The 115,343-nt window shown below is 55.1% G+C and carries 98 protein-coding genes, 1 tRNA gene and 1 pseudogene (1 of these 100 only partly in view); 51 read left to right on the top strand and 49 right to left on the bottom strand.

The window, feature by feature from the left end:
• Positions 1-110: 110 nt before the first annotated feature.
• Positions 111-2,699, top strand: a complete 2,589-nt coding sequence (mutS, locus tag INT20_RS04405) for a DNA mismatch repair protein MutS (RefSeq protein WP_193056488.1) — start codon at positions 111-113, stop codon at positions 2,697-2,699.
• Positions 2,700-2,856: 157 nt separating this feature from the next.
• On the top strand, positions 2,857-3,180 hold the full coding sequence (fdxA, locus tag INT20_RS04400) for a ferredoxin FdxA (RefSeq protein ID WP_087107940.1): 324 nt from the start codon (positions 2,857-2,859) through the stop codon (positions 3,178-3,180).
• 167 nt (positions 3,181-3,347) lie between these two features.
• Here fdxA and INT20_RS04395 read toward each other — a convergent pair whose 3' ends face one another.
• From INT20_RS04395 to INT20_RS04380, 4 genes are all read right to left on the bottom strand, one after another.
• Complete coding sequence (locus tag INT20_RS04395; RefSeq protein WP_087107938.1) at positions 3,348-4,739, bottom strand: L-cystine transporter; 1,392 nt, start codon at positions 4,737-4,739, stop codon at positions 3,348-3,350.
• 645 nt (positions 4,740-5,384) lie between these two features.
• Positions 5,385-6,674 carry a phosphopyruvate hydratase gene (gene eno / locus INT20_RS04390; protein ID WP_087107936.1) on the bottom strand — a complete coding sequence of 430 codons (1,290 nt, stop codon included), beginning with the start codon at positions 6,672-6,674 and terminating at the stop codon, positions 5,385-5,387.
• Positions 6,675-6,731: 57 nt separating this feature from the next.
• Positions 6,732-7,595 (bottom strand): 3-deoxy-8-phosphooctulonate synthase, encoded by an 864-nt coding sequence (gene kdsA / locus INT20_RS04385; protein WP_193056487.1) that lies wholly within the window; start codon positions 7,593-7,595, stop codon positions 6,732-6,734.
• 12 nt (positions 7,596-7,607) lie between these two features.
• Positions 7,608-9,263, bottom strand: coding sequence for a CTP synthase (locus INT20_RS04380; protein ID WP_192537403.1), 1,656 nt, complete (start codon positions 9,261-9,263; stop codon positions 7,608-7,610).
• 319 nt (positions 9,264-9,582) lie between these two features.
• Here INT20_RS04380 and INT20_RS04375 point away from each other — a divergent pair, with 319 nt between their 5' ends.
• Genes INT20_RS04375 through INT20_RS04365 form a run of 3 tightly spaced genes read left to right on the top strand, consistent with a single transcriptional unit; the run spans position 9,583 to position 14,200 of the window.
• Positions 9,583-11,607 (top strand): TonB-dependent receptor, encoded by a 2,025-nt coding sequence (locus INT20_RS04375; RefSeq protein WP_225736081.1) that lies wholly within the window; start codon positions 9,583-9,585, stop codon positions 11,605-11,607.
• 17 nt (positions 11,608-11,624) lie between these two features.
• Entirely contained in the window at positions 11,625-13,157 is a 1,533-nt protein-coding gene (locus INT20_RS04370) for an MFS transporter (RefSeq protein WP_087107930.1), read from the top strand.
• A 5-nt stretch (positions 13,158-13,162) separates the two neighbouring features.
• The gene (locus INT20_RS04365) at positions 13,163-14,200 is read left to right on the top strand and encodes an HlyD family secretion protein (RefSeq protein WP_087107928.1); all 1,038 of its coding nucleotides are present in this window, start codon (positions 13,163-13,165) and stop codon (positions 14,198-14,200) included.
• Positions 14,201-14,272: 72 nt separating this feature from the next.
• On the opposite strand, the gene INT20_RS04360 is transcribed toward INT20_RS04365, so the two are convergent.
• From INT20_RS04360 to INT20_RS04350, 3 genes are all read right to left on the bottom strand, one after another.
• Positions 14,273-15,514 (bottom strand): MFS transporter, encoded by a 1,242-nt coding sequence (locus tag INT20_RS04360; protein ID WP_087107926.1) that lies wholly within the window; start codon positions 15,512-15,514, stop codon positions 14,273-14,275.
• Between the two features lie 68 nt (positions 15,515-15,582).
• Positions 15,583-17,328 carry an ABC transporter ATP-binding protein gene (locus INT20_RS04355; protein WP_192537404.1) on the bottom strand — a complete coding sequence of 582 codons (1,746 nt, stop codon included), beginning with the start codon at positions 17,326-17,328 and terminating at the stop codon, positions 15,583-15,585.
• Positions 17,325-19,073 carry an ABC transporter ATP-binding protein gene (locus tag INT20_RS04350; RefSeq protein ID WP_192537405.1) on the bottom strand — a complete coding sequence of 583 codons (1,749 nt, stop codon included), beginning with the start codon at positions 19,071-19,073 and terminating at the stop codon, positions 17,325-17,327. The genes INT20_RS04355 and INT20_RS04350 overlap by 4 nt, the downstream gene beginning before the upstream one ends.
• 405 nt (positions 19,074-19,478) lie before the next feature.
• Here INT20_RS04350 and INT20_RS04345 point away from each other — a divergent pair, with 405 nt between their 5' ends.
• Positions 19,479-20,414 carry a helix-turn-helix transcriptional regulator gene (locus INT20_RS04345; protein WP_192537406.1) on the top strand — a complete coding sequence of 312 codons (936 nt, stop codon included), beginning with the start codon at positions 19,479-19,481 and terminating at the stop codon, positions 20,412-20,414.
• Between the two features lie 98 nt (positions 20,415-20,512).
• On the opposite strand, the gene INT20_RS04340 is transcribed toward INT20_RS04345, so the two are convergent.
• The 9 genes from INT20_RS04340 to pilM all read right to left on the bottom strand — a co-directional run bounded on the left by INT20_RS04340 (position 20,513) and on the right by pilM (position 33,508).
• Complete coding sequence (locus tag INT20_RS04340) at positions 20,513-21,931, bottom strand: FAD-dependent oxidoreductase (RefSeq protein ID WP_192537407.1); 1,419 nt, start codon at positions 21,929-21,931, stop codon at positions 20,513-20,515.
• A 33-nt stretch (positions 21,932-21,964) separates the two neighbouring features.
• Entirely contained in the window at positions 21,965-26,407 is a 4,443-nt protein-coding gene (gltB, locus tag INT20_RS04335) for a glutamate synthase large subunit (protein WP_193056486.1), read from the bottom strand.
• A 455-nt stretch (positions 26,408-26,862) separates the two neighbouring features.
• Positions 26,863-27,969 carry a 3-dehydroquinate synthase gene (gene aroB / locus INT20_RS04330; protein WP_172118668.1) on the bottom strand — a complete coding sequence of 369 codons (1,107 nt, stop codon included), beginning with the start codon at positions 27,967-27,969 and terminating at the stop codon, positions 26,863-26,865.
• The gene (gene aroK / locus INT20_RS04325; protein WP_192526567.1) at positions 27,966-28,532 is read right to left on the bottom strand and encodes a shikimate kinase AroK; all 567 of its coding nucleotides are present in this window, start codon (positions 28,530-28,532) and stop codon (positions 27,966-27,968) included. Before aroK ends, aroB begins: the two co-directional genes overlap by 4 nt.
• A complete protein-coding gene (gene pilQ, locus INT20_RS04320; RefSeq protein WP_193056485.1) occupies positions 28,532-30,571 on the bottom strand; it encodes a type IV pilus secretin PilQ in 2,040 nt (679 codons plus the stop codon). Before pilQ ends, aroK begins: the two co-directional genes overlap by 1 nt.
• Positions 30,572-30,631: 60 nt before the next feature.
• A complete protein-coding gene (locus INT20_RS04315) occupies positions 30,632-31,162 on the bottom strand; it encodes a pilus assembly protein PilP (protein ID WP_319643842.1) in 531 nt (176 codons plus the stop codon).
• Entirely contained in the window at positions 31,159-31,881 is a 723-nt protein-coding gene (locus tag INT20_RS04310; RefSeq protein WP_193056484.1) for a type IV pilus inner membrane component PilO, read from the bottom strand. Before INT20_RS04310 ends, INT20_RS04315 begins: the two co-directional genes overlap by 4 nt.
• On the bottom strand, positions 31,878-32,450 hold the full coding sequence (locus tag INT20_RS04305; RefSeq protein WP_193056483.1) for a PilN domain-containing protein: 573 nt from the start codon (positions 32,448-32,450) through the stop codon (positions 31,878-31,880). Before INT20_RS04305 ends, INT20_RS04310 begins: the two co-directional genes overlap by 4 nt.
• Positions 32,447-33,508, bottom strand: a complete 1,062-nt coding sequence (gene pilM, locus INT20_RS04300) for a type IV pilus assembly protein PilM (protein WP_193056482.1) — start codon at positions 33,506-33,508, stop codon at positions 32,447-32,449. Before pilM ends, INT20_RS04305 begins: the two co-directional genes overlap by 4 nt.
• A gap of 193 nt (positions 33,509-33,701) precedes the next feature.
• Between pilM and INT20_RS04295 the strand changes: the two genes are divergently transcribed.
• The gene (locus INT20_RS04295) at positions 33,702-36,227 is read left to right on the top strand and encodes a penicillin-binding protein 1A (protein ID WP_193056481.1); all 2,526 of its coding nucleotides are present in this window, start codon (positions 33,702-33,704) and stop codon (positions 36,225-36,227) included.
• Between the two features lie 105 nt (positions 36,228-36,332).
• On the opposite strand, the gene INT20_RS04290 is transcribed toward INT20_RS04295, so the two are convergent.
• The 4 genes from INT20_RS04290 to lhgO all read right to left on the bottom strand — a co-directional run bounded on the left by INT20_RS04290 (position 36,333) and on the right by lhgO (position 41,180).
• The gene (locus INT20_RS04290) at positions 36,333-38,342 is read right to left on the bottom strand and encodes a TRAP transporter permease (protein WP_193056480.1); all 2,010 of its coding nucleotides are present in this window, start codon (positions 38,340-38,342) and stop codon (positions 36,333-36,335) included.
• Between the two features lie 34 nt (positions 38,343-38,376).
• On the bottom strand, positions 38,377-38,874 hold the full coding sequence (locus INT20_RS04285) for a DUF1850 domain-containing protein (RefSeq protein WP_193056479.1): 498 nt from the start codon (positions 38,872-38,874) through the stop codon (positions 38,377-38,379).
• 29 nt (positions 38,875-38,903) lie between these two features.
• A complete protein-coding gene (locus tag INT20_RS04280) occupies positions 38,904-39,863 on the bottom strand; it encodes a TAXI family TRAP transporter solute-binding subunit (protein ID WP_193056478.1) in 960 nt (319 codons plus the stop codon).
• Between the two features lie 120 nt (positions 39,864-39,983).
• On the bottom strand, positions 39,984-41,180 hold the full coding sequence (gene lhgO, locus INT20_RS04275) for an L-2-hydroxyglutarate oxidase (protein ID WP_193055322.1): 1,197 nt from the start codon (positions 41,178-41,180) through the stop codon (positions 39,984-39,986).
• 118 nt (positions 41,181-41,298) lie between these two features.
• Between lhgO and csiR the strand changes: the two genes are divergently transcribed.
• The 4 genes and pseudogenes from csiR to gabT all read left to right on the top strand — a co-directional run bounded on the left by csiR (position 41,299) and on the right by gabT (position 45,923).
• Positions 41,299-41,988 carry a DNA-binding transcriptional regulator CsiR gene (gene csiR, locus INT20_RS04270; RefSeq protein WP_193055321.1) on the top strand — a complete coding sequence of 230 codons (690 nt, stop codon included), beginning with the start codon at positions 41,299-41,301 and terminating at the stop codon, positions 41,986-41,988.
• Positions 41,989-42,133: 145 nt separating this feature from the next.
• Positions 42,134-43,312: an acyl-CoA dehydrogenase gene (locus INT20_RS04265; RefSeq protein WP_193055320.1), complete on the top strand. Its 1,179-nt coding sequence runs from the start codon at positions 42,134-42,136 to the stop codon at positions 43,310-43,312.
• Positions 43,313-43,351: 39 nt separating this feature from the next.
• Positions 43,352-44,566 carry a CaiB/BaiF CoA transferase family protein gene (locus tag INT20_RS04260; protein WP_193055319.1) on the top strand — a complete coding sequence of 405 codons (1,215 nt, stop codon included), beginning with the start codon at positions 43,352-43,354 and terminating at the stop codon, positions 44,564-44,566.
• Positions 44,567-44,647: 81 nt separating this feature from the next.
• Positions 44,648-45,923 (top strand): annotated as a pseudogene (gabT, locus tag INT20_RS04255) (4-aminobutyrate--2-oxoglutarate transaminase).
• A gap of 59 nt (positions 45,924-45,982) precedes the next feature.
• On the opposite strand, the gene INT20_RS04250 reads toward gabT, so the two are convergent.
• The 4 genes from INT20_RS04250 to INT20_RS04235 form a co-directional block, all read right to left on the bottom strand.
• A complete protein-coding gene (locus INT20_RS04250; protein ID WP_193055317.1) occupies positions 45,983-46,234 on the bottom strand; it encodes a thiamine-binding protein in 252 nt (83 codons plus the stop codon).
• A 9-nt stretch (positions 46,235-46,243) separates the two neighbouring features.
• Entirely contained in the window at positions 46,244-47,071 is an 828-nt protein-coding gene (locus tag INT20_RS04245) for an alpha/beta fold hydrolase (RefSeq protein WP_193055316.1), read from the bottom strand.
• A 192-nt stretch (positions 47,072-47,263) separates the two neighbouring features.
• Complete coding sequence (gene dinB / locus INT20_RS04240; RefSeq protein WP_193055315.1) at positions 47,264-48,310, bottom strand: DNA polymerase IV; 1,047 nt, start codon at positions 48,308-48,310, stop codon at positions 47,264-47,266.
• A 53-nt stretch (positions 48,311-48,363) separates the two neighbouring features.
• The gene (locus INT20_RS04235) at positions 48,364-49,845 is read right to left on the bottom strand and encodes a protein adenylyltransferase SelO (protein ID WP_193055314.1); all 1,482 of its coding nucleotides are present in this window, start codon (positions 49,843-49,845) and stop codon (positions 48,364-48,366) included.
• Between the two features lie 52 nt (positions 49,846-49,897).
• Here INT20_RS04235 and INT20_RS04230 point away from each other — a divergent pair, with 52 nt between their 5' ends.
• Positions 49,898-50,509: a DNA-3-methyladenine glycosylase gene (locus INT20_RS04230; RefSeq protein WP_193055313.1), complete on the top strand. Its 612-nt coding sequence runs from the start codon at positions 49,898-49,900 to the stop codon at positions 50,507-50,509.
• On the opposite strand, the gene INT20_RS04225 is transcribed toward INT20_RS04230, so the two are convergent.
• Positions 50,443-51,345 carry an NAD-dependent protein deacetylase gene (locus tag INT20_RS04225; protein WP_193055426.1) on the bottom strand — a complete coding sequence of 301 codons (903 nt, stop codon included), beginning with the start codon at positions 51,343-51,345 and terminating at the stop codon, positions 50,443-50,445. The two genes, INT20_RS04230 and INT20_RS04225, sit on opposite strands and share 67 nt — an antisense overlap.
• A gap of 155 nt (positions 51,346-51,500) precedes the next feature.
• On the opposite strand from INT20_RS04225, the gene INT20_RS04220 reads away from it, so the two are divergent.
• A complete protein-coding gene (locus INT20_RS04220; protein WP_193055312.1) occupies positions 51,501-52,673 on the top strand; it encodes a UbiH/UbiF/VisC/COQ6 family ubiquinone biosynthesis hydroxylase in 1,173 nt (390 codons plus the stop codon).
• A gap of 68 nt (positions 52,674-52,741) precedes the next feature.
• Here INT20_RS04220 and INT20_RS04215 read toward each other — a convergent pair whose 3' ends face one another.
• The 4 genes from INT20_RS04215 to INT20_RS04200 all read right to left on the bottom strand — a co-directional run bounded on the left by INT20_RS04215 (position 52,742) and on the right by INT20_RS04200 (position 56,456).
• Positions 52,742-53,515, bottom strand: coding sequence for an SDR family NAD(P)-dependent oxidoreductase (locus INT20_RS04215; protein WP_193055311.1), 774 nt, complete (start codon positions 53,513-53,515; stop codon positions 52,742-52,744).
• A gap of 21 nt (positions 53,516-53,536) precedes the next feature.
• The gene (locus INT20_RS04210; protein WP_193055310.1) at positions 53,537-54,886 is read right to left on the bottom strand and encodes a TRAP transporter large permease; all 1,350 of its coding nucleotides are present in this window, start codon (positions 54,884-54,886) and stop codon (positions 53,537-53,539) included.
• The gene (locus INT20_RS04205; protein WP_192526547.1) at positions 54,879-55,370 is read right to left on the bottom strand and encodes a TRAP transporter small permease; all 492 of its coding nucleotides are present in this window, start codon (positions 55,368-55,370) and stop codon (positions 54,879-54,881) included. The genes INT20_RS04210 and INT20_RS04205 overlap by 8 nt, the downstream gene beginning before the upstream one ends.
• 75 nt (positions 55,371-55,445) lie before the next feature.
• Entirely contained in the window at positions 55,446-56,456 is a 1,011-nt protein-coding gene (locus tag INT20_RS04200) for a DctP family TRAP transporter solute-binding subunit (RefSeq protein ID WP_192526546.1), read from the bottom strand.
• A 176-nt stretch (positions 56,457-56,632) separates the two neighbouring features.
• On the opposite strand from INT20_RS04200, the gene INT20_RS04195 reads away from it, so the two are divergent.
• The 4 genes from INT20_RS04195 to INT20_RS04180 are packed head-to-tail and all read left to right on the top strand — an operon-like array spanning position 56,633 to position 61,096.
• A complete protein-coding gene (locus INT20_RS04195) occupies positions 56,633-57,472 on the top strand; it encodes an IclR family transcriptional regulator (RefSeq protein WP_192526545.1) in 840 nt (279 codons plus the stop codon).
• Positions 57,472-58,641, top strand: a complete 1,170-nt coding sequence (locus INT20_RS04190) for an acetyl-CoA acetyltransferase (protein ID WP_192526544.1) — start codon at positions 57,472-57,474, stop codon at positions 58,639-58,641. The genes INT20_RS04195 and INT20_RS04190 overlap by 1 nt, the downstream gene beginning before the upstream one ends.
• Positions 58,638-60,239, top strand: coding sequence for an acyl-CoA synthetase (locus tag INT20_RS04185; RefSeq protein WP_193055309.1), 1,602 nt, complete (start codon positions 58,638-58,640; stop codon positions 60,237-60,239). The genes INT20_RS04190 and INT20_RS04185 overlap by 4 nt, the downstream gene beginning before the upstream one ends.
• Positions 60,236-61,096, top strand: coding sequence for a PPC domain-containing DNA-binding protein (locus INT20_RS04180; RefSeq protein WP_193055308.1), 861 nt, complete (start codon positions 60,236-60,238; stop codon positions 61,094-61,096). Before INT20_RS04185 ends, INT20_RS04180 begins: the two co-directional genes overlap by 4 nt.
• On the opposite strand, the gene INT20_RS04175 is transcribed toward INT20_RS04180, so the two are convergent.
• A complete protein-coding gene (locus INT20_RS04175; RefSeq protein WP_193055307.1) occupies positions 61,079-62,056 on the bottom strand; it encodes a ribonuclease Z in 978 nt (325 codons plus the stop codon). The two genes, INT20_RS04180 and INT20_RS04175, sit on opposite strands and share 18 nt — an antisense overlap.
• A gap of 186 nt (positions 62,057-62,242) precedes the next feature.
• Here INT20_RS04175 and INT20_RS04170 point away from each other — a divergent pair, with 186 nt between their 5' ends.
• Both INT20_RS04170 and INT20_RS04165 read left to right on the top strand, forming a co-directional pair.
• Complete coding sequence (locus tag INT20_RS04170; RefSeq protein WP_193055306.1) at positions 62,243-63,370, top strand: hypothetical protein; 1,128 nt, start codon at positions 62,243-62,245, stop codon at positions 63,368-63,370.
• A 127-nt stretch (positions 63,371-63,497) separates the two neighbouring features.
• The gene (locus tag INT20_RS04165; protein ID WP_087110182.1) at positions 63,498-64,625 is read left to right on the top strand and encodes a glycerol dehydrogenase; all 1,128 of its coding nucleotides are present in this window, start codon (positions 63,498-63,500) and stop codon (positions 64,623-64,625) included.
• A gap of 254 nt (positions 64,626-64,879) precedes the next feature.
• Here INT20_RS04165 and INT20_RS04160 read toward each other — a convergent pair whose 3' ends face one another.
• The 10 genes from INT20_RS04160 to INT20_RS04115 form a co-directional block, all read right to left on the bottom strand.
• On the bottom strand, positions 64,880-65,527 hold the full coding sequence (locus INT20_RS04160; RefSeq protein ID WP_193055305.1) for a glutathione S-transferase: 648 nt from the start codon (positions 65,525-65,527) through the stop codon (positions 64,880-64,882).
• Positions 65,528-65,587: 60 nt separating this feature from the next.
• Positions 65,588-66,241, bottom strand: a complete 654-nt coding sequence (locus INT20_RS04155; protein WP_193055304.1) for a DsbA family oxidoreductase — start codon at positions 66,239-66,241, stop codon at positions 65,588-65,590.
• Between the two features lie 152 nt (positions 66,242-66,393).
• Positions 66,394-66,627 carry a hypothetical protein gene (locus INT20_RS04150; RefSeq protein WP_193056477.1) on the bottom strand — a complete coding sequence of 78 codons (234 nt, stop codon included), beginning with the start codon at positions 66,625-66,627 and terminating at the stop codon, positions 66,394-66,396.
• A 248-nt stretch (positions 66,628-66,875) separates the two neighbouring features.
• Positions 66,876-68,558, bottom strand: a complete 1,683-nt coding sequence (locus INT20_RS04145) for a DEAD/DEAH box helicase (RefSeq protein ID WP_193056476.1) — start codon at positions 68,556-68,558, stop codon at positions 66,876-66,878.
• On the bottom strand, positions 68,555-70,006 hold the full coding sequence (locus INT20_RS04140; protein WP_193056475.1) for a Hachiman antiphage defense system protein HamA: 1,452 nt from the start codon (positions 70,004-70,006) through the stop codon (positions 68,555-68,557). Before INT20_RS04140 ends, INT20_RS04145 begins: the two co-directional genes overlap by 4 nt.
• Positions 70,003-71,118, bottom strand: coding sequence for an MBL fold metallo-hydrolase (locus INT20_RS04135; RefSeq protein ID WP_193055301.1), 1,116 nt, complete (start codon positions 71,116-71,118; stop codon positions 70,003-70,005). The genes INT20_RS04140 and INT20_RS04135 overlap by 4 nt, the downstream gene beginning before the upstream one ends.
• A 748-nt stretch (positions 71,119-71,866) precedes the next feature.
• Complete coding sequence (locus INT20_RS04130) at positions 71,867-72,736, bottom strand: DUF7281 domain-containing protein (protein ID WP_193055300.1); 870 nt, start codon at positions 72,734-72,736, stop codon at positions 71,867-71,869.
• On the bottom strand, positions 72,733-73,986 hold the full coding sequence (locus INT20_RS04125; protein ID WP_193055299.1) for a hypothetical protein: 1,254 nt from the start codon (positions 73,984-73,986) through the stop codon (positions 72,733-72,735). The genes INT20_RS04130 and INT20_RS04125 overlap by 4 nt, the downstream gene beginning before the upstream one ends.
• Positions 73,983-74,612 (bottom strand): condensin complex protein MksE, encoded by a 630-nt coding sequence (locus INT20_RS04120; protein WP_193055298.1) that lies wholly within the window; start codon positions 74,610-74,612, stop codon positions 73,983-73,985. Before INT20_RS04120 ends, INT20_RS04125 begins: the two co-directional genes overlap by 4 nt.
• Positions 74,609-78,274, bottom strand: a complete 3,666-nt coding sequence (locus tag INT20_RS04115; RefSeq protein WP_193055297.1) for an ATP-binding protein — start codon at positions 78,272-78,274, stop codon at positions 74,609-74,611. The genes INT20_RS04120 and INT20_RS04115 overlap by 4 nt, the downstream gene beginning before the upstream one ends.
• Positions 78,275-78,409: 135 nt before the next feature.
• On the opposite strand from INT20_RS04115, the gene INT20_RS04110 reads away from it, so the two are divergent.
• The 4 genes from INT20_RS04110 to INT20_RS04095 are packed head-to-tail and all read left to right on the top strand — an operon-like array spanning position 78,410 to position 80,431.
• Complete coding sequence (locus INT20_RS04110; RefSeq protein WP_193055296.1) at positions 78,410-78,784, top strand: type II toxin-antitoxin system RelE/ParE family toxin; 375 nt, start codon at positions 78,410-78,412, stop codon at positions 78,782-78,784.
• Positions 78,777-79,082 carry a helix-turn-helix domain-containing protein gene (locus INT20_RS04105; RefSeq protein WP_192527114.1) on the top strand — a complete coding sequence of 102 codons (306 nt, stop codon included), beginning with the start codon at positions 78,777-78,779 and terminating at the stop codon, positions 79,080-79,082. The genes INT20_RS04110 and INT20_RS04105 overlap by 8 nt, the downstream gene beginning before the upstream one ends.
• 49 nt (positions 79,083-79,131) lie before the next feature.
• On the top strand, positions 79,132-79,290 hold the full coding sequence (locus tag INT20_RS04100) for a hypothetical protein (protein ID WP_192527115.1): 159 nt from the start codon (positions 79,132-79,134) through the stop codon (positions 79,288-79,290).
• Positions 79,291-79,321: 31 nt separating this feature from the next.
• Complete coding sequence (locus INT20_RS04095; RefSeq protein WP_193055295.1) at positions 79,322-80,431, top strand: pyridoxal phosphate-dependent aminotransferase; 1,110 nt, start codon at positions 79,322-79,324, stop codon at positions 80,429-80,431.
• Positions 80,432-80,509: 78 nt separating this feature from the next.
• Here the strand turns inward: INT20_RS04095 and INT20_RS04090 are convergent, their stop codons facing one another.
• The 3 genes from INT20_RS04090 to INT20_RS04080 all read right to left on the bottom strand — a co-directional run bounded on the left by INT20_RS04090 (position 80,510) and on the right by INT20_RS04080 (position 81,908).
• Positions 80,510-80,866 (bottom strand): RidA family protein, encoded by a 357-nt coding sequence (locus INT20_RS04090; protein ID WP_193055294.1) that lies wholly within the window; start codon positions 80,864-80,866, stop codon positions 80,510-80,512.
• Between the two features lie 106 nt (positions 80,867-80,972).
• Complete coding sequence (locus INT20_RS04085; RefSeq protein WP_193055293.1) at positions 80,973-81,563, bottom strand: exopolysaccharide biosynthesis protein; 591 nt, start codon at positions 81,561-81,563, stop codon at positions 80,973-80,975.
• Positions 81,564-81,821: 258 nt separating this feature from the next.
• Positions 81,822-81,908: transfer RNA gene (locus INT20_RS04080), tRNA-Leu, on the bottom strand.
• Positions 81,909-82,020: 112 nt separating this feature from the next.
• Between INT20_RS04080 and queA the strand changes: the two genes are divergently transcribed.
• From queA to secF, 5 genes are all read left to right on the top strand, one after another.
• On the top strand, positions 82,021-83,052 hold the full coding sequence (queA, locus tag INT20_RS04075; RefSeq protein ID WP_193055292.1) for a tRNA preQ1(34) S-adenosylmethionine ribosyltransferase-isomerase QueA: 1,032 nt from the start codon (positions 82,021-82,023) through the stop codon (positions 83,050-83,052).
• Positions 83,053-83,125: 73 nt separating this feature from the next.
• Complete coding sequence (tgt, locus tag INT20_RS04070; RefSeq protein WP_441316935.1) at positions 83,126-84,244, top strand: tRNA guanosine(34) transglycosylase Tgt; 1,119 nt, start codon at positions 83,126-83,128, stop codon at positions 84,242-84,244.
• Positions 84,245-84,356: 112 nt separating this feature from the next.
• Entirely contained in the window at positions 84,357-84,683 is a 327-nt protein-coding gene (gene yajC, locus INT20_RS04065) for a preprotein translocase subunit YajC (RefSeq protein WP_193055290.1), read from the top strand.
• 132 nt (positions 84,684-84,815) lie between these two features.
• Complete coding sequence (secD, locus tag INT20_RS04060; RefSeq protein WP_193055289.1) at positions 84,816-86,669, top strand: protein translocase subunit SecD; 1,854 nt, start codon at positions 84,816-84,818, stop codon at positions 86,667-86,669.
• 64 nt (positions 86,670-86,733) lie between these two features.
• Complete coding sequence (gene secF / locus INT20_RS04055) at positions 86,734-87,660, top strand: protein translocase subunit SecF (RefSeq protein ID WP_193055288.1); 927 nt, start codon at positions 86,734-86,736, stop codon at positions 87,658-87,660.
• 159 nt (positions 87,661-87,819) lie between these two features.
• On the opposite strand, the gene INT20_RS04050 is transcribed toward secF, so the two are convergent.
• A complete protein-coding gene (locus INT20_RS04050; protein ID WP_193055287.1) occupies positions 87,820-88,614 on the bottom strand; it encodes an inositol monophosphatase family protein in 795 nt (264 codons plus the stop codon).
• 197 nt (positions 88,615-88,811) lie between these two features.
• Here INT20_RS04050 and trmJ point away from each other — a divergent pair, with 197 nt between their 5' ends.
• The 16 genes from trmJ to INT20_RS03970 all read left to right on the top strand — a co-directional run bounded on the left by trmJ (position 88,812) and on the right by INT20_RS03970 (position 103,988).
• Positions 88,812-89,549 (top strand): tRNA (cytosine(32)/uridine(32)-2'-O)-methyltransferase TrmJ, encoded by a 738-nt coding sequence (gene trmJ, locus INT20_RS04045; RefSeq protein ID WP_193055286.1) that lies wholly within the window; start codon positions 88,812-88,814, stop codon positions 89,547-89,549.
• A gap of 145 nt (positions 89,550-89,694) precedes the next feature.
• The gene (gene cysE / locus INT20_RS04040) at positions 89,695-90,534 is read left to right on the top strand and encodes a serine O-acetyltransferase (RefSeq protein ID WP_193055285.1); all 840 of its coding nucleotides are present in this window, start codon (positions 89,695-89,697) and stop codon (positions 90,532-90,534) included.
• Positions 90,535-90,612: 78 nt separating this feature from the next.
• Positions 90,613-91,080, top strand: coding sequence for a Fe-S cluster assembly transcription factor (locus INT20_RS04035; protein ID WP_193055284.1), 468 nt, complete (start codon positions 90,613-90,615; stop codon positions 91,078-91,080).
• Between the two features lie 54 nt (positions 91,081-91,134).
• Positions 91,135-92,310, top strand: a complete 1,176-nt coding sequence (locus tag INT20_RS04030; protein WP_193055283.1) for an aminotransferase class V-fold PLP-dependent enzyme — start codon at positions 91,135-91,137, stop codon at positions 92,308-92,310.
• A gap of 31 nt (positions 92,311-92,341) precedes the next feature.
• Positions 92,342-92,668, top strand: a complete 327-nt coding sequence (locus tag INT20_RS04025) for a HesB/IscA family protein (RefSeq protein WP_087106557.1) — start codon at positions 92,342-92,344, stop codon at positions 92,666-92,668.
• 184 nt (positions 92,669-92,852) lie between these two features.
• A complete protein-coding gene (gene ndk / locus INT20_RS04020; protein WP_087106555.1) occupies positions 92,853-93,278 on the top strand; it encodes a nucleoside-diphosphate kinase in 426 nt (141 codons plus the stop codon).
• A gap of 83 nt (positions 93,279-93,361) precedes the next feature.
• Positions 93,362-94,546 carry a 23S rRNA (adenine(2503)-C(2))-methyltransferase RlmN gene (rlmN, locus tag INT20_RS04015; RefSeq protein WP_193055282.1) on the top strand — a complete coding sequence of 395 codons (1,185 nt, stop codon included), beginning with the start codon at positions 93,362-93,364 and terminating at the stop codon, positions 94,544-94,546.
• 100 nt (positions 94,547-94,646) lie between these two features.
• Positions 94,647-95,384 carry a type IV pilus biogenesis/stability protein PilW gene (gene pilW / locus INT20_RS04010; protein ID WP_193055281.1) on the top strand — a complete coding sequence of 246 codons (738 nt, stop codon included), beginning with the start codon at positions 94,647-94,649 and terminating at the stop codon, positions 95,382-95,384.
• Between the two features lie 36 nt (positions 95,385-95,420).
• On the top strand, positions 95,421-96,404 hold the full coding sequence (locus INT20_RS04005) for a RodZ domain-containing protein (protein ID WP_193055280.1): 984 nt from the start codon (positions 95,421-95,423) through the stop codon (positions 96,402-96,404).
• Between the two features lie 8 nt (positions 96,405-96,412).
• Positions 96,413-97,528, top strand: coding sequence for a flavodoxin-dependent (E)-4-hydroxy-3-methylbut-2-enyl-diphosphate synthase (gene ispG, locus INT20_RS04000; protein ID WP_193055279.1), 1,116 nt, complete (start codon positions 96,413-96,415; stop codon positions 97,526-97,528).
• Positions 97,529-97,573: 45 nt separating this feature from the next.
• Positions 97,574-98,869, top strand: coding sequence for a histidine--tRNA ligase (hisS, locus tag INT20_RS03995; protein ID WP_193055278.1), 1,296 nt, complete (start codon positions 97,574-97,576; stop codon positions 98,867-98,869).
• 81 nt (positions 98,870-98,950) lie between these two features.
• Positions 98,951-99,607 carry a YfgM family protein gene (locus INT20_RS03990; RefSeq protein WP_193055277.1) on the top strand — a complete coding sequence of 219 codons (657 nt, stop codon included), beginning with the start codon at positions 98,951-98,953 and terminating at the stop codon, positions 99,605-99,607.
• Positions 99,604-100,773 (top strand): outer membrane protein assembly factor BamB, encoded by a 1,170-nt coding sequence (gene bamB, locus INT20_RS03985; protein WP_193055276.1) that lies wholly within the window; start codon positions 99,604-99,606, stop codon positions 100,771-100,773. The genes INT20_RS03990 and bamB overlap by 4 nt, the downstream gene beginning before the upstream one ends.
• Positions 100,770-102,173: a ribosome biogenesis GTPase Der gene (gene der, locus INT20_RS03980; RefSeq protein WP_193055275.1), complete on the top strand. Its 1,404-nt coding sequence runs from the start codon at positions 100,770-100,772 to the stop codon at positions 102,171-102,173. Before bamB ends, der begins: the two co-directional genes overlap by 4 nt.
• A gap of 177 nt (positions 102,174-102,350) precedes the next feature.
• Complete coding sequence (locus INT20_RS03975) at positions 102,351-102,965, top strand: hypothetical protein (protein ID WP_193055274.1); 615 nt, start codon at positions 102,351-102,353, stop codon at positions 102,963-102,965.
• Positions 102,966-103,184: 219 nt separating this feature from the next.
• The gene (locus tag INT20_RS03970; RefSeq protein WP_172118609.1) at positions 103,185-103,988 is read left to right on the top strand and encodes a M48 family metallopeptidase; all 804 of its coding nucleotides are present in this window, start codon (positions 103,185-103,187) and stop codon (positions 103,986-103,988) included.
• 72 nt (positions 103,989-104,060) lie between these two features.
• On the opposite strand, the gene aroE is transcribed toward INT20_RS03970, so the two are convergent.
• From aroE to INT20_RS03945, 5 genes are all read right to left on the bottom strand, one after another.
• Positions 104,061-104,882: a shikimate dehydrogenase gene (gene aroE / locus INT20_RS03965; RefSeq protein WP_193055273.1), complete on the bottom strand. Its 822-nt coding sequence runs from the start codon at positions 104,880-104,882 to the stop codon at positions 104,061-104,063.
• A 46-nt stretch (positions 104,883-104,928) separates the two neighbouring features.
• A complete protein-coding gene (gene hemF / locus INT20_RS03960; protein ID WP_193055272.1) occupies positions 104,929-105,852 on the bottom strand; it encodes an oxygen-dependent coproporphyrinogen oxidase in 924 nt (307 codons plus the stop codon).
• A gap of 88 nt (positions 105,853-105,940) precedes the next feature.
• A complete protein-coding gene (locus tag INT20_RS03955; protein WP_193055271.1) occupies positions 105,941-106,498 on the bottom strand; it encodes an L-threonylcarbamoyladenylate synthase in 558 nt (185 codons plus the stop codon).
• A 51-nt stretch (positions 106,499-106,549) separates the two neighbouring features.
• Complete coding sequence (gene dprA / locus INT20_RS03950; RefSeq protein ID WP_193055270.1) at positions 106,550-107,665, bottom strand: DNA-processing protein DprA; 1,116 nt, start codon at positions 107,663-107,665, stop codon at positions 106,550-106,552.
• A gap of 39 nt (positions 107,666-107,704) precedes the next feature.
• Entirely contained in the window at positions 107,705-108,685 is a 981-nt protein-coding gene (locus tag INT20_RS03945) for a peptidoglycan-binding protein (protein ID WP_193055269.1), read from the bottom strand.
• 129 nt (positions 108,686-108,814) lie between these two features.
• On the opposite strand from INT20_RS03945, the gene def reads away from it, so the two are divergent.
• From def to INT20_RS03910, 7 genes are all read left to right on the top strand, one after another.
• Positions 108,815-109,330, top strand: a complete 516-nt coding sequence (gene def / locus INT20_RS03940) for a peptide deformylase (RefSeq protein WP_193055268.1) — start codon at positions 108,815-108,817, stop codon at positions 109,328-109,330.
• A gap of 190 nt (positions 109,331-109,520) precedes the next feature.
• The gene (gene fmt, locus INT20_RS03935) at positions 109,521-110,507 is read left to right on the top strand and encodes a methionyl-tRNA formyltransferase (RefSeq protein WP_193055267.1); all 987 of its coding nucleotides are present in this window, start codon (positions 109,521-109,523) and stop codon (positions 110,505-110,507) included.
• Positions 110,504-111,853 carry a 16S rRNA (cytosine(967)-C(5))-methyltransferase RsmB gene (gene rsmB, locus INT20_RS03930; protein WP_193055266.1) on the top strand — a complete coding sequence of 450 codons (1,350 nt, stop codon included), beginning with the start codon at positions 110,504-110,506 and terminating at the stop codon, positions 111,851-111,853. Before fmt ends, rsmB begins: the two co-directional genes overlap by 4 nt.
• Positions 111,854-111,903: 50 nt before the next feature.
• Positions 111,904-112,110, top strand: coding sequence for a dodecin (locus INT20_RS03925; RefSeq protein WP_172118637.1), 207 nt, complete (start codon positions 111,904-111,906; stop codon positions 112,108-112,110).
• A 122-nt stretch (positions 112,111-112,232) separates the two neighbouring features.
• A complete protein-coding gene (gene trkA, locus INT20_RS03920) occupies positions 112,233-113,606 on the top strand; it encodes a Trk system potassium transporter TrkA (RefSeq protein WP_172118600.1) in 1,374 nt (457 codons plus the stop codon).
• Positions 113,607-113,621: 15 nt separating this feature from the next.
• Complete coding sequence (locus tag INT20_RS03915; RefSeq protein WP_172118599.1) at positions 113,622-115,070, top strand: TrkH family potassium uptake protein; 1,449 nt, start codon at positions 113,622-113,624, stop codon at positions 115,068-115,070.
• A 39-nt stretch (positions 115,071-115,109) separates the two neighbouring features.
• Positions 115,110-115,343, top strand: the 5' end (the start) of a protein-coding gene (locus INT20_RS03910; protein ID WP_193055265.1) for a TraB/GumN family protein. It continues 1,020 nt past the right edge of the window; the window shows 234 of its 1,254 coding nt (coding positions 1-234); it begins with the start codon at positions 115,110-115,112; its stop codon lies beyond the right edge, outside the window.

Raw genomic sequence — 115,343 nt, 5'->3', positions numbered from 1 at the left:
ACTGCGTTTAGCTTTCTCAACGAAATCGCTCAAAGAACGTATTTAACGCTTTTATTTAATGAACATGCCGTAAGCGAAATGCGCTTACGCCACGCTCAATCAGGACGCCCATGTCACAGGCCATCCCCCCCAATACGCCCATGATCACGCAGTATTTAAAGATCAAACGCGAACACCCTGACGTCCTTCTGTTCTACCGGATGGGGGACTTCTACGAGCTGTTTTTTGATGATGCCAAGCGCGCGGCTGCGCTGTTGGATATCACGCTTACCCAGCGTGGCCAATCCGGTGGCAAACCCATCCCGATGGCGGGCGTTCCTTATCATAGCGCCGAAGGCTACCTGGCCCGCTTGGTGGCTACCGGTGAATCCGTGGCCATTTGCGAGCAAATTGGTGACCCGGCAACCAGCAAGGGTCCGGTTGAGCGGCAAGTCGTGCGCATCGTAACACCCGGCACACTGCACGATGAGGCGCTCCTGGATGCCCGGCGCGACAACGTGCTGGTCGCGTTGGCACCCGGCAGTGACCGCTGGGGGCTTGCGTGGCTTGAGCTATCCAGCGGGCGTTTTAGCGTGCTGGAAGTCGAAAGTGAAGCCGAAATGCTTGCCGAGCTGACCCGCCTTTCACCCGCCGAACTACTGGTTCCTGAGAGCCTGACGCTGCCCGACATGTGGTCGCAGAAGCGCAGCTTGCGTCGCCAGGGCGAGTGGCTGTTTGATTTGGAAAGCGCCAATCGCAGCCTGTGCGACCAATTTGAAGTTCAGGACCTGCGTGGGTTTGGCTGCGCCCACCTTACCACCGCCCTAGTGGCCGCCGGGGTACTGATTGATTATGCCCGTGATACTCAACGTTCGCGCTTGCCCCACGTAACGGCACTCAGCGTTGAAAACCGTGATGATGCGGTGGTCATTGATGCTGCCAGCCGGCGTAATTTAGAGATCGATATCAACCTTGGCGGTAGCACGGACAACACGCTTGCCAGTGTACTGGATACCTGCACCACCGCCATGGGGTCGCGGCTTTTAAAGCGCTGGCTGAATCGCCCCCTACGCCAGCGTGAAACCGTGCAGGGCCGCCAGGCGGGGGTGGCACTTTTAAGCCTCGACGCGGCGTACATGACGCTACGCGACACACTCAATGATGTGGGTGATGTAGAGCGTATTTTGGCCCGCGTCGCGCTCTATAGTGCCCGCCCACGCGACCTGGCCCGCTTAAGAGACGCCCTTAATACGTTGCCAGCACTTGAGCAGCAGTTAGGTGGCGTAGAAAGCGGCAGCACGCTGGATAATTTGCGTCCGCATATTCGCCCCTATCCGGATATCGCCGACCAGCTGAGCCGGGCGTTGATCGAGAACCCGCCGGTGGTGATCCGCGATGGCGGTGTGATTGCCGATGGCTATGATGCCGAGCTTGACGAACATCGCGGCATGGCCGAAAACGCTGGCAGCTACCTGGTTCAACTGGAGCTACGTGAGCGTGAGCGTACTGGCCTTGCCAACCTCAAGGTGGGTTACAACCGGGTGCACGGCTACTTTATAGAGCTACCCCGCTCCCAGGCCCAACAGGCACCGGCTGACTATATTCGCCGTCAAACGCTGAAAAACGCCGAGCGGTTTATTATCCCCGAGCTCAAGGAGTTTGAGGACAAAGCGCTTTCCGCCAAGTCACGCGCACTGACCCGTGAAAAGTGGCTGTATGAACGCCTGCTAAGCGAACTCAACGAACACCTCATGGCGCTACAAAGCACTTCCCGGGCGCTTGCCGAACTTGATGTACTGTGTGCATTTGCCGAACGTGCCGATGCGCTTAACTGGGTGCGCCCGACCCTGAGCGACGCGACTGGCATTAGCATTACCGCTGGCCGCCACCCCGTAGTGGAACAAGTAAGCGACAAGCCGTTTGTGCCCAATGACGTTGTGCTGTCGCCTGACCGTCACATGCTAATTATTACCGGCCCCAATATGGGCGGTAAATCGACCTATATGCGCCAGACCGCCTTAATCGCGCTGCTAGCCCATAGCGGTAGCTTTGTGCCTGCCGATGCGGCTGAGATTGGTCCTGTCGACCGGATATTCACCCGCATAGGCTCCTCGGATGACCTTGCCGGTGGGCGCTCCACCTTTATGGTCGAGATGACCGAAACGGCTAATATTTTGCACAATGCCACAGAGCATAGCCTGGTGCTGATGGATGAAATCGGCCGGGGCACCAGTACTTTCGACGGACTTTCCCTGGCCTGGGCAAGCGCTGAGCACTTGGCGCAGGCGCAGGCACTGACGCTCTTTGCTACGCACTACTTTGAAATGACCGCCCTTCCCGAGCAGGCCGAAGGCGTGGAAAACATTCATTTAACCGCTACAGAGCATGGCGATAGCATTGTGTTTATGCATCGCATTGAGGCAGGCCCGGCCAGCCAAAGCTACGGCTTACAGGTCGCCCAACTAGCCGGTGTTCCAAGCCACGTTATCAAGCGCGCCCGTGAAAAGTTGATTGACCTGGAACAGCGCGATGTAGACACTCATCAGGCGCGCCCAGGCCCGGCACAACAGACTCCTGCCAATAGCCCGTCACCCCAGCAAAACGATCTCTTTGCCAGTGCGCCACATCCGGTTTTAGAAGCACTGGAGCGTGCCGACATTGATGATTTATCGCCCCGCGAGGCGCTGGCGTTGGTCTATCAATGGCGAGATTTGTTGTAACCGGTACAAGAGAAGATAGCCAAGTGCTTGCCGTGAGGTATGGGCGCCACTAGAATGTCGCCCATACTTTTTAGCTTATAAGAAACAGCCGTTTTATAACCATTCATGATTGACCTATGACCGGGACCTCCCCCGGTCCCGCAAGAGGGATAGCGCGATGACGTTTGTCGTTACCGAAAACTGCATCCAATGCAAATACACCGACTGTGTAGAGGTTTGCCCGGTCGATTGCTTTTATGAAGGCCCCAACTTCCTGGTGATTCACCCGGACGAGTGCATTGACTGTGCGCTATGCGAGCCTGAGTGCCCGGCCGAAGCCATCTTCTCAGAGGATGAGCTGCCGGATGGGCAAGAACCGTTTATCGAGATCAACGCTGAGTTGGCTGAAGTGTGGCCCAACATAGCTGAAAAGAAAGATGCCTTGCCGGATGCCGAAGAGTGGGATGGCAAGAGCGGCAAGATCGACAAGCTGGAGCGATAACACAGCACGCTTTTAGTACCGTGTCGTTAGCCATCGGCTTAAAAACCAGCGTCCGCGCTGGTTTTTTTATGTCTGCTTGTCCCTCCTCTTCAAGGATAACGCACGCGACAAACGCAAAAAGCCACCCGAAGGCGGCTTTTTGTAGCTTGCTTAATTTGTCAGTTGAATCACGCTGCTTTCGGCTCGTCCAACTGGTCATCGTTGGAAGCAAAAATAGCCGCGTCGTGCTGCTTGAGCAAACGACTGGTCACCGTACCCGCCGTCATTGAACCGTTGACGTTGATGGCGGTGCGGCCCATATCAATCAACGGCTCAATCGAGATGAGAAGCCCCGCCAAAGCAATCGGTAGGTCAAGCGTTGAGAGCACGATGATCGCGGCAAAGGTTGCCCCGCCGCCAACACCGGCAATGCCGAAAGAGGCCAGCGTCACGACCAGTACCAGCGTTGCCAGAAACTCCAGTGAAAACGGATCAATCCCCACCGTGGGCGCAATCATCATGGCCAGCATGGCCGGATAAAGCCCCGCGCAGCCGTTTTGGCCGATGGTCGCTCCGAAGGAGGCTGAAAAGTTGGCAATCGCAGGGGGTACGCCAATGCGGTCTACCTGCGCCTCGATATTCAAAGGAATCGTGGCCGCGCTTGAACGTGAGGTAAAGGCAAAGGTGAGTACCGGCCAGACCTTCTGAAAATAGCGTTTGGGGTTAACCCCAACGCCCATCAAAAATAGCGCATGCATGACCAGAATAAGTGCCAAGCCAACGTAGGAGGCAACGACGAATCCGAGCAGATTAAAGATATCGTTGAGATTCGACGTAGAAACCACTTTGGCCATTAACGCCAGTACCCCGTAGGGCGTAAGGCGGATCACCATGCGCACCAAACGCATGATCCACTTCTGCACAATATCGATGCCTTCGATAAGCTTGTCGCCAATCGCGGCATTTTCACGCTTGATGCCCAGAGCGGCCAAGCCGAGAAACGTCGCAAAGATCACCACACTGATAATGGAGGTGGGTCGTGCGCCCGCTAAATCCTGGAACGGATTGCTGGGAATAAACGAGAGCAGAAGCTGTGGGATGGTCAGGTCTGCCACCTGAACACTGCGCTCGACAATCGCCTGGCCGCGCTCCAGCTCGCGAGCACCTTGTACCAGCCCCTCGGCAGACAATCCAAACAGCTGGGTCATGCTAATGCCGATAACGGCAGAAATCGCCGTTGTCAGCATGAGCATGCCAAGTACACCCAGGCTAATCTTGCCCAGCGCACTGGCATCATGTAAGCGCGTAACAGCAGATAAAATGGTCACCAGCACCAACGGCATAATGATCATTTTTAACAGTTGGACATAGCCACCGCCTACCAGGTTTACCCAGTCGATGGTGCCCTCAAGCACCTCTGATCCGGCGTATCCCCATTGCAATAGCGCGCCAAGCACCACCCCAATGACCAGGCCTGCAAGCACCACGCGAGACAGGCTGGCACCGCGCCGCTGCCAGCGCGCCAGCAGTGCAATCGCCAGTATAAAGACCAACACGTTGATCGCAATCAACCCATGCATGTAACGCACCTCCTGAATAACAAAAAACGGCACATCAACGATGTACCGTGTGACAAGCGCAGCAGCAGAAGCATAGCCTGCTAATTCTGCGGGCCATGGTAAGTAATAGCGAAGAAGAATAAAAATGGATTTTACTTATAACCTAGGAATCATTTGGCTGGTTGCGTCGGCCGGTTGTAAGAAACACCGGGAACAACCCTCTTGCCAGGTATTCAACGTACGTAGGTATAAAACGTAAGCACAAAAAAAGGCGACCCTTAGGTCGCCCGCTCCAAACACTTCCTCTGACCGCTCCATGTGTCAACTTCCTCAGGCCGCTTCCCTACCGAAATTCACCTCAGTGTGTCATTCGGTGGGCCTGTTTACACCCCATTGCGTTGCATTCTGTCTAAAGCATCCCTGCCTCCCCTGTCCTGAATGCATTGTGGCAGATAACAATGTCATCTCAAGGCGGCCTATAACAAAAAGGGCAAGCCTAAGTGGCCTGCCCTTCAATAAAAAACAACTTAAAATCAATTAGATAAACTTAAATTAGACGAAAATTTTCTACTTTTCCTACCCACGTCGAGCGATTTTCGTCGGCTTTTGTAGGACATGTCTTACAAAATCTTGAGACATTTCTTACAAGACAGCTAACAAATCCCGTTATTGGCCCTTGATAGCCTTCAAGCCGGGATAAGCGACATCGCCAAGTTCTGACTCAATCACCAACAAGCGGTTATATTTGGCAACCCGGTCAGAGCGGCATAAGGAGCCGGTTTTAATCTGGCCTGCACAGGTGCCCACCGCTAAATCAGCAATGGTGGTGTCTTCTGTTTCACCGGAGCGGTGCGAAATAACCGCAGTAAAGCCTGCATCCTGAGCCATCTTGATGGCGTCCAGCGTTTCAGACAGTGAACCGATTTGGTTAAACTTGATCAAAATCGAGTTACCAATCTGCTCGTCGATACCGCGCTTAAGAATTTTGGTATTGGTAACGAACAGATCGTCGCCCACCAGCTGCACTTTATCGCCCAGCTTGTCGGTGAGGGCTTTCCAGCCATCCCAATCCGACTCATCCATACCGTCTTCAATAGAGACAATCGGATAGTCTTCACACAAGCCTGCCAGGTAGTCAGTAAAGCCTTGTGCATCGTAGCTTTTACCTTCACCGGAAAGATTGTACTGGCCATCCTTGTAGAACTCAGACGACGCGCAGTCGAGTGCCAGCGTGACATCACTGCCTAGCGAATAACCAGCATCCGCCACCGCCTGTTTGATGACAGCCAAGGCATCCGCATTGGACGCCAGGTCAGGGGCAAAGCCACCCTCATCGCCCACAGAGGTAGACAGGCCTTTGGCAGACAGCACCTTCTTCAGCGCGTGGAAAATTTCAGCGCCCATACGCAGGCCTTCACGGAAGTTTTTGGCGCCGACCGGCTGCACCATAAACTCCTGAATATCCACGTTGTTATCCGCATGCTCGCCGCCGTTGATGATGTTCATCATCGGCACGGGCATGCTGTACTGACCTGGCTGACCGTAAAGCTCGGCAATGTGTGCATAAAGCGGCACGCCCTTGGCGTTAGCCGCGGCTTTAGCGGCCGCCAGCGATACCGCGAGAATTGCATTCGCACCCAGAGTGGCTTTGTTGTCAGTGCCATCCAGCGCCAGCATGGCATCGTCCAGACCGCGCTGATCGCGTGCGTCCATACCAAGCAGCGCCTCTCGGATTTTGCCATTGACCGCATCGACAGCTGTCAGTACACCTTTGCCGAGATAGCGTGCTTTGTCGCCATCACGTAGCTCAAGCGCTTCACGCGAACCGGTAGAAGCACCGCTGGGTGCGCAGGCTTCGCCCGTTGCCCCACTTTCAAGGCGCACACGCGCTAGCACCGTCGGGTTACCGCGTGAATCGAGTACTTCCAGTGCACTGATATCTACAATTTTGGTCATGACAGTCTCCTTGGTTGGCGGTCTATTAGAAGGTTATGTATCGCATGATGGCCGCGATCAGCGAATGGTCAACGGCGCAAAATTTTTCACCAATGAATCAAGCTGAGATAGCTGCGTTAAAAATGGCTCAAGCTGGTCAAGCGGCAACGCACAGGGACCATCGCACTTGGCGTTATCCGGATCAGGATGCGCTTCTAAAAACAGCCCCGCAAGCCCGACGCCAACGCCTGCACGGGCAAGTTCGGCGACCTGGGCACGCCGCCCATCCGCACTATCAGCACGCCCGCCGGGGCGTTGCAGCGCATGGGTAACGTCGAAGAACACTGGGTAGCCAGTCTGCTTCATATCGCCAAACCCAAGCATATCGACAATCAGGTTGTTATAGCCAAAGCTTGAACCGCGCTCGCACAGCATCAGGCGATCATTACCGGCTTCCTGAAACTTGCTGAGAATATGGCGCATCTCATGAGGTGCTAAAAACTGGGGCTTTTTGATATTGATCGCGGCACCGGTTTTGGCCATCGCCACCACCAGATCCGTCTGGCGCGCCAGGAAAGCGGGCAACTGGATGATATCCGCGACGTCTGCCGCCTGGGCCGCCTGCCAGGGCTCGTGAACATCGGTGATGATCGGCACGCCATAACGCGACTTGATATCAGCGAGAATCTGCAAGCCTTTTTCAATACCCGGACCACGGTACGAGTAAATCGAGCTGCGGTTGGCCTTGTCAAAGCTCGCCTTGAATACATACGGCATACCGAGCTTTTGCGTCACGCTGACGTAGGCTTGGGCTACCTCGTCGGCAAGCTCTGCCGACTCTAGCACGTTCATGCCGCCAAGCAGCATTAAGGGCAAAGAATTGCCGGCGGTTAGGCCGGCAATGTTGATGTGACGCTCTTGAAAAGGTGCTTGAGAAGACATTGGCTTCCCCCCTTATTCCTGAGGTGTCGCGTGAGATCGGGTACGCGCCGTTTTGTGCTCCAGCGCTGCATTCACAAAGCCCGAGAACAGCGGGTGCCCGTCACGCGGTGTGGAGGTAAATTCCGGGTGGAACTGACACGCCACGTACCAAGGGTGATCGGCCAACTCGATCATTTCAACCAGCGACTGATCAACGCTTTTACCTGAAATTACCAGGCCGGCTTTTTCCAGCTCGTCAATAAACTGGTTATTAACTTCGAAGCGGTGGCGGTGACGTTCAACGATTTCATCAGAGCCGTAAGCTTCACGCGCTTTGCTGCCGGAGGTCAGATGACATATCTGGCCGCCCAGACGCATGGTGCCGCCTAAATCAGACGCCGCATCGCGCAGCTCAATTTTACCTTCCGCATTCAGCCATTCGGTAATCAGGCCGACCACCGGGTGCTGAGTGTCATGGGTAAACTCAGTGGAGTTGGCATCTTTCCAGCCCGCCACGTTACGCGCAAATTCAATAACCGCTACCTGCATCCCTAAGCAGATCCCCAGGTAAGGCACGTTATTTTCGCGGGCAAACTGGGCGGTCATAATTTTGCCTTCCACGCCTCGCTCACCAAAGCCGCCGGGCACCAGAATAGCGTCTTTACCCGCTAGGCGCTCGGTGCCGTGACGTTCGATGTCCTCAGCGTCGATATAGTCGACATTGACTTTGATGCGCCCTTGAATGCCTGCATGAATCAAGGCTTCATTAAGCGACTTGTACGCGTCCAGCAGTTCCATGTACTTACCGACCATGGCGATACTTACGGACTTGAGCGGATTAAGCTTGGAGTCCAGCACTTTCACCCACTCGGAAAGATCGGCGGGCTCGGCATCAAGGCGCAGCTTATCGCAGACGATATCGTCCAGGCCGTGTTCATGAAGCATCAGCGGGATACGGTAGATGGTATCTGCGTCCTGAAGCGGTACGACCGCACGCTCTTCAACGTTGGTAAACAACGCGATTTTGCGGCGTTCGCTCTCTTCAAGCTCGACTTCGCTGCGGCAAATCAGAATATCCGGCTGAATACCAATCGAGCGCAGCTCTTTAACGCTGTGCTGGGTAGGCTTGGTTTTCGTCTCGCCCGCCGTCTTGATATACGGCACCAGCGTCAGGTGCATAAACAGCGCGCGATTAGCACCCTGCTCGCTGCGAATCTGACGGATGGATTCCAAAAACGGCAGCGATTCGATATCGCCGACTGTGCCACCAATTTCCACCAGCGCCACGTCAAAGCCTTCGCCGCCGGCATAAACGCGCTGCTTGATTTCATCAGTGATGTGCGGAATTACCTGCACCGTGCCACCCAGGTAATCACCACGGCGCTCTTTGCGCAGCACGTGCTCGTAAACACGGCCAGTGGTGAAATTATTACGCTGGGTCATCTTGGTACGAATAAAGCGTTCGTAGTGGCCAAGGTCCAGATCGGTTTCGGCGCCATCCTCAGTGACGAACACCTCGCCGTGCTGGAACGGGCTCATGGTGCCCGGGTCCACGTTGATGTACGGGTCGAGCTTGAGCATGGTGACCTTAAGGCCGCGGGCCTCTAAAATCGCCGCCAGCGAGGCCGACGCGATGCCCTTGCCAAGAGAGGACACAACGCCGCCGGTCACGAAGATATATCGTGTCATGGAAAACCTGTCGAAACGTGATCAAAAGGCGTAACAGAAAGCCACACCAGGATGGGACGACAGAATAGCAGACTACGCCCCAAGGCTCAATTTGAACTGAGCAGTCAAAATCAGCTCGGCCGAACCAGAATGGGCAGCTGCCCCAGCCCTGCGCTTGCATACATTCATAGGTAAACCGCCAACCACCATACTTAATAGCAATGATTACTATTTGCCTTAAGAGTATCCTTGTTCTCAGCGTATTCCCCGTACCGATGAGATTGTAGCGGGGAAATTAGCACGTAATGAAATAACATAAGGGAATAAGGGGAAACGAAAGATGCAGCACAAGCGACGTCGAATTTTCCATTTGGCAGCCATGATGAGTTGCCTGCAAGCCGTCCCCGGGTGGGCGAATACGACAAACTCAGCAATAACGACAGAGGGTGAAGCCCCCGCCACCCTCACACCGATAACGGTGACCGCGGAAAAAACCGAGCAGCCACTGGAAAATGTGGCTGCCAGTGTCGCGGTGATTGATGGTTCTGAAATTGAAGCAGCGGGCCTGACCAGCCTCGAACAGTTAGAGGGACGGGTTCCTGGGTTATCGTTTCAGCCATTCGGACAGGCCGGCATGAATTCTCCCGTAATGAGGGGACTAACGGCTAACTTCAACACCTTTTCCACCTCAACGTTGCTTCTGGTGGATGGTGTACCAACACTGTCTGCTCAGGGATTCGAGAGCAGCCTACTTAACGTCGACCGAATCGAGATACTACGCGGCCCTCAGTCCACACTCTATGGCAGTAATGCCGAAGCTGGCGTCATTGCTATCCACACCCAGCCGATGGACAACCAACCTCGCGCCACTGTTAGCGGTGAAGCCGGCAACCATGGCCATCGAGCCGTTCGCTTCGCCGTCAGTCACCCCATCGTTCAGGACAATCTCTATGCCAGTATTGCGGGTAGCACGTCGAGTGAGGATGGTTTTATCGACAACATCCACACCGGCAGTAATGAAGATGACCGCAATCGGCACGATCTCAACCTAGGGCTGCGCTGGACGCCTGGTGATGCGACTGATTTGGCACTGCGCTATACGCGCCAAGAGTATGATGATGGTGCATCCCGCTGGGGGGCACCTAGCGCGCATCGTGCCACTGTTGCCTCAGGCACCCCAAGTTGGAACCGATCCTGGGGGCAAACCCTAGCACTAACCGCGGAACATGAATTCGCCTCGGACTTGAGTCTCCATTCCGTCACTGCCTGGAATGATTTCCGGGATCATATACAGCAGGATACCGATTTCAGGGCCGAGGATATCTTGCACGTAGGTCGTGACAACCGGCTACGCACGCTATCCCAGGAGCTTCGCTTAGAGGGTGCTCTTGGCGAGACAGAGTGGTTGCTCGGCGTCTACGGCGATAGCAGTGATAACCGGCTGCATAGTATCAGCAAAAATATGATGGGCTCTGTGGATCTTCATGCCAATCAGGAAAGCCAAACGACAGCCCTGTTTACCCATTGGAACCTACCCTTGGCACAACACTGGCGCCTTTCTACCGGTGGGCGCATTGAGCACAATCAGGTGGAACTACACCCACGTGGTGCGGCAAGCCGGTCGGAATCATGGTCGCACTTTTCGCCCAAGATCGCGTTGCAATATGAAATCAGCCCACGCAATCAGTGGTACGCCAGTATCTCGCGAGGCGTGCGTAGCGGTGGGTTCAATATATTATCCCCCGCAACGAACTATCAGTCCTTCGGTCCAGAGAAAACTTGGTCCTACGAGACCGGCGCTAAGGGTTGGCTAGCCGAAGGGCGCCTGCGTTACTCTCTCGCCGCCTATCTGATGGACATCGACAACATGCAAGTCATGCAAATGCCCACCGCCGGCATGATGTACATCACCAATGCTGCCACAGCCACCTCTAAAGGGGTAGAACTCGACCTTGACTATCTGCTTGGCGATGGGTGGCAAATTAAAGGGGGGTTAGCCTGGAACCATACCCGATTTGATCAATTCCAAGATGGCTCAGCCGACTACGCTGGTAATCACAATCCTTTCGCTCCCGATTTTACCGGTTATTTGAGCCTACGCTACGACGATCCAGAAGGCTGGTACACCCAGGGCAGCCTGGTCGGTAGCAGCAAAGTCTACCTAGACGCCGCCAACCAATACGAGCGTAACGACTATGCACTGCTCAACTTGGTCGCTGGCTATCAGTTAGGTGATTGGGAGCTCGCCGCCTACGCCGACAACATCGGCGATAAGCGCTATGACGCCGTGGGCTACCAGAACGGCTTCGTCACCATCTACAGCCCGCCCCGGGAGGTAGGAATGCGCTTCACTTGGCGATTGTGATCGCCGGAGCGCTCTCCATGCCTAATACCCGCACCGCCACCCCAGCCCAGCCTGTTTTTGGCCCTCGGCTTATCGCCGGGCTGACCGGCGTATTCATCGCAGCCATCATGGCAGGATTTAACAACCGGGTTCCTGCCTTATCATTGCCAGATATTCGCGGCGCCCATGGTTTGGGTGCCGACGCTGCCTCCTGGCTGGATACCGTCTATCTCGTTGGCGAAATCACGGTACAACCGTTTGCCGCCTGGTTCGCCATCACCCTATCACTGCGCCGTTATCAACTGGTGTTAATCTCCGCTGCCACGCTGCTCGGATTACTACTGCCCTTTGCCCAGTCGCTACCGTCCATGCTCCTACTGCGCGGTCTGCAAGGTGCCGTCGCTGGCGGTCTGATCCCGACACTGATGATGGCAGCGCTGCGTTTTCTGCCGTTTCATATTCGCCTGCACGGTTTGGCGCTATTCGCCATGACTGCCACCCTAGCACCCAATCTGGCGGTGTGGCTGGCTGGCGTGTGGACAGATCAGTTGTTCGACTGGCGGTGGGTCTACTGGCAAATCGTTCCGCTGGGTATGTTCAGCTTAGCGCTATGTGCATGGGGCCTCCCTCAGGATCCACCACGCCATGAGCGCTTCGGTCAGGGCAACTGGATCGGCCATATTTGTCTGGTTACCGGATTAGCGCTGCTTGCGATAGTTCTCAGTCAGGGTGTACGTCTTGGCTGGTTTCATTCAACACTGATCTGCAGTGCACTTGCTGGCGGCCTAATCGCCACCTTCGCCGGTCTGCTCAGCGAGTGGCATCATCCCAGCCCTTTTATCCGCCTTCAACTGCTTTCCCGGCGCAACCTTGGGCTGGGCTTCACCCTGTTTGTTGGGCTGTTGGTTGTGCTGATGTCCGGCGCTCTACTGCCGCTTAATTTTCTCGCCCAAGTGCAAGGTTATAGACCACTGCAATCCAGTGCCGTTGGGCTCACCATCGGGCTACCACAGTTGGTGCTCGGCTCCCTGGTGGCTCTGCTTCTATACCAGCCTTGGATGGATGCACGCAAGGTATTTGCCACTGGCCTGCTGATTGTGGCGATAGCCTGCTGGCTAGGCGCCCAAATCACCAGTGAATGGATGTGGCACCAGTTCGTCGCTGTACAAGCACTGCAAGCGATCGGCCAGCCAATGGCGGTGGTCTCACTGCTATTTCTGGCTACCAGTGTGGTACAGCCAATGGAAGGCCCCTTCGTATCCGGGCTGGTGAATATGCTGCGCGCCTTCGGCACCGCCCTGGGCAGCGCGCTGGTCACTCAGTTGATACTGATTCAAAGCCATTTTCACAGCGACATGTTGCTGGACAGCATGGCTCGAGCTGGCGCCGCCCTAGGAATGCATGAAGACCAACTGATGACGTTGTCCGACGCCGTCACTACCCAAGCCGTCACGCTGGCCACCGCCGACGCTTACCGGGCACTTAGCGTGCTTGCCCTGATGCTGATTCCGCTGACGCTCTGTCTCACGCCCGTAACGCCACCGTCACCTCCCTCTCGTTCACCGGAATAATAGCCATGACCTCATTACGTCGCTTGCGAACTCCTTTCATTCTGATACTCCTGGCCCTGGCAATTACGGGTGTCTATGCGCTGAACCGCCCGGAAAGCGCCGCCAGATATCAATCCACCAACGATGCTTATATACAGGCAGATCTAACACGGGTGGCGTCGCAGGTTGCCGGTCGTGTACAGCGGGTACTGGTGGAAGAAAACCAGACGGTGAGCGTCGGCGACCTGCTAGTAGAGATCGATGACAGCGATACACGAGCTAAGGTGGAAGAAGCAAGTGCTGGACTGGCCCAGGCAGCTGCGGAAATCGTCAGTCTACAAGCGCAAATCGTGCGTCAGGAAAGTCGCATTCATCAAGCACAGGCAAAACTTGACGTCGATCAGGCCGCAGTGACACTGGCTCGACAGGAGCGAGAACGCTACCTCAACCTGCGCGCCCGCGGTGCCGGTACCGTTCAGTCGCTGCAAAGGGCAGAGGCAGAGTTAGCTGCATCAAGGGCCACCCTGATCGGCGACCAGGCCGCCTATACCGCTACCCAACAGGCGTTGGAAGTGTTGCAGGCCGACCTAGAGAAAGCCCAAGCGGCGCAAAACATCGCTCAGGCCAAACTGGACGCAGCGGAATTGGCATTATCCTACACCCACATTACAGCACCGGTGAAAGGTATCGTCGCTCAGAAAGTGGTGCGCCTCGGCGGCTATATGAAAATCGGTGAAACGCTGCTGACCTTAGTTCCTCTGGACAATCTCTATATCACCGCCAATTTCCGTGAAACACAAATCGCCCGTATGCGGCCCAGCCAACCGGTAAGTTTCACCATCGATGCTCTCCCCAACATCACCCTAACCGGCAGAGTGGATAGCCTAGGCCCAGCCAGCTCGGTGAGCTTTTCAGCCATTCAACCCCACAACGCCACAGGTAATTTCACCAAGATCGTCCAACGTCTACCGGTGCGCATCGCCATCGATCCAGGTCAACCTCAAGCCCAACAGTTAAAAGTCGGCATGTCAGTGGTGCCGGAAGTCGACACCGGACACGGCTAACATCACGATGTTCTCAGCACAACCGACCTAGCTCCGCAGTACCCCACTATAGTGACCACAACGGTTCGGGAATCAGGCGACACGCCCCATCTTTGGTGGCATCTCGCCCATGCCCCGCACAAATCGCAGGCTCCAGTAACCTATTCCCAGCATGCCAGCCATCAGAGCGCTTAACATGCCCAGATACCCGAAATGGTCAAGCAGCAGCCCTGCGAGCATGGGCACAACCGTACGCGTGAGCACGAATAGACTCGATTGCAGACCATAGTCCACAGCCGTCAAACCTTCACGGGTGTAGTACATCATCATGCCAAACACTAATCCAGCCGAGGCGCCCATGGCCAGCGCCAGAAGCACGGTGCAGGCAGTTAGCAACGGCAAGCTCGCATGGCTGGCCAACGCCGCCGATAATGCAGCCAAGGCAACGAGGGCGAGCATTGCAAAGCCAGGCAGGGCATAGTGCAAACCACGACGGTAAGTGACATAACCGCCTAGCAGACTGCCCAAAGCACCGACCACGCCACCCAGCAAACCAGCTACCACGGCCACCTGACCGGACGGCAGTCCTTGATCGAGCAGTAACGGTTTAAGGTATACCCAGGCAGTGCCAATAAAGGGGAAATAGAGCATCAACACGACCACCCAACGGCGACGCTGAGCAGAAGCGAAATAGCCAACCCATTGGCGCACCCCCACCTCTGAGCGTTTGGGTGTCGCTATCGTATCAAGATGCACTGGGCGTATGAGATAAAGTCCGACAAGGGCCAACAACAGTCCAACCCCCAGCACAAAGAACGGCCAAGACCAGCCAACACGATCATGCAAAATGAGCATCGCACCACCCCCGAACACTGCCCCCAATGAACTGGCGGCTGAACGGATAGTGCCTGCGCGCATACGTTCAGTCTCGGGTAAACAGCGAATAGCCAAGGCATTGACCGGCGCGTCGGCCCAAGTGCCGAATAAGCTAGCCAGCATCGCCAGGGCGAATAACGTCGTGAAGCCCGTTTTTCCTATGTCGAGCCCCGCCAGCGCTACAAGGCTTGCGGCATAACCGACCAACAGTACTAAGCTCCAGCGCCGATAACCGGCGGTATCTCGCGCCCAGCGATCTACCGGAGCAGCCAATACGAACTTGAGCACGGCCGGCAACCCTGCCAATTGGAAGAGGCCGATGGCGGTGCCGGACCACCCCTGCTGGCGCATCACCAGCGGTAACCCTAGGTAGAGATAGATCATTGGTGCGGTCATAGCGAAGTTGATCCAGCCGAGCAGCAACTGCAACGACCAGTACGAAATGGCGGGGGCTTTCATGTCGGTATTCCCAGGTTTTAAGTTTCTGGAGCTAAACGCTTAAGGTACTCGTTGCTAAGCATGTGTTTTTAAGCGCTGGCTGGCTGCGCGAGCAACTGGACATATTGCTCGCAACGGTGCAGCAACTGCTCATGAGAGCCCTGATCGAGAATGCAGCCATCCTGCAGGAGTACGACCCTGTCAGCCTGAGCAATGGTGCTTGGACGATGTGCTACCACCAGTAGCGTGTACTGCCCACGAAGCGCCAACAAGGCCTGCTGCAGGGCATGTTCACTGTCAGCATCGAGGCTGGATGAAGCTTCATCCATTACCAGCACGGGCGCTTGAGACAGCAGTGCCCGGGCGATGGCGATACGCTGACGCTGACCACCTGAAAGCCGCGCACCATTCGCGCCGCAACGCGTTTGGTAGCCCTCAGGTAGGGCCTGAATGAAATCGTGGGCCTGGGCCTGATGCGCAGCGATTTCGATTTCCTGCTGCGTCGCCTCTGGTTTGCCCAAGCGCAAGTTGCCCTCGATACTGTCGTCAAACAAGTAGGCCTCCTGACCAACCCAGGCGATCCAGTGGCGCAGCTCGGATAGGGGAATATCACGCAGATCTTCGCTGCCCAGCTTCACTGTGCCGCTCTGCACCTCATAGAAGCGCATTAGTAAGTTGGCGCAGGTGGTCTTGCCAGATCCAGAGGGGCCAACCAGTGCGACCATCTCACCCGTTTCTACCCGGAAGTTGACACCCTGCAGCACAGGGCGCTCGGAATGGGCGAACACCACTTGGTTGAATTCGATGCTGGCATCCTTAGGCAATCGCTGGCCATTGTCCTGAATCGGCGAACGCTGATGCAGCAACGCCAACACCCGTGCCGCACTGGCGCGCACTGCACCCAGTTGGCTGGCACTGCGCGCTACCTCTGCCAAAGGTAGCAGTGCCGCGCCTACCAGCACGACCGATAGCGGAACTTGAGCCAACGCTAGGGCTTGATATTCAAGCAACACTGCGCTGGCCACCAGCGCGGTGATCAATGCTAAGGACTGGATCAGCTCTATACCGCCTTGCTCCGCGCCTGTTCGCAAGGCGTAACGACGCTGCTCGCTCTTCAGCCGCGCCAGATACTGCCCCAGCCGAGCGCGCCAAGCCGCCTCCTGATTGAACAAGAGGATCTCTCGACGCGCCTCAATGCCCTCAATCACTTCAGCGTTTAGTCCCGCTAGCGCGGCATTCATCTCGCGCCCCTGGCGAAAAGCACGCTCCCCCAGCCAGAATGGCACGCTGGTCAGAGTCGGCAGAAATGGCAGTAACACTAAAGTAAGCCAAGGCTGTATCCAGGCCAGCGCCAGCAGTGCCAACAGCGGTACCACAACTGCAGCGATGGTATCGGCCAGGGTGTGGGCAAAAAAGTGTTCCAGCGCCTGAGCATCGTTCAGCGCCACGTTGGCCTGCTCGCCGCTGCGGGTGTCGGACAAACCACCTGGGGCGGCACGCTCTAGACCGTCGTAAATGCCCACCTGCAGCGTTTCGATCAGAGCAAAAGCAAAGGCATGGGAGATATGTGCCTGCCACCAGCGACCACCGGCCCCAGCAACGGCGCTGACAAGCATGCCCCAAAGCACGGGTTGCCAGAGGCTCTCCGGTGCACCCGTCAGCGCCAAACCTGCTAGCCAGGCACCCAACGCAAGGCTTGTCACCATGCCAGCCTGGGCAATGAGCGTAGCAGCGATAGTGAGTGCTAGCAGGCGCGGCTGGCCAGCGGAAAGGCGTAACAGGTCACCCCATGTGCTACGCGGCCCCTGGGGAATTTCGTGGGCATTGACTTTCATATTAGTTCTTCCTCGGTTTGGGGCGACGCTTCGTGGGCGTGCTGCCGGTTCCAGAGGCGCGCATAGAGGCCATTTCGGGTCAGTAGGTTGTGGTGATCACCGATCTCAACTAAACGACCACGATCAAGCACCAGAATGCGGTCGGCATTCCGAACGTTGGCTAGACGATGTGCAATCACCAGTAGCGAACGCTGACCGCGAAGCCGCTCGATGGCCTCTCCAATGTGGGTTTCGCTGGCAACGTCCACGTTCGCGGTCGCCTCGTCCAACACCATGACCGGTGTATTTTTTAGCCAAGCACGTGCGATAGCTATGCGCTGTCGCTGACCGCCAGAAAGTCGCGCGCCGCCTTCTCCCACGGCAGTGGCAACGCCTTTTTCAAGACTTGAAATCCACGATTCCAGTGACGCTACCCGGCATGCCTCAGCCAGATCCTCATCACTGGCTTGAGGAGCCCCCATCCTCAAGTTCTCTTCGATGCTGCCATGCAGCAGCACACTATGTTGGAACACGCCACTGACGTTTTCGTATACGTCATTGACGCGCAAATCGCGAAGATCAACGCCGCCCAGGCTGACGCGGCCGCAGTCAGGTGCAACAAAGCGCATCAATAGAGCTGCCAGGGTCGATTTTCCTGCGCCAGAGGGCCCTACCACAGCCACGAACTCACCAGGCTCAAGCGTAAAATTCACATTGTGCAACGCAGGTTCGCAGCCACCCGGCCAGGTATAACTAACGCTATCAAAGGCCACTCCATGATGGGTCGGTAAAGCCCGGGCCTCAATCGGCTCTGGCACCCCAGGTATAGCGTCAAGTAAACGAATGACGGGGGCCGCCGCCGCATTACCCGACCATGCAATGTGGAAGGTCTTATCAAGCTTTTCCAGCGTACCGAAGGCCTCGCGGGCCAGCAGCACAACGGCCAACAACGCAAACGGCGATAGCTCACCGGCAACGGCGCGCTGAGCGCTAAGCGCAGTCACCAACGCTAAACCACCCAAGCTAAGCAGCCCTGTTGCGCCGTTACGCATGAGAATGGCGTAAAGCACACCCATGGCCTGCTCACGCAGATCCCGTGCCTGTTGACTGAGTACCTGACGGCGCCGGGTCTGAGCATTGAAGGCCTTGAGCGTGGTGACGCCGCGCAAGCTGTCGAGCAAATACGCGGAAAAACGCCCCATACTCGCGAACAACCCACCTGCAGAAGCGCGCCGCCAACGCAACCAGAGGCGATCAGTAAAGGGTAGCGCCAGCGCAGCAAGAGCAGCCACAAGGGCAGAACGGCTATCGAAATACGCCATTAGCAGTAGCACACCCCCGCCACCAAACACCGCACCCAGCACTGCAGGCACATAACGGCTGTAATAGGCTTGCAAGGCTTCCACCGACTGCACCAAGGTGGTACTCAGTTCCCCGCTATCTCGGTCGCTGGCCGGATCAGCCGCCACACGTAATACCTGACCAATCAGGCGCTGACGCAAGTAGTGCCGGGCAAGCCCTGCCACACGCATAGCGAGTGCTTCAGACAACCCCATCAGCACGATGCGTAGCCAAGTAAAAACAAAAAAAACCGACAGCGGCCACCATAGTTCGGACAATGGCTGGTCAGCGAATAGCCCGGCCAAAGCACTGGCTAAGCATAGCGCCTGACCAACATGACAGGCGGTGACAACCACTTGGCCGAACGCAGCCAGTAAAATCGAAGGACGCAAAGGCCGCGACAAGCGCCAGAGAACCGGGTTCATGAATTCTCCTTCGCGTTAGTCAGCGCAGAGACTAATGATGGGTATTTGCCTGTCAGCGATGATATTACAAGGATCGAAATCATCAGTTCCTCCTCTTTTGACCACATACACTGAAACGGATATGCCCTAAAAACACACTCCCCGCTCAACACCAACTCAGACGGTGTGTAAGCGGCAACTTCCACTTGGCTGAGCAGTCAACGAATGATACTTTCAAAATAAATACACATCATTCTCATTTAATATTGCATCCAGCGTTATTCATATCCTATTCCGACTAGGCTGTTTTTATGCCTATGGGGCTTGTGCTCTTATGAGCTCAATCACAAGGCGACTGGTTCTGCAATGATTGGATGCTCTGCAATAGAGAGCACTCAGTAGGATGGAAATAAGGAAGGCTTTGCTGTGAATAATTTGTCACGCCCAACGTTGACCACTGCTCAACATCTAACTGAATGGGTTTCCCATAAGTGCGATTTACCCCATCGCCATACCCTGATTGAGCGGCTGGATTGCGAAGCAGGCTTTTCCGTTGTTCGTTCCAAAATCTCGTCTGGACGTGTATTACGTGAAGTCTGTCAACACGAAGGCAATGAGCGCACCCTGGTGATTACTTTCGGCTTATCTGGTCAATCAGAGTTTCTTGACCGTACAGGCAATCGTCTGCACTTCTCGGCTAACCAAACGACAGTGTCTGTATTTCAGGAAGGGGGTGGTGAGCGCCGCTACGCCGCCGACAAGCAGACTCAGCAGTTACGATTAGTGGTATCGGAATCGGCATTAAGGCGTTATATCGGACCACAGCGCTGTGACCAACTGCTCGGTAAGCCCTTGCGTCACAATGAAAGCTTTCGCCAACTATCTCACGTTAACAGCCGCGCCAGTCAACATCTAAGCTTTTACAAGCACCCGTGGGTAGGTGAGCAGGACGGATTACGCCAGCGTATCCATGCCCTCAGCTTACTCGGCGAACAACTCAACCTGCTAACCCCTGCGGAGGGGCAGAAAGAACGAATTATCGGGCGAGACGTGGACTTGCTTGAAAGAATCGAAGCCTATATGCGTGCGCACTTGGATCAGCCTCTAAACAATGCCTACTTGTGCGCCAAACTTGGTATCAGTGAATACAAACTCAAGGGGTGCTTTCGCCAAGCCTATGACACAAGCCCTGCCCAACACCTGCTAGCAATGCGCATGCAGCGAGCGCAAGAATTACTGGCCGCAGGATATCGGGTATCGGAATCGGCCTATCAGGTCGGCTACCAGCACCCAAATAATTTCACTGCCGCCTTCACAAAGTTTTTCGGCTGTACGCCGAAATCGGTGCGAGGAGCACACTAGCAGTATGTCGAATCAAAGGCTGGGGAGTCTCGCGTTTGCCTGATGCCGGGGTAGTCGCGGAGCCAATTAAGGCCCCGGACAGCTGGAGTAAAGGTGAATTACACGCCCAGGTAGTTCATGATGCCTTCTGCGGCCTGGCGGCCTTCATAAATAGCCGTGACCACCAGGTCAGAGCCGCGCACCATATCGCCGCCGGCAAAGATTTTTTCATTGCTGGTCTGAAAGGCGAACTGGCCGTGCTCTGGGGCTTTTACCAGGTCACGCTCGTTCAGATCAATGCGCGAGCCCTCAAACCAGGGCGCAGGGCTTGCCTGGAAACCAAACGCTACGACCACGGCATCGGCGGCAATAATCTCTTCAGAACCTGGTACCACCTCAGGGCGGCGGCGACCGTTTTCGTCAGGCTCGCCGAGTCGAGTGCGCACAACCTTCACGCCTTCAACCTTCTCTTCGCCCACCACCGCCACCGGCTGGCGGTTGAACAGGAACTCGACGCCCTCTTCGCGCGCGTTGGTTACTTCACGGCGAGAGCCGGGCATGTTCTCTTCGTCACGGCGATAAGCACAGGTAACGCTCGCAGCACCCTGGCGGATCGAGGTGCGGTTACAGTCCATGGCGGTATCGCCACCGCCGAGAACAACGACGCGCTTGCCTTCCATCGAGATGTAATCGTTGGGATCTTTTTCGAATCCCAGGCAGCGGTTGACGTTAGCGATCAGGAAATCGAGCGCCTTGTACACGCCGGGCAGGTCTTCACCGGGGAAGCCGCCTTCCATGTATTTATACGTCCCCATGCCCAGGAAAACCGCGTCGTACTCCTGGAGCAGCGTATCGAACTCGATATCCGTACCGATTTCGGTATTCAGGCGAAACTCGATACCCATTTCCTCGAATACCGCCCGACGACGCTCCATCACGTTCTTTTCAAGCTTGAACTCAGGAATGCCGAAGGTTAACAGGCCACCGATTTCCGGGTACTTATCAAATACCACGGGCTTGACGCCGTTGCGCGCCAGAATATCGGCACAGCCAAGCCCGGCAGGCCCGGCGCCGACAATCGCGACTTTTTTATCCGTCCACACGACCTTGGACATGTCCGGGCGCCAGCCCATGGCAAACGCAGTATCGGTAATGTACTTCTCGACAGAACCGATGGTGACCGCGCCAAAGCCGTCATTGAGCGTGCAGTCGCCTTCACACAGCCGATCTTGCGGGCATACGCGGCCACATACTTCGGGCAGCGAGTTGGTTTTATGCGAAAGCTCAGCGGCTTCGATGATGTTGCCTTCCACGACCAGCTGTAGCCAGTTGGGAATGTAATTGTGAACCGGGCATTTCCACTCACAGTAAGGGTTGCCGCAATGCAGGCAGCGATGCGCCTGGCTTGCCGCATCAGTGGGTTTGAACGGTTCGTAAATCTCAGCGAATTCTTTGGCACGCGTATGGGCGGCTTTTTTCTGTGGGTCTTGACGACCCACATCAACAAACTGGAAATCGTTGTTTAAACGGTTAGCCATGATTTCTCTCCTCGAAGCGTAGACACAGGCGGTTTATTGCGGCTGACGCCGAGATTGATCCAGCAGACTGCCCAGGCTTGCCGCTTTTGGCTTCACCAGCCAGAAATGACGCAGGTAGTCGCTAAAGTCTTCTAAAATCGCGGCCCCACGGCTGGAACCCGTCTCTTCGACATAGGTGCTAATCAGCTCGCGAAGATGGCGGCGGTAGGCCTCCATGGCTTCGGTACTGACGCGATGAATTTCGACCAACTCGTGGTTGTACTTGTCCACGAAGGTGCGATCTTCATCCAGCACGTAAGCGAACCCACCGGTCATGCCTGCGCCAAAGTTAACGCCCGTCTCACCCAGCACGCACACCAGGCCGCCGGTCATGTATTCGCAGCAGTGGTCGCCAGCGCCTTCAATCACCGCCGTGGCGCCGGAGTTACGCACCGCAAAACGCTCGCCTGCGGTGCCCGCGGCCATCAACGTGCCGCCGGTTGCGCCATACAGGCAGGTGTTACCGATAATCGCGGTTTTATGGCTTTCGAACTGGCTAACCTTAGGTGGCACGATCACGATCTTGCCGCCGTTCATGCCCTTGCCCACGTAGTCGTTGGCATCGCCTTCCAGGTACAGATTCAGGCCGCGGGCATTCCAGACGCCGAAGCTCTGCCCTGCCACCCCGGTAAAGCGTGCGGTAACGGGCGCGTTTTCCAGGCCTTCTTCCCCATAACGCTTGGCGATAGCGCCTGAGCTAAGCGCACCCACACTGCGATCACAGTTAGTGATGTTGAAGCTGAACTCACCGCCCGACTGGCTCTCGATAGCCTCTTTAAGCGCTGCCAATACTTCCTGGTTTTTAGCACCCGGGTCGTGAGGTACGTTGCGGCCCACCTTGCAGAACTGCGGCGCATCAGCAGGTACAAAATCGTTCGTCAGCAGCGGCATTAAATCGAGCTTGCGCTGGCTTGCCGTATTGCCTTCCAACACTTCCAGCAGGTCGGTACGCCCGATCAGGTCGGTCAACTGGCGCACGCCTAGCATGGCCATCAGCTCACGCACTTCTTCAGCGATAAAGCGGAAGTAGTTTTTGACCATATCCACCGTGCCGCGGAAATGCTCGCCGCGCAGGAAGTCGTCCTGGGTGGCAACCCCAGTAGCGCAGTTGTTCAGGTGGCAGATACGCAGGAACTTGCAGCCCAGCGCTACCATTGGCGCGGTACCAAAACCAAAGCTCTCCGCCCCCAGGATGGCCGCCTTGACCACGTCTAAGCCGGTTTTAAGGCCACCATCGGTCTGCAGACGAATCTTGTCGCGCAGGCCATTGATACGCAGCGCCTGATGCACCTCAGGCAAGCCCAGCTCCCAGGGGGAACCAGCATGCTTGATCGAGGTGAGCGGGCTTGCAGCGGTGCCGCCATCGTATCCAGATACTGTGATGAGGTCGGCGTAAGCCTTGGCAACGCCCGTGGCGATAGTGCCAATACCCGGCTCGGATACCAGCTTCACCGATACCTGCGCCTCTGGATTAACCTGCTTGAGGTCAAAAATCAGCTGTGCCAGGTCTTCGATTGAATAGATATCGTGGTGCGGCGGCGGTGAAATCAGCGTGACGCCGGGCACCGCATGGCGCAGGCGAGCGATAAGCGCGTTGACCTTGCCACCCGGCAACTGACCGCCCTCGCCCGGCTTGGCGCCTTGGGCCACCTTGATCTGCAGCACTTCGGCATTGACCAGATAAGCCGGCGTGACCCCAAAGCGGCCCGAGGCAATCTGCTTGATCTTGGAGCTGCGAATGGTGCCGTAACGTGCGGGGTCTTCGCCGCCTTCGCCGGAGTTGGAGCGTCCGCCGGCTTCGTTCATGGCCTGGGCCAGGGCTTCGTGGGCTTCTGGTGAGAGTGCGCCCAGGGACATGCCCGCGCTATCAAAACGTGGCAGCAGCGCATCAACCGGCTCAACGTCATCCAGCGGAATTGGCGTTTCAGCGGCTTTAAGCGTGAGCAGATCACGAATGGTCGCGACAGGACGCTCGTTCACCAGCTGCGCGAATTTTTTCCACTTGGCGTAACTGCCTTCCTGAACGGCTGCCTGCAGCGACTTTACTACATCAGGGTTGTACGCATGGTACTCATGACCATGCACATACTTGAACATACCGCCCTGGGAGATACCTTTACGGGTAATCCAGGCGTCCTTGGCCAACAGCTCTTGCTGCATCTGTAGTTCAGCGAAGCCTGCGCCCTGTATACGCGAGGCCATACCCACAAAGCAGGTGTTCATCACTTCATCTGAAAGCCCGACGGCTTCAAACAGCATGGAGCCACGATAGGAGGCCAGCGTTGAGATGCCCATTTTAGAGAGAATCTTGAACAGGCCTTTTTGCAAGCCTTTGCGATAGTTCTCACGGTCGTCGGCCGGGTTGCCGGTAAGCTCACCCGTACGGTGCATATCGGCCATAATCTGATAGGCAAGCCACGGATACACGGCGGTCGCACCGATACCAAACAGCACGGCCATCTGGTGGGCATCCCGGGCGTAGCCAGTCTCAACGATAATATTGGCGTTGGGACGCAATGCCAGGCGGCCCAGGTGCGTATGCACCGCGCCAACGGCGAGCGGCGCCTGAATAGGAATAATGCCCTTGGGCAGCTCCGCATCGGTAAGTACCAGGATCACCTTGCCCGCTTTCACCTGGGCTTCGGCCTCTTGGCAGAGCGCATTCAGCGCCTGCTTTAAGCTCTGCTGTTCCGGGTCGTAGCCCATTGACAGCGTGTGGCTTGCAAAGGCCGGGTCGTCCTGGCTAACCAGCGCGGTAAATTTACGTGGTGAAAGTACCGGTGTAGTCAGGATCAACCGATGCGCGTGCTCAGGCGTTGCCTTGAAAACGTTAAGCTCAGCACCGCAGCAGGTTTCCAGCGACATCACGATGGCTTCACGCAGCGGATCAATCGGCGGGTTGGTTACCTGAGCAAACTTCTGGCGGAAGAAGTCGGTTAACAGGCGCGGACGGCTAGAAAGCACCGCCATGGGGGTGTCATCACCCATGGAACCCACGGCTTCCTGGCCACTTTCGGCCAGCGGACGCAGCACCTGGTCACGCTCTTCAAACGTCACCTGGAACATCTTCTGGTGCACGTTCAGCGCATCAGCCTCCATGGTCTGGAAGCGTGCAAGCTCGGTGAGCGCGGATTCCAGATAGTTGGCTTCCTGCTTGAGCCAGCGCTTATAGGGATAAGCAGACTTCAGGCGGTCATCAATATCCCGGGTATGCAGCACTTCGCCGGTTTGGGTATCAACCGCCAGCATTTGACCAGGGCCTACGCGGCCTTTGGCGACCACGTCCTCAGGCTTGTAACCGTAAGTACCAATTTCAGATGCCAGGGTGATATAGCCGTTTTTGGTGATGACCCAGCGAGCGGGACGCAGGCCGTTACGGTCCAGCATACACACCGCTTGGCGGCCATCGGTCATGACCACACCCGCCGGACCATCCCACGGTTCCATGTGCATGGAGTTGTACTCGTAGAAGGCGCGCAGCTCAGCATCCATGGTTTCAACGTTTTGCCAGGCAGGCGGTACCATCATGCGTACCGCACGGTGCAGCTCCATCCCCCCCGTCAGCAGCACTTCCAGCATATTGTCCATGCTGGAAGAGTCGGACCCCGTGGTATTAACGATTTCATCCAACTGGGCGATATCGGGCAGGCGCTCGTTAACGAAGTTGGCTTTGCGTGAGTTCGCCCAACCGCGGTTAGCCTCAATCGTATTGATTTCACCGTTGTGAGCCAGCAGACGAAACGGCTGTGCCAACGGCCAGCGCGGCGCCGTATTGGTTGAAAAGCGCTGGTGGAAAACACAGATAGCAGTTTCCAGACGCGGGTCGTTTAAGTCTTTATAAAACGCCGGAAGATCTTCCGGCATGACCAGGCCTTTATACGACACCACGTCAGAGGAGAGCGATGCGACATAAAAGTCTTCTTCGGCCCGTAAAGCCTGCTCGGTATAACGGCGCGCCATAAACAGATCAACAGTGAACTGCTCGCTCTCACCGGGCTCGATAAAGACCTGCTCGATACGCGGCAGGCAGTCAAGCGCCATGGGGCCACAAACGCTTGAATCAGTGGGCACAACGCGCCAGCCGACGACATTTAGGCCACGAACACTCAGCTCGCGCGCAAACGTCTCGCGCGCAGCCTCGGCACGGGCATCATCGTTGGGTAGAAAAACAACGCCCACGGCGAACTGGTCGCCCAGCGTAATCTCCAGCGCGTCTTGTGCGGCTTCGCGCATAAAACGGGTCGGCATTTTAAGCAGCAACCCACAGCCATCACCGGTTTTACCGTCAGCGGCAATCCCGCCCCGATGCGTCATACAGGTGAGTGATTCGATAGCGGTTTTCAGCAAATCGTGACTGGCCTGCCCTTCCATATGGGCAATAAGGCCAAAGCCGCAGTTATCGCGAAACTCGCCGGGCTGGTGAAGACCTTTATTCATGGGCGTGCCTCTAGTCAAAGGTGTTTTATTAGCAGCGTTATTATGATTTAATAGACGGTTTTTCTTTTCACACACAAACCTCTACCCGCCTATAACTGGGTGTTTCCCCGATTCACTGCCGCAAGAAAATGGTCGCTCAGCATAGCGACTTGCTCCCCGCCAGCGCAATCACCGCCAACATCAAAACCCCGAAAAGTCTTTTCAAATCCTATAGTTGCAAACCACCCTTCAACGAAAAATGCATACACTTCAAACACTTAAAAAGCCATATAACGCTATTTCAACGAAGGGTGTCGAGCGTTAAACTTTAGTCTAAACACCCCTAATATAGCCATGCCGATAGTGCATACGGCATGCTAATAACATTATTCGGCGCATCACCTGGTAACATCGGGCCATAAAAAAACCCACCTTGTCGGTGGGCTTAGTGAGCACAAAATACGTTTACAGGCGGGTTACAGCCGTGGGTAGTTATCCAACAAAGCACGCACTAACGCCTCTGGCGTCGTGTCATCAACACATGCATCGCCGGTAGCGTTTAGCAGCACCAGCCGAAGTCTGGTATCCACGTTTTTCTTATCCAGACGCATCCGGGCTAAAAAGTCGTCACTTAGCATATCCGCTGGGGCATGAAGAGGAAGGCCAGCGCTTTCAATCACCGCCTGGATACGCGTTAAATCAGCACTACTGATACGCCCCAGTTGCTGAGAAAGGGCAGCCGCCATGGCCATGCCTGCACCGACTGCTTCGCCGTGCAGCCAGTTGCCATACCCCTGGTGGGCCTCAATCGCGTGACCAAAGGTATGACCAAGATTGAGCAATGCGCGCACGCCCTGCTCCGTTTCGTCATCGGCCACAATGTCGGCTTTAATCTGGCAACTGCGTGCGATGGCTTCGACAATGGCGTCGGGGCTAATATGACGCAGCGCGGCCATATTGGCCTCAAGCCAGCCAAGAAACGCTTCATCACGAATAAAGCCATACTTGATAACTTCAGCAAGCCCGGCAGAAAGCTCTCGCTCGGGCAGTGTCGCAAGCGTTGCAATGTCGATCAGTACCGCTTTCGGCTGCCAGAAAGCACCAATCATGTTTTTGCCAAGCGGGTGATTAACGCCCGTTTTCCCTCCGACAGAAGAGTCCACCTGGGAAAGCAGCGTGGTGGGCACCTGAATGAAGGCCACGCCGCGCTGGTACGACGCGGCGGCATACCCAGCCATGTCACCAATTACGCCGCCGCCTAACGCAATCAGCGTACAGCGGCGGTTAAACCCTGCCTCCAACAGCGCGTCCCAAATGCGGCTAACCTGCTCAATGCTCTTGTACTGTTCCCCGTCAGGTAGAACGACGGTACGCACCTCCACATCGTCAGGAAGATTGGCGCACAGTGCCTCCAGATAAAGGGGCGCGATGGTTTCATTCGTCACCACCATCACCTGCTTACCGGCCAGATAGGGCGTTATCGCCTCTGGGTCGCTCAGCAGGCCGGCGCCAATATGGATCGGATAACTGCGATCACCCAACGCAACATGAAGTGTACGCTGAGCACTGGCGGGCTGTGTCATTGGGATACCTTTGAGTTAAGCGTGGCGCTATTTTCCAGCGGGTCGGTCAAACGCCGCACTCGGCGCAATATCTCATTGACTACGGCGCGCGGGCTACGCCGATCCGTGCGCACTGAAATATCCGAGGTGGCGCGATAAAGCGGGTCGCGGGCAGCAAACATATCGTTGAGCACCTGCTCCCGGTTTGCGCACTGAAGAAGCGGGCGATTACGGTCTTTCGCCGTGCGTTTAAGCTGCTGTTCAACCGTGGTCATCAGGTAGATCACCGTTCCGCGCTCACGCAGCATCCGGCGATTATCCTGGTGCAGCACGGCGCCGCCGCCTGTTGCCATCACCACGCAGGAGAGCCTTGTCAGCTCATCGATCATCTGCAGCTCACGCTGGCGAAAACCGGGTTCACCCTCTACATCAAAGATCCACGGGATATCCGCACCGCAGCGATCCTGTATGGCGTGGTCACTATCATAAAACGTGCGCGTAAGCTCTGCCGCCAACAAGCGACCTATTGTGCTTTTACCAGCCCCCATGGGGCCGATCAAAAAAAGGTTGGGTAAATCCTGCATCAGCGAACCGCCAAGCCATCGTCAAGTAGTCGTGGAGTAATAAAGACTAACAACTCTACCTTTTCATTGCTCTCTTCGGTATAGCGAAACAGGTGTCCGAGCAAAGGAATATCACCCAAAAGCGGTGTTTTGGTCATTTGGTTTAATTGTTCCGTGGTCAAAATGCCGCCCAATACAACCGTTTGGCCATTATCGACCAGCACCTGCGTTTCAATTTGATTGGTATCGATGGGCGGTTCTCCGCCAAATCCCGACTCCCTGAAACTATCATTTTTCACCACCAGGTCCATGATAATACGATTATCCGGCGTAATCTGCGGTGTCACTTCCAACGAAAGCTCGGCCTCTTTAAATTCAGTATCGGGGTTTCCCTGCGCATCGACACTCTGAAATGCGCGCTCCTCGCCTTGGCGAATAATTGCCGTACGCTGATTGGCCGTGATGACCCTTGGCTGCGAGATGGTTTGGCTTTTGCCTTCACTTTCCAGCGCACGAAGCTCCAGGTCCAGCAAAATGTCGCCGGACAAGTAACCAAAGCTAAATCCTGTACCTGGCCCTGAAGGCGCGCCCAGGTCTACCGCTAAACCGCTGCGGGCACGGTTCAAGCCATCCGGATTGATATTGCGCGCGCCAACATTGCCGTTATCCAACGCCTGAAAACCTCGCGTCGTCGAAGCGCCCCAGTTAACGCCTAGCGCTCGAGAAGCGGTGTCCCGGGCGATAACGATGCGCGCTTCAATTTGCACCTGACGCACCGGCACATCCAGGCGCTCCAGAGTACGCTTGATAATACTTACCTGGTTCGCCGTGTCCTGAACCAATAAGGCATTGGTTCTTGGGTCGACACTGATCCGCCCTTTCTCGGTCAGAAGCCCAAAGCCATCCTCACCCTGCAGCAACTGAGCAAGATCTTCAGCACGCGCGTACTTAACCTCGATAAATTCATCAATGGTTGGTGACAGTGCTTCATGATAGCGGTGAGCCTCAATTTCCTGGCGTTCAAGCTCAGCAAGCTCGGCGACAGGCGCCACCAGGATAACGTTGCCATGCTCACGACTTGCAAGTCCTTGGCTTTTTAACATCAAGGCAAGCGCTTGATCCCAGGGCACCTCATTAAGGTTCAGCGTGATACGTCCGGTCACACTTTCGCTGGCAATCAGGTTTAGCCCCGTAAATTCAGCAAGCGTTACCAGCACCGCACGTACCTCCATATCCTGGACGTTCAGGCTTATCCGCTCACCACTAAAACTATCTTGCGGGAGCTCATGATCGGCCAAGCGTTGCTGGTCAGCAGGCTGCACTTCGATACTCAGCACACGGCCATGTTGTGAAGAGAGCATGGTATAGGGGCCGTCGATGGTAAGTGCCAAACGCGCTCCCTGCGCATCAACGTGAGGGGTGATCCGCATCACCGGTGTCGCAAAATCGGTGACGTCATAAATCTGGCTAAGCGCATCCGGCAGCGTTACGTTAGGCAATGTGGCAATTACCTCGCCGCCCGATACATTCGCATGGCCGCTTTCCTGAACGCTTGCGACGACGCCTTCGCGGTCAAACGTCACCAGCAAGCGACCTGCCTGATCAGCCCCACGCTCAAAATCAATAGCGCTAATCTGCGGGCCCTGGAGGGCGTCAAGGGAGCCCTCTATTGGCGATTCAAGCGTTGTCGATTCACGCAAGGAAATTCGTAGCCGATCCCCCATTACCCGGGAGGTGTAATTCGACGAGTTGGCCAGGCCGATAACTAACCGCGTACGGCCACTGCCTTCCAATACCTTAATGTGCTCTACACCCGCACGCGCTACCTCAATGTGGCGATGACCCAAGCCATTTTGTGTATCGACCAGGTCCAGCGCCAGGCGTGGCGGAGCCTCCAGGCGATAACCCTGAACGTTGGCGACGCCACCGCTGAAGTGCAGATCAATATCCACGGCGCCAGCACTTACAGGATGCACCTCAATATCGGTTAACACCGACGCCACTGCCTGCCAAGGCAGTACCACCCACACAAGCATAATGATTCGACTAACCACGGCCATGGCGTGCTCCGATAAGAAAAAAAGAGGCTTTCGGTAAGCTCACCGAGTTGCCTGGGTTGATCATGGCGGCGATGTCAGCGAAAGGAGAACCTGCTGCTCTTGCCACCCCTGCTGAGTAGTAATGCGCTCGGTAATACGGACTTTGTGCGCCTCAATATGCGTGATACGCCCGCCATTGCTGCCCGCATGGTCTCCCGCACGGGCACTGGTTACATGCCCATCTGGCGTTTCTATCAACGCGACATGGCGCTTTCCCATAACCAGCGTGCCCACCAGGCGAAGCTCCGAAATAGAGAAACGCTCAAGCGGCTCGGGGGTTCGCTGTGCGTCAGGCACCAGCGGGGCATCCTGGTTTACGTCAGCTATCTGCAAAGGCGACTGCACTGCTTGAAAAGGACTGCGCGTGTCTGAGTAGCCATACGCCTCTACGGGATATACAACCAGTGGCTCAATACGCGAAGCGGAGGGAGTGCCTGGGGTTTGGCGAATCCTTGAGAGCGTGTCATCCAGTTGATCAAGCTCAGGCCCATGACAACCAGAAAGCAAAACGACGCTGACCAGGCAGCTCATCACGCGGGCAAGCCACTTCACTGATCTTCCTCCCGCCGATTTAAGCTATTTTCGCCGCCACCCTTTTCGCCTTCAGCCTCTTCGCTTTCATCCTGGCTGACAGCATCAGCGTCGCTATAGGCCTTAGCCACAAACGACAGAGACAATCTGCTCGCAGCTTGATCAATCGGCGCAAGCGTAATGTCATGCTGCGTGACAAGGTGTTCCAACCGACTAATATCAGTAACAAACTGCGCCAACTGGTGATAATCGCCTACTACCTGAATATCAATAGGATGTTCTGACACTTGGCTAACGACAGGACGCAGATAAATATCATCGATGGTGAGCTGGTTCTCATCAGCAGCGTCTCTAATGCTATCCCGTAACGCTGGAAGCGCCGCCTGGAGTGTTAACAGGGCACGCATCCGAGTCATTTGCTCCTCCAGGCCAGCCAGTTGGGTACGCGCACCGTTCAGCAAACCAGCGGCGTGAACACTGCTGCGGTAATCGCTTAACAGCCTTATCTCTTGTTGCTGTGCCTGTGCCAGCGACGCACGATGCTCACTCACCAGCCATGCGCAGGTCACCACTAACGCCATTAGAAACACCATCCCGCCGCTCAGCACTTTTAATAACCTGGGCCATGCGCCTGCATCACGTAGATCAAGCGTCTGCCAGTCAAGCGCACGCAAACGCTGCCACTCTTGCTGCCACACCTTTCCCCATCGCAGCAGGTATAGCGGCGCCCCTGATTTCATGGCGATACTCCAGAATCGACCAAAGAAACGCTCGGCTGAGTGAGGGTTACTTCAAAATGGAAGGTTCTCCCACTGCCCTGCGGATCACTGACCATTTCGGAGAGTACCGGAATATCAAACCCCGGCATTTCAGCAAGACGACGTAACTGCTCGGTTATCTGACGCTCATCTTCTGCGGCCGCGGATACGCTTAGCCGATTATGGCGCTGTTCAAGGTGCTGAAAGACCACGCCCTCGCCAAGACTTGCGGCAAGGTCGTTAAACAGCTGAGCCGTCTGTGTTCGCTGTTGAAGCAGGCGCTGGAAGCGGGTTAACTGCTGGCGCAGCTGTTCTCCCTGCAGAACAGTGCGTTCAGCTTCACTAATTTCATGTGTATAACGCTCTATATGAGCAGCGATATACGCATTGCGCTGCTCCTGAGCGCCCAGCATCCTCTGATAGACATGCGAAACCCCACTACCCAGCGCGATACCGGCGATCAGTAACAACAGCATGACCGTATAAAAGCGTCGCGTGTGCTGTTCTCGGCGCTCTTCCCGCCAGGCCAGCAGGTTGATCGTAATGCTCATAAAGGTGCCCGCATCGCAAGGCCGCTTGCGGTCAGCAAGCCGGGGAGATTCAGAGTAAGCGCCTGCCTATCCACGCGTTTGTTGACCGGCATCGTCTGCAACGGATTTAGCGGCGTCACCGGTAACTGACAAGTATCAGCCATAAAGGTCGCTAACCCCGGCAGCGCATTTATATCACCGGCTAGCACGATATGACCCACAGGCGATTGGCGGCTGGTGGCGATATAAAGCTGCAAGGCTCGCGCAATGCTTTGTGCGAATGCACCCAGAAAAGGTTTCAGGACCACGTCCTGAAAATCATCTGGCAAGCCGCCATGCTGACGAGCCCACAAGGCATCTTCTCGACTGAGCGCGTATCGCTCTTGAGTCGCGGCGGTTAACGGTTCGCTGCCCTGCAGGTTTTCGCGAACGTAAACGGTGCGTGCATTATGAAAAACGCGAAACGTACTTGTCTGCGCCCCGATATCGACCAACGCAACGCTTGCGGCAGGGTCAGACGCCGCTGATAGCGGAGGGCGCAGCGCAGCAAAGGCACGTTCAATCGCAAAGGTTTCGATATCCACCGCAACGGGTTCCAGTCCTGCACGCACCAAGGGTTCTGTCAGTTGCCAAACATCCTGTTGACGACAAGCCACCAACATTACTTGTTGTAAATGCGCAGCCAAGGGAGCAGGCCCCATGCATGCAAAATCAAACGCCACGTCATTGAACGGAAAAGGCAGATGACGGTCTGATTCGATCATCAAACGCTCCTCGATTTCCTGCTCGTTCAACTCAGCAGCAAACGTGAGCATTTTAGTAATCGCCATGCAGGCAGGAAGTGCTACCACGGCATTACGCGTAGAGGGCTTGGCGTGGTCAATGGCACGTTTTAAACTATCTGTGACGTAATTAATGTCCTGAATACGCCGTTCAGCCACTGCACCGTCACGAAGTGAGCAAACCGCATGGCTTTCCACTTGGTAGGTGTCGTGACTCTTTTTAAGCTCCAACAGTTTGATGGCGGTCGATGTAATATCGATGCCGATCAATCCCTTACTGGCTTTAAACAGGCGCATTATGAGTTTATTCCTGCCATCTGATATGCCCAAGAAGTAGTGGCATAACGCGCTAGTCAGGTAACGCGCCGTTATATTTACGGCATATCAACACTGGTGGCCGCTGCCTCGCCTTCCTATAATGGCAGCCAATTGCGCGATACGGCCGCTTGGATGCCGATCCTATTCTCCTTTTCATGGGTGCCCTCTGTTCATGACGTTTTTGCGAACCCTCATTCTGTCGCTGTTCTTTCTTATCGTGTCGTTAGTCGGGGCCGCCGTATTAGCCATGGTGGGAGCGGCTATCTATTTTTCGCCTGGCTTACCTGATGTTCGTCAGTTGCAAGACTTCGAGCTTCACTCACCTCTGCGAATTTTCACCAATGACGGTAAGTTAATCGGTGAGTTTGGTGAGGAACGGCGCATCGTCGTTGATTTCGACGAAATACCTCAGAACATGGTCAACGCTCTGGTGGCCGCCGAGGACACCAATTACTTTGAGCACTCGGGGGTTGACCCTCGAGGGCTTGCCCGTGCCGCAGTAGAGCTGGCCCGAAGTGGCAGTATTCAATCAGGCGGCTCCACCATCAGCATGCAGGTCGCGCGTAACTACATGCTGACGCTTGACCAAACCTTTACTCGTAAGCTGCGTGAAATTCTGCTGGCTCTGCAGATGGAAAAACTGCTCAGCAAGCATGAGATATTCGAACTTTACGTTAACAAAATTTTCTTAGGAAATCGAGCATATGGCATTGCAGCCGCTGCCGATACCTATTACGACAAGCCGCTTTCCGAACTGACGCTTGCAGAAACGGCCATGATTGCCGGGTTGCCTAAAGCGCCTTCCGCGTTTAACCCGCTGGCCAACTCCGAGCGCTCACTGATTCGTCGCAACTGGATTCTGTTCCGTATGCGCGAGCTGGGCTTTATTGATGACACCACTTATCAGGCTGCCGTACAGGAGCCGGTTACTGCACGTCGCCACTTCACCCAAACCGAAGTAGATGCTTCTTACGTGGCAGAAATGGCGCGTCAATATGCGATTGAGCGCTTTGGCGATGCGGCGTACACCGGCGGCTACCGCATTTATACGACGCTGGACAGTGAGCTTCAGCCGTTTGCCCGCGAGGCCCTGGCAACTGGCCTGCTTGAGTATGATTTACGCCACGGCTGGCGGGGTGCTGAACAGCACGATATCGCCCCCAGTCTGGTTGAAGCCCAAGAGCGTACGGCAACCCAAGGATTGGAAGAAGAGCTTGCCGAGTCGCCTGAAATTCGTCAGACAGCCCGCCAGGCCGCCGAGCGTAGCCAAACGGAAATCGCCGGTGTTGAAGGCGATGTTAGTAACTGGCTGCAAGTACTTGAGCGTACCCCCGAGTATGGCCTGTTAAAACCCGCCATCGTCGTGGAAAGCGGTGGTCGTGAAATGCAGGTACTTACCCGTGGCGGCGAGCTGAAAACCATTAACTGGGACGGCCTAAGCTGGGCACGTACCTATAACAGCCCACGCAGTCGTGGTGCTGAGCCAAGCTCTGCCGACCAGATTGCCGTACGCGGTGACCTGGTTCGCATTCTCGAAACCCAGGATGGCACCGTACGCCTTTCTCAGCGGCCAGATGCAGAAGGCTCTCTCGTTGCTCAGGACCCACGTACCGGCGCGATTCTCACCTTGCAGGGCGGGTTTGATTTTAACGCCAGCAAGTTTAATCGCGCGGTTCAGGCACAGCGCCAGTCGGGTTCTATTTTCAAGCCCTTCATTTACCTTGCGGCACTTGAAGATGGCGAAATGAACGCTTCCACCGTGATCAATGACGCGCCTGTTGTATTGGATGACGGCAGTAACTCGCTCTGGCGCCCTGTTAACTCCAGCCGTGACTTCGCAGGGCCAATGCGCTTACGCCCGGCGCTTGCTCGTTCGCGCAACCTGGTCACTATTCGCGTTCTACAGGCGATGGGGCTTGATCATACGATCAACTATCTGGAAGGTTTTGGCTTCGCGCCAGGCCGCCTGCCTCATGGCCTCTCTTTGGCCTTGGGCAGCGCAAGCCTAACGCCTATGGAAATGACCAACGCCTACTCCGTGATTGCCAATGGCGGCTTTCAAGTGGCGCCGTGGTTTATTGAACGTGTAACTCGCAATGATGATCATGAGCTCATTGATGAAGCGACACCCCAGGTGGCTTGCCCCAGCTGTGCAGAGGGTCAGGAAACCGTTGAGATTGATGGCCGTGAATACCCGGTTGCCAAACGCGTTGCCAACGCAGCGGCCACCTACATTCTGCGCGATATGCTGCGTGATGTTATTACCTCGGGTACTGGCCGTGGGGCACTGAGCCTTAACCGTGAAGATATCGTCGGTAAAACCGGCACCACCAACAGCCAGCGTGACGCATGGTTTGCAGGCTTTAACACCGACCTGGTGACAACCGTTTGGGTGGGCAAAGACAGCAACGAAACCATTGCCGAGTATGGCGCCAACGCTGCACTGCCTATTTGGAACGCCTTTATGGGCAAGGCGCTTGAAGGCACACCCTCCGCCGTGCCTGAGCGTCCTGATACGGTGGTGACTGCGCGGGTAGACCCTAACTCAGGCCGACGCTTACATGACAATCAGCCGGGAGGCATCAGCGAGTTCTTCCACCGCGACCACTTGCCCGCCTACCAGCCGCGCGGGATTAGCCGAGAGCTGGAAGAGGCCAGCGGCTCACAAGGCTCGGGCACAGCAGAGTCCATCTTCTAAGCAAGCCTGAAGCCATGTAACCGCTAAGGCAAGAAACGCAAAAGCCCGGAAACCTAATGGTCTCCGGGCTTTTTTTACATCCAGCTTTCGCCATCGTTTTAAGCGCTATGCAATACTCGGCGCTTCATGCTTACTGGCTCGCCAATTTGTACCAATCGCAACGATCATGACGGCAACACCGGCAATCTCGGTGATCAGGCTAGGGTAGAAAACCCCTACGATAGCGGCGCCAATGGCAAGGCGCGACAACCAGCCCATACGGGTAAACAAATATCCTTCAAGGGCGGCGGCAAAGGCGCACAGGGCAAAAATAGCAATAACGGCATTCCAGATCACCACCGGCACCGGGCCGCCGACAATAATCTCCGGATTGAACACCATAAACAACGGAATGAGATAAAGCCCTTTGGCAAACTTCCACGCCTGAAAGCCGGTTTCCATCGGTTTACTGCCCGCGATTGCAGCCCCGGCAAACCCTGCCAAGGCGATGGGCGGCGTCACGTTAGAGTCCTGGGAGTACCAGAATACTACCAGGTGAGCGACCAGTAGCGGCACGCCAAACTCCGCCGTTAGCGCCGGGCCCACCAGAACAATCAGCACGATATAGCTTGCGGTAACCGGCAGGCCCATACCCAGAATCAGGCTTGCCAACAACACCATGACCAGGGCAAGCACCAGATTGCCGCCCGAGAAAGCGAGCATCATGGAGGAGAACTTAAGCCCAAGGCCGGTTAACCCAACTACACCCACGATAATGCCTGCCACCGCACACGCCATGGAAACCGCCACGGCATTGCGTGCGCCCAGTTCAAGGCCCTGCACCAGCTTCACCAGGCCGATCCAAACCACCTCTTGGGTCCGCCTGACTGTCACCGGCTGGCCTTGGCCAGGCGCGACAAAGAAGTACCATAACGCGTAACGTAAAACCGCCACGGCAATCATGGTAATTACCGCGTAGTAGCCGACCCGCATGGGCGAAAGGTTCATTACCAGTAGCCACACCAGCACGGCCAGCGGCAGCAGAAAATGCCAACCATCCTTCATGACCTGGCGCATTTTCGGCAGCTCGCTTCTCGGCATGCCCTGCATTCCCTGTTTAAGGGCAATAATATGTACAAACAGATACACCGTCGCGAAGTACATGATCGCCGGTAAAATACTGACTTTGACAATATCCAGGTACGGCGTATTGGTGTACTCGGCTATCAAAAAGGCGCCTGCGCCCATCAGCGGCGGCATAATTTGCCCACCAGTGGAGGCAGCGGCTTCAATTCCTCCCGCCTGCCTAGGCTGATAGCCCAGTTTTTTCATCAGCGGGATAGTAAACGCGCCCGTGGTGACCACGTTGGCAATCGCGCTACCCGAGATAGACCCCATGCCCGCCGACGCCAGCACAGCCGCCTTCGCCGGGCCGCCGCGCTGGCGCCCTGTGGCTGCGTAGGCCATATCAATAAAGAATTTTCCCGCCCCGGTGCTCTCTAAAAACGCCCCAAACAGCACAAATATAAAAATGTAGGTCGCGGCAACCCCTAACGGCAAACCAAAGATACCTTCCTGACCCAAGTATAGCTGGCCTGCTACTCGGTCCAGAGAATAGCCGCGATGATTTAAAATACCGGGCAGCCACTCGCCAAGCCAAGGCAGCTCACCGCGTGGCCCGGCAAAGGCGTATATGATGGCCAGCACGCCAATAATCGTCATCCCGAAGCCCACGGCACGACGGCTGGCTTCCAGTACCGTGACCGTCGCAATGCAGGCCACCAGAATATCGGTTTCACTCCAGAAACCCGCACGATTGATAATCTCGTCTAAAAACAGCACAAGATAGCCGCCGGTAATCAGCGCGCCCGCTAAAAAGACAAGATCAATTCCCCAGCCAAGTACACCTCGCTTACGGTTCGGCCCAAAAACCGGGAACATTAAAAACGCTAACAGCATAATCAGCGCTAGGTGGATACCGCGCTGGTAAAACAGCCCCAACGGCTGAATACCGGCGGAGTAGAGCTGAAACAGGGAAAGCCCGACAGCCACGATGGTGATACACCGCAGTACCAGGCGGGGTTGAATCGCATTACCGCCCGGCATTAATACCGGCGGTGGAGTGGATTCGTTCATGAAGTCCTCGGAAGTGTTGTCTCGCTTGTTTCTTTTAGAAGCGCTCTGGCTCACCCAGTTGGATGATGACTCGCTGCCCTGCCGCTTGCTCGCTCAGGCTAATGTCAGGGTGCTCGCCATCGGGCCACACCACTTGATGATTGACCGCATTAGCACCGACTCGAAGTACATACCGGTTATTGATGACAGGCTCATTAATCGCATTGATCCAGTAGCCGCCCTGGCCATCAGACACTTGCTCGCCTCGACCCACAATGTGCCCAAGTCCTGCGGCAAAGTCGGGCTGGTGGCTGCGCTCAAGCTGCATGACACCGCTGGCGTTGCGATAGCAATCCAGCACCGTGAAGTGTTCGACCGAATGCTGCCACTGAATGCACCAGCGCACGCCTTCAGGAGCGGCTTCCTCCAACAGCGTTTCGCCATCTTCAGTGGTAACCGTAAGGTACGCAGACGCCGAGGCGGGGGAAGCCCCAGCCTCGGCAAACGGTAAGCAGACCAACAGGAGCGCCATCAGTTTTTGTTGCCACTGCATGACGAATGCTCCGTTAGATGAAGGCGTCGTTACGGACGCAAACGGTCCGGAATTTCGACATCCATTTCCTCAAAATAGCGAATTGCGCCCGGGTGCAGCGGCACGGGCGTTGAATTCATGGTGAACTCAATCGTGGTGTCGTTGGCGGCGGGGTGGACGGCAATCAGCTCATCGGTATGCTCAAACAGCAGTTGGGTCAGCTGGTAGGCAAGCTCTTCATCCATATCGGCGTTAACCACCAGGACATTGGGAATGCCGATAGTCTGAACGGCTTCGCCCATGCCGTCGTACATGCCAGCGGCAAGCTCATAGGGAGCAAACACCGCTTCCTCTTCCTGCGCGTTGGCAATTTCTTCATCGGACAGGTTGATCAAGCGAATGTCGCGAGTGGCGGCCAGGTTAAGAATTGAGCTGGTAGGCGGGCCTACGCTCCAGAAACCGGCATCAATATCGCCATCGCGGATGGCATCGGCCGTTTCGTTGAAATTGAGCCGCTGGGGAGTGAAGTCTTCGTAGCTAATGCCGTTGGATTCCAGTACGGCGCGGGCGTTAAGCTCGGTGCCGCTACCCGGTGCGCCAACCGAAACTCGCTTGCCCGCCAGGTCATTGATGCTTTGAATATCGGATTCGGCAAGCGTCACCAACTGCACCGCATTGGGGTAGAGGGATGCCAGCGCCCGAGTGTTTTCCACCTGACGCCCTTCAAAATCGTCGGTGCCGGTATAGGCTTGGTACACCGTGTCGGCCAGTGCGGTGGCAAGATCGGCGTCGCCGCGCATGATGAGCCCCATATTTTCAACCGAGGCGCCGGTCACTTCCGCCGTCGCTTGAGCACCTTCAATATGGTTATTGATCATTTCAGCCAGGCCGCCGCCAATAGGGTAGTAAACGCCCCCGGTACCGCCAGTGGCGATAGAAAGCTGTTGGGCGCTGGCGGGCAGTGCTATGGCGAGCAGGGATGCTGCGGCTGCATATTTTAGTGTTTGCATGCGAGTTGCCTCCGTCCGGCTTGGACTTATAAGTATGCGTGACGATCAGAATATTTATTGTGCTTGCCGCTGCATTCGCAGCGGCGGCCACGTGACGTTAGCACGGCTGTTGCGTTGATGTTAATGGGACAATAGTGCCACGACCTGCTGAGTAATATGCGCCCCAATAGGAAGCGCTGACGTTGCCGCTGGCGAAGGAGCATTGCCTACGTTCACCGTCCGCCGTGTATTGACGAATAAAAAGTCATCGACCAACTTACCGTCACGGGATACGGCCTGGGCGCGAACGCCTGCGGGGTAAGGTTGAAGGTCATCAATAGTGATATCAGGGCAATATTTGCGGACCAGCTCCAGGTAGCCACGCTTATAGAACGAGTTTTTCATCTCCCCGATTCCTGGCTTAAGGTGCTTGCCCAATACCTTTAAAATACCGGGATGGGACAACATCTGAGCTATATCGCGTAGCGACATATCCTGTTTTCGATAGCCTTCACGCTTTAACGCTAGTACCGCGTTGGGGCCAACCGTTACCCGGCCATCGATCATTCGGGTTAAATGCACGCCCAAAAACGGCATGCCCGGGTCTGGAATAGGGTAAATCAAGTGGTTAACGATATGATTATGCTGCTCGGGCAGTAAATAGTACTCCCCCCGGAACGGGCAGATGGTAAAGCCTGGTTTCTGACCCAGCATGCGGATCACCCGGTCAGCCATTAACCCGGCACAGGTCACCAGGTAGCGGCTGCTCAACGTATCGTTGGAGGTGGAGACCACCACCTCGGCACGGCGCTCTTCCAACCCTTTCACCTCAACGCCATAGCGAATTTTCCCGCCAAGGCGCTCAAATTCAGCGGCCATGGCGCGAGTCACCTGGGCATAGTCGACAATGCCGCTTGAAGGGACGTAAATAGCGGCCTCGCCACGGATATTCGGCTCACGCTCTTTAAGCGCCTCCGCGCTAAGCCACTCACGCTCCAGACCATTGGCCGCAGTACGTTCCCAAAGCGCTTGCATGCGCTGGATTTCAAGGGCATCGGTGGCTACCAGCAGCTTGCCGCAAATGACGTAATCGACCCCATGCTGATCACAAAACGCCCGCGTTGCTCGGTTGCCCTCAAGACAAAACCGCGCCTTCAAACTGCCCGGTGTGTAGTACACCCCGGCATGAATAACACCGCTGTTATGGCCGGATTGGTGCTGAGCGGGGCCGTGCTCTTTTTCAAGCACCAGCAGACGCTTATCAGGGTAGGTCTGCTGCAGTTGCATTGCGGTAGACATCCCAAGGATTCCGCCGCCAATAATGATGAAATCCCACATCAATCACGCCTCTTATGCCAAAGTGTTAATTTTTAGTAATAATAGCCGCTATTCTTATATCTTCGCCGGTTTGCCACCCTTTCACCAGCGAGCCGACGTTATAGCAATGGAGATTGCCATGGAGCCAGATGCGCCACGTCAAAATTTAGCGATTAACGCTTACCGCACGCTCAAGCACGACATTATCCGAGGCCGCTATGCGCCTGAAGAGAAGCTCCTTATGAGCCGCTTAAAGGAGCATTACGGCGTTAGCACCGGGCCGCTACGGGAGGCGCTTTCGCAACTGGTAGCCGACCGCCTGGTCGTGGCTATTAGCCAGCGGGGATACCGCGTAGCGCCCATGTCACTTGCTGAGCTTAATGATATTTATGACGCACGTGCCCAGCTGGAAGGGCTTATTTTGCGCCTGGCCATCGAGCGGGGCGACGATGAGTGGGAAGCCTCGGTGGTAGCCACGGCACACCGGCTTTCCAGGGTAACCGATATCAGCTCGCCCGATGAACTACTTGATGGCTGGGATACACGTCACAAGGAGTTCCATACCGCGATTGCCAGCGGCTGCAACTCCCCTCACCTGCTGCAAATGCGCCACACTCTGTTTGATCAGGTGGAACGTTACCGCCACTTGTGGCTACAGGAAACCGTTATGTCACCCACCGCACTAGCGCAAAAGCGCCAAGAGCACGCTGCCCTTGTTGAGGTTATTTTGGCCCGCAATGCTGAGCAGGCTGACACGTTAATGCGCGACCACTTGATGACGCCAGTCCCCATCATTACGCAAGTGCTTAAGGCTCGCGGCATCCAATAAATTCTTCATTTCAAAAAAATGTAGATATTTTTAAATAACGGCGATAAATTGGAATAGCTTTCAAAGTAGATCGCTGGATCGGCGTGGGCGCCTGGATGTGTCGACGCGAACCTGCTTCCCTCAAGAATCCTCAGGAGACTACGTAATGACACATTTCAATTGGGACGACCCGCTATTGCTGGAGCACCAGCTCACCGAGGAAGAGCGCCAGATTCGTGATGCCGCCCACGACTACTGCCAAAACAACCTACAGCCCCGTGTATTAAGTGCATTTCGTGAAGAGCGCTTTGACCGCGAGATCATGACGGAGATGGGAGAACTGGGCCTGCTGGGCGCGACCGTTTCCCCGGAGTACGGCGGCGCAGGCGTTAACCACGTTGCGTACGGCTTGATAGCCCGAGAAGTGGAGCGTGTCGATTCCGGCTACCGTTCGGCCATGAGCGTACAGTCGTCGCTGGTGATGTATCCCATTGAAGCGTATGGCTCAAAAGAGCAAAAACAAAAGTACCTGCCCAGGCTTGCCAGCGGTGAAATGGTCGGCTGTTTTGGCCTTACCGAACCCGACCACGGCTCTGATCCAGGCGGGATGATTACCCGCGCGGAAAAAGTCGACGGCGGCTATCGGTTAACCGGCGCCAAAATGTGGATTACCAACAGCCCGATTGCCGATATTGCCGTGGTATGGGCCAAGTCGGCGGCCCACGACAACCAGATCAAGGGCTTTATCGTTGAACGTGGCACAGAAGGCTTCTCCACCCCCAAAATTGAAGGCAAGGTGTCACTTCGCGCCTCGATTACCGGTGAAATCGTACTGGATGGCGCCTTTGTCCCTGAAGAGAACCTGCTGCCTAACGTCAGCGGCCTTAAAGGGCCTTTTGGCTGTTTGAACAAAGCGCGTTATGGCATTGCATGGGGTGTAATGGGCACCGCTGAATTCTGCTGGCATGCCGCCCGCCAGTACACCCTGGACCGCAAGCAGTTTAATCGCCCGCTGGCGGCTAACCAGTTGATCCAGAAAAAGCTGGCCGATATGCAAACGGAAATCACTCTGGGCCTTCAGTCCGCGCTTCAGGTGGGTCGCCTGATGGATAGCGGCAACTGGGCGCCGGAAATGATTTCGCTGATCAAACGCAACAACTGCGGCAAGGCGCTGGATATTGCGCGCATGTCGCGAGATATGCACGGCGGTAACGGCGTTTCCGACGAGTATGGGGTAATTCGCCATATGGTGAACCTGGAGTCGGTGAATACCTATGAAGGTACCCACGATGTTCACGCATTGATTCTTGGCCGCTCTCAAACCGGCATTCAGGCATTTTTCTAAGCTGCCGCGCACAAACCACAACAGGCCACAGGAATCATCATGAGCAACGTAACCAAACCGCTGGCGGGCATTAAGGTACTCGATATTTCTCGCGTACTGGCCGGGCCCTGGTGTGGCCAAATGCTCGCGGACTTGGGGGCCGATGTAGTGAAGGTCGAGCGCCCAGGCAGCGGTGACGACACGCGCCACTGGGGGCCTCCCTGGCTTGAAGACACCGCAGAATCAGCCTATTACCTGTGCGCCAACCGGGGAAAACGCTCGGTAACGATTGATATGGCCAGGCCAGAGGGTCAGGCGCTGATCAAGCAGCTCGTCGCTCAGTCAGATGTGCTGCTTGAGAACTTTAAAGTCGGCGGCCTGAAGAAATACGGCCTGGATTACGCCAGCCTAAAAGAACTTAACCCGGCGCTGATCTACTGCTCAATTACCGGTTTTGGCCAGCAAAGCCCCTACGCCCACCGCGCAGGCTACGACTTTATGATTCAAGCCATGGGCGGCATCATGAGTTTGACCGGCAAACCCGACAGTGAACTCGGTGGCGGCCCGGTGAAGAGCGGCGTGGCGTTTACCGATATTTTTACTGGCCTGTACGCCGCCAACGCTGTGCTGGCAGCGCTTTATCAACGCCGTGACAGCGGCGTCGGCTGCCATATTGATATGGCGCTGATGGATGTCCAGGTAGGCGTGCTGGCCAACCAAGCGCTTAACTACTTAACCTCCGGCAACGTGCCTCAACGCTTGGGCAATGCGCACCCTAACATCGTGCCCTATCAAGCGTTTGCGACCGCGGATGGACACATCATTGTGGCCGTAGGCAATGACGCACAGTTTGCGCGCTTTTGTGAGGTGCTCTCGCTAAGCGATCTGCCGCTCGATGAGCGTTTCGCCACCAACGGTGCCCGAGTTAACCACCGTGAAACACTCGTTCCCCTACTCGAAGCGGCCCTTGCTCAGCGAACCATGGATACATGGCTAACCGCCTTTGAAGCAGCAGGCGTGCCCAGCGGCCCCATCAATACGCTGGACCGCGTATTTGATGACCCGCATGTAAAAGCGCGCGGCTTAAAACAGACCCTGCCCCACTCACAGTCGGGCCAGGTGGACCTGGTGGCTAACCCTATTCGCGTCAATGGTCACTCCATGAGCGCCAGCACAGCACCGCCAGGCTTGGGTGAGCATACTGAACGTGTGTTAAAAGACATCGGCATTAGCCCGGCCCAACAACAGGCACTGCGTGAGGCAGGTATTATTTGATTGCTCGGCGTATACGGTGTTTACGCCTATTAATTACGCACTATGCTGAAAGCCTATCCCTTATTAGATAGGAGTTGAGCCATGAGCAATGCTGAGCTAAACGAACTAAAGCGGAAATACGTTGCCAACGGCGCAGCGAGCCCTGCCACAGCGTTTGCCGACCATGCCGAAAACGCTGAAGTGTGGGATGCTGATGGCAACCGATTTATCGATTTTGCTGGCGGAATCGGCGTCCTGAACATCGGCCACCGCCACCCTAAAGTGGTTGCCGCGGTGAAGGCACAGCTCGACAAGGTAGTGCATACCTGCCAAACGGTCATGCCCTATGAAGGCTACGTTCGTGTAGCCGAAAAACTTAGCCACCTGGTACCGGTTCGTGGCCATGCCAAGGTAATGCTGGCCAACTCCGGCGCCGAAGCGCTGGAAAATGCCGTCAAGATTGCCCGCGCAGCGACCGGACGCGCTAACGTCATCTGCTTTGATGGCGGCTACCACGGCCGCACCTTCTTCACCATGGCGATGAACGGCAAAGTAGCGCCCTATCAAACCGACTTTGGCCCCATGCCAGGCACCGTATTTCGGGCGCCCTACCCGGTCGATTATCACGGTGTTAGTGAAGATGAAGCCCTTCGCGGCCTGATGATGGCGCTTAAAACCGACGCGGGCCCGTCCAATACCGCCGCCATCATCCTGGAGCCCGTGCTTGGCGAAGGCGGCTTTTACCCGGCACCGGCCTCGTTCCTCAAAAAGATCCGCGACATCTGTGATGAGCACGGCATTCTGATGATTATTGACGAGGTGCAGTCTGGCTTCGGGCGCACAGGCAAGATGTTCGCCATTGAGCACAGCGGTGTTGAGCCCGACATCATGACCATGGCCAAAAGCATGGCCGACGGCATGCCCGGTTTCAGCCGTGGTAGGTACCGATACAATAATGGACGCCTCAGGCCCCAACTCATTGGGTGGTACCTACACAGGCAGCCCAACCGCCTGCGCTGCCGCACTTGCCGTTATGGAAGTGTTTGAGAAAGAGAACATCCTGGAGAAAAGCCAAGCCCTCGGCGATAAGCTGGCCAAGCATTTTAATCAGTGGCAGGCACGTTACGAAAGCGTCGCTAATGTTCGTCACATGGGCGCTATGGCCGCCTTTGAACTCGTCGCTGATAAAACTACCCGAGCACCCAATGCAGAGCTTGCCAGCGCATTATGCAAGAAGGCCCGCGAAGAGGGTTTGATTCTGCTTTCCTGCGGGATGTACGGCAACACCATCCGCTTTTTAATGCCCATTACCATCGAAGACGACGTTTTGAACGAAGGGCTGGATATTATCGAGTCATGCCTGGAATCGCTGGTTTAGAGCGACCACGTGTCGAAAACAAACGCGCCGCTCAAATTGAGCGGCGTTTCGTCGCCAAATCAATCACGGGGTCGTCGATCGCCCTCCAGGAAATTGGCCGTAAATACCGCTTTGCCGTAGGTCTCAAACGACCATTTCATCACATCGCTCAAGGCTGCCATCACCGCATCGAACTCACCAAATATCTGAGTGCTCATGCGGTTGGGATACACCTCTAGCCCCGTCGCCTCAAGGCGCTTGACCACGTCTTTTACCAGCGGTTTAACATCATTGCCCAGCGGGTAGTAACTAAGCTGCACAGAAAGATACATAACGCCTCCTTACGCTGTGTGTGGTGGCCTACCCGCTGCACTCGAAAAGCGCTGCCAAGCGGCCAGAATGGCTAACCGTGTTTCGTCGGGGTGCTCCATCGGAAACATATGGGTTCCTGGCGTGTCGCTCACGGTTAAGCCTTTCCGCTTCAAACGTTTGATACGAGCTGCGGTAAGCAAATCCGACTCCTGACCGGCAATAATCGCCAGCGGCACGCCTACCCGGCTCGGCAAGCGCGAAAGGTGGTCCGGCAAGTGGCGAAAAATCTCCACCTCGACACGCGGATCAAACGTCAATTCTGCGCTGCCATCCTCTAAAAGCCGGGTACCTGCTTCAATGTAGTCGTTAAGCGCTGCCGGGGTAAAGCGGCTAAAGAGGCCGCGCTGGCTCAAGGATTTAGCCATCACCTCGCGGCTTGGCCATACGCTGCGCCGGCCTTGGGTCTTACCTGCAGGTGTGATGCGATCTATAAAACCAAAACGCTTGGCCACTTTCATGGCCCAGGCATCGGCTCCCAACATCAACGGCGGGTCGAGCAGGATCACCCCGCAAAAACGCTCGGGCTGCTTGTCGGCCGCCATGGCCATCAGCGTGCCGCCCAGCGAATGCCCCACGCCTAGCAGGGGTGCTTCGGTATCCGGCAGATAGCTTAATAGCTCATCCACCAGGTTGGCCCAATTGTGGTTCACCGGGTAGTCCGGATGATGCCCTAGCCGATCCACGGGGTGGATCTCAAAGGTATCGGCCAAGGGTTCGAGCAGACTTTTATAGCTTAGCCCAGGAAACCCATTGGCATGGGCAAACATCAAATGAGGCCGTGCGGGGGTTGTTGTCATAAAAAAACTCTTGGGCCTTTAACGCCGCCGTTATGGTCGCCAGTGCACGTGGCAATACCGTTTTCATTTAATCTTTCTCATACAAGCGTTTTCATATAAGTATTTTCATACAACCGTTTTAACGTGCGGACTAAAGAGCGTCAATCGACATAAGGTTTAACAGGCTAACAAAATATCGGTAGGCGCTGATTTCTAAAACAGAGAGAGCTGCTCGGCCGGGGCGGCTTCTGCCAAGCGATACCCCACCCCCAGCAGGCGCACCGGGCGCTCGCCGCGTGCCCAACCAACGTTCAACAGCGTTTCGAACTGCTCAAGGTTGGGCGCGGGGTCGGCATGCTCCACCGTGGTTTGGGTAAAATCGTTAAACTTCACCTTGACCATTAACCCTCTTACCCCAGGCGGTGGGTCCAGGCGGGCATAGCGGCGCTCTAAATCTTCTAACAGCACGGGGAGTTGTTGGCGGCACGCCGCAAGCGTGGGCAGGTCCTTGGCATAGGTCTGCTCGGTACTTACCGATTTACGCTCACGATGGGTTTTAACCGGCCGCTCGTCATGGCCGAGGCTTAACTCGTGCAGGCGTTTACCAAAGCGGCCAAACTGTTCCACCAGCTCAGTAAGTGGGCGAGCGCGCAGGTCAGCGCAGGTATGGATATCCAGCCGCGCCATCTTTTCAGCGGTGCGTGGGCCCACTCCATGAATCTTTTTCACCGGCAGCGCCTGAACAAAGTGCTCCACTTCATCAGGCGTAATCACACACAGGCCGTCCGGTTTATTCCAGTCGCTGGCGATTTTGGCGAGGAACTTGTTGGGCGCCACTCCCGCCGACACGGTGATGCCTACCTCCCGCCGAACCCGCTCGCGGATCGCCTGCGCCATGCGCGTGGCGCTGCCTTGGTGCAGCGTCACCTCGGAGACATCCAAAAACGCCTCGTCCAACGACAACGGTTCGATTAAATCGGTCACCTCGCGATAAATCGCAAAGACCTGGCGCGCCACTTCCTTGTACTTGGCCATATCGCCACGGATAAGCGTTAAATGTGGGCAGCGTTTCAGTGCCTGAGCCATCGGCATGGCGGAATGAATGCCGTATTCGCGGGCGGGATAATTGCAGGTTGCGACCACCCCGCGCTGCTCGACGCTCCCCCCAATGGCAATGGGAATATCCTTGAGCGCCGGGTTGTCGCGCATTTCTACCGCCGCGTAAAAGCAGTCACAGTCGCAGTGGATAATTTTGCGCACTGGCCACCCTTCTCACCTGTAAAAAAACACAGTTTATCACAGGTTTTTCCTGTTCAGGTTCCGCAGAACGTTCTCAATACTTGTTCGCTGCTGGTGGCGGGAACGGCTAGGCGGCGCGCTTCCGGTGAATCCTCGAAGGGCTTAGTCACCGCTGCAAGCAAGGTATGAAAAGGTGCGTAGTCGCCCTCGTAAGCGGCATTAATGACCTCCTGAACGCGGTGATTACGCGGAATAACGACCGGATTGGCGTGCCGCATCGCTTCCCAACGCGCTGCATCCTGATGGGCAACACATTCGGCCTGCCAGGCTTCTATCCACGCGCCCAAGGCGTCAGGCTGAGTGGTTAACGCAAGCACGGCATCATGGGTTTGGGCACCCGGTGAGGCGGCGTACTGGGTCAGCGCGTCAAAGGTTGCCGTCATATCCATCTTGCCTTGGGCCATTTGGATTTCAAGCGACGCCATCAGCGTATTGGCTTGCTCGCTATCAGACGAAAGCCCTAGCTTATCCGCCTGACGCTTGCGCTGCTCATCGGCATGTATATCGGTAAAACGATGAATGGCTTGCGTTGCCTGCTCCACCGCCTCATCGCCCTGCGCCTGCATTAGCGGCAGTAACGTTTCCGCTAGGCGGGCCAGGTTCCATTGGGCAATCGCGGGCTGATTGCCAAAGGCGTAGCGGCCTGCCTCGTCAATAGAGCTAAACACCTTTTGCGGATCAAACTGCTCCATAAAGGCACAGGGGCCGTAATCAATGGTCTCCCCGGTGATGCTGGTGTTATCAGTATTCATCACACCGTGGATAAAACCTACGCTCATCCAGTGCGCCACCAGCGCGGCCTGGCGGGCAACAACCGCCTCCAGCAGCGCCAGGTAAGGATCATCGGCCTGGGCCGCGTCTGGGTAGTGGCGCTCAATCGCGTAATCTGCCAGGGCTTTTAGGGTCTGTTCATTACGCAGCACCGCAGCAAACTGAAAGGTGCCAACGCGCACGTGGCTGCGAGCCACTCGGGTAAAAACAGCCCCTGGCTCAGGTAGTTGGCGTCTAACCACCTCTCCGCTGGCTACCGCTGCCAGCGCCCGCGTAGTGGGTACGCCAATCGCCGCCATAAATTCACTGACCAGGTACTCACGCAGCACAGGCCCCAAGGGCGAGCGGCCATCACCGCCGCGTGAAAAAGGAGTTCGCCCGCTGCCCTTCAGCTGTATATCCCACCGCTGACCCTGCTCGTCTACCACTTCGCCCAGCAAAAGTGCCCGGCCATCCCCCAACTGAGAGACAAAATTACCAAACTGGTGGCCCGCATAGCCAAGCGCAATAGGGTCCGCGCCCGGGGGCAGCGTATTGCCGCTAAACCACTGCGCCAGCGTGGCGTTATCAGGTACCTCACTCGCCCCTAGGGTTTGAGCAAGGGAGTGATTAAAGGCAATTAAGCTGGGCGCTTTTACCGGCGTGGGCTGGCACGCCATCCACAGCGGCTCAGGTAGTGTTTTGTAAAAATGCTCAAACGTCAGCACAGTCACCTCCTCTATCATTGGGCGTTATCTCCTAATACCCTAGCAGTTCACTTAAGCAGGCGGTGAGATAATGTCATCTCTTCATGGGCTACCTTTGCCTCCGGTGTCACGCGACTTCTATCAACGCGATACCGTCGCCGTCGCCAACGACCTGTTAGGTTGCTGGTTAGTGCGTGTCATAGACGGCGTTCAGATGGCGGCGCGTATTGTCGAAACAGAAGCTTATTGCGGCGCCCACGACTCAGCCTGCCATGCCCACCGTGGATTAACGCCTCGCACGGCGGCGATGTTCGGCCAGCCCGGTCACGCCTACGTGTACTTGGTGTATGGCATGCACTGGCTGCTTAATATCGTCACCGAACCTGAAGGGTCGCCTTGTGCAGTGCTGATCCGCGCTGTTGAACCCGTGCTTAACGAACACGCCATGCGCGAGCGGCGCAGTATACCGGGCAGGCAATTATGTAACGGGCCCGGCAAACTCACCCGGGCACTTGGCGTGGATAAAGCACTTTACGGCCACGATATGACACGCGCCGAGCAGTTGTGGGTATGTGCAGGCAGCCACTCGACGCCCATTGCCAGCGGTCCGCGTGTCGGCATCGACTACGCCGAGCCTCATGACCGTGATGCGCCCTGGCGGTTTTGGCTGGAAGGCAACCCGTGGGTATCCAAAGCGCGCTGACCCAGCGTCAACCGCTTAACGGCATGGGTTAATACCGGCGTTAATGGGGCGCGCCATTGATGGCTGAGTAGCGTATCTGCCCGGGTAACACCCAGCGACAGCGAGGCAATGGGCAAGCCCATGGAATGAGCATCACGACAGAAGCGGTAGCCCGAAAACACCATTAACGAAGTGCCTACGGCCAGCACCGCATCCGCCTTGTTCAAGCCTGCCTGCGCCGCTTGGCGACGCTCTGCAGGCACCACATCGCCATAATAAACCACGTCCGGCTTTAAAATACCGCCGCAACGCGGGCAATCAAGCACGCGAAACGTACTGAAATCGGTTTCCAGGTCAGCGTCGCCATCCGGCGCGTGGGTGGCATTAAGTACCGCAAAGGCAGGGTTCATGCGGGCCATTTCGCTATGCATGGCGTGGCGCATCATCTGGTAATGGCAAGTCATGCACTTCACCAGATCCGCCCGGCCGTGCAGGTCGATGACACGCTTTGAACCTGCCCGCTGATGAAGGCGGTCAACGTTCTGCGTTACCAAAAGCTCTACAAACCCCATCGCCTCCAGCGCTGCCAACGCCTGGTGAGCGCCACTTATTTGGGCTTCGCGGAGTGCTTTGAATCCGACCAGCGCACGCGCCCAATAGCGCTGACGCACGCTGAGCGATGCCATAAAGTCACCATGCTGAACAGGAGGTGGCCGTTTCCACTGTCCGTTAGCATCGCGGTAGTCGGGAATACCGCTATCGGTACTGACACCTGCGCCGGTAATTACCCACAATCTGGGGTGCTGTTCGATAAAGCGAGCAAGTTCAACCCCCGCTTGGGCCACACTTTTTTCCATTTCCACGGCCTGCGTCAATTGATGCCCTAGGCAAGTTTCCCCTATCTCGACGATACTGTAGGACATTATGGGCACATGCAACGTACCTGGTCTTAACGTACCTGGTCTCAGCGTACTGAGCAGCGATGCCTGACCATGCATTGAAGGAGCGCCTCATGCAGAGCGATCACGATATTATTATTGTTGGCGGCGGTATGGTGGGAGCCGCGCTGGCGGCCCGGTTGGGTAACGCGGGCTACGCTATCGGACTGATCGAGCGAGGTGCCACGCCTACCCCCATGAGCGGCGATTATGACCTGCGTATTTCATCGTTAAACGCCCGCTCGCTGGCGTTTGTTAAGCTTAGCGGTACAGAACTGCCCCAGGAACGCTGCTGCCCCTTCCGCCATATCGATGTCTCCAACCTGGACGGCACTGGGCATAGCGTGTTCTCTGCCAGTGATAGCGGCATGGACGATTTTGGCCTGTTTATTGAAAACCGAACGCTTCAGTACGCCCTTTGGCAGCGCCTTAAAGAGCTGCCCAGCGTTACCTGTTATACCCACTGCGCGCCTATCAATACGCTGATTGCTGGCGACAAACGGGTGGTCGAACTGGATAACGGCAAGATGCTGAGCGCGCGCCTGGTGGTCGGTGCCGACGGCGCGCGTTCAACGCTACGCCAGCTAGCGGGCATCGAGGTTACTAGCCATAACTACCATCAGCGGGCGCTGATTGTGAACGTGGAAACAGCGCTTCCTCAGCAGGATGTGAGTTGGCAATACTTTACGCCGACCGGGCCCATCGCCATGCTGCCGCTACCCGGCCATCGGGCATCGTTAGTATGGTACGACCATGATGAGACGACCAAAGCCCGCGAAGCGCTGGATGACGACGCGCTTAAAGCGGCGATTGAAAACGCGTACCCCAAGCGGCTGGGCAAACTGACCCGCATTGTCGCTCGCGCCAGCTTCCCGATTAAACGCCAGCACGCCCGCCGCTATATCGGCAAGCGCTTGGCGTTAATTGGCGATGCTGCCCATGTGGTTCATCCGCTGGCAGGCCAAGGGTTAAATATTGGCCTGCACGATGCCGATACATTGGCCGAGATGGTTATTAAAGGCCGCGACCCGGGCGACCACATTAACCTGCACCGTTTCGAGTGCCAGCGCCGCGTGGCAAACCAGGCCATGATCGCCGCGACCGACAGCTTCCACCACCTGTTCACCGGTGCCAAACCGCTGCGCCAGTTGGGTGATCTAAGCCTGCATTTGGCCGAACGCTTCCCACTCGCCAAGCGCATGATGATGCAACAGGCCAATGGGTTGAATCCGTTTAAGAAGGGATAGATTTATTTCATAACCGGTCGGTAAACGCAGTGGCGCATGCTGCCAAGAGTGGAGCTTGCGCCAGCTACTTACGGGTTATTAGCACTTCGTAAGGCGGTGAGCCCCACTCCCGCTGACTGAAAACCACCGTCAACCGCAATTGTCTGCCCCGTGACATACCCGCCCTCCGGGGAGCATAAAAAGGCAATCACCTCGGCTATTTCTTTCTCTTGGCCAAACCGGTTAAGAGGTATGGTCTCAAGGTAGCTTGCTTTCATTTCCGGCGCGGCTTCCACCAGTTTTGCCAATAGCTCCGTCTCTACGGGCCCAGGCGCCACACAGTTGGCTCTTATACCGTGCTCGCCCAACTCCATTGCCTGCTGCTTGGTTAAATGAATAACCGCCGCCTTGGACGTACCATAAGCCGTTCTTAACGTACTGGCGCGCAAACCCGCGATAGAAGCTACGTTAACAATCGCTCCGGATACCTTTTTCATCAGCGGCGTCAGGGCCTGCGTGACAAGAAAGGTGCCGTCCAGGTTCACCGACATGATTTTTTTCCAACTATCAAAGCCAGTCTCCTCTATCGGATGAAGAGCGGCTATTCCTGCGTTATTGACTAGCGCGTCGACACGCCCATATTGGCGCTCGATGACCGCAGCCATGGCGCTAACATCATCAGGGTTAGAAACATCACATTCGACTGGCAATACGCCGCTGTACGTCTCGGCCAATTCGCTGGCAACCGTGTAGCTCATGTCCACCACGGCTACGTCATAACCCTTTGCAAGAAAAATCTCTACGGCAGCAAGCCCGATTCCCCGCGCACCACCGGTTACAACGGCAACTTTTTTAGTGACCATCAAGCACCTCTTCTCTCGTTATTATTGACTGACCAAAAGCATGGATATCTGCGGGAAAAAAGCCACTAATGCGAGCCCTACCAAACACGCGCCAACACAAATAAAGGTGCCTCGCGCTATTTTTTCAATGGAAAGACCTGTCACATTCGCAGCGACATAAAGATTAATACCCACAGGTGGTGTTATCAGGCCAATGGAGAGGTTAATCATCACCAAAACACCAAACCAGACAGGGTCCCAGCCAAGCTGGTGCACAATAGGAAGAAACACCGGTAACGAAATAAACATCACCGTTACCGCATCCATAAACATGCCAATAATCAGCAGGATCAGCATGATAACCAATAAAACAACCCACTCATTGTTGCTCATGCCTAACAACATGGAAGAGTAAGTGCCTACCAGGTCATCAACCGTCACCACCCAACCAAACAGGCTTGCGTAAGCAACCACCAGCATAACGACGGCAGACGATGCCGCCGCATCACTAACGGATTCATACAATTTTTTGATGCTTAATGTTTTATAGATGACCGCACCCACCAGCAACGCATAGATAGTGGCCACTAATGCGGCTTCCGTAGGGGTAAACACACCGGCGTATATCCCTCCCAAAATAACGACCGGCGTGAGCAAGCCCCAAAAAGAGTCTTTAAAGGAAGCCCATAATCGACCTGCATAGCCCAGTTGCGGGTAAGGGTTATCGCCCATCGACATAACGGAAGGTTCAGATGACAGGCCCGATGATCCCGCAGCTCCCGCGTTTTTCACGCGCCCCCACGGCAGGGTCACTATCATTAAACCGCCCATCATCAGGCCAGGTAAAATGGCAGCCATAAACAGCTTCGATATTGAGGTTTCAGCAATAACGCCGTAAATCACCAACCCGATAGAAGGCGGGATAACGATCGACAAGGCCGCGCCCGTACACACCAAACCTGCAGCATAGGCCTTGCGGTAGCCGTCTTCTTCCATGCCTTTTATGATCATGGGCCCAATGGCGGCAACCGATGCCGGGCCAGAACCGCTAACAGCACCCCAAAACAAACAAACGACCGTACCGACGATGCCCATTCCACCGGGAAGACCACCCACCAGTACTCTGAAAAATCGGATCATCCGGTCAGCGATTCCAAGCCTTCCCATCAACGTTCCAGCAAGAATAAAGAAGGGAATCGCTAATAATGAAAATTTGGTAATACCTGTCGCAATCAAATCACCGGCGAGATCTAATCCAAACCCCATGTGCCACATGGCATAAATAGCGGACAGACCGAGTGAGAATGCGACGGGCACCCTCAACAAAAGCAGCAGGAAAAAGACGCTAATCATCTGTGAACCTGTCGAAAGCGTGCCGAAGATATCAAACATCTGCGCCTCCGATCGTGGGTTCCACGTTGCCGTTCATTTCTTGCCATGCACGCTGCAAAAATCGAATAGCAATGAGAATAAAGCCAAAAGGTATCGCAACGTGGTAGTACCAGGCGGGTAACCCTAGGCCGTAAGAGCGGGTTCCACTATTAAACTGATTGCTTAACACTTCCCAGGAGAAATAGGCTGACATGCATAGTAACGTTACAGACAGCAGCACAGACAACATAAAGACGACTGTTTTAGCGTGCCTTGGCAATACGTTATAGAGAACAGTTACCGCCAAGTGTTCACCCCGCCTTGCCGCAATCGCCGCGCCAAAAATAGTTAATATCAAAAACCCATTGGTAAGAAGTTCTTCTGTCGCGGCAAGCGAGTAGTTAGTACCGTATCGAACAACGACATTAGCGAAGCCAAGTAGCGCCATACTCAAGAAGAGGCCAGTGCATACTATTTTTTCAAATTCGTTAATTATAAATTTCATAAGGCATTGACCCTATACTGACACCAATAACTCTGACTAAGGTTAGTCAGAGTTATTGTCAGTAAATGCTATTCGTTATTGCTGCTTGGAACTTTCTATCGTTTCGACAAAGCTGGAAACGATGTCAGGACCGACTCTTTCAGCCCAGATATCAAAGGCAGGTGCCGTTGCTTGCCTAAATACCTCGATCTCTTCCGGGGTCAATTCGGTAATATCCATGCCTTGTTCACGAAGGAAGTCGACGCCCTCAGCCGTATTTTCGCGTGTAATGGCGAGCTGATGCGCCATGGCCTGGTCAGCCGCTTGCTGAACCATCTCCTGCGTTTCAGCATCGAAGCTTTCCCAACGCTGCTTGGAAATGCCTAAAAAGATAGGGTCATACGAGTAGTGCCAGAGCGTTATATAGTCTTGCACTTCATAAATACGCTGGGGAATGATAACGGCACCAATTCCATTTTCCTGACCGTCAACAACGCCTTGCTGCAATGCCGAGATCGTCTCGACCCACTGCATTTGCTGCGGGTTGGCGCCCAATGCATCCATAACATCAACATACATAGGACCTGCCACGCGCATATTTAACCCGCGCATATCGTCAGGGCTACGAATCGGCCGTTTACTATTGGTCAGTTCACGAAAACCGCTTTCACCCCAGGCCAGCACCTTAACGCCCTTTTCATCCATGATCTCTTCAAGCAACTTAACCGGCTCGCCGTTCATGGTGGCGTCTACCTGATCATAACCGTCGTAGAGATAAGGCAGTGAAAAAACAGCCATTTCAGGTATTAACGGCGTGACATTAATGGCGGAGGTCATCACTAAATCAATAGCGCCCCTACCCACCATTTCAAACTGGCGCATCTGGTCGCCACCCGCTAACTGCGAGTTAGGAAACGTACGAACCGACAGTTCGCCTTCTGAGGCTTCATTTAACAAGTCGTTAAAGAGTTCAGCGGCTTCATGCCACGTGGTGGTGTCACCGGTGTTATGAGAAAGCCTTAATGTTTCAGCGGATGCCGCACTGGCAAAAAGCAAGCTTGCAGCAGAGGTGGCCCAGACAGTTTTTAAAAAAGCATGGCGTTTCATTATGTTCTATTCCTCGTGGCGTATCCGTGCTAACGCACTTGATTGTTATAATCCACAATATGGACCATTCGTTATATATACGACAATAAAAATTTGCCAAAAGCACTCCAGAAAGTCAAAGTATCAGCAAAATAAGCTCAATACACGCGCCATTAAAACAACAATCGGTCCATAATATGGAACACAAAGCCTTAATAACGGAGAGCACAACCGCTGGTGCACAAAGCGTCGACCGTGCACTGGGGTTATTAAGCCTGATTGCTCGACAAGCCGAAGGCAGCTCACTGGCCGATTTAACCAGGCACAGTGGTTTAAACAAGCCCACGGTAAGACGATTGCTGCTGGCACTTATTAATGCAGGAATGGTAGAGCAATCGCCCGCTAATCATCATTATCAATTAGGCCCAGAAGCCTATTTGCTGGGCCACAGAGCTTCCGAGCAACATAACCTGACGCGACTGGCTACGTGCAATGTCGCTCGTTTAGCGCAGCGAACGGAAGATGCCGCCTGTCTTTCTATCCGCCGAGGCCACTTCTCGCTGTGTCTGTATCGTGAAGACGGCGTTTATCCCATTCGGACCCATGCCCTTGTGCAAGGCGCCTATCATCCTCTGGGAGTAGGCGCAGGCTCACTCGCCATGTTGGCAGCGCTGCCTGACGCTGAAATTACCCACGTATTAGATGCACAACGCCCGCTCCTTGAACAGCAGTACCCCCAACTGGCTCCAGAGCATATGGTAAACCTGGTGAACGAAACGCGGTTGCAGGGCTATGCCGTTAACCCTGGGCTGGTGTTTGCGGATTCATGGGGAATCGGCATTGCCCTACGTTGGCCTGATGGCGTACTGGCCGGCTCACTTTCGCTAGCAGCGATAGAGAGCCGTATGCAGGAACCACGTCGTTCCCAAACGCTTGTGCCGAGATTAAAAGAAGAGGCGTTAGCGATTGAGCATCTGTTAGCCGCTGAATTTACAAGACATCAAACATCTCCCACTCCCCTCGCCAGGAGCAAATAATGACAAAAGCACAGATCGTCGGTTGGGCCCACTCCCCTTTTGGAAAATTGCCCGAACCCGACACCCAAGCGCTGATGCAAAGCGTGGTTCAGGATGCGCTCGTTCATGCAGGCGTCGATCATGAGGCTATCGACGGCATTTTTGTCGGTGTCTATAACAACGGTTTCTCGGCTCAGGACTTCCAAGCAGCCCTGGTGGCGATGGGCGACGAGCGCTTTGCGCACACGCCCGCCACGCGTTACGAAAATGCCTGCGCAACAGGCAGCGCAGCGCTGCATGGCGCGCTCGACTTTATAGAGTCTGGGCGTGGGCGCATCGCCCTGGTCATCGGCGCTGAAAAAATGACGGCAACGCCCACTGCTGAAGTGGGCAACATTCTGCTAAGCGCCAGCTATCACCGTGAAGAAGCCCATATTGCGGGGGGCTTTGCGGGGGTGTTCGGCGAAATTGCGGAACGTTACTTCCAAACCTACGGGGACCGCTCCTACGAACTCGCCATGATCGCGGCCAAAAACCACGCCAACGGCGTGTTTAACCCCTATGCCCAAATGCGCAAAGATATCGGCGTCGATTTCTGCGCCACCGTTTCAGACCACAACCCGACGGTCGCAGGCCCTTTGCGTCGCACAGACTGCTCGCTCATATCGGATGGCGCCGCAGCCATGATTATTGCCGATGCTGAGACGGCCGCTCAATTAAAGCGTGCGATTGCCTTTCGGGCACGAACGCAAGCCAATGACTTAATGGCGCTTTCAAGACGAGACATATTGGAGTTTCGTGGGGCATCGATGGCCTGGCAGAAAGCGCTCGCAAGCGCTGACGTCAACATTATGGATTTATCCCTCGTCGAAACACACGACTGCTTCACTATCGCCGAGCTGCTTGAGTACGAAGCGATGGGGCTCGCCAAGAAGGGGGAGGGCTATCGTGTTATTCAGGAAGGTATCACGCAAAAAGATGGCGCCTTGCCCGTCAACCCATCCGGCGGGCTAAAGTCCAAAGGTCATCCTATCGGCGCTACCGGGGTTTCCATGCATGTAATGGCCGCCATGCAGTTAATGGGTGAGGCGGAACAAATGCAAATACCCAATGCAAACCTGGCTGGCGTCTTCAATATGGGCGGCGCGGCGGTCACTAATTACGTGTCTATTCTGGAGCGTGTGAAATGAGCCTGAATGAACACAATAGCCTCGTGCCTGTTTCTACCCGAGTGATGAATCTGTCTCACCTTCTCACCGAAAGCTCGCGCCGCTTCTCGAATGAGATTGGTTTTGTGTGGGGCGAAAAGACCTGGACATGGAAAGAGATGGAGGAGCGTTCACAAGCGTTTGCGTACGCGCTCCGCCATGAAATGGGCCTGCAAAAGGGTGACCGCTTACTGGTTCAGTCCTCCAACTGCCACCAAATGTTTGAAGCGATGTTTGCCTGTTGGAGAATAGGCGCCGTATGGGTGCCGACCAACTATCGTCAGTCGCCCGACGAAGTGGCTTACCTGGCTGAATCCTCTGGGGCAAAAGGCCTGCTTTGTGGCGCCAGCTTTACCCATCACGCCGCCGCTTGTGCCCCTCTTATTGATGTGACGATCTCGATTGGAGAGAGTGATTTCGCCGTCGATTACGAAACGCTGGTTGAACGCTTTTCAGGCCAGCACATGCCAGCCGCCGCGGTTAATCGCGATGACCCTGCGTGGTTTTTCTTCACCTCTGGCACCACCGGACGCCCCAAGGCAGCCGTACTGACCCATGGCCAAATGGCCTTCGTTGTCACTAACCATTTATGTGACTTGATGCCAGGAACCAACGCCTCTGACGCGTCTATCGTCGTCGCGCCTCTGTCGCACGGCGCGGGCGTTCATCAGCTTGCCCAAGTCGCTCACGGCGTTAAAACCATACTCCCGGCGGACGAGAAATTTGACCCCGAGGTGATTTGGCAGCTTGTGGAAAAGTGGAACGTGACCAACCTATTCACCGTGCCCACTATTGTCAAAATGCTCATTGAGCACTCCAGTGTAAAGCGGCATGACCACTCCTCCTTACGCTACGTTGTCTACGCTGGTGCGCCCATGTACCGGTCCGACCAGGTGAAAGCGCTGGAAACATTAGGGTCTGTGCTGGTTCAGTATTTCGGGCTTGGCGAGGTAACCGGCAATATAACGGTGCTACCCCCTGCGCTTCACCACGTTGACGATAACCACATGAAAATCGGGAGCTGCGGCTTTTCGCGTACCGGCATGCAGGTGCAAATTCAGGATAGCAACGGTGCTGAAGTGGCCGCCGGTGAAACGGGAGAAATCGCCGTCATCGGGCCGGCTGTTTTTGCGGGCTACTACAATAACGCCGAAGCCAATCAAAAGAGCTTTCGAGATGGCTGGTTTTTAACGGGTGACCTGGGCCATCGGGATGAAGAAGGATTCATTTACCTGACCGGGCGCGTTTCGGATATGTATATATCGGGCGGCTCCAACATTTATCCTCGCGAGATCGAAGAGAAGCTGCTTAGCCATCCTGCCATTTCCGAAACAGCCGTATTGGGCGTACCTGACCCTGTCTGGGGTGAAGTCGGCATGGCCGTGTGTGTGCTTTACCCCGGCCAGCCACTGGATACTGCCTCCTTGAATGCATGGCTGAGTGAGCGCATTGCTCGCTACAAGATGCCTAAAAGCTACGTATTCTGGGAAGAAATGCCCAAAACGGCTTACGGAAAAATCACTAAAAAGCTCATTCGTGAAACATTAACTGAGCGTGGTGAATTACAGGAGGCAACATGAGTTCTCCTCCCAGCAATGCGGTAGCGCTTGGCTATATCGAACACCCAGGCACGCCTGCACAAACGCGCTACCAGGCGCAGCTCTGCCATACACAAGAGCGATCACTCACGCTTGAAGGCGGCCAAACGCTACATGACGCCATCGTCCAGGCGCTTCAAAAGCAGGCCATCTCGTCAGCGTACTTAACGATCAATAATGCAGCGATGCAAACGCTTCACTATGTCATCCCGGGCGATGACCCAAGTGGGCAACATGCTGCCTGGTATAGTGAAACGCATCGCTTATCACCACCGGCAAACATACACACCGCAGGCATTCATGTAGGCCTGCGTGATGGTGAACCTTTCCTGCATTGCCACGGGATATGGCAGCAAGGCGATGGGCATACCGCGGTTGGCCATCTGCTAGCGCCCGCGTCGATATTAGCCAATGACATTGAGGTGTCGTGTATCGCGATAGAAGGCGCCTATTTGGCCGTCACGGCTGATGAAGAAACCCGGTTTCCTCTTTTTGCGCCTTACCAGGGTGCCAGCAGTGCTGCTAAGCCCAATGCGCTTTTACTGACGCTACGCCCGAATCAAGACCTCAATGCCGCCATCGCAGCAACCGCTAAACGTTACGGGATTGATACGGCACAGATCATGGGCCTTGGAAGCCTGGTGCAAACCTGTTTTACAGACGGCCACCAGCTTAAAAGCCACGCGAATGAAATACTGATACTTGATGGAACATTGAGAGATGGGCAGCCCTCACTTCAAGCGGTCTCTGTCGGTATCGGCGGCGAACAACATCAAGGAGCGCTTGCCCCTGGGCGAAATGCTATCTGCGTTACCTGTGAGCTATTGCTGCGCTTTTAATTCGCTCGCCACTTCAGCAAAGTGGCCCGCCTTATCCAGGCTAAATTCGAGAAAATCTCGCGCTAGGTAAAGCGCGCCCGAATAGACGCTTTGGGCCTCTTTGCGGATATCCTCGATGGAAGGCGATGCCAGGGGGTTGAGCTGATAACGCGGGCTAAAGTGCGTCAGCACCAGGTTGGGCAGCGCTACCGATTCGGCAAAACCAGCCACAAGCCTGGCGTAGCTATGCCCTACCTCAAGCGCCTTCTGGGCCATTTCCTGCGTATACGTGGCTTCATGCACCAGCACGTGCGCCCCAGCGCACGCTTCCCACAACAGCTCAGGCTGGGCATTGTCCCCCGCGATGACCACTTTCCTGGCCTCATGCTTGAGGAGTAAGCACTCATGGCTTGTTAATGTCTCACCCGCGAACTCAATATCGAACCCTCTTTTCAACTGCCCCCACAACGGCCCTCTGGGAACCCCCTTCTGGATGAGCTTTTCGATGTCCAAGGCAGCGTCGACGTTTTTCTCTGTCAACGCATAGGCATAAGATGCCACCCCATGGGAAAGCTTGAACGTGGCAACCGCCATGTTTTCAAACTCAATGCTCGGCAGGTCATCTGAGCAGATAAACTCCAGCGCGAAAGGCAAGCTTAGCTGCGTGGCCTCGCAAGTAGCCTCCCACCACGCTTTGATACCTGCGGGTGCGACAATGGTAAGCGGCGCTTTCCGACCGTTCATTCCCGCGCTCGCCAGTATGCCCGGCAGCCCGTAGCAGTGGTCGCCGTGCACATGGGTAATCAAAATGGCGTTTAATGAATGAAACGACAGCTTCGTACGCAAAACCTGATGCTGGGTGCCCTCTCCACAATCGATCAGGTACCAGCCTTTGCCCTTGCTCTCGCGCAAAGCAATGCCAGTCACATTTCGGCTTTTGGTGGGCACACCAGCGGAGGTGCCCAGGAACAGTAAGTTCATATCCTTCCAGTATCTCTATGGCATGGGCGTGGTATCGCCGCTCAACGATGTGGAAAATACGCCCACAAGGGGTTGAACAGCATATGATAGTCGCTACCACTCTTTTGCATTGCCCTATTGGCTTGGCTCTCAAGATTTAAAAAATCGTCAGCCTCATTAAAAAATGAATAAATCAGGAACAGAAACATGCTCTTCAGGCTTCCCTTTAAGCTTACGATCCTGCTGGTTGCTCTGGTGGCAGCAAGCGTCATCTGGCAGCGAACCACGTTTATGCTGATGGCATTAACGCGCATTGATCCGCGACCCGAAACCTATGCGTTGGTCGAGGAGGAGCAATACGCTGAAGCGGCTAACTATTTGGGCTTCTTTATGCCCTATGACTACGTGGGCGATGACCCTGAAGCACAGGTGCTTTATCAAAGTATTGAAGATCAGCGAAGCGATTGGCGTTACCAGCTCAATAAGTTGGGCGAAGGTTTATTAAAGGGCAGCAGTGACGAAACCATTGGGCAAGTTGCCAGCGTTACCTCGGATTTTTTTGTGATTGGTGACCTGCGCGACTTGGCTTACCAGGGCTTAAACCTTGCACAAGGCGAAGAAGTTGACGAATTTTTAGTCGCCCTGGCAACGCTAGGTTTGGTGGCCACATCCGCACAAGTAATAAGCACGATGGGCGCCAGCGCTACGGCAGGTGCCGCAACGCCTGCGGTAGCAGGAACCACGATCGCCAAAAGTAGCCTGATAGCGCTTAAGACCGCAAAAAGAGTTGGCAAGCTGCCAGGCTGGCTCAAAACTTCGGTAATGACGGCCGCCAGACAGGTGCGACAAACCGGGAACATGGGCCAACTACGCAACATGCTCGGCGACATCAATAGTTTGGCCAAAACGCGTGGCGGTTTAAATATGCTGGCCAATACCCAAAATGCCACCGAACTACGCCGAATGGCACGCTTTGCCGACACCTTCGGTAGCCAAAGCGCCACCTTGTACCGAGTGGGCGGCAAGGCCGCTGTTGATATTAGCCAGCGTAGCGCTACCCTGGGAAAAGAGACCATTTTGCTCGCGGCGACCTTCGGCAAAACAGGCTTAAGAGTGCTAGACAGGGTAGGCGCGCTGACATTCACCAGGCTTGCCAGCCGCAGCACCAAAATGGTGTATAAAGGCGACCTATTGGCCCTTATCGCTAAACTGCTTTTAGCACTCCCCGTGTGGCTGCTTTATGGCGTTATCGCGTTTGCCGCCTGGTTATGGGCGCCGCGCTGGTTGATGTCGGCTCTGAAGCGGCGGCTCTGGTTACGGCCTCAGGCGGAATAAGCATCCAGCCGCCTAAACTGACAGCGGTCAACATAAGTACTAATACGTCACACGACCGCAATACACATGCACCTTTCATGTGTTACCAATGGTCAGGCAACCCACTCTCTTTTAGGGACGATTTGCCATGACAGCCATCAACGAGAAAGTCTTCATCAGCCCCGGCCGCTACGTGCAGGGGGAAGGTGTTACCGCCCGCGCCGGACACTATGTGTCAGCGCTCGGGAAAACGGCGCTGCTGATTGCCGACGATGTGGTTTGGGACATCGCGGGTAAGGAGCTTAGCGCGAGCCTGGAAGGCGAAGGCGTTAGCTTCGAGCGAGCAGTGTTCGAAGGTGAGGCTTCTACCCGCGAAATCGACCGCCTCGTTGAGCTCGGACGCAAGCAGCAGGCAGATGTCGTTATCGGCTTTGGTGGCGGTAAAGCCATCGACACTGCCAAAGGTGTGGCTGAAAAGCTCGAAGCGGCCTGTGCCATACTGCCAACCACTGCTTCTACCGATGCACCCACCAGCGCCCTGTCGGTCATCTACAGTGACGATGGCGAGTTTGAGTCCTACCGCTTCTACAGCAAGAATCCCGACCTGGTGCTGGTCGATACCGGCATCATCTGCAAAGCGCCGCCGCGCTTTCTGGCCTCGGGCATTGCTGATGCACTGGCTACCTGGGTTGAAGCACGCGCCGCCATTCGCGCTAACGCCAACAACATGGCGGGCGGGAAAGCCACGTTGCTGGGCGCAACCATTGGCGAGAAATGCGAAGACATCCTTTTCGAGCACGCCATGCTGGCCTATCAAGCCAACGAAGCGCAGATCGTCACGCCCTCATTTGAAGCCGTGGTCGAGGCCAACACCTTGCTCAGCGGCCTGGGCTTTGAGAGTGGCGGCTTGGCGGCAGCGCACGCCATTCATAACGGCTTTACCGCCCTGCACGGCGAGATTCACAACCTGACCCACGGCGAAAAAGTGGCCTACGGCACGGTCGCGCAGCTGATTCTCGACCAAGCGCCGCAAGCGGAGCTGGAAGAGTATTTAGACCTCTACCTGGCGCTGGGCCTACCGGTGACGCTGAAAGCGCTCAAGCTTGACCAGGCAAGCGAGGAAGATCTTTATCGTGTAGCCGAAGCGGCGCTTAAAGAGGGTGAATCAAGCCATAACCTGGCGTATGAGCTAACGCCCAAGCAGATTGTTCACGCTATTAAAGCAGTGGATGTGCATGCGCGGGCGTTTATGGAGAAAGTGGGTTTGAGCGAGTAAAGCCCACAAGGCACATGGCGCCACGTGTGTGGCGCCATATTGATCGACTAGCCCTGCGCCGGAAATCAGGTAGCAGCCGTCGAGGATGATCCCCGGCACCGTATTCACCCCGGCTTCCATGAATCACTACTCTGCCGCACGAACGTCATGCGCGTACTGATCAGAGCGGGCGATAGCCTCAGCGGCGTCACCATAAAACCCTACCTCAATGGCCTTCGTGAGAAAACCGACAAGGAATTAACAGGTAGCGCTTTTCAAAATGGAAAAACCACCACGTCATCCCCTTCTTGCCATGGATGAAACTTGGTCATGGCCTGCAGAAAAAATGCGTGTTCCAACCAGTGTTGTAGCCACCGCTGCAGGTGCGGATAAGGTAGGCTATAAAAAACATCGCGATCTACATGGGCGAATTGGCGGATAAAAGGCATGATGCCAATATCAGCAATGGTCGCGTTATCTCCCAGAAGATAAGGCTTTTGAGTCAGCTTCTCCTCTAAAACCTGTAAAAAAGCTTCGCCCCGTTGCCGGTACTCTGCCTGGGTCATTTCGAGATGTCGGTCGGCATATTTATAGCGATCCAACCAATGTTTAAATTCATTATCGTTTTGCTCGATCAGGGCATTGGCCTGAGCGCTAACCTTCGCATCTAACAGCCCTTGCGGATCTTGTTGCTCAAGCGCCCACACCATTATTTCTCGGCTCTCTTCGATCACAGTACCATCAAAAAGCTGTAAAACAGGCACAGTGCCTTTCGGGCTAATCGCTAGCATCTGGGCCGGTTTGTTCTTCAATGTGATTTCGCGCAGCTCCACCGGTAACTCAGCAAACAATAAGCCGAGCCGGGCACGCATGGCATAGGGGCAGCGACGAAAAGAGTAAAGGCGATGAAGTGATGACGTCATGGGCATTTTTCACAGTTGAATTGAAGTCAGTAGACTCGGTGACCACTCTAATGCGAGACGTTAGCCGTTCGCGTTTTCTTCCGCCACCTGACGAAGCGCATCGCCCAGCACGTTAACGGGCTGGGCGCCAGAAATCAGGTAGCGCCCGTCGAGGATGAATCCCGGCACAGCACTCACCCCTGCCTCCATGAATTTCTGCTCGGCCGCTCGAACCTCGTCCGCGTACTGATCAGACCGTGCGATGGCCTCGGCAGTGTCACCGTCAAGCCCAACCTCAATGGCCTTTTCGCGTAGAACCTCTGGGTCTGAAGGGTTTTTCGCCTCACCGAAGTAGGCCTCGAACAGTGCCAGTTGCAGGGGCGTTTCCCGGTTCTGTGTGGCCGCCCAAGCAAGCACGCGGTGGGCCGCAAAGGTATTGTTTGCCCGACGCTCGAGTGCGCCACGGAAATTCAATCCCAGCTCTTCGGCAACCTTCATGATCTCACGCTGGGACTGCTCCATGCTGGCCGCGTCCTTACCGTACTTGCGGCATAAATGCTCCAGGATCGGCTCGCCCTCGGGCGGCATGTCCCGGTTGAGCTCAAAGGGCTGCCAGAAGAGCTCGACGTCGATCTCGCCCTTCAAGGTTTCCAGCGCTTGTTCCAGGCGCCGGTAGCCGATCGCGCACCACGGGCAGGCGACATCAGAGACTAGGTCGATTCTCAACTTTTGCATAAGGGCTCTCCTGGCTAGGTTCGGTCATCAGCGCACAAACTGCGCTAAGTCTTGGCTTTAATCAAGCAACACCTAAACGCAACCAGCTCAGTGGGTAAGGAGCAGCATCATGGGTGTCTAGAATACTCGAGGCAATTCACCTATTATTTCTATCACATATAAGACAGCGCTTTTCTTAAAAAGCTCTTTTCAAAATTGGTTAAGTAAGAAAAGGTTTCCTCTCTTTTTTTGGATAGAACATCAATTAACGAATCAATATTTTCCAAGTCTTTGATGTCAGCTCGTTCTATCAGTTTTTTCGCTACTTGATTCGGAATACCGAACTCCTCGAGAGAGTTAATCGCAGCAGGAAAGTAGAAATTTTCTAATGATGCGGCAAATGGCATATAATCTCCGCGCGAGTATTCGAATCTTTTAAAAATTACTTCTTGAATATCGCTAATTGCATATATAATTTTAGGAAGGTTGTAATTCACAAGATTTTTTTTGAAGTTAAATACAGATTGAACCGCATCATCAATTGTATAGTTTTTTTCTATTTTACTCCTAAACCTATAATCTTGAATAATTAAATCTTTGTCATCAGACTTGTTAATTACATCTCTTAACTTTTTGTTTAGTTGCGCCTCGGTTCTTACTGTACCACCCCCATAGAAGAAACATTAAAATAATCCATGAGAATCATAGATAAATGGCGTAATTGTTCAGCATTTGGGTAGATGCTATCCCAAACCATTTTTCTATTCCAAGTACCACAATTCTTGATCAAATCATCTGCAAATCTAATTAGCTTGTTAGGGTCGATTCCTTGGTGCTTTAGAAGCAACTTAACTGGAAGAACTTCCTGATCATAGAATTTACGCACTTTATTTTTGTTTTCGTCCTTTACGTCTTCTCCCATGTGAAGCAACAGAGACTCTGACGCCTTATCACTCTGAGTTACAACTGGAAAATCAATATAAGGTAGTTCAACCTGCGGCTTGTTACCAAAGATATATACATTTCCGACGAAGTGCTTAAACATTCGACCTGAACGACCAGAAATATTATTAAAAGTAAACATATCTAGTTTTCGTCTACCTGTAATACAATCATCGTATATAACTATATTTTTAGCATTTGTATTCACTCCTTCAATCAAAGTTGAAGTGCAGATAAGAATATTTATTTTAGAATCATTAAACAGGTCAACAATTAAAGCACCTATAGCTCTGGGTAACTGAGCGTGATGATAAGCAACTCCATGTTTGACGCCCTCAACAAGAGACCAACTTTCATGAAAATTATTAGATAGCCAGTTAGATAAGGCATTATTACTATCGTCAGTTTTTAGAAGCCCAGATTCCAATAGTCTAGAAATCAGCAAACTAGTTCTCTGAGGAGATTTACAGTAAATTACCGTTTGCTCATCTCTACCAATGTCTTTCAAAATTTCAAATAGCTTCTCCTCTCTTTCAACATCTACTTCAGCATCCTTACCTTTAGTTTCCAATGGATAGAAATACTCATTAGTTGCTACTGTAGCGTAAGAATCGAACTTGAGAAAAGTACACCTTAGTTCCTCTGCAACCCCAGAAACCAATCCACTAATATTAGGACCTAACATATAAAAGCGTTGACACTTCCTATATAAATTTCTAAATGCAAGATTTAATCTGTCGCATCTTTCATCGTTATTTCTAGTCGGTGCGAGTTTGTAGAACTCATCAATAATAAAGAAATCTATAGAAGAAAATTGCTTGTATTCTAGCACCCTCTCTTGAGTAAAAATGAAAATATTTCTATCACTAGGTTGCTGAGTAACTTGGGTAACCACTTTGTATTTTTTACTGTATTTGAATAGTTTTTTCTTAAGTTCATCAATCAATGCTATTGTGGGTACAACAATCACCATATTATTAAATTCGTTACTAGCGACCAGTGCTTCAATGATCAGGCTCTTGCCAAAACTAGTTGGTGCGCTGAGAACAATGTTTTCTCCGTTCATTATCCGATGGAATACTTCTGCTTGTCGGATATGGAACGTCTTTTCATTATCCTGAGGAGTTGTAAACAAACTCTGTCTAATCTTATCCTTTGTAGTCGAACTTTCTTTATCAACATATGGAAACAGACCTAACTCACACAGTAGGTGATCCAAAATAAAAGCATTGGGTATTTCTTGTTTTCGCTCTAATGCCCTAATAACTATATCTTGAACTAGTGATTCATTGGTATGACTATTGAACTCATTGATTAATGATGGCAAAAAACTATTCCAATCACTAAATGAGCAGTCATTCAAGTGTTCTTTTGCTTCTTTATACCATTCACTCATGAGTTCAACTCCTCAACCAGCGAATCGTTCAATTGATTAACACTCGATACAGGGAAATAAAACACCTTTAGATCGATTAAGCTTATTAATTCTTGATTTATGCCCCCAATTTGAAGCAACCCTCGACATTCTTGGATCTTTGCTTCAAAGGCATTCAAGAAATCATGTTTGTCATAATCGTTAATAAGTTCACTATCATGCATAATAAAAATTGGTATGACGATCTTATCGAACCTTTTATCTATAGCAAGCCTGTAATCAGCAAGCCTTTCCAGTTTTTCTTTATGAGGCCAAGATGGATCAATCTCTGATGTAAGAGCGTACAAGCGAGTTTGAAGAGACTGTAAATTTGAAATGTAGTTGACGTTATCAACCGCTTGGTTTACAGCCTCTTCAATACTGGTGCTAACAGAAGATGCTCCAATCCAAAGCTCAATATTGTCGAAGTTCAAAATGGCATGTGTACAAGAAAACGTTTTATTATTCTGATCAAACATACGGTTCATTATCGGTATAGTAGAATACGACTCTCTAATAGAGATATGTAAACAAAGATCTCCTAGAGCATTTAAATCTGAAGCTGGGTAGTTAGCTCTTGCATATTTAAATAGACTCCTTGGATTTCCTTTAAAATTAGCTCTGTCCTTATGTGAAAGGCTGTAATCTATAATCCAGTCATATACAGCTTCGGTGAAATTAGTCATGTTCCATTTCTCGAAAGTAAAGCCAATATCGACCCCTTTAAAATTTGGAACATCACTAATGCAATTTATACAATAGCTAAATGGTGAGGTTGGATGTGAAGGGGCTTTGTACTCAATACCCTCCTGAGCGATAATTTGAATGCCAGCTGATTCAACAATTTCATGAATCGATTGATCATTGAGTAAGTCATTAGTTGATACTGAATATAAAGTATTGTTTCCTTGCTGCACTAGAAGTATACCGATGCATTTTCCATCATACATTATGGGAGAGCCGGACATTCCTTTGTATTGACTAACAGTATTTGACTGTGATATTTCAAAACTCCATTCTTTCGAAGTCATGTGTGCGAATGTATTCGTAACCTTAACGGTGATTGGCGCATGATAATGTTCCTTCTCTATAGGATAACCACATGACTTAACCTCATTGTCTAGGTTAACTGTTGTCCTATACAGATCAATTGAACTACTAGTTATACTATCTTCAACTTTCAGTATTGCCACATCAATTTGAGCATTGCTATATAAGCAAGTCGCGTCAATTGAGTCTCCTTCAGCATAAGCATCACTCGATAAATACACTTTTAGCGAAGTTGCTTCCTCAACTACGTGATTAGCAGTTAGAATCAAATTACCCGAGATTGAAAAACAAGTTCCTCTTTTAGAGACGGCATTAGACAGTAACGCTTCAACGATGTAAATCGACTCAACCTTGAACTCTTCGATTACTCTTTTATTCATAAATCAAACTCGCAAGAATCCATAGTTAGCTTGATATTTGGGTAACTCGTTTGTAGTTCACTCGTGAACCAGACAGGGATATGGTCGACCTTATAGTTCATAATAATCTCAGCCCCAGAGTGCTTTTTTACAATAGCAATTCTTGCCAAGACTTCCAAATCTGGGTGATCATGAGAGTTTCCATTTGTACTTATCAAGTATTTTTGACAAACAATACGATTTAACAGTTCTAGGCTAGTATTATTCTTACTTCCATGATGTGATATTTTCACTGCATCAACTTCTATTTGTTCTAAGCCTAAACTGTCTAGCCATGAAATCACTGTCCCTGCGTCACAGTCAGATAAGTACAACAAACGTTTGCTATTTGATTCAATTAGAAATGACAAGCTGCTTTTGTTAGTCATTGAATGGTCATCTTCAAACTCAATATTTGCTAATGATTCGATACTTCTTTCTTCAGTAGATGCAACATAAATTACATTAGACGCTGTTTCTTGTAGAGCCTTTGCGTAGTGCTCGAAAGCTTCATAAAACGCTTTGCTTATAACCTTTGGCCTAATTCTTCTTTCTGACAACTTATCCTCCCAGCGGTCTTTTAGCTCTTGTAAAACTAACTTAGAAGGACCTATAACTGAAAACTTCATATCACCAACATAAAAGGTATCACAGCTCTCTCGATATAGCGCAGCTCCCCCAACAGAGGGGTTTGAAGTAATTCTCTTATCCAAAAGCAAATATGAAAGTGAAGTACCTTCTGAGTAACCTATCTGATCACGGCTGCCTATTACTGATGACTCTTCTGATATCGCACGTAATTTAGTATCTGTTATACGATCCGATTCTACGTTATAATTCACATTACCAAACAATTGTTCTGCACCATTAAAGTAGAATTGATCAATATTAGGGCAACTGTTACTCTGCAGTAGCTTAATGATTCCATTAACGTGATCATTGTCGATGTGAGTGACTATTACACAATCAATCTTATCCCTACCCACAACATTAGATTTCCAGCAAGAAAAAGACTGAGCTGTGCCACCGTCAATCAAAACGAATTCCGTTCGACTTTCAATAGAAATACAATCACCATTACCAGCTTTATTCATTATTATCTTTAACATCTTACTATCCATTCATCTTATGTGGCTTTAGTTAAATCCCAATATTAAAAAACACTCATTTATCATAAAATATAACTTAAATATTAGCTAAAAAATTTCTGCTTATTTCTTATCGCCTACTAATCATCACGTAGCAAGCCATCGCCCTTTAAAATTTTTCGACGACAAAGTAAATCGAATACATGGCTTACCGCTTGAAAATCTATAAGGTGGTACCTGCTGAGTGAATATATAATGCAGAGCACATGGTTTAATTAAAGATGGATTCAATTCTACACTAAGCCGTTTAGGGTAAAATTATTTAGCTAATATCTACCCATTTTTAATTTGATAGGAGCCAATAGTGACACATTTTATTGTCTCCCAACTCCGATACTTTTCCATCATGGCCCTCTTGGTACGATGTTCAATTCTGCGTTATAACAGAGATTTTACGCTTCCCTGCAAAACCTCAACAAATGCGACGGAGCATTGATTGAAGTTTTGCAGCCACATGACCTGACTCTATCCCATTGATTCGCTTCGAGGCAAAGCAAATATTGGCACTATATCCAAAGGTCGCGTGCAGGTGCCGCTTTGCTCCGCCTAAAAAGACTTCATTTAAAAGTAATATTTAGAGGTAGAAACCAGTTATTTGACACTAGTTCAAAAACTATCAGCCGTCCTGAAGCAACGCTTAGATAGCTGCTTAGAGGGCAAACGCCTCACCGCCGATTTGATGGGCTGTCGGCTTCTAACTGAGCCCCACACATCCCATCTCCCCACCAAACCACTGCTGCTTTAACCCACGCTGCTTTTCCAACAACAGTGTTAGGTATTCACGCAGTGGATGTGTTGTTGGCAGCGCAGCAAAGTGCTTACGCAAACTGCGTTGATAGGAAAACTGTTCAGCGGGCACATGCAGCGGCGTGGCGTTTTGAGAGAGCCATTCGATGTCAGGCAGGAGCAAGCGGGTGGCGTTGCTATCGAGGGCTAGCGTGACGCCTTTTACATCGAAGTCACCGGCGTAGATATGCGGCCGGTGGGTTTTGCGCCATGCCTCGGCCAATAATGTGAAACCGCCGCCATAGTGGCTGTCGCCTCGGTAGACGACCAGTGGATTAACGTAGCCGCTTAGCGCTGCAATATCCGGCGAAAATTCATAGAAGCTGTCCAGGTTTTCAACCTGAATTAAGGCGCTAAACGCACTCAGCTTTAACCCCAGTACATCCACATCGCGAATAGCCCGTGGCTCGTTAGCAAGCCCGGTTGTTAGCTGCGGCGGAAAGCTGACGAGTACCCGCCGCGCTCGGGGACTTTCGCGGGTGGCTTTATCCTCTTCCACGCCTTCTTTTGCTTGGGCGGCGCTGGTCAGGCCGCTGAGAGATCGGCCTAGCGGCGCTATGCGGGCGCTGTCTAATACATCGTTTATCTGCGCCAGCAACGCGGCGTCAAAGCGCAGCGTTTTGCTGGTTATGCGCGAGGTCAGGTCAATATCATGCTGATGGCACCAGGCCACTACGTCGCCTACCCATTGGCTGCGGGGCTTTTCCACCGTGGGCTGGCGGAGCAGTTCGCGGGCCACACCGTTTAGCCCATTGCGGGCGCGACCGGGTAGGTTCATACGGCTAGCTGCAGCTCAACGTCGTGGATCAGGCGCAGGTGATTAAATTGGCTGGCCTGGCTCTCCTGCTGCTTGAGCCGGAACGCCTTCTGATCGCTGCGCGGCAGGCCCTGGTATTCGGAAATCACCTGGAATAGCCAGATCTCATCCGGCCATTCCAGTGGGCTTTCGTGTAGGTATTCAAGGGCGCTGACCGGCGCTGCCTGGGGCTGGTCGATCACGCTTAAATAGAAGTGTTCGACATCCTGCTTTAGCGCCTGTTGGCGGGCGGCGGCCAGGCTGCTTTCCTGCGCTTGGGCGGGTGCGGCGGCTTCCACCGTTTGCGTGGTGTGGCGCGGCTGGGGAAGTTGGTGGAGCAGGTCGGCGAGTACCTGGCACTCCAGGTTACGATCCAGCGCCGGGGCGGCCGCTGCGTTTAGCGGGGTGGCTTGGTTAACCAGCGCGGGTACCTCGCTGCGCCGAGCGTAATTGCTGGGCACAAAGCCTGGGTGCTCGCGCATAAACGCTGCCATGCCGCTAATCAGGCGGCTGCGCGCCTGCTGTTTGCGGAAGCGCGCCATTAGCTCGATCAAGCGCCGCTGCACTTCGCGCAAACCGGTGTAGTGGTGGCTTAACTGCTGCTGAAGCTGGCTGATCAAGAGCTTGCGCAGGCTGCCGTCGCTTCCCACCAGTTCAATCAACTCGTCAAAGTTAATCAGTGCCAGGCCATCCAGAAGCCTTGCGATCTGTTTCTGGGCGCGGTCGTTCTCACGAATTTTATCGTTGAGTTGGCTGACGAAACCAAAATCGCTGTTCAGCCGCTGCCATAAGCTGTCGATGGCATCGGCGAAGCGGCCGTTAAGGTCGTCAACTTCCTGGCGCAGGCGCATTAGCTGCTGCTCTAACCGCCAGTGCTCGCCTCGGCTACGCGCTTCGCGGTAGCTGTGTACCAATGAGCGAATCAGCTCCAGGGTTTCCGCCACGTCGGCATTCACATGGCGGCGGGTTTCATCGGCGAGCATTTCGGCGATCAGTTCGCGCACTTTGGGCGAGAGCTTCACCCCGCTCTGCTCATCCGGGCGCCACAGAATACGCGCCGCCAGCATCTTGCGCAGCGCGCTATCGCTGAGCGATTCCAGCGGCACTTCATCGCGGGTGTAGGCCTGCATCAGCGTTTCAGAATGCTTGCCCAGTAGCGCTAGGCGCTCAGCGCCTGTTTTTAGCAGGCGGCTCTCCAGCTCACTCACACTCTTGCCCACGCTCTTATTCACAACAGGGCCTCCTGCGTGCCTTCTTCTCCTTCGGCATCAATCGGCAGGTTCTCTTCATCGCGAATAAAGCGCACCAGGTCCACCAGGTAATCAATCTTGCCGGTGATCACAAATACCTGGCGCTCGGAATGCGGCTGGAGCAGGTAGCCGTGCTCTTTCAGGCGCTTGAAGACCTGTTTTACCTGGGCATCTAGCTGGTCGCTTTGCGAGCCAAAAAAGCTGTCGGTGGCCAGGCGTTCCAGGCGCTCGCGCAGGCTTTGGTTGTCTTCACACTTGGCGCTGAACTCGGCCGGTTTGAGTACATCACCGGGGGCCGCCAGAGTATCGCGGCCCAGCGCTTCTTGCACCAGCTGTAGCCACTCCAGCAGCGGCAGCAGGCTGTTAAGCGTCTCGCCCAGTTGGCGCGAAAGCTGATCCCGGGCGCTGTCGTTGAGCTGACGCCAGGCCAGAAAGTAGACGCTGCCCTCTTCATTGCTGGCCAGGCGGCGGTTAAGTGGCCGCAGGTAGGTATCGATCTCCTCGCGGGTCTCTGCGTTGCTCAAGTGGCGATAGCCGCTTTCATCGCTCACCGGGCAGATAAACTCCCCGGCGAGTAAACGCTCAAGCAGTGGGCCATGTTCGATCATACCGTCACCTCCTGCTGACGTTCCTGGAGCCGCTCGGCCAAGCGGCTCAGGCGCGGTTCAATGCGTTTTAACACCCGTTTATTGGCGTTAGCGTTATCGCGGTCAATCAAGTAGCGATTGGCGAACAGCAGCAGCACGTCGGATTCAGGATTGGGGAACGCGCCGACAATATGAATGCGGTTGCTGTCACAGGCCTCAAACAGCTTTTCGACGTTGTGGTAGGCCAAGGTGCCGATCTCATCGATGGGCCAGTGGATGGCGATTTCTGCGTCGCCGCGCAGCAGGCGGGTAAACGCGAGCAGGAATTTACACAGAATCAGGTACGCCATGCCGTGGCTGGAGGACTCCAGCAGCTGGCGGTCGTTCTTGATCACCAGGTCCGTGCCGCCTTCGTTCAAGTGCAGCTCCAGACGCAGCAGGCTTTCAAAGCTGTACTGCTGGTCGCTGCGCAGCAGATCGACCACGTCCGCCAGGGTATTCAAGTAGTCGTCGCTGGGCAGCGTCTGGCCGGATTCGCGCCACTCTTTATAGCGCTGAGCGAACAGCTTCAACGGCTCCCAGAAGCCCAGCTCGTCGATGGTGGACTGAATACGCACTTCGGCTTTGGTGATGCCTTCCAGGCGCAGGTCGTCGGCGACTTCTTCTGAAAGCCGACGGCTCTGGGCGCTGATGCGACGGTTCAAGTCGCGGAACACGGTAAAGAATTTATCCAGGTCATCGCTCAGGTTGCGGCCTTCCTGAATCAACTGCTGCTGTTGGTCTTCAAGCAGTTTGAGCATGTCGCGCAGTAGCGGCAGTTGGAGGCGCGGGTTGTCGCTTTGCAGCTTGCTGCGCTCGCTCTCCAGCGCTTCGGCAAAGCCGCTGCTGGCGTCCTTGATCAGTTGGCTTTCAACCTCCAGGCAGCCACGGCGCAGCTGCTCGATGAGCTGGTGGCGATTGCCCAATGCCTGGCGGGCGCGCTCAATGCGCTCGTCCACATCGCCCAGCGGCGCCGCCGGGGTCTGGCCGTCGGGTTCAATGGCGAGGCCTTCCAACTGGGTTAGCAGTGGCTTTAAGGCTTCCAGGCTGGTGTGTTCGCTCTCCCGCTGTGTTTTCAGCGTACTGACCGTGCTCTGGTGGGTTTTACGCGCTGCCTGAAAATCGTTTTTCAGACGCTCTTTATCGCGTTGAAGCTGCTGTTCGGTTTGCTCCAGCTCGGCTTCCTGGGTGACCAGCTGCGGCTTGTGCTGGCCCCACTCCACGCGCATAAAGCGGGTGTATTCGGTGAGTTCATCCTGACGGGCGGCGGTAACGCGGATGCGTTCCTCCTGGCTTGCCAGGCGCGCCTTGGTGTCTTTTAGCTTTGCCGGGTCGACGCCCTGTTCGGCCAGCTCCTGGCTAAAGGCTTCTTCCAGCTCCGCCCGCTGGCGCTGGTGTTCAGTGTTGGCGTCGCTTAGCTGCTGCTTGTACTGGCGCAGCTGAGCATCCAGGCTGTCCAGCTGGCTTTGGCCGTCGGCTTTTAGCTCTAACAGCTGGCTTTGATGGGTTTCACCCAGCGCGTTAAGGGCTTGCTGTTTCTCTTCACGCAGCTCGGTTTGTGTTTGTTCCAAGCGGGCTAACGCGGCTTGACGAGTGGCGCGGCGCTCCTGTTGATGCTTGGCGTGGCGCTCTTGCTGCTGGCGGCGCGCCTCGGTCGCAAACTCAACTTCCTGCTCGGCACGCTTATGGGCCATACGGCCTTGGTCTTGAGTTTCATCGGCTTTTTGGACGCGCTCGTTATGCTGTTTAAGCGCTTTCTCGGCCGTTTGGCACTCTGCCTGCGCGCGCCGCTTGGCGCTATCTGATTCTTCGATGGCGGCAAGCAGCGTGGCTTCGTCCTGGGCGTAGTCGGGCAAGGCAATGGCCGAGAGATCCAGCGCCAGCCCAAACAGATCATCGCTGCCGCCGCCGGCTAATTGAGGCGCTAAATCGCGTCGTTCTAAAAGCTCCGGGGCAATCACTTTGCCCAACTGCTGCTCCCAGCCTGGGCGGTGGTAGCGCAGAAAATGGCGCAGGCTGCCCTGCTCGGGGTCACGCTGCTGGTAAAGCGCATAGCAGCGCTGCTCGGCGCGCTCAAGCTGTTGACGAAGCTGAACCAGTTGCTGCTCGGCATCGTCCCGGGCGCGGCGGTTGCTTTCAAACTCGCGGCGCAGGCCGTCTAGCGTGGCGGCCGATGCGTTACGCTCCTGCTGGGCCTGGTCCAGGCGCGCTTGGGCAAGCTCAGCATCAGCAGCTTCTTCGGCGGTTTGAGTCGAAAGTGAGAGCTGGGCTTTTAGCTCGGCCAGCTGCTCAACGCCCAATTCAAGCTGCGCCTGATACTCACCGTCCAGGCGCTGGCGCTCCTGTTGATAGCGCTCATTAAGCTTCTGCTCGGCTTCCCACTGCTGTTCACGGCGCAGGGCTTTCTCTTCCACCAGGGCGTCAATCAGCTCCTGGGCTTCACCTGTCTGGCGGGCCAGCGCCTCGGAAAGCTCACGCAGGCGCCCATCAAGCCGCGCCTGGCTCTCTTTTACCGCATCCTGCATCACGTTCAGGTGAGCACGCAGCTGGTCGCGCTGTTCGCGCCACTGAGGCAGCGCGTTGATATCACGCTCCAGGGCGGGCATGTCCGCCTCGAAATAGTGCTCGTATTGGGTTTGCAGATCATTAAGGCGGCGCTGGGTCTGCTGTAAATCGCTGACCACTTCGCTGTGGCGGTCGTTAAGCTCATCCCGCGCCTGGGCGTAGTCGCTTTCCCGCTGCTGAAAATCGCGCTGATGGCGGGCAAGCTCGGCGTCCACATCGGCCATACGCCGCTCAGCCTGCTGGCGGTCATCTTCAAGCTGGGGCTTAAGCTGCCAAAGGGTGGCATCAAGATGGGCAAGCTCGCGGTCAATCCCGGCAAGCCGGGCGAGCGACGCCTGTAGCGGCTCCAGGCGCATGGATTGGCGCATCTGGGCAATCCATTCACGCGCCTTGGTGTTACGTATCCGCGTGACCGGCAGCTCAACGCCATCCTCTTCGAAAATCGCCGCCAGCATGGTTTTGAGGGTATCCATCTTGCCCTCTTTGGCATGCACCGCCGACACCAACTTTTCAATATGGCGAATACGCCGCTCGGGCTTGACCAGACTGAACTGCGCGGCGATCTGGCGCAGTTTGAGGCCGTCGCGGCTATTGCCGTGCAGCTGGGTAAAGTCGTTTTGGATCACCGAGCGAAATTCAGAGGTCGCGCCCAGCTTGGACGACACCGGCGTACCGTTGCGGCGCAGGCCGCTGGCCCACTGTGTGTAGTCGAGTGCGGTCACGCCCGCCTCGCTCTCCACCAAATAATCTTCCGGCTGATAAGGCCCGCCCACAAAGCGGTACTCTACTCCGCCTTCGGCTTTGCGGGTCAGCACTGCCTGGCAGATGTTGCCCGCCTCGCGACGGTATTCATACACCAGGTAGCTGTTGCGATGCGGCAGGTAAAACGCATCAAACTTCATGCGCGTTTTGGGCACTACCTTATTAGGCAGCTCGCCGTAAAACACCGGCACCAAGCGCTGAAGCGTGGTTTTACCCGAAGCGTTGGTGCCGCAAATATTGGTGTGGCCGTCCACACTGAGTTCAACCACGCCTTCAAGGTGGCCGTGAATCATCACGATGCGTAGCAGGTGGGCCATGCCGTGTCCTTGATCGATAGGGTTTCGAAAACGACTATCTTGCCAGACACGCGCCATAGCAGCTACGCGTCTAAAAAAAGCTGTTCCACCATAGCACTTAGTGCTATAAATAAAAGGTGGCAGTAAAGGTATCAAATGCGAGTATTTAAGAACAAAGTATTCACTAAATGGGCAGCAAAGGAAGGGCTGGGTGATGCTGCCTTGCTAGCTGCCGTTGAAGAAATGGAACGCGGCATGATTGATGCCAACCTGGGTGCTCATGTGGTGAAAAAGCGCGTGGCGGTCGGTGGTCGAGGTAAAAGCGGCGGGGTCAGAACCCTGTTAGCTTACAAAGTCAGTAATAAGGCGTTTTTTGTTTATGGCTTTGCCAAAAATGCTCGCACCAACATCAGCGCTAATGAACTAAACGCATTGAAATATTTGGCAAAAGAACTACTGGCTTACAGTGACGAAGCTTTAGTAGAAGCCATTAATCATGGCGTGTTAATTGAGGTAGAAAACGATGGATAAATCAATCCTGGACATGGTGCATGAAACAGCTCAAGACCTGCACGCGGCGGGTGTAATGAAAGAAATAACACTGCGCGAGTTCGATGCGCTTTGTCTGCCCCCAGTAAAAGAGTACACAGCGCTACAAATCAAGCGGATTCGTACCAAAAATCACGCCAGCCAAGGCGTTTTTGCAGCGTACCTGAATACCAGTGTTTCAACGGTTCAGAAATGGGAGCAAGGCCAAAAGAAACCCAATGGCTCCTCGCTAAAGCTGCTGAACCTGGTGGCCGAAAAAGGATTAGAAATACTGGCTTAGCCGTTAGTGCCTTCTACTCTGCTTAGCCCCCCTCAAAAAATGCACCTCGTTGGCTGCCAGCCCTTCCAGCGACACCAAGCACAACGCCAACCCGTTCAGCGAAGCGCTAGAAAGCGCGTTAGAGATCAAGCTAATGCCTATACTTAAGCAAGCCCAGGATCCGCTTGATCTATTGAATCGCGGTAAAGTACTTCAAGAAGCGTTTTAAGTTAATCATTGACACAGTTTTAGGACTTTCTATGCCCCGCTACCCCGAGCACCTTACCGGCGAAGGCCCGGTTAACCCCTTTCCGGGAATTAAAGTACTTGAACGCCGCTTGGGCCGAGCGATCCCCCATCAGCTGGGTTCCAACGAAGGGCTGGACATGCCTCACCAGGCACTGCGCGCGCACTTTGGTGATGCACTAGCGGCGCACGCTTACAGCTATGGCGACGCCGAGGCGTTTGGTGTGCGTACCCGGTTAAGCGCCCAGCTGGGCACGCCTTTTGATCACCTGTTGGTTGATGCAGGTGCCGATAGCCTGATTGCGCTGGCGCTACGCACTACCTGCGAGCCCGGCGCTACGGTGGTGTGCACGGCGGGCACCTACCCCACGTTTGGCTACTTTGCGAAAGGCCAAGGCTGCCGCCTGATTGAACCTGGCTACCATGAAGCGCCCGGCGTACTGGCGCCGGACCTGGAAGCACTGGCCGCCGCCGCTCAACAGGAAAACGCCCGCCTCGTTTACCTGGCCAACCCGGATAACCCTAGCGGCCACCTGCACAGCGACAGCGCCATTATCAAGTTTCGCGAGGCGCTACCGGATACCTGCTGGCTGCTGCTGGATGAAGCGTATGGCGATTTTCGTGATGATGCGGGAAGTGAGTTTTCGGCTAACGCGCTGCCCGGCGTGATTCGCCTGCGCACACTTTCCAAAGCCCACGGTTTAGCGGGGCTGCGCATTGGCTACGCCATTGCAGAGCCTGACGTACTGGCCATGATGATGAAGGTGCGTATTCACTACGCGGTTTCCGCACTGACACTGGCCGCCGCCGAAGTAGTACTCGACCATCCTGAAGAAGTGCGCCAGCACGTGGCAGATGTAAAAGCCCGCCGAGAGCAGTTGGCCGAGCACTTTCGTGCTTTAGGGGCCGATGTACTGCCGAGCGCCACCAACTTCATCGGCATTCGCCTGCCCAGTGAGGAACTGGCCGCCCACGTACATCAGCAGCTGCTTTCAGAAGGTGTGCTGGTCGCTCGCCTGGCGCACCCGGCGCTCGCCAATGTGATACGCATTACTGCTGTAGCGGATGCCCTGGTGCCGGGCCGGCTGGCAACGCTTGAGCAGGCTATTAAAGCGCACGCTTGATAAGGCAACTCTTTTTACAGGAAAGCCCCTGCCAAGGCAGGGGCTTTCTCGATACTAGCGCTACCCGAACGTTACAAATCAAGTGTTAGGCAGTGCCGCGATAACCATGATTTCCACTTTCCACTCAGGCTTGGCAAGCTTGGCTTCAAGCGCGGCGCGAACCGGGGCACGCCCTGCGACTACCCACGCTTCCCATGCCGCGTTCATCTGATCAAACTCGGCCATATCGGTTACCCATACCTGGGCAGAAATCAGGTGCTCTTTTGAGGACCCTGCCTGAGCCAGCAACTCATCAATGCGCGCAAGCACTTGTTCGGTCTGGCCACGCATATCTGCCGTGGCGTCGGCGGGCACCTGGCCTGCTAGATAAACCGTGCCGTTATGGATAGCCACTTGGCTCATACGTGCATTGCTTTCGTAATAAGTAACGCTCATGGAATCTCTCCGTCATAAGAAATACAGCCGAGATTACCGCGTTTACATTTAAAATGCTTGCCTGCAGATACGCCAACTTCTTGCTGAATTCAGACAAACGATTTACCTACCCACTGAACCCTACATACCCGATCACGAAAGGCACCGCAGCCAAAAACAGAATAGAGACCATGGCAAGCAACCCGTCTCTGGTTAAGAGCCCGGCCGCGAAGCAGGCGATAGCCGCAGATGCTATTGAACCCGACGTGGGGATGACTTCCATAAACGGCATGAAGGGCGTCACGGCCAGGATAACGGCGAGTGGCAGGTACAACCAGGGCGGCTTGACGAAAAACACCCAGCGCGGTTTGAGAAAACGCTCAACAAAGTGCACCGGTTTGCGCAGCCAGTTAATCCCTTTACAGAGTTTATGGGTAGACAGCGCTTTGCGTGAAATGAAGCCTGGCAGCCAGAGGTAATCCCGCCCCAGCATTATCTGCGCCACGAGAATAAACTCAATGAAGGCCACAATGGCAGTAACCCCCAGAATCGAGCTTGCAGGAGACGTCGAAATGAGGGCAAACATGAGCATCAGTGACGCAAAGGAGTGCGCACCAAGCTCGTCCACAAGCGACCCGATCGTTACTTTTTGCCCTTGAACCGAGTGTTCAAGGTGATTCAGAACCTCGCTGAGTACCCGCGTCGTGTGCTCGGCCATTATTGAGCTCCCTGCTCGTCATAAAGCCTTTCAGGCAACAAATGAAGCACCTGTATCCATGGCATGCAATAGCCGTCTACAACAACGGCGCTGTCACTGTGGAGTGTAGTTTAGGTGGGTGTCATCAAATGTTAGATATCGAGCCAATGGATGGTGTGAGAAAAGGAGGGTATGAGCAATGTTTGCCAATGCTTCATGGTATTTTTGGAATGCCAAAACCAAAAAAGGGCCTAGCGATGAACGCTAAGCCCTAAAATTTGGTGCCGGTGGCCAGACTCGAACTGGCACACCCGTAAAGGCGGCGGATTTTGAATCCGCTGCGTCTACCAATTCCGCCACACCGGCAATGGATGCGCATTATACGGAGATAACCACGCAGGTCAATCACATTGACTGACTTTATCTAGCTAAGGGGGTATCCTATGCCGCCTGTTTGACCACCGTTAAGAGCCAACCCATGCAGCGCGCGGACTTTTATTTCGAGCTACCCGATGAGCTGATTGCTCGCTACCCTTCTGAGCAGCGCAGCGACTGTCGTTTGCTGTGCGTGGATGGCCAGAGCGGCGCGCTTGAGCATCGCCAGTTTACGGACCTTCTTGAGCGTTTAAACCCCGGTGATTTGCTGGTGTTTAATGACACACGAGTGATCCCTGCCCGCCTACACGGCCATAAAGCCAGCGGCGGCAAAGTGGAGATGCTGCTTGAGCGTCCGCTGGACAGCCACCGGGGCCTGGCACATATCCGCTCAAGCAAGTCGCCCAAGCCCGGCACCGAGCTGATCTTTGAAGGTGATATTCACGCCGTGGTAGAAGGCCGCCGCGACGCGTTGTTTGAGCTGCGCTTTTTAGGCGAGACGCCAATGATCGCGCTGCTGGAGCAGCACGGCCATATGCCACTGCCGCCTTATATCACTCGGGAAGATGAACTCAGCGACCGCGAGCGCTATCAAACCGTTTATGCCCGCCGAGATGGCGCCGTGGCCGCTCCCACGGCGGGCCTACATTTTGACCAACCACTGCTGGATGCCCTGGCTGAAAAAGGCATCAACAGCGCGTTTGTCACTCTGCATGTGGGCGCGGGTACTTTTCAGCCGGTGCGGGTGGACAATATTCTTGAACACCATATGCACAGTGAGTGGATCGAGGTGTCAGAAGCCACCTGCCAGCAGGTACGCGAGGCGCAAGCCGCAGGCAACCGGGTGATTGCCGTGGGCACCACCAGCGTGCGCTGTTTGGAAAGCGCCTGCCAGAAAAGCAGCGATGGGCAGATAGCGCCCTACAGCGGGGATACGGATATTTTCATCTACCCCGGCTACGAGTGGCGCTGTGTGGATGCGTTGATTACCAACTTCCACCTGCCGGAATCGACACTTTTGATGCTGGTGTCGGCGTTTGCCGGTTATGACACGATGATGAACGCCTACCGTGAAGCCGTTGCCGAACGCTACGCTTTCTTTAGTTATGGCGATGCGATGCTGCTCACCCGCTAAGCGCCTTTACGTTGCCCTTAGCGTTTTACCGATGATTTTTTGACGAGTTACCACAATGCGAAACGAATGCTTTATGCGCTTTGAGCGCTTGGCCGACGATGGCCGCGCTCGTCGCGGTCGCCTCCACTTCCCCCGTGGCACGGTCGAAACCCCTGCGTTTATGCCGGTGGGCACTTACGGCACGGTAAAAGGCATGACGCCAGACTCCATCAAGGAGATCGGCGCTGAAATCATTCTGGGCAACACCTTCCACCTGTGGTTGCGCCCGGGTACCGAGGTCATTGAAGCCCACGGCGACCTGCACGACTTCGCCCAGTGGGACAAGCCGATCCTCACCGACTCCGGCGGCTTTCAGGTGTTCTCATTAGGCGAGACGCGCAAGATCACCGAGCAGGGCGTGCACTTCCGCTCGCCGGTGGATGGCAGCAAGGTCTTTATGGGGCCGGAAGAGTCCATGGCCGTGCAGCGCTCGCTGGGCTCTGATGTGGTCATGATTTTTGACGAGTGCACGCCCTACCCGGCCACGTATGAGGAAGCCGAGAAATCCATGGAGCTGTCGCTACGTTGGGCCAAACGCTCACGCGATGCCCACGGTGACTCGCCTTCCGCACTTTTCGGCATCATTCAGGGCGGTATGCACCCCGAGCTTCGCGAGCGCTCGCTCAAAGGCCTCTTGGAGATCGGCTTTGACGGCCTGGCGATTGGCGGGCTTTCCGTTGGCGAGCCCAAAGAAGAGATGATCAAGGTACTGGATTACCTGCCCATTTGGATGCCAGACGATAAACCACGCTACCTGATGGGCGTAGGTAAACCGGAGGACCTGGTGGAAGGCGTGCGCCGGGGCGTCGACATGTTCGACTGCGTCATGCCGACCCGCAACGCACGTAATGGCCACCTGTTTACCGCTGACGGTACAGTCAAGATTCGTAATGCCAAGCATCGCCATGACACCAGCCCCCTTGAAGAGGGTTGTGACTGCTATACCTGCAAGAATTTCTCGCGCGGCTATTTGCATCACCTGGACCGCTGCAATGAAATGCTGGGCTCGATGCTCAATACCATCCATAACTTACGCTACTACCAGCGTGTAATGGCTGATTTGCGCGCGGCAATCGAAGCGGGTACATTGACGGCCTTTGTGGAAGGCTTTTATGCTCGGCGCGGCCTGCCTGTGCCTCCCCTGGCCGAATAGTCATCACCCGCTTTGGCGGGTGAATCAAGGGTCGCTTATCAACATAATTGTTAATTAGCGCCCCCTCTAACCCTTTCACCCATTAAGGGTCTTAACCCAGGAGTTCTCTGCAATGCTGGATTTCTTCATCTCATCAGCCCATGCCCAAGAAGGGGCAGCTGGCGGTGGCATCGCACAAATCGTTATGTTGGTCGGCTTTGTGCTGATTTTCTATTTCCTGCTGTGGCGCCCCCAAGCTAAACGTGCCAAGCAGCACAAACAGCTGGTCACCAGCCTGGACAAAGGCGATGAAGTCGTGATCGGCGGTGGCCTGGTTGGCCGCGTCACCAAAGTCAGTGATGAGTTCCTGACCTTGGAAGTATCTGAAGGCACCGAAGTCAACGTACAGAAAAACGCCGTTGCTGCCGTGCTGCCGAAGGGCACCATTAAGTCCATCTAACGCTTAAAACACCCCTGCCGATTCAGTGCCAGCCACCCCGGCAGGGGTGCCATGGTAGATACGATGGTAAATTTTGCTGTGCGTGGGACTCCCCGCACAGCAATTCCGTTTGTAATTGAAGGCAGGGCTTGCATGCTCAACCGTTACCCCCTGTGGAAGTATCTGCTGATACTGGTCGTCCTGGTGGTTGGCCTTATCTATTCGCTTCCCAACTTATTCCCCGAAGATCCCGCTATTCAGCTCAGTAGCGCCCAAGGCGAAACGCTGAATGAGCGCCAAATTGAACGCGTTGAGAACGCACTCGGCGAAAACGGCATTGCTGTTAAAGGCGTCGAAGAAGTTAACGGCCTGTGGCTGATTCGCCTGCGTAACGACAACGACCAGCTCAACGCCCGTGATATTGCCGCCGACCTTTTAGGCAATGACGCGACGGTCGCGCTAAACCTGGCAGAAGCCACGCCGGCTTGGCTGCAAGCATTTTCCGCTTCCCCCATGACACTGGGGCTTGACCTGCGCGGTGGCGTTCACTTCCTGTTGGAAGTAGATATGGACGCAGCGCTTACTCAGCGCCTGGAAGTGAATGCCAGCGCCATGCGCGAGCTGTTGCGTAGCGAGCGTATTCGCTACCGCAATACCGATGTAGAAGGCCGCTCTCTCTCCATCGACTTTGCAAGCACTGAAGACCGCGACAAGGCACGCCGTTTGATCAGCCGTGACTTTCCCAACTTTGACTATACCAATGAAGGCAGCGGCCGCTCCTCCAGGCTGGTGATGGCGCTGAGCGATCAGACCATTAACGAAATTCAGGACTACGCCATTAACCAAAACTTGACCACCCTGCGTAACCGGGTGAACGAGTTGGGTGTTGCCGAGCCGATGGTGCAGCGTCAAGGTCCTAATCAGATCGTGGTTGAACTCCCCGGCGTACAGGACACAGTGGCGGCCAAACGGATCGTGGGCGCGACCGCCAACCTTGAGTTCCGCCTGGAAGCTCGTAACGACACGCCGAACATGGAAACGGAAACTCACGTATTCCGCAATGATGCATCACGCTCTGCTGAGCTAATGCGCGATGTGATCATTACCGGCGACAGCGTTTCCAGCGCCAGTAACAGTTTTGATGAAAACGGCCGCCCGCAGGTGAATATCAACCTGGATGGCACTGGCGGCACGCTGATGAACCGCGCCACGCGCACCAATATTGGGCGCAATATGGCAGTGCTATTTATCGAGCATAAAAGCGAAGATACGGTCGTCATTGACCCTGAGACCGGCGAAGAGACGATTGAGCGTGAGCCTTATGTAGAGCGCGGCCTGATAAGCCTAGCCACTATTCAAAGCGCGCTGGGCAACAGCTTCCGAATCACCGGGCTCGACTCTCCCACTGAAGCTGCCGAATTGTCGCTGCTGCTGCGTTCAGGTGCGCTGGCGGCGCCGATCTATTTTGTACAGGAGCGCACTATCGGCCCAAGCCTGGGTGCGGAAAATATTCAGCGCGGCCTGCTCTCTGTTCAGGTGGGCCTACTGCTGCTCGTGCTGTTTATGCTGGCGCGCTATAAAGTGTTTGGCATTTTTGCCAACATTGCGCTCGCCCTTAACCTGACGATTCTGGTCGCGGTCATGTCGATGCTGGGCGCCACGCTCACCCTGCCTGGCATTGCGGGCATCGTGCTAACGCTGGGCATGGCGGTGGATGCCAACGTCCTGATCTTTGAGCGAATACGTGAAGAGTTGCGTAACGGGCTGTCGATTCAGCAGGCCATTCATGCAGGCTATGAGCGCGCCTTTACCTCGATTGTCGATGCCAATATCACCACGCTGTTAGTGGCGATCATTCTGTTCTCGATTGGTACCGGCCCCGTCAAAGGCTTTGCGGTCACGCTGTCTATCGGCATCTTGACGTCCATGTTCACCGCGCTAATGGTGACGCGTGCCCTGGTCAACCTGACCTATGGCAGCCGACCCGTCAAAAAGCTATGGATCTGAAAAACATGGATCTGAAGAACATGGACCTGAACCCCGTGCTCAGCCCCGAATGTAAGAGGTGGCAATGAAACCCCTATCACAACTGCAAATCGACTTTATGGGGCGGCGCAACATTGCGTTTATCGCCTCGGCAGTGATGCTCATCGTGTCGATTGGCGCCCTGCTCTTCCAACAGCTCAACCTGGGGCTCGACTTCACTGGCGGCACGCTGGTGGAAGTTCGTTACGGTGCCGCACCCTCGCTGGATGCCATTCGCCTTCTGCTGGTGGAAAGCGGCTTCCAGGACGTTTCGGTGCAAACGTTTGGCGCATCAACCGAGGTGCTTATTCGCTTGCAACAGGCCTTTGATCCTGACGTGGGCAGCGACGTTGTCAACCTGCTAAGTGCCAGCGGCGACAGCGTTACTCTGGTGCGTGCTGAGTTTGTTGGCGCCCAGGTGGGCGATCAGCTGCGCGATCAAAGCGGCCTTGGCCTGCTGGTCGCGCTCGGTGTGGTCATGCTGTATGTCGCTTTCCGCTTCCAGTACAAGTTTGCCATCGGTGCGCTGTTGGCGCTGCTTCACGATGTGATTATCGTCGTGGGCGTGTTCGCACTCTTTCATCTTGAGTTCGACCTGACCGTGCTGGCGGCGATTCTGGCGGTTATCGGCTACTCATTGAACGACACAATCGTCGTCTATGACCGTATTCGTGAGAATATCCGTACGTCACGTATCGACGATATGACGCAGATCATCAACGAAGCCATCAACGCCACACTATCGCGCACGCTGGCAACCTCCGGCACGACCATGCTGGTACTGTTTGCCCTGTTAATCCTCGGTGGCGATATGATCGAGAACTTCGCTATCGCCTTGCTGATCGGTATTGGCGTCGGCACGTTCTCCTCCATCTACATCTCTGGCGCGCTGCTTCTGCCGCTCAAGCTTTCGCGTGAGGACTTGATCCCCACCAAAAAAGAGCTTGATGAAGAGGAAGAAGAGCTGCCGTAACAAACCGTTCTTGTATAACGACAAAAGGCTCTGCCGGGATAACCCGGCAGAGCCTTTTTAGTGGTTGGCTGGCAACCTGGAACGTCTACCACTCAACATTCACAGCGTGCTATTAACTACCAGCCATTCATTTCCAACTATTCATTTACTACCAGCCCATCAAAAATGCGGCGCCAGTTGTTTGATCAGCGCCTTGTAAAGACGTGGACCTGCGGCCATCAGTTGGCCTTCCACCTTAACGCTCGGCTGACCATCGGGCGTGCCCATTAGCGCGCCGGCTTCTTTCAAAAACAGTGAGCCCACCTGCATATCCTGCTCTTCCATACCCAGCACAAAGGCGCTGTCCACTCGGCCGCTGGCCAGCTCACACATGTCCAGCAGGCCACAGCCCGTCGCGACAAGAGTTTCTACCTGAGGTGCAAGTTGTTGGGTAACGGTAAGAAATGCCGGCAAGTTGCCAGGACGCAGCCACGCTTCGGGCAGGCTCATGGCTAAACGCGTACCGGTAATCGCGGTGGGTTTGCTAACCCGCATACGCTTGCCATTGTGTTGAGCGCCACGACCACGGCTGGCGATATATTCATCATCGCCAAACGGTGAGATAACCACCGCGTGTTCCGGGCGGCCTTTAACCAGACACACCACTGAGAGAGCAAAGCCTTTACCCGCTACCGCTAAATTAGAGTAGCCATGAATGGGTTCGATCTTCCAAACGGTCTCACTACCTTCGCCTTCACCCGCTTTATGCGAGGTGTAACGACCCACATAGCCGTGCTGGGGGTAGCCACGCTCCAACTGGTGGATAATGGTCGCCTCGGCCTTGCGCGCCGTGTCTTCAAGCAGACGGTCAAGGTTGGATTCTTCATGAGCGTTTTCGATACGCTCACGAACACGTTGAAACTGTTCAACTGCGCTGCGCGCTGCGCGCAACGTAAATTGGACCATCGGATTCATGATCGGGCCTTGTCACAGTGATGTTAAAGAACGTTAGGCGAAGGAATAATTGCCTATGGCGCGCAATTCTAGCAGACCCCTCTCGGGCACGCTATCGACTCGTGCTAAACTGCTCGTTTTCCGCGTTTGTTCGCTATGTTCTGTATCAAGCCCTGTTCTTCATCAAGCCCTGTTCACATTTATCGAGCCCTATCATTATGCTTGAGCGCATTCGTATCGTTTTAATCGGCACCAGCCATCCAGGCAACATCGGCGGCGTTGCTCGCGCCATGCACAACATGGGTCTGGCCGATTTGGCGCTGGTAGCTCCGCGCTGCGAGATCATTACTCAGGACAGCATTTCGCGCGCTTCCGGCGCGGATCATCTGCTCCATCAGGCCAGCGTACATACAACGCTTGAAGAGGCCGTTGCCGACTGCACGCTGGCCGTTGGCGCGAGTGCACGCTCACGCACCCTGCCCTGGCCCATGCTGACACCGCGCGAACTGGCAGACCGCCTACCCGGCGAATGTCAGGCACCAACATCACGCGTCGCACTGGTGTTTGGCCGGGAGGATAGCGGCCTGACCAACGCCGAGCTGCAGCGTTGCCATGCCCATGTCCATATCCCCACCAATGCTGACTTTAGCTCGCTAAATTTGGCCGCCGCCGTACAGGTGCTTGCCTACGAGAGCCGCATGGCCTGGTTAAGCCAGCAGGACGCAGCGCCCACACCAGATGCTGATGATGAGCTAGTGCCCCACGAAGAACTGGAGCGTTATTTCGAGCATCTGGAGCGCACACTGATTACCATTGAATTTCATGACCCGGCCCAACCTCGTCAGCTGATGGCGCGGCTACGCAGGCTCTATTTGCGCGCCCGCCCCGAAAAAATGGAGATGAACATTTTACGCGGCATTTTAACCGCAACGGAAAAATCAGCAGACAAACAATAACCGGCATCCGCAAACCTGGGGTGAGGCATAACTTGAAGTTACGCACCCGCGCCCCAACCTCGCTATCCTGCTAACGATGAACGATGCGTTACGTCATCCGCGATGCCTTAAATGACCGCGTGCCAGCCCTGACCAAGGATCACTCATGTTCCAACGCCTACGTGAAGACATTAACAGCGTATTTGACCGCGACCCGGCGGCCCGCAATTTTTTAGAGGTACTGACCAACTACCCCGGCCTTCACGCGCTGTTAATTCATCGTTGCGGTCACTGGCTATGGAAAAAAAACCTGAAATGGCTGGCCCGTACGCTGTCGACGTTTTCCCGCTGGCTGACCGGCATCGAAATTCACCCTGGGGCCACTATCGGTAGGCGCTTTTTTATTGATCACGGCATGGGGGTCGTGATTGGAGAAACCGCGCAGGTTGGTGACAACGTAACGCTGTATCAGGGCGTCACACTCGGCGGCACCAGCTGGAACAAGGGCAAGCGCCACCCCACGCTAGGGGATGGCGTCATTGTCGGCGCGGGAGCCAAGATTCTCGGCCCCTTTACCGTGGGTGCGGGTGCAAAGGTTGGCTCGAACGCGGTGGTCACCAAGGAAGTACCGCCTGGCGCAACGGTGGTGGGCATTCCCGGCAAGATTGTTAAACGCACCGACCCCGATGTTGAAGAAGCGCTAGAGGTAGACCCGGTTCGTCGCGAGGCCATCTGCCAAAAATTTGGTTTTGACGCCTACGGTGTCAGCCAGGACATGCCCGACCCGGTGGCCCGCTCCATGCAGGCAATGCTGGATCACATGCACGCGGTGGATGAGCGCATTGAACGCATGTGCTCAACGCTGCGTAAGCTTGATGGCAGTTACCATGAAGGAAGCCTGCCCGCGCTGCGTGATGAAGACTTCGCCGATATCCTGGATGAAAACGATACCGGTTGCGCCCCCAAAAGCTCGGATGACAACACGCCGCCTCCGGCTAAAGGTTGACCAAACTACTCAGGCTTTCCCATAATGGCAGCACATTTGCCGGGAGCACGCTGAACGTTCAGTGTCGAGGTGCCTGTCATGCGTTTAACTACCAAAGGCCGTTACGCCGTTACCGCCATGCTCGACCTGGCGTTGAACGGCGAGCTCAGCCCGACCAGTCTGGGGGATATTTCGCAGCGTCAGGGAATTTCCCTCTCCTACCTTGAGCAGCTGTTTGCGCGCCTGCGCCGTTCTGGGCTTGTCCGCAGCGTTCGCGGCCCGGGCGGCGGCTATTTGCTGGCCAAACCGGCGGCCGATATTAGCGTTTCAGCGGTTATTGATGCCGTTGATGAAACGGTAGATGCCACCCGCTGCCAAGGATTATCCGACTGCCAGCAGGGAAACACTTGCCTGACCCACCACTTGTGGTGCGAATTATCCGGCCAGATTCGGCATTTTCTTGATGACATCACCCTTGCCCAATTGATGCAGCGCCCCGATGTTCTACGTATTGCCTCACGGCAAAAAAATCGCGTTGAAGCGGGTATTCTCGCCTCATCACCGTAATGGCCAAGGGCGTTATTACCGCTGCCCTGGCGCTATTGAATTAAGCGGGTCTTCATGACGACGACAACCACACCTTCACTGCCTATTTATCTGGATTACGCCGCCACTACGCCGGTGGATACCCGCGTGGCCGAGGTTATGCAGCGCTACCTGACCGCTGACCAGCTATTTGCCAATCCTGCCTCGCGCAGCCATATGCTGGGCTGGCAGGCTGAACAGGTGGTGGAGCAGGCGCGTCGCCAGGTAGCCGATACCATTGGCGCCGACCCGCGTGAGATTGTCTGGACCAGCGGTGCTACGGAAGCTGACAACCTGGCGCTGATTGGCTACCTGCGTGCCAACCGTGAACGCGGCATGCACCTGGTTACCTCTACCATTGAGCATAAGGCAATCATTGATACAGCGGCTGCGCTTGAGCGCGAAGGCTTTGACGTTACCTGGCTTACGCCCGCGCACGACGGCACCATTTCGCCGGAGATGCTACGCGCTGCCATGCGAGATGACACCGCACTGGTTTCGTTAATGGCGGTCAACAACGAGCTAGGCAGTATTAACGATATTGCCGTGCTTGCCGAGGTCGCTCATGAATTTGGCGCGGTTTTCCATACCGATGCAGCTCAGGCCGTTGGCCGAATCCCGTTGGACGTGGTGGCGCAAAAGATCGATTTAATGTCCCTTTCCGGGCATAAAACCTATGGCCCCAAAGGCGTGGGCGCGCTGTATGTAAAACGCCACCCGGACATTCGCCTTGAGGCATTGATTCACGGTGGCGGGCATGAGCGCGGCATGCGCTCCGGCACCCTCCCAACGCATCAAATTGCCGGGATGGGTGAAGCATTTTTGTTAATGCAAAAAGAGCATGCCAACGATCAGGCACATATCACGCATCTACAGCAGCGCTTTTTAAAGGGGCTTGAAACGCTGGATGGCGTGGTGGCCAATACTCCACTTGACCGCGCAGTACCCAATATTTTGAACCTCGCGTTTGAGGGCATCGACGGTGAGTCGCTGTTGATGGCCCTGCGCGATGTGGCCGTTTCTACCGGCTCCGCTTGCAACTCGGCAAGCGTTGACCCCTCTTACGTCTTACTCGGGGTAGGCGTTCCGCGCACGCTAGCACTTTCATCGCTACGCTTTAGTTTTGGACGCTTCACCACGCAAGACGATATTGATCACGCGCTAACCCTCATTCGCCATGCGGTGAGCGGTTTACGAATACTGCCACGCTAAGCGGCTAGCGCTTTTACAAGGAGCACGCCTTATGGCAACACTCAACATTACCCCAGCTGCCGCACAACAGATCCGCCATGTGCTTGATGAACGTGGCCAAGGCCTGGGGCTGCGTGTATCGGTCAAGCCCAGCGGCTGCTCGGGCTACAGCTATGTGCTGGACTTTGCCGATGAAGTCGGTAGTGACGAAGTTCTCTTTGAAGATCACGGCGCCAGCGTTTATGTGGCACCTGATGCACTTGAGATGCTGGATGGTAGCGAAGTGGACTATGTCAGCGAAGGGCTGAACCGCTTTTTCAAGTTCAACAACCCAAATGTTAAAGATGAATGCGGCTGCGGTGAAAGCTTTACGGTGTAAACCGTAGGCGCCAATGTCATCATCGGTATTCAACCCCCGTTTGAGGCGCTATAATCGCGCCCACTCGGTAATCGGTGGGCACTACCGTCATTTTGCCGAAACGATTTTCCTTCGCCGCCCCGGTTTGCCGAGGCGGCAATTTCTGCTTTATCCCTTTCTCTAAAGGCCTCAAGGAGATATTTACATGGCTACTGAACGCACTCTGTCTATCATCAAGCCCGATGCCGTTGCCAAAAACGCCATTGGCGACATCATCGCTCGCTTTGAAAAAGCCGGCCTGCAGGTTGTTGCTGCTAAAATGACCCACCTTTCTGAAGAGAAAGCGGGCGGTTTCTACGCCGAGCACAAAGAGCGTCCGTTCTTTAAAGACCTGGTGGGCTTCATGACGTCCGGCCCGGTGGTTGTTCAAGTACTTGAAGGTGAAGGCGCGATTGCCAAAAACCGTGATCTGATGGGTGCTACCAACCCTAAAGAAGCGGCCCCGGGCACTATTCGTGCTGACTTCGCGGAAACAATCGACGCTAACGCTGTCCATGGTTCCGATTCTGCAGAAAGCGCTGCGCGCGAAATTAGCTACTTCTTCGGTAATGACGAAATCTGCCCGCGCTAATTTTTAGCGGCGCCGTTTCAACATTCGTTGCCGGCCATTTTCGCGGGGGCCTGGCCCCCGCCCTTTCTAGAACGCTGACCACCATGACCACCACCGTAGCCCAACATACGCCCGCTCCCCAATCTGCGCCTGACAGTGAAACGCCAGCGGCAAAAGCGCCTGAGCGCCAGAACCTGCTTGGCATGTCGCGCGAACAGATGGAAGCGTTCTTTTTGTCGATTGGCGAGAAGAAATTCCGCGCCGCTCAGTTGATGAAGTGGATCCACCAGGAAGGTAGCGATGACTTCACCGCGATGACCAACCTGTCCAAACCGTTGCGCGAAAAGCTGGCAAAAGTGGCCGAAATTCGTGGTCCCAGCGTTATTTACGAAGGCACCTCAGCCGACGGTACCCGTAAGTGGGTATTAGAAGTAGAGGATGGCAGCTACGTTGAAACCGTGCTGATTCCCGCTGAAAACGGCAAGCGGCGCACGCTGTGCGTCTCTTCTCAAGTGGGCTGCTCGCTGGACTGTAGTTTCTGCTCCACCGGCAAACAGGGCTTTCAGCGTAACCTTACCGCCGCCGAAATCATTGGCCAGGTATGGGTTGCACAACGCAGCGTCGGGCCGCGCCGTGACACCGCTAACCGCCCGGTTACCAACGTGGTCATGATGGGCATGGGCGAACCCCTGCTCAACTTTGACAACGTAGTGCCGGCCATGAAGTTAATGCTGGATGACAACGGCTACGGGCTCTCCAAGCGTCGCGTTACGCTGTCGACCTCAGGCGTTGTGCCGATGATCGACAAGCTCGGCGACGAGATGGACGTAAGCCTGGCTATTTCGCTGCATGCCTCGACTGACGAGCTGCGCAATGAACTGGTGCCGATCAACCGCAAATACAACATCCAAATGTTGCTGGATGCGTGTCATCGCTACCTGTCCAAGTGCCCGGACAATCGCCAGGTCACTATTGAATACACCCTGATCAAGGATGTTAACGACCAGCAAGAGCATGCCGAACAGCTCGCCGCGCTGCTTAAAGAGTTGCCCTGTAAGATTAATTTGATACCGTTTAACCCGTTTCCTAACTCAGGATATGAAAAACCATCACGCAACCAGGTCATGCGCTTTCAACAGTGGCTGTATGATTTGGAGTATAACGCGACGGTTCGTATGACTCGGGGTGAGGATATCGACGCAGCCTGCGGTCAGTTAGTGGGACGCGTGAAAGACCGAACAAAGCGCAGCGCTCGCTATATCCAATCGGTACAGATTGACGCTGACTAAACGGTGCTTATCTTGACTTCCGACGAGCACAGCGCTTTGATGGACACGGTTTATTCGTTGTGCCGGCGGTTAGTTAGCTATTTACACCATGAGGATCAACATGATCTGTCACTACAGGCGTTTTAACCCGTTTAGGGTGCCCATGTTCGCTGTACTGTTGAGCAGCGTATGGCTCGCCGGTTGTGCCACATCAAACACGTTACCCTCCCAGGCAAGCAATGACGCCAAGGATGCGTATACGCAGCTCGGCGTTGCCTACCTGGAGCGCAACAACCTCCCACGGGCGCGCACCGCCCTGGGTCACGCGCTGGAGATCGACCCGCATCATGCCAAAGCATTGCAGGCCTTGGCCATGGTCTATCAACAGCAGGGCGACATCGAACTTGCCGACCAATATTTTAAACAAGCGATCGACGCCGACCCGACATTTACCCGTGCCCGCAATAATTACGCGGCATTTTTGTATCAGCAGGGGCATATTGCTGCCGCTTGCGATCAGTTGGAAAACGCATCTAACGATGCCCAGTACGCCAACCGTGCCCAGCTTTTTACCAACCTGGGCCAATGTTATTTGGCGCTGGAAGAATTTGATAAAGCGCGTGGGCGTTTAGCCCGCGCGCAGCGTATCGACCCGCGGCAGTCGCGGGGGTACTTGACGTTAGCCGAACTGGAAGTTTCACAGGGCAATTACCATGAGGCCTGGTCACCGTTGCACACCTATTTGCAGTTGGCCGGGCCAGACCGGGCAGCGCTGGAAATGGCAATTGATATCGCTCATGCCCAAGGCGACCATGCCACGGCAGCCGATTACCAGCGCCAGCTTGGCCTTATGAACTGACGCCCTGACCACTTAATTTTTTAAGGATGCTCAGCCATGAGCGACACACAGTTACAAGATAGCGTTACTTCCTCCCGTTCCACCTCCTCTCCCGGCGAGATGCTCTTGCGCCAACGAGAAGAGCTCGGCGTGCCCATTGGAGAGGCGGCGCGCGCGCTTAATTTACGCCCGGCCGTCGTTGTTGGCCTTGAGCATGATCATTATGACGAAATTCCGGTTATTGCTTACCGTCGTGGCTACCTGCGCTCCTACGCCAAATACCTGGGTCTGAGCGAGCATATGATCCTGGACGCTTACCAGGAGCGCTATGGCGCCGCGGATGCCGAGCGAAAAGTTATTCCGGTGGCGGTTAGTCGGCCCCCCTCAAAGCTGGGCGCCTGGCTATTTAAGCTGGTGACCTTGCTGGTGATTGCTGGCCTGATCGGCGTAACCGTCATGTGGTGGCAGAGCCGTGGTGGCAGCGAGCCGCCTGGCTTTAATGAGACGTCCAGCGTTGAAGAAGGTAGCGAAGTACCGCCGGTATCGGATACTGGCGCTGAGCCCACGCCGCCTCAGCAGCCCGCCATCACCTCGCCTGCCCAGCCGGAAAACGATACGGCCACGGGTGATACCGCTGGTAATAGTGAAACGCTGCCTACCGATAACGCGGAGCAGACCGCGACAGTCGACGAGTCTGCCGCGCTTGATATTGCGGCAGATACAGATGCGACCAATACTGATGCAGCAGACGCTGATGAAGGTGCCACCGAGGAAGCGGCAACGGCCCCGGCAGGCAACCCAGGCCAGATGGAGCTCACGTTTAACGAGCAGTCCTGGACTGAAATTTTCGATGCCAACAATCAACGTGTATTTGTTGGCTTACAAACGCCCGGCACCAATGTAACCGTTGAAGGTGTGCCGCCGTTTCGTTTAACCGTAGGAAACGCCACTGGCGTCGTACTGCGTTACCAAGGTGAGCAGATCAACCTTGCAGAACGCGCAGGCGCCAACAATGTCGCCCGATTCACCCTGGGAGAGTGACCCGTCTTATGCACGCCCCTTCTCCGATAAAACGCCGCCAGTCCCGCCAGATTCACGTCGGCAGTGTGGCGGTAGGCGGAAATGCACCTATTTCCGTACAGAGCATGACCAACACCAACACGCTGGACGTGGCGGCTACCGTTGGGCAGATTCAGCAGTTGGAAAAAGCCGGTGCTGACATCGTACGCGTCTCCGTACCGGACATGGACGCTGCGGAAGCCTTTGGCAAAATCAAGCAGCAGGTGGGTGTGCCGTTGGTGGCCGACATTCACTTTGACTACAAGATCGCCCTGCGCGTCGCGGAGCTAGGCGTTGACTGCCTGCGCATCAACCCCGGCAATATTGGCCGTGAAGACCGCGTACGCGCGGTGGTGAGTGCCGCACGCGATAACGGCATTCCTATCCGCATTGGCGTTAACGCCGGTTCGTTGGAAAAAGACCTTCAGAAAAAGTATGGCGAGCCCACGCCTGCCGCGCTGGTAGAATCCGCCATGCGCCATATCGACCACCTGGATCGGCTCGATTTTCAAGAGTACAAGGTCAGCGTAAAAGCCTCTGATGTGTTTATGGCCGTCGCGGCTTACCGTGACCTTGCCACGCGCATTGAGCAGCCGCTTCACTTGGGTATTACCGAAGCAGGCGGGCTGCGCTCGGGCACCGTTAAGTCGTCTATTGGCCTGGGTATGCTGCTGATGGACGGCATCGGCGACACGATTCGTGTGTCACTTGCCGCCGACCCGATAGAAGAGATTAAAGTCGGCTTTGATATGCTCAAAAGCCTGCGCCTGCGCGCCAAGGGCATCAACTTTATTGCCTGCCCCAGCTGCTCACGCCAAAACTTTGACGTTATCAGCACCATGAATCAGCTTGAAGAGCGTCTGGAAGACATCATGACGCCGCTGGATGTTTCGGTGATTGGCTGCGTCGTTAACGGCCCGGGTGAAGCAAAAGAGACCGATATTGGCCTGACCGGCGGCAGCCCCGCCAACCTGGTGTATATCGACGGCAAACCGGCCAGCAAACTGCGTAATGACCACCTGGTGGATGATCTTGAGCGGATGATCCGCGAAAAAGTGCGCCAAAAACAGCAGCAAGAAGATGACATGATCGCCCGCAGCGTTTAATGCCGGGGCCATGCATCAGCCAGGATGCAGAACGAGGAGTTTTCATTGAGCAAGTCCGCTGTTAAAAAGATTCAAGCCATCCGTGGTATGAACGACCTGTTGCCCAGCGATAGTCCTCGCTGGCAATTTTTTGAGACCAAAGTACGTCAGTTAATGCATCGCTACGGCTTCGATGAAATTCGCACGCCGATTGTCGAGCAAACAGCGCTGTTCGCCCGCTCGATTGGTGAAGTGACCGATATCGTCGAAAAAGAGATGTACACCTTCGACGACCGCAACGGCGATAGCCTGACACTGCGTCCTGAAGGCACTGCCAGCTGCGTGCGCGCAGCGATGGAACACGGCCTGCTCTACAACCAGACCCAACGGCTTTGGTACCAGGGTCCGATGTTTCGTCACGAGCGCCCTCAAAAAGGCCGCTATCGTCAGTTTCATCAGGTAGGTGTTGAGACATACGGCTTTGAAGGGCCGGATATCGATGCCGAAGTGATTCTGCTCTCGGCGCGCCTGTGGAAAGAGCTAGGCCTGTTTGAGCATGTCACGCTTGAGCTTAACTCGCTGGGTTCGTCCGAGGCGCGCGCCGCCTACCGCGATAAGTTGGTGACCTACTTTGAGCAGCACCGCGAGATTCTCGACGAGGACTCCCAGCGCCGTTTGATCACTAACCCGCTGCGCATTCTGGACTCTAAAAACCCGGCCATGGCGGACATGCTTAACGGCGCCCCGCAGCTCATGGATCATCTTGATGATGCATCGCGCGAACACTTCGAGCAGCTGAAAGCCATGCTGGATGCGGCGGGTATCCCCTTTGTGATCAACCCTCGCCTGGTACGCGGGCTCGACTACTACTGCCGTACGGTGTTCGAATGGACCACCAGTGCGCTGGGTAGCCAGGGCACGGTATGTGCTGGCGGTCGTTACGATGGCATGGTGGAACAGCTGGGCGGCAAACCGACCCCGGCGGTTGGGTTCGCCATGGGTATTGAGCGGTTAATCCTGTTGCTGGAGACGCTAAGCCTGGTGCCGGACGAAGCCTTGGGCGGCTGCGATGTCTACCTCCTGCCTATGGACGATAACGCAACGATTGCCGCGCTCACGCTTGCTGAACAGCTGCGTAGTGAGCTTCCCGACTTGCGCCTTCAACTGCACTGCGGCGGCGGTAGCTTTAAGAGCCGCATGAAAAAGGCCGATAAAAGCGCTGCGCCCATCGCCATCCTGCTGGGCGAGGACGAACTGGCCGAACACGCCGCCACGCTTAAGTTCTTGCGCGATGACCGCGAACAGCAGCGCGTGAGCCAAGCGGCACTTTCTGCCACGCTAGGCGACCTGCTGGCCCACTAAGCCAACCGAACAGGCGCTGTGCGCTTACAAATAACTAATCGCCGCTGTGCTGCGGCGATTTTATGCAATAGGAGGCCGCCCGTGGCGGATCGAAGCGAAGAAGAGCAGCTGGACATCGTTAAGCGCTGGTGGAAAGAGAATGGAACCTCTCTGATTGCAGGTGCCGCTCTTGCTGCTGCGGGCGTCTTTGGCTGGAATGCATGGCAAAACTATCAGCAAGGCCAGTCGGAAGCCGCCTCGGTGCGCTACCAGCAATTGGTCAACGTTGCCACGGCCAACGAGCTGGATGAGCAGCAAACGGCCAGCGCCCGCGAGCTCATTAGCGAGCTTACCGACGATTACGGCAAAACGCTCTATGCTGAATTGGCGCTGCTTATGGACGCTCGGTTAGCTGTACAACAGGGCGATATCGATGCGGCAAAAGTCTCTCTTGAGCAGGTAGCTGATAACTCATCGCGTCGCTATGTGCAAAGCCTGGCCTGGCTGCGTCTGGCACGCATTGAGGTCGCCAACGGTAATCCTGAAGCGGCACTTGCTTTACTGGATGAGCCGATCAGCGAAGCCCTGGCGGCGCAGCAAGCCAACGTCCGCGGTGACGCCTACGCAGCCTTAGGGCAAACCGATCAGGCGCGGAGCGCTTGGCAAAACGCGCAGGAACTTGCAGAGAGCCTCGACCAAACGCTTTACGGCGTACCATTCAAGCTTGACGATCTTGGCGCCGAGGAGGCGACACAATGATGAATCTGCGTCTTTCCAAACAGATCATGCGCGTGACGCTAGGTGCGGTAGCTATTGCTCTGCTGGCAGGTTGTGCCAATAAAGGCGAACCCGCGTATACGCCCAAAGAGCTGCGTAGCTTTGATGAAACATCAAATCTGACCACCCAGTGGCGCCAGAATATCGGCAGCGGCCTGGGCCGTGCGCGTTACCCTATCGCCCCTTCCCGTGAAGGCAGCACGATCTTTGCTGCCGATGCACAAGGCCTGGTCATGGCGTTAAACGCTAATACCGGTAATCGTGAGTGGCGCGTAGAGCTTGATACACCGATCTCCAGCGCGCTGACCGCGATTGCAGGCCAGGTCTACCTGGGCACTCGCAACGGTGAAGTAATTGCACTGGATCAACGCGATGGCAGCGTCAGCTGGCGCTCCAGAGTATCCAGCGAAGTGCTGGCCGCGCCTCAAGCCAACCAGCAATTGCTGGTCGTACAAAGCGTTGATGGTCAGATAACGGCGCTAGACCGCACCAACGGCCAAGAGCGCTGGGTTTATACCAGTTCTCAGCCTGCCCTTACCCTTCGCGGTACCGGGACGCCGATGGTCATTGACCCGGTCACTTTCGTCGGCCTCGCAAACGGACGCCTGGCCACGCTTGATAACCGTAGCGGCCAGCCGCTGTGGGATATGCAAATCGCCACCCCCAGTGGCCGTAGCGAAGTTGAGCGACTGGTCGATATTGCCGGCCAGCCGCTGATTACGCCTGACGGCCGCCTGTTTGTCACCAGTTACAACGGTCGCGTGGTGGCACTGGAAGCCACACGCGGCAGCGTACTCTGGGAAAGTAATCTCTCTAGCCGCCATTCACCGCTGATGGTGGGTAACTATCTTTATGTGGTTACCGACGACAGCCACCTCGTCGCGCTTGATGCCGAAAATGGCCAAGAAATATGGCGTAACAATGAACTTGAAGATCGCTGGCTTACCGCCCCAGCCTTTGCTGATGGCCGTATCGTGGTTGGCGATTTTGAAGGTTATGTCCATTTGGTCGACGCGCGTGAAGGTAACATCGTGGGCCGCACCCGGGTGCATAAATCCGGCATTAGCGTGTCCCCCATTACTGATGGCAGCACCATTCATGTCCAGGCCGACAATGGTCGTCTGGAAACCCTGGAAGTCACTCCATGACACCCGTCATTGCTTTGGTCGGTCGCCCCAATGTGGGCAAATCGACACTTTTTAACCACCTAACGCGTTCGCGTGATGCACTCGTGGCCGACTTTCCCGGCCTCACCCGCGACCGCAAGTATGGCAACGGCATGCTGGGCGGCAAAGCCTATACGGTGATTGATACCGGCGGTATCAGTGGTGATGAGGAAGGCATTGATGCGGCGATGGCAGAACAGTCGCTTGCCGCGATTGATGAAGCCGATATTGTCCTGTTCCTGGTCGATGCCCGTGCCGGGCTTAACGTAGCGGATGAAGCGATTGCCAACCACCTACGCGTTAACCAGAAAAAAACCTGGTTGGTGGTGAACAAGACCGATGGTCTGGAAGAGCACTCGGCCATGGCCGACTTCTGGAAGCTGGGCCTTGGCGACCCTTGGGCCATTGCTGCCGCGCACGGACGTAACGTTTCAACGCTGATTGATACCGTGCTTGAGCCGTTTCCCGAGCGCGACCCCAGCATTCCAGCGGATATCGGTTCCAAAGGCATCCGCATTGGGGTCATTGGTCGCCCCAACGTGGGCAAATCCACGCTGGTCAACCGCCTGCTGGGTGAAGATCGTGTCGTGGTGTTCGATGAAGCCGGTACCACGCGTGATGCTATCGAGATTCCTTTCGAGCGCCGCGGCAAGCCGTATGTGTTGATCGACACCGCCGGTATTCGCCGCCGCAAGAACGTTAGCGAGATTGCCGAGAAGTTTTCCATTATCAAAACCCTTGACGCGATTAAAGAGTGTCATGTGGCAGTGATGGTACTGGATGCCCGCAGCGGCCTGGTTGAGCAGGATCTTCACCTGTTGGATTACGTGCTGACAACAGGGCGTGCGCTGGTACTGGCGATCAACAAGTGGGATGGCCTGGAGAGCGAAGCAAAAGACAAGATGCGTGCCGATATCAAGCGCCGCCTGGGCTTTGCCGACTACGCTGAAATGCACTTTATTTCAGCTCTGCACGGTACCGCAGTGGGTGATTTATACCCCTCCATTGAGCGGGCATTTAATGCGGCCAACGCACACTGGTCGACCAACCGGTTGACGACCCTTTTACAGGATGCGGTCAGCCAGCACCAGCCCCCGATGGTTAACGGGCGGCGTATTAAGCTGCGTATGGCCCACCAGGGCGGCAGTAATCCGCCGATTATCGTTGTGCACGGTAATCAGACCGCGTCGGTTCCTGAAGCGTATCGCCGCTATCTGATCAATACTTTCCGTAAAGTGTTGAAGGTGCGCGGCACGCCCATGCGGTTTGAGTTCCGCTCAGGCGATAACCCGTTTGACTCTATGGCCGGGGCCAGTGATAAAGAGAAAGCCAAAAAGCGCGAGCTTACCCGCACTAAAGATGCGCGGAAAAGCCGTCGCTAAACGCTCTATGCGCTATCCCGCAGTAATAACGCCTGCTTGTTTAAGCAGGCGTTTTTTGTTTTAAGCTAACATGTACAAAGCTGCTTGACAGAAACCAGCGCGGCCCCTCAAATAGCCGCGCTTCTCGCTCATGCTCCCCGGCGCTTGCCGCCACCACCCTTCTCAGGAGGGAACCTTATGTTATATGCCGTTCGTTACTGGCGCTGGCTTGTGATGCTGAGTTTGGCAAGCCTGCTTACCGGCTGCCTTGCACTCCCCCAAACGGGCCTATTTGCCTTTCGCTTGGCCATTACCTCACTCGGCGTGGAGGATGTGCGTATTGGCCCCTACTCCGTTGACGCAGGCCTGGACACCAGCGACTTGACCAGCCTGCTGGCTTCAAGCCTGGGCATGGGTAGCCTGCCGGTTCAGGCAACACTCGCGATGGGCCTTGGGCTGCCTGCGGGGATGCCGGCGGTAGCCATGTCAGGCTTTAACTGGACGCTGGACATGCCAGGTGTTGACCCCGTGGAAGGGGAGTATACCCAGGATGTTTCATTAACCTCGGGCGACGGCGCCAATCTACGCCTGCCGGTGGCATTTGATATCCTGGGCACCGATGCCCAAAAAATGGCGCCAATGCTGAACCTGGTCCAGAAGCTTGCCTCTCAAGGCTCACTACCCGCAGGCAGTGAGCTTGCGATCACGCCGGGCGATTTACGCGGCCTAGGCATGACGCTACCGGCGGGGCTACTCACACCGACCATTCGCCTTAATGTGGGTGAAGATGGTCAGCTAATCCCTCAGCGTTAAGCTGTTTCTGCCCAGCATGGCAACAGAGGCTAGCCAATGCTCCACGTGGTCAAGTCATCTGGTTAAATGTCGGCTCAGTTCAGCGTTTCCCCCTAGCCTCAATCCCTGTCCTTAATCACTGTCCTCAAGTGCATTAAGTGGCAACAAGGGGATTGATTTACCCTGCACAGTGGTTATCTTGTGTGCATGGAATTCAATCATCTTTAAGGAAATCATCTCATGCGTTGGCTTCGTCCCTTTGCTGTTACTGCGCTATGCGCTTCTTTAGCGGCCTGTTCAACGTCCCCTACCGGACGCTCGCAATTATTGCTGCTTTCTGATGACCAGCTTAACGAGATGGGCCAACAGGCATTCGCCCAGTACCAGCAGGATATTCCTACCGCAGGCCAGGCAAGCCACCGCTATGTGCAGTGCATCACCAATGCCATCGTGGATGTATTACCGGCTGAACAGCGTAACCTTGACTGGCAAATCCGGGTATTTGAAGCCGAACAGCCCAACGCCTTCGCACTGCCAGGCGGTTATATGGGGGTCAACACCGGCATGCTGAATGTTGCCACCAACCAGGATCAACTGGCCTCCGTGGTAGGCCATGAAATTGGTCACGTACTTGCCCGCCACGCCAATGAGCGGGCATCGACCGAAAACGCTACGTCACTAGGGCTTTCGGTTATTTCCAGCGCATCGGGTATGCAAACCCCTGGCGGACAACAGCTGATGGGCGTGCTGGGCATGGGCGCGCAATACGGCATTGCCTTGCCGTTCTCACGTAGCCATGAAAGCGAAGCGGATGTGATTGGCCTGGACCTGATGGCACAGGCAGGCTTTGACCCGCGTCAAAGCGTTACGCTCTGGGAAAACATGCAGGCCGCCTCGGGCGGTGGCGCGCCACCGGCCTGGATGTCGACGCACCCAAGCCAGGGGCAGCGCATTGAGGGCCTACAAGCCAATATGGACACAGCGCTTGCCACCTACGAGCAGGCGCGCAACAGCGGGCACACACCTAACTGCCAGCGTCCGTAACCCTTTGCTTTAATTTGTAACGATAAAGGGCCGATCCATCTCGGCCCTTTTTTGATGAACACATGCAAGCGGCTAACCCGCGTTGAGCATTCTGCGCAGCATCTGGCGTACCTGAGTCGTCTCGGGGCGTACATTTCGCCATAGATAAAATGCTTCAGCGGCTTGCTCTACCAGCATTCCCAGGCCATCCAACCGCTGGGCACCATGCGTTCCTGCCCACTTCAAGAAAACCGTTTGCGTAGCGCCATACATCATGTCGTAGGCCCAGGTATCGTTTGCAAACAGATGACCCGGCAGAGGGGGTAAATCGCCCGTTAGGCTGGCACTGGTTCCGTTGATCACGACACTAAAAGGGCCTTTTGCTGCCTTAAACCCTCCGCCGTGAATCTCGCCCAAATCAGCAAAATCGTCGGCCAATTGTTGGGCTTTTTCAGCCGTTCGGTTAACGACCACCACCTCGCCAGGCTTTTCTGCGAGTAACGGCTCTAAAATTCCCCGCACGGCCCCACCAGCGCCCACCACCAGGATGCGCTTATCGGCAAGCGCTACACGGTTATATGCAAGGTCGCGTAACAAGCCAACGCCATCGGTATTATCGCCGTAAGTAAGGCCATTACCTCCGACTATCAGCGTATTCACCGCACCAGCCCGCTGGGCACGCCTGCTCAGGGTATCGCAGAGCGCAAACGCCTCCTCCTTAAAGGGTACGGTAACGTTGGCCCCCCGCCCGCCTTTATCAACGAATGTGCGCCAGGCATCGGTAAAGCCATCCAACGGCGCCAGTTGTGCTGTGTATTCAATTTTTTGCTGTGTTTGCAGGGCAAATTCGTTATGAATGAGGGGGGATTTTGAGTGCTCAATGGGATTACCCAATACGCAGTAAAGGTCACTCATCAACTCGTTCCTGTACGCTGTTTTATATTTCTGTGGATCACGATGTTTAAGCCCTATCCGACACGTTGAGCCAGTCTCTTGGCACCAGGTAATCATTTAGCGTGGCTTCAGCACTCTCAGGGGCAGGCGTATAGGCATACTCCCAGCGCGCCAGTGGTGGCATCGACATTAAAATTGACTCGGTGCGCCCGCCGCTTTGTAAGCCAAACAGCGTTCCTCGGTCCCATACGAGGTTAAATTCTACATAGCGGCCGCGACGGTAAAGCTGAAACGCTCGCTCACGCTCGCCCCAATCATCCTGTTGGCGGCGCTTAACAATCGGCACGTAAGCCTCTAAAAAGCTATCGCCCACGGCGCGTTGAAAGGCGAAACACTCCTCGAAACTGCCAGCATTCAAATCATCGAAAAACAGCCCGCCCACCCCACGGGTCTCATCACGGTGCTTTAAATAAAAGTACTCGTCGCACCACGCTTTATAGCGATCATAAACATCATCGCCAAAAGGGTCGCAGGCGGCTTTGGCCACCTGGTGCCAGTGCACCACGTCCTCAAGCACCGGGTAGTAGGGCGTTAAGTCAAAGCCTCCACCAAACCACCAGACGGGCGTTTCGCCCTCTTTTTCAGCAATAAAAAAGCGTACGTTGCCGTGGCTGGTAGGGACATGCGGGTTTTCAGGATGCAGCACCCAAGAAACTCCAACCGCATGAAAGCTGCGACCGGCAAGCTCCGGCCGGGCTGCCGTTGCCGAGGGCGGCAGTTGAGCACCATACACATGGGAAAAGTTGACGCCGCCTTTTTCAAAGACACCGCCCTGCTCAATCACACGTGAGCGTCCGCCACCACCCTCCTCACGCTGCCAGCTGTCCTCCTTAAACGCAGCTTTACCGTCAGCCGCGGCCAGCCCCTCACAAAGCCGGTCTTGAAGGCCGAGCAGGTACTGCTTAACGTCGTCTAAATGCTCGTGCGCCACGATGACTCCCGTTCAAAATTCTTACTACACAGTAATCTTCACCATAGCGCGTTTAAGCACTTGGTACTTAAGCCGTTTACGTATCTCTTTAAGCGCGCATTACCTGGCCACTGGCTAAATCACGGATAGTGCTGGGTCGTGGATTCCCACCCAGCTCGCCCGCTACTATCGCGGCGACTTCCTGCCCAAAAATAGCGGCGACTTCTTCATCGCTCATGGCAGGTGCCTCACCCGCACGATTGGCCGATGTCGACACCAGTGGCCCGCCAAACGCTTCGCATAACGCTTTCATTAAGGGGTGGTCGGTCACGCGTAAGGCCACGCGTTGATGAGCACCGCGAACCAGCGCATGGCTGCGACCGTTATCCGGCACCAGCCAGGTGTTAGGGCCAGGCCAACTGGCCGCAAGTGGAGCATGCAGTTCAAGCGGCAATTGGTTTAGCCAGGGCTGAAACTGCTGGATACTGGCCGCCACCAAAATAATGCCTTTGGAAGGATCGCGCTCTTTCATGCGCATTAACCGGGTAAGCGCTTCATCATTATCCGGGTCACAGCTAAGCCCCCACACGGCTTCGGTGGGGCACGCAATAACACCGCCAGCATGCAGTGCATGAATGGCAGCTTCGAGGTCGACAGCCGGTTTCATTGGCTCTCCTGCTCTACAAGCAATTAGCGATAAGAGAATGCTCACATCCTATCATGGCCTGGGTAAGCGTACCCAACCACCCACCTGCTGAGCGACCCATCCATCAAGCTCCAGCATCAATAACCGCTGCTGGCAGCTGCTGACAGACTCCCCGGTATGCTGAACCAGTGAATCAAGCGGCACCGGCGTTGCCGATAAAACGTTAAGCAGCTCATCAGGCAGTGGTTCGCTTGATGGCGCCATCGCCCCTGAAGGGGGAGACGAAGCCTTCACGGACGCGGGTAAAAAGCTACCCGCCCACTGCTGCAACTCTTCAAGCATATCGTCGACATGGCGCACCAGCGTTGCGCCATTCCGCAACAAGTGCAGGCAGCCTTGAGCCTGGACATTGTGCAAAGACCCAGGCAGGGCAAAAAGCTCCTTGTTCTGCTCCAGGGCCAAGCGAGCGCTGACCAACGAGCCGCTTTTCTCGGTGGCTTCGATCACTAACGTCCCCAATGAAAGCCCGGTCACAATCCGGTTGCGGCGCGGGAAGAACGCGGGACGTGCCTTGGTGCCCGGCGGATGCTCTGATAACAATAACCCGCCAGGCGCGCAGCTCAGTTGCTCATGCAGGTCGCGATGTCGAGCCGGGTAAATAACGTCCACGCCACAGCCTAACACCGCAATACTGCTTCCACCGGCACTCAGCGCGGCACGCTGTGCGATGCCATCAATGCCCAGCGCCATACCGCTGACCACGCACCAGCCTCGGCGAGCCAGTTCCCGCGCAAAGCCCTGGGCATTGGCATTACCTTCCGAGGTGGGTTTGCGGGTTCCCACCATGGCAATCCTTGGCCCTTCAAGCGCCTGTAAATCCCCTTGAGCCCAAAGAATGGTGGGCGGGTCCGGTAACTCGTTGAGCAGCTCAGGCCAGGCCGGGTGGTGACGATGCAGAATATGTCGCGCTGGTCCGCTCTGCTGCCATGCCCGCGCATCGTCTACGCATCTCTGAAGCGGGCTGCGCTCGGGGTGTTCAAGCCACAGCCGTAAGGCACTGGCGGCGTTAGCGGGCAGTGTCGCCAGCCAACCTTCCGGCCAGCGCGGCTGGCGTGCCACCATCTGGGTAATGCGCAGTGCGCCCATGCCCGGCAAGGCGTTGACCACTAACCACTCACTGGTATTCATCGACGCTCCTCAACGTGCATGCTGAATATCCCCATTGCGTTATAAATCCGGAGTCACCACACGATCACCCACTTCCAGCATGCTGGACGCTTGCATCACCAGCGCATAACTCACCTGCTGGTAAGGCTTCACTACCATTGCCCAGCCCGCTGGGCTCGGTGGCAACGGCGTTACTGCCTGGCGACGCGCGTCGAAAACAGTTTCGCTGGGCGAATTCACTTGAAGCAGATGCCCTGGCTCCAGGCCGTCTTGCGCGCCTACATCCAAAGCAATGATGTGCAAGGCACCTATAAAACGTACGCCGCCGGGCACGGCGAGAATACGACCGTTTATTGCACTGCTCGGCAAGCGGGGTTGAAGCGCCGTTCGAGGCGCATCGGGTTCCAGGGCAAGAATAAGATCGTTACTACGCACCTCTTGATGAGCGCTAAGCACTTCCAGCAGGGCAATATCCTCCTCACTGCGTACAAGGCGAGCTTCGCCGATGTGACTTAACGCCTGCCCCAACACCGCGCCGTCGTCAGCGGTATAGGTCTGTGTCTGACGATAAATACCGAAGGTGGCAAGGCCCGTCGTTGCTCTATTCGTCACGTTGCTCGGTACGCTTTCCAGTGCGTGGCTCGGCATAGCGCCACGGGCGTAAATCCGGTCACCTGCACCGTTGATCAATCGCTGATGCTCGCCGGCCAACACATAGGCCATCTCAGGCTGGCGCACTCCGGCTTCTATTACTCGGTGTTCACGCCAAAAAGCGTTAAGGCTTTCAAGCGAGAGTGCGCCGAGTTCACTTACCCTCGCGTCTAGCGCTCCATCGGGCATTGGCAAGGTGCGTATTTGGGGAGAAAGCGTCACCACCGGCAGCGTTTCAGCGCCAACGGCGTGAAGACTTATTAACAACCCAGACAGCAGGCTTACTACCCTCTTGAGCACGCCACAAAGCGCGTTTTGTCTTGCCGCGCGGCGCATAAAGTTGGCTAGCACTATCCCGTACTCCGTGAAGGATGTTTCGATCATTTTCATGGCGCTTCACCGCATGTGCTGATGCCCAGGAGCGCTGCCAGCGTGATATAGTGGCGATTAGCAAAGTACCAGGCCGCCGCTATTCGGCCTGATTATCCAAGATTTAGCTTAACGATGACGGTAATCCCCATGGCCAAACTTCCTATTCTCGAATTCCCCGATGAGCGCCTGCGCACCAAGGCGGTACCGGTGGAAACCGTTGACGACGAGGTCCGCCAGCTTGTCGACGATATGTTAGAGACCATGTACGACGCGCGTGGCATTGGCCTTGCAGCCACCCAAATTGATGTCCATCGTCGTATCGTCGTCATGGACGTAAGCGAAGATAACTCGCAGCCGCTGGTGCTGATCAACCCTCGCTATACGCCGGTCGGCGAAGACCAAGAGCCGCTTTCTGAAGGCTGCTTGTCGATTCCCGAGCACTACGCGGAAGTGCCGCGCTTCCTTACGGTAAAACTCAACGCGCTTGACCGTAACGGCGAGGCGTATGAGCTTGAGGCCGATGGCCTGCTGGCGCACTGCATTCAACACGAGTACGACCACCTTGAAGGTGTACTGTTTGTTGATTATCTTTCGCCACTAAAGCGCGACCGCATCATGAAAAAAATGCAGAAACGTCATAAGCTGATGAAAGACGACGCTTAACAGCCATCCGTTTTAGCACAGTTTACTTCGGTTTTTGTAGAAGTTTTGTAAATGAGCGTATTTAAAACGCTTAAGGCCGAGAAGCCTGGTACTCCATACAACGGTACAACAGCCGTTGTATACCCTGCTTCTCGGCCTTTATTGTTGCCCCAGGCTTTCTCATTTCCCCTGTCACCAGGTACCTGTTGTCATGTCACAGTTGCGCGTTGTTTTTGCTGGCACGCCTGATTTCGCTGCCTCAAGCCTTGCGGCCCTACTGGCTAGCAAACATAAGGTAGTGGCGGTTTATACCCAACCCGACCGCCCGGCAGGTCGTGGTCGCAAACTCACGCCAAGCCCCGTTAAAAAGCTTGCTCTTGAGCATGCGCTTCCGGTCTACCAGCCACAAACGCTAAAAGACCCGGCCGCTCAAGCGGAGCTTGCCGCCTTAAACGCCGATATTATGGTGGTCGTGGCGTACGGTTTATTGCTGCCTCAGGCAGTATTGGACACACCGCGCCTGGGGTGCATTAACGTCCACGCCTCACTGCTACCCCGCTGGCGCGGCGCCGCCCCGATTCAGCGCGCGATTGAAGCCGGTGATAACGCCTCGGGCGTTACCATCATGCAAATGGATGCAGGGCTTGATACCGGCGCCATGCTGCACGAAGTACGCACCCCGATCACCGAGCAAACCACCGGTGGCGACCTGCATGACTGCCTGGCGCTTCAAGGCGCCACTGCGCTCACCAGCGTGCTGGATAAACTGGCCAACGGTAACGCCAGTGCGACACCCCAGCCGGAAGAAGGCGTTACCTACGCCACCAAGCTCAGCAAAGCAGAGGCCGAGCTGGACTTCACTCAGCCTGCTGAACGCCTTGCGCGTAAAATCCGCGCCTTTAACCCCTGGCCGGTGGCGTGGTGTCAGATGGGTGATGACCGCTTACGCTTACTCATGGCAAGCGTTGCAGCCGGTGAACAGGGCGCAACGCCGCCCGGCACGCTGCTTGAAAACGGTGAAGACCATCTGCGTATTGCCTGTGGCCCGGAAGGCCGCGAGGTTTTATGTATCAGCAGCGCCCAACTTCCTGGCGGTAAGGCCATGGCTGTGCGCGACTTACTCAATGCCCGCCATGCCCGTTTGACGCCCGGTAACCGCCTTGGTCAGCCTGAATCCCAGCAAGGAGACGCTTTATGAGTCAGCAACGCTCACAACACGGTAAACGCGCATCAGGCAATAGCGGCCAGGACGTGCGCGCCGCCGCCGCCCGTGCGTTAGCGCCGGTTATTTCTCAGCAAGGTTCACTGGCCGCGTTGGATGAGAACAGTGTCGTTGCCCGCGACCGGGGCCTTTTAAAAGAGCTCTGCTTTGGCACCTGTCGCCAGCTTCCACGTTTGGAAGCGCTGGCTAACAGCCTCCTAAAGCAGCCCTTTAAAAAGCGTGACAGTGATATTCACGCGCTGCTGCTGCTGGGTATTTATCAGTTGCTGTATATGCGTATTCCCGCCCACGCGGCCGTCGGCGAAACCGCCGGTGCCGCGCGCTTGTTGGGTAAAGAGTGGGCGACCCGCGTACTCAATGGCTGCCTGCGCCGCCTACAGCGCGAGTCGGATGAACTCCAGGCCGCCGTTGATAAGGATGAGAGTATTGCGCTGGCCCACCCCCGCTGGCTGCTGGAGGCACTACGCAACGCCTGGCCGGAGCAGTGGCGGGCAATTGTTGAGGCAAATAATCAGCCTGGCCCTATGACGCTGCGCGTCAATCAGCATCACAATGACCGCGAAGCCTATATAGAACGGCTGACCGAACAAGGCTTAAGCGGTGAACTCTGCGCCCACTCGCCGGATGGCATTACCCTTAACACGCCCTGCGATGTCACCCTGCTACCCGGATTTTCCGAGGGCCACGTTAGCGTACAGGATGAGGCAGCCCAGCTGTGTGCTGCGCTACTTGGCCCGGCCCTGGCACCTCGCCCCGGTGCGCAGGTATTGGATGCCTGTAGCGCGCCTGGCGGCAAAACGGCCCACTTGCTTGAACAGTTTGATATTGCGCTAACCGCCCTGGATAGCGATAACCAACGCCTTTCGCGGGTAGAGAGTACGCTAGACCGATTAGGCCTATCCGCCACGCTTCAGAATGTGGATGCCACCCAGCGCGCCTGGTGGAACGGCACACCGTTTGAGGCTATTCTGCTTGACGCTCCTTGCTCGGGCACCGGCGTTATACGGCGCCATCCGGATATCAAAACACTGCGACGCAAAGAGGACATCCGCAAGCTGGCCAAGCTACAGCAGCAGCTACTGGACAATTTATGGCCCATGCTGCGCGAAGGCGGCACGCTGTTATACGCCACCTGCTCGGTACTGCCTGAGGAGAATGCCCAACAGATCGAGGCCTTCCTGGCGCGCACACCTGATGCCAAAGTGACCACGCCCAGCGATGTGGCCTGGGGTATCCAAAGCGGTCAGGGCCGCCAGCTATTTCCAGAGCAAGGACGTCATGACGGCTTTTTTTATGCCAGGCTTGAGAAGCAGTCTGCCTAGGCGCGTTCTGGTGCCAAGGCAGTGAACTCATGACTAAGGATGGAGATACCATGACTCACCACACCTACAAGCACATAGAAATCACCGGCTCTTCCGAGAAAGGCATCGAGGAAGCCGTGCAGAATGCAATCGCCAAGGCGTCCGAGTCTATCCAGCACATGCGCTGGCTAGAAGTGACCGATACACGTGGCCATATTGAAGACGGCCGCGTGGCCCACTGGCAGGTCACCGTTAAAGTCGGTTTCACGCTGGAATAATCCTTACCTGCATTTCGACGGCGGCTGGTTTACACTGGCCGCCGTCTTTATTGCAGCGCATTACGTTAGATATACAACGCTACCTATTGCGCTGGCGCTTTCAATGGAACCGATGCTCAGTAATGAAAATCATCATTCTCGGCGCCGGCCAGGTCGGCGGCACCCTGGCGGAGCACCTCGCTCGCGAGGAAAATGACATCACCGTTGTCGATACCGACGCCAATAAGCTGCGCGAGCTGCACACCAAGCTCGATATTCGTACCGTCACCGGCGCGGGTTCCTACCCTATCGTTCTGCGGCAAGCTGGCTGCGAAGATGCTGACATGTTAATTGCGGTGACCAACAGCGACGAAGTCAACATGATCGCCTGTCAGGTCGCGCATACGCTGTTCCGCACGCCTACCAAAATTGCCCGTGTGCGCGCCACGCCCTATCTGACTCGCAAGGGGCTTTTTGCCCACGAAGCGATCCCCATTGATGTATTGATCAGCCCCGAACAGGTGGTCACCGATCACGTCCGCCGCTTGATTGAGCACCCCGGTGCGTTGCAGGTGCTGGACTTTGCGGATGGCCTGGTGCAGCTAGTGGCGGTCAAAGCGGTGTATGGCGGGCCACTGGTGGGTCAGGACCTGGCCTTTTTGCGCAGTCATATGCCCAACGTGGATACTCGCGTCGCGGCTATTTATCGGCGTAACCGGCCCCTCATCCCCCGCGGCGACACGGTCATTGAAGCCGACGATGAGGTGTTTTTCCTTGCTGCCAGGAGAGACATTCGCGCGGTCATGAGCGAGCTTCGGCGAATCGAACGGGGCTTTCGCCGCGTCGTCATTGCGGGCGGCGGCAACATTGGCGAACGCTTGGCCGAGCATCTGGAACACAGCCATCAGGTCAAGATTATCGAGCATAGCCTTGAGCGCTGTACCACGCTCTCCGAACGGCTTGACCGCACCGTCGTGCTTCACGGCAGCGCGACCAGCAAGCGGCTTCTGGAAGAAGAGAACATTGAGGACTGCGACATTTTCTGCGCGCTGACCAACGACGACGAAGTCAATATCATGTCGTCGCTGCTAGCCAAACGGCTGGGGGCCAAGAAGGTGCTTACGCTGATCAACAACGCCGCTTACGTAGACCTCGTTCAAGGTGGCGAGATCGATATCGCAATTTCGCCCCAGCAGGCCACCATTGGCAGCCTGTTAACCCACGTACGCCGAGGCGATATCGTCAATGTGCATTCACTACGCCGTGGAGCGGCAGAAGCCATTGAAGCCATTGCTCATGGCGACAAACACTCTTCGAAAGTTGTCGGTCGTACCGTTCGCGAGATCGGCCTGCCCGAAGGCACCACGATCGGAGCGATTGTGCGCGGCAAGGACGTCATTATCGCTCATGGGGATGTCACGGTGGAGAGCGGCGATCACGTGATTCTGTTTGTGATCGATAAGCGCCGCATCCGCGATGTCGAGCGTATGTTCCAGGTCGGTTTGACGTTCTTTTAGGAGCATGCACCTACCATGAGTCTGCGGGTCATTTTACGCATTTTAGGGCTGCTGCTGATGCTGTTCAGCCTGACGATGCTCCCCCCCATTTTGATTTCCCTGTGGTTTCGCGATGGGGTCTGGTACGCATTTATGATCGGTATCGCCATTACGGCGATCACCGGCTTAACCTTGTACCTACCCAACCGCCGTGCCCACAAAGAGCTACGCATCCGTGATGGTTTTTTAATCGCGGCGATGTTCTGGACGGTTCTGGCGCTGTTTGGTTCGCTACCGCTGATGCTGTTTGGCGATACGTCGCTGAGCATTACCGATGCGGTGTTTGAATCATTTTCAGGCCTGACCACGACAGGCGCCACGGTGATTACGGGGATCGACTTTTTGCCCAAATCGATTCTCTACTATCGCCAACAGTTGCAGTGGCTTGGCGGGATGGGGATTGTGGTGCTGGCCGTCGCGATTCTGCCTACGCTTGGGGTCGGCGGCATGGCGCTTTACCGCACCGAAATTCCAGGACCTCTGAAAGACTCCAAACTAACGCCACGAATCACCGAAACGGCCAAAGCGCTTTGGTACATCTACGCCACTCTCACCATGGCCTGCATGGTGGCCTATATGCTGGCCGGCATGGATTGGTTTGATGCCATAGGGCACAGTTTCTCTACCGTGGCGATTGGCGGTTTTTCTACTCATGATGCCAGCATCGGTTACTTCAACAGCGCAGCGATTGAGCTGATTTGCGCGGCTTTTATACTCATTTCCGCGTTCAGTTTTAGCCTGCACTTTATCGCCTGGCGTGAAAAGCGCTTGCTGCACTACTTCCAAGACCCGGAAGCACGCTTTTTAATGCTGTTTCTGGCAGGACTTGTCACGATTACCGCGATTACCCTGTGGCTGACACACACCTACGATACGCTAAGCGGCTTGCGCTACGCGCTTTTCGAGGTGGTGTCCGTCGCGACCACAGCAGGCTTTTCCGTCGCCGACTTCTCGGCCTGGCCTGGCGCTATCCCTTTTTTACTGTTTATTGCCGCTTTTGTGGGCGGCTGCTCCGGTTCAACAGCAGGGGGAATGAAGGTCATCCGGATTATCCTGATTCTCAAGCAGGGCATGCGCGAGGTTATGCGCTTGATCCATCCCAATGCGGTTATCGCGGTTAAAGTCGGCAAAGTGAGTGTACCCGACAGCATCGCCCAGGCCGTTTGGGGGTTCTTCTCCGCCTACGTCATGCTGTTCTTTTTAATGCTGATGGGCGTTATGGCAACCGGCGTGGACCAGGTCACCGCCTGGTCGACCGTGGGATCAGCGCTTAATAACCTTGGCCCGGCACTCGGAGAAGCCAGCGGCAACTACGGCGAGCTACCTGATCTTGCCAAATGGATACTGGTGCTTGCCATGCTGCTAGGCCGCCTGGAAATTTTTACCGTGTTAGTGTTATTTACGCCCGCTTTTTGGCGGCGCTAATTCGGATGATGCCGTTTACTATTTGAGTTGAGACACCTAATGACCCAAGACGACACCACCCCGCTAGCCACGGCGTCTGACGCACTACCCGCCACTAGCGGGCCGCTGAAAACGGTTACCGTGGGCGGCACTACCTACACTTTGCTGGGTACGGCGCACGTGTCGGCACAAAGTGCTGACGATGTAAAAATGCTGGCTGACAGCGGGCTTTATGACGCCGTAGCAATTGAGCTGTGCGACGCCCGCCATCACAGCATGACGAACCCGGATGCC

The sequence above is a fragment of the Halomonas citrativorans genome (assembly GCF_014898005.1).
Classification (GTDB): domain Bacteria; phylum Pseudomonadota; class Gammaproteobacteria; order Pseudomonadales; family Halomonadaceae; genus Vreelandella; species Vreelandella citrativorans.
This window is presented reverse-complemented; position numbering and strand designations above follow the sequence as displayed.

What these genes read in the sequence shown, in the direction of transcription:
- INT20_RS04090 (WP_193055294.1), bottom strand. Translation starts at nt 80,866, where the DNA reads ATGAGCGTTACTTATTACGAAAGCAATGCACGTATGAGCCAAGTGGCT.
- INT20_RS04310 (WP_193056484.1), bottom strand. Translation starts at nt 31,881, where the DNA reads ATGAAATCAGGGGCGCCGCTATACCTGCTGCGATGGGGAAAGGTGTGG.
- fmt (WP_193055267.1), top strand. Translation starts at nt 109,521, where the DNA reads ATGTCACAGTTGCGCGTTGTTTTTGCTGGCACGCCTGATTTCGCTGCC.
- INT20_RS04115 (WP_193055297.1), bottom strand. Translation starts at nt 78,274, where the DNA reads ATGGCCCACCTGCTACGCATCGTGATGATTCACGGCCACCTTGAAGGC.
- INT20_RS04285 (WP_193056479.1), bottom strand. Translation starts at nt 38,874, where the DNA reads ATGCAGTGGCAACAAAAACTGATGGCGCTCCTGTTGGTCTGCTTACCG.
- INT20_RS04135 (WP_193055301.1), bottom strand. Translation starts at nt 71,118, where the DNA reads ATGAATAAAGCTGGTAATGGTGATTGTATTTCTATTGAAAGTCGAACG.
- INT20_RS04130 (WP_193055300.1), bottom strand. Translation starts at nt 72,736, where the DNA reads ATGAACCTACCCGGTCGCGCCCGCAATGGGCTAAACGGTGTGGCCCGC.
- INT20_RS04295 (WP_193056481.1), top strand. Translation starts at nt 33,702, where the DNA reads ATGACGTTTTTGCGAACCCTCATTCTGTCGCTGTTCTTTCTTATCGTG.
- INT20_RS04085 (WP_193055293.1), bottom strand. Translation starts at nt 81,563, where the DNA reads ATGGCCGAGCACACGACGCGGGTACTCAGCGAGGTTCTGAATCACCTT.
- lhgO (WP_193055322.1), bottom strand. Translation starts at nt 41,180, where the DNA reads ATGTGGGATTTCATCATTATTGGCGGCGGAATCCTTGGGATGTCTACC.
- INT20_RS04380 (WP_192537403.1), bottom strand. Translation starts at nt 9,263, where the DNA reads ATGACACGATATATCTTCGTGACCGGCGGCGTTGTGTCCTCTCTTGGC.
- queA (WP_193055292.1), top strand. Translation starts at nt 82,021, where the DNA reads ATGCAGCGCGCGGACTTTTATTTCGAGCTACCCGATGAGCTGATTGCT.
- aroB (WP_172118668.1), bottom strand. Translation starts at nt 27,969, where the DNA reads ATGACACAGCCCGCCAGTGCTCAGCGTACACTTCATGTTGCGTTGGGT.
- cysE (WP_193055285.1), top strand. Translation starts at nt 89,695, where the DNA reads ATGTTCCAACGCCTACGTGAAGACATTAACAGCGTATTTGACCGCGAC.
- INT20_RS04245 (WP_193055316.1), bottom strand. Translation starts at nt 47,071, where the DNA reads ATGACAACAACCCCCGCACGGCCTCATTTGATGTTTGCCCATGCCAAT.
- INT20_RS04230 (WP_193055313.1), top strand. Translation starts at nt 49,898, where the DNA reads ATGTCATCTCTTCATGGGCTACCTTTGCCTCCGGTGTCACGCGACTTC.
- INT20_RS03955 (WP_193055271.1), bottom strand. Translation starts at nt 106,498, where the DNA reads ATGAAACCGGCTGTCGACCTCGAAGCTGCCATTCATGCACTGCATGCT.
- INT20_RS04370 (WP_087107930.1), top strand. Translation starts at nt 11,625, where the DNA reads ATGCCTAATACCCGCACCGCCACCCCAGCCCAGCCTGTTTTTGGCCCT.
- INT20_RS04360 (WP_087107926.1), bottom strand. Translation starts at nt 15,514, where the DNA reads ATGAAAGCCCCCGCCATTTCGTACTGGTCGTTGCAGTTGCTGCTCGGC.
- INT20_RS04260 (WP_193055319.1), top strand. Translation starts at nt 43,352, where the DNA reads ATGAGCAACGTAACCAAACCGCTGGCGGGCATTAAGGTACTCGATATT.
- INT20_RS04340 (WP_192537407.1), bottom strand. Translation starts at nt 21,931, where the DNA reads ATGGCTAACCGTTTAAACAACGATTTCCAGTTTGTTGATGTGGGTCGT.
- ispG (WP_193055279.1), top strand. Translation starts at nt 96,413, where the DNA reads ATGCACGCCCCTTCTCCGATAAAACGCCGCCAGTCCCGCCAGATTCAC.
- INT20_RS04220 (WP_193055312.1), top strand. Translation starts at nt 51,501, where the DNA reads ATGCAGAGCGATCACGATATTATTATTGTTGGCGGCGGTATGGTGGGA.
- dprA (WP_193055270.1), bottom strand. Translation starts at nt 107,665, where the DNA reads ATGAATACCAGTGAGTGGTTAGTGGTCAACGCCTTGCCGGGCATGGGC.
- rsmB (WP_193055266.1), top strand. Translation starts at nt 110,504, where the DNA reads ATGAGTCAGCAACGCTCACAACACGGTAAACGCGCATCAGGCAATAGC.
- bamB (WP_193055276.1), top strand. Translation starts at nt 99,604, where the DNA reads ATGATGAATCTGCGTCTTTCCAAACAGATCATGCGCGTGACGCTAGGT.
- def (WP_193055268.1), top strand. Translation starts at nt 108,815, where the DNA reads ATGGCCAAACTTCCTATTCTCGAATTCCCCGATGAGCGCCTGCGCACC.
- INT20_RS03975 (WP_193055274.1), top strand. Translation starts at nt 102,351, where the DNA reads ATGTTATATGCCGTTCGTTACTGGCGCTGGCTTGTGATGCTGAGTTTG.
- INT20_RS04350 (WP_192537405.1), bottom strand. Translation starts at nt 19,073, where the DNA reads ATGAACCCGGTTCTCTGGCGCTTGTCGCGGCCTTTGCGTCCTTCGATT.
- INT20_RS04210 (WP_193055310.1), bottom strand. Translation starts at nt 54,886, where the DNA reads ATGTTTGATATCTTCGGCACGCTTTCGACAGGTTCACAGATGATTAGC.
- gltB (WP_193056486.1), bottom strand. Translation starts at nt 26,407, where the DNA reads ATGAATAAAGGTCTTCACCAGCCCGGCGAGTTTCGCGATAACTGCGGC.
- pilQ (WP_193056485.1), bottom strand. Translation starts at nt 30,571, where the DNA reads ATGGCCGTGGTTAGTCGAATCATTATGCTTGTGTGGGTGGTACTGCCT.
- INT20_RS04250 (WP_193055317.1), bottom strand. Translation starts at nt 46,234, where the DNA reads ATGTATCTTTCTGTGCAGCTTAGTTACTACCCGCTGGGCAATGATGTT.
- INT20_RS04280 (WP_193056478.1), bottom strand. Translation starts at nt 39,863, where the DNA reads ATGCAAACACTAAAATATGCAGCCGCAGCATCCCTGCTCGCCATAGCA.
- INT20_RS04145 (WP_193056476.1), bottom strand. Translation starts at nt 68,558, where the DNA reads ATGAGTGAATGGTATAAAGAAGCAAAAGAACACTTGAATGACTGCTCA.
- INT20_RS04155 (WP_193055304.1), bottom strand. Translation starts at nt 66,241, where the DNA reads ATGCAAAAGTTGAGAATCGACCTAGTCTCTGATGTCGCCTGCCCGTGG.
- pilW (WP_193055281.1), top strand. Translation starts at nt 94,647, where the DNA reads ATGATCTGTCACTACAGGCGTTTTAACCCGTTTAGGGTGCCCATGTTC.
- INT20_RS04195 (WP_192526545.1), top strand. Translation starts at nt 56,633, where the DNA reads ATGGAACACAAAGCCTTAATAACGGAGAGCACAACCGCTGGTGCACAA.
- mutS (WP_193056488.1), top strand. Translation starts at nt 111, where the DNA reads ATGTCACAGGCCATCCCCCCCAATACGCCCATGATCACGCAGTATTTA.
- INT20_RS04165 (WP_087110182.1), top strand. Translation starts at nt 63,498, where the DNA reads ATGACAGCCATCAACGAGAAAGTCTTCATCAGCCCCGGCCGCTACGTG.
- INT20_RS04005 (WP_193055280.1), top strand. Translation starts at nt 95,421, where the DNA reads ATGAGCGACACACAGTTACAAGATAGCGTTACTTCCTCCCGTTCCACC.
- INT20_RS04290 (WP_193056480.1), bottom strand. Translation starts at nt 38,342, where the DNA reads ATGAACGAATCCACTCCACCGCCGGTATTAATGCCGGGCGGTAATGCG.
- der (WP_193055275.1), top strand. Translation starts at nt 100,770, where the DNA reads ATGACACCCGTCATTGCTTTGGTCGGTCGCCCCAATGTGGGCAAATCG.
- pilM (WP_193056482.1), bottom strand. Translation starts at nt 33,508, where the DNA reads ATGCGCCTGTTTAAAGCCAGTAAGGGATTGATCGGCATCGATATTACA.
- INT20_RS04235 (WP_193055314.1), bottom strand. Translation starts at nt 49,845, where the DNA reads ATGATAGAGGAGGTGACTGTGCTGACGTTTGAGCATTTTTACAAAACA.
- INT20_RS03915 (WP_172118599.1), top strand. Translation starts at nt 113,622, where the DNA reads ATGAGTCTGCGGGTCATTTTACGCATTTTAGGGCTGCTGCTGATGCTG.
- INT20_RS04365 (WP_087107928.1), top strand. Translation starts at nt 13,163, where the DNA reads ATGACCTCATTACGTCGCTTGCGAACTCCTTTCATTCTGATACTCCTG.
- eno (WP_087107936.1), bottom strand. Translation starts at nt 6,674, where the DNA reads ATGACCAAAATTGTAGATATCAGTGCACTGGAAGTACTCGATTCACGC.
- csiR (WP_193055321.1), top strand. Translation starts at nt 41,299, where the DNA reads ATGGAGCCAGATGCGCCACGTCAAAATTTAGCGATTAACGCTTACCGC.
- INT20_RS04200 (WP_192526546.1), bottom strand. Translation starts at nt 56,456, where the DNA reads ATGAAACGCCATGCTTTTTTAAAAACTGTCTGGGCCACCTCTGCTGCA.
- trmJ (WP_193055286.1), top strand. Translation starts at nt 88,812, where the DNA reads ATGCTTGAGCGCATTCGTATCGTTTTAATCGGCACCAGCCATCCAGGC.
- INT20_RS04160 (WP_193055305.1), bottom strand. Translation starts at nt 65,527, where the DNA reads ATGACGTCATCACTTCATCGCCTTTACTCTTTTCGTCGCTGCCCCTAT.
- secD (WP_193055289.1), top strand. Translation starts at nt 84,816, where the DNA reads ATGCTCAACCGTTACCCCCTGTGGAAGTATCTGCTGATACTGGTCGTC.
- yajC (WP_193055290.1), top strand. Translation starts at nt 84,357, where the DNA reads ATGCTGGATTTCTTCATCTCATCAGCCCATGCCCAAGAAGGGGCAGCT.
- INT20_RS04170 (WP_193055306.1), top strand. Translation starts at nt 62,243, where the DNA reads ATGCTCTTCAGGCTTCCCTTTAAGCTTACGATCCTGCTGGTTGCTCTG.
- trkA (WP_172118600.1), top strand. Translation starts at nt 112,233, where the DNA reads ATGAAAATCATCATTCTCGGCGCCGGCCAGGTCGGCGGCACCCTGGCG.
- INT20_RS04035 (WP_193055284.1), top strand. Translation starts at nt 90,613, where the DNA reads ATGCGTTTAACTACCAAAGGCCGTTACGCCGTTACCGCCATGCTCGAC.
- rlmN (WP_193055282.1), top strand. Translation starts at nt 93,362, where the DNA reads ATGACCACCACCGTAGCCCAACATACGCCCGCTCCCCAATCTGCGCCT.
- INT20_RS03970 (WP_172118609.1), top strand. Translation starts at nt 103,185, where the DNA reads ATGCGTTGGCTTCGTCCCTTTGCTGTTACTGCGCTATGCGCTTCTTTA.
- INT20_RS04395 (WP_087107938.1), bottom strand. Translation starts at nt 4,739, where the DNA reads ATGCATGGGTTGATTGCGATCAACGTGTTGGTCTTTATACTGGCGATT.
- INT20_RS04225 (WP_193055426.1), bottom strand. Translation starts at nt 51,345, where the DNA reads ATGGAAAAAAGTGTGGCCCAAGCGGGGGTTGAACTTGCTCGCTTTATC.
- ndk (WP_087106555.1), top strand. Translation starts at nt 92,853, where the DNA reads ATGGCTACTGAACGCACTCTGTCTATCATCAAGCCCGATGCCGTTGCC.
- INT20_RS04180 (WP_193055308.1), top strand. Translation starts at nt 60,236, where the DNA reads ATGAGTTCTCCTCCCAGCAATGCGGTAGCGCTTGGCTATATCGAACAC.
- INT20_RS04110 (WP_193055296.1), top strand. Translation starts at nt 78,410, where the DNA reads ATGCGAGTATTTAAGAACAAAGTATTCACTAAATGGGCAGCAAAGGAA.
- aroE (WP_193055273.1), bottom strand. Translation starts at nt 104,882, where the DNA reads ATGAGTGACCTTTACTGCGTATTGGGTAATCCCATTGAGCACTCAAAA.
- tgt (WP_441316935.1), top strand. Translation starts at nt 83,126, where the DNA reads ATGCGCTTTGAGCGCTTGGCCGACGATGGCCGCGCTCGTCGCGGTCGC.
- aroK (WP_192526567.1), bottom strand. Translation starts at nt 28,532, where the DNA reads ATGCAGGATTTACCCAACCTTTTTTTGATCGGCCCCATGGGGGCTGGT.
- INT20_RS03945 (WP_193055269.1), bottom strand. Translation starts at nt 108,685, where the DNA reads ATGAAAATGATCGAAACATCCTTCACGGAGTACGGGATAGTGCTAGCC.
- INT20_RS04175 (WP_193055307.1), bottom strand. Translation starts at nt 62,056, where the DNA reads ATGAACTTACTGTTCCTGGGCACCTCCGCTGGTGTGCCCACCAAAAGC.
- INT20_RS04120 (WP_193055298.1), bottom strand. Translation starts at nt 74,612, where the DNA reads ATGATCGAACATGGCCCACTGCTTGAGCGTTTACTCGCCGGGGAGTTT.
- fdxA (WP_087107940.1), top strand. Translation starts at nt 2,857, where the DNA reads ATGACGTTTGTCGTTACCGAAAACTGCATCCAATGCAAATACACCGAC.
- INT20_RS04095 (WP_193055295.1), top strand. Translation starts at nt 79,322, where the DNA reads ATGCCCCGCTACCCCGAGCACCTTACCGGCGAAGGCCCGGTTAACCCC.
- INT20_RS04140 (WP_193056475.1), bottom strand. Translation starts at nt 70,006, where the DNA reads ATGAATAAAAGAGTAATCGAAGAGTTCAAGGTTGAGTCGATTTACATC.
- INT20_RS04215 (WP_193055311.1), bottom strand. Translation starts at nt 53,515, where the DNA reads ATGGTCACTAAAAAAGTTGCCGTTGTAACCGGTGGTGCGCGGGGAATC.
- INT20_RS04265 (WP_193055320.1), top strand. Translation starts at nt 42,134, where the DNA reads ATGACACATTTCAATTGGGACGACCCGCTATTGCTGGAGCACCAGCTC.
- INT20_RS04190 (WP_192526544.1), top strand. Translation starts at nt 57,472, where the DNA reads ATGACAAAAGCACAGATCGTCGGTTGGGCCCACTCCCCTTTTGGAAAA.
- INT20_RS04355 (WP_192537404.1), bottom strand. Translation starts at nt 17,328, where the DNA reads ATGAAAGTCAATGCCCACGAAATTCCCCAGGGGCCGCGTAGCACATGG.
- INT20_RS04205 (WP_192526547.1), bottom strand. Translation starts at nt 55,370, where the DNA reads ATGAAATTTATAATTAACGAATTTGAAAAAATAGTATGCACTGGCCTC.
- INT20_RS04185 (WP_193055309.1), top strand. Translation starts at nt 58,638, where the DNA reads ATGAGCCTGAATGAACACAATAGCCTCGTGCCTGTTTCTACCCGAGTG.
- secF (WP_193055288.1), top strand. Translation starts at nt 86,734, where the DNA reads ATGAAACCCCTATCACAACTGCAAATCGACTTTATGGGGCGGCGCAAC.
- INT20_RS04105 (WP_192527114.1), top strand. Translation starts at nt 78,777, where the DNA reads ATGGATAAATCAATCCTGGACATGGTGCATGAAACAGCTCAAGACCTG.
- INT20_RS04375 (WP_225736081.1), top strand. Translation starts at nt 9,583, where the DNA reads ATGCAGCACAAGCGACGTCGAATTTTCCATTTGGCAGCCATGATGAGT.
- INT20_RS03925 (WP_172118637.1), top strand. Translation starts at nt 111,904, where the DNA reads ATGACTCACCACACCTACAAGCACATAGAAATCACCGGCTCTTCCGAG.
- INT20_RS04050 (WP_193055287.1), bottom strand. Translation starts at nt 88,614, where the DNA reads ATGAATCCGATGGTCCAATTTACGTTGCGCGCAGCGCGCAGCGCAGTT.
- INT20_RS04025 (WP_087106557.1), top strand. Translation starts at nt 92,342, where the DNA reads ATGGCAACACTCAACATTACCCCAGCTGCCGCACAACAGATCCGCCAT.
- INT20_RS04030 (WP_193055283.1), top strand. Translation starts at nt 91,135, where the DNA reads ATGACGACGACAACCACACCTTCACTGCCTATTTATCTGGATTACGCC.
- INT20_RS04305 (WP_193056483.1), bottom strand. Translation starts at nt 32,450, where the DNA reads ATGAGCATTACGATCAACCTGCTGGCCTGGCGGGAAGAGCGCCGAGAA.
- INT20_RS04150 (WP_193056477.1), bottom strand. Translation starts at nt 66,627, where the DNA reads ATGCCATTTGCCGCATCATTAGAAAATTTCTACTTTCCTGCTGCGATT.
- kdsA (WP_193056487.1), bottom strand. Translation starts at nt 7,595, where the DNA reads ATGTCTTCTCAAGCACCTTTTCAAGAGCGTCACATCAACATTGCCGGC.